A 115,343-nucleotide genomic window follows, 5' to 3' on the forward strand; every position below is an offset into this window, starting at 1 on the left:
CACCACCAGAACCAGTGTCACCACCAGAACCAGTGTCACCACCAGAACCAGTGTCACCACCAGAACCAGTGTCACCACCAGAACCAGTGTCACCGCCAGAACCAGTGTCACCACCACCCGGATTACAGTTACCATCACCACAAATAGGCGTATTATCTACACACCTACCATCAATTAATTCCTTTCCGGACGAACACTCAGAACGACTAATAACATCAAACGTTAAACTTCCCCTAGAAAACCTATGTCCATTACCCCTATACAAATTGCAATATAAAGTCCCGCTATTCCCATAACAATCACCAAAGACATTCTGAGAACCAGAAGCGACAGGCTTACCATTTACACAACCCGCAAGCGAATTTATGGCACTTGAACTATATGGAAAAGTTTGACCATCCGTAAAACAACCTGCAACACTACTATTAGCTTTATAATAACGTACTGTATGAGGGTTTGAGCTAGCCAAAACGGAAAAAGAGAATATTAATAATAAAGTTGAAATTAAAGCTCTCATATTTAACACCATAAAAAAAGGCGACCGAAGCCGCCTGTAATTAATATGCCATTGGTCTATGACGTAACAACACCACTTTTAAAACCTATTACGAATATAGAAACAAAAGCAATTGCGAAAATAACTGTTACGGCATCACCCAATAAAACACCCATATTAACGACGCAGATAAGAAATAATCATACCCACACCAAAGCCCAGCGCTGCAAGACCAATAACACCTGCAACAGTAACCTGAACACTAGACTGACCAGCAGCAACCGCAGACTTAATAGCAGTAACAGTCGCGCTATCTTCAGCAAAAGAAGGCGCAGCCATTACAGCAGAAGTAGTGACTAGAGCAACCTGACCAAATTTACGCTTCAAAGTGATATATTTCATAATGATTTCCTATTTCTAATATTTCCCAAGATAACGGGCAACACGCCCAGTATAATGACCAACGATAAACGCCACTAAGAGCGAACCGACGACCAAATTAAAAATCTCTAAATTAATTTCCAGCGCTGGATTAATGAACGACTTATATTCCTGTGCAGACGGAATAACATAACCCACACATTCTGATTCAGAGGCGTTTGATATTGTCGCCTTGCCAACATCATCAACAATTAAACAAACGCCCATAACTTATTTAGCCTTCAATGCAGATTCAAATTTTGCATTAACATCTGGATGAACCGGAATCAGTTTTGAAATAACAACTTCTAGCGGGTCATCCGGATTATGCGAGAACTGTAACTCATATTCCTCATTGGGAATAAACGCACGCTTTGACACAAGCTGTCGTGCGTAATCAACATCCATTTTCAATTGCTGTTTGGTACGCGGAACATCAGTAGAGAACCCGATACCTTCCTGCTCGAATTTCTCATGACGAACCTCGTCAATACCACGAAGAACGTGGACAACCGCATCTGAACCGCCAGAAGAAGGAAAGCGACGAACCGCAATACCTGTGATCATTACACCCATGTTTAATTCTCCAACGCTATGTTAATTATGTTTTGATAGGTCTCAGGCAAGGCCAGCTTGCCATAGTCCTCAAGTTCGAATACATCCAAATCCAACGGGGCCGACAGCAAACCGAATGCCTTGCTGGTATCACCATTGAACATCCTGACCACATCAGACAGAGCCTTGCCACACTGGCGACGAGTCCAACGGATACGGCCCAGTAAATCCAGACACGCATCCTTGGTAACACGCTTGATACTCACGCCTTGCGTAGGCTCGATAGAAGCCGAAAACGCACAGATACCCGCAAAGGCCGCGGCAGGGTCGAGCAGGGCATCAACATTGCACTTCTTAAGCTCAACCTCGTTCCGATACCAAGTGATATCCAGCTTGTTAAGACCTTGTTCCAGTTTCTTGTTATAAACGCGCCAGTAGACCGCACTCTGGCGGGAACCGACAATCGTTGCCTCTTCCAACACATCCCCGTTTGCGGCATAGACCACATGCGGGTTAACTTTCGGCCCCATACCACGTTGAGAGGTACGGAAAGCGCCCTCACGCCAAGCCGTCTCGGCATACTTGCAATCGAAGCAGCCAGAAAAATCATCCACCGCCAAATCCAAGCGGGATAGGGTGAACACATGCAAAATCTTGGTAAGCCACCAGTGAAGGCGGAACGTTGTTGTATGCTCCAACAGGTACTTACAGCCACGACCGGACAGCTGAATGAATACCGTCTCATTGTTGCCACCGACACCCATCAAACCACACTCAACAGAACCCGTCTTATCAAGAATCACGGCTGAATCTTCATAGCCGTGCAGGCCGCGTCCGCGCATTGGTGACAACGTCATGCCCATGACGTGAAACAGGAACGTTGCCAGCCTGTCAGTCAGCACCTCACGAACCGCGTTCTGGTAACGCTCCAAGGCAATGGCACGCTGCTGTGGATTGGTCACTGTCTGGTAAGTTGCTTTCGGCATTTTCTGCCAAGCAAAAGAGGACAAATCCGCTTTGTGACAGTGTCGCAACTCTGTGAACTTGAAACTGAAGGCTAAATGGTCAACCAGAACGGGGCGTTCTTGTTCTGCCATCTCAGCAAAGTGTTGTTCAGACAACATCAAACACCCCCTGAGCTTTCAATTCTGGGTAATTTACGTCGGTTATTTCGACAAACTCGACAAAGCCGCCAAGCTCGACATCACAGAACACACGTAACTCATGGAAAGAGCGAAAGTATTCATGACCGAAATCGAAGTAGGCATTGACGCCGATACCGGGCTCATCATCGAAGTAGACAACCGAATTAGCCATCGTTAGACATCCTCACGAATTGGCTTGATAGTGTTGTGAAGCGCATGAAGCGGTTTACCGGAAGCGATAGCGTCAGCCAGCGTAAGATGTTCAATCAATTCAACATGCGGGAAGCGGTGCCACTTGGTATAGGCGTCAGCCTCGGCAGGATGGACAGCAACAACATCATGTTCATTTTCAAAGAAACGAGTGCCTTCAACCAATTCAAACGTTGTCATGTGAGCCTCAGTGCTTACCAGTTGTCATTTTTGGCAATCGTAATTGCCAATTTCGACAATTACAAGATGTCATTTTTGGCAATTAAAGAGCTACAATGAGGAAAACGGAGGAATTGCTATGTACATAAATAAACTGCTAGATAAATACAAAACAGCGAAAAACTATGTCCAAGACAAACAAATTGCCGCTGATTTGGGAATCGACGCAGCCAAACTAAGCAGAATCCGCAAAGGCGACCGCTATCTGACTGAAAATGAAGCTATTTTTCTGGCAGAAGAAACAGAAACTGACATTCATGAAGTAATGTTGTATTTAGCCGCCGACAAAGCCAAAACTTACAAAGCCCAGCAAGCATGGGCGGACATCATGACAAAGTTGAGTAGCCAAGGATTTAGGGGCTTAACCCTTGGTATTACTGGATTTATGGCCCTGAGTGAACCCAAGGTTCAGTACGCATTATGTATATTATGTTAAATTAGGTGTTCGGTATTTATATTCAAACAACTATTCCCTAACTCTCTTTCCCTCTTGCTTCCTTGCATTACCCTCTTTGCTTTCCTAGTACTGTATAATTTAACAGTACTAGGAATTTACCATAAAATAGGTAATTAACACCTATTTTTAAGCACTGCTGCAAATGGTCAGTTTGCCTGGTGATTCAAAATCAGCTGTTAATTACAGCTTGGTTTGATCAAACCAAGCTAGTTATTTTTGTTTGAACAAAAATTGACGCTAAGCGTATCTATAAGCCTAGCGACTTTTGCATCTACTCAGTTGTGGCTAACGCCTGGTATTTGTTGAGCATGGCATTTAATTCTGGCGTTAAAATTGGCTTTGCCAAGAACCCATCCATACCGGCTTTTCTGTATTCGACTTGATCTGAATGCATTGCATTAGCCGTTAATGCAATAATCGGTATGTTTATGTTTTTCTGTCGTAACTGTTTGGTTGCCTGCAGCCCATCCAGCACTGGCATCGAAATATCCATTAGCACGATGTCAAATTGGTGCTGGTTATTCTCAAGTATCTCGATCGCTTCTTTACCATTATTGGCAATCACCACCTGATGGCCTCGTTTTTCCAGCATTAGCTTAGCAACTAATTGGTTTGTGTTACTGTCTTCTGCTAACAGTATGCTCAGCGAATGATCAAGGCTGTTTTCAATAACAGGCTCATAAAGCTGGGATTCATCAATCGACTGCGTTATCGGTATATAAACAGTAAAACAACTACCTTTGTTGAGTGTGCTCTCTAACGTTATCTTACCGTTCATTTTATCAATCAAATGCTGGCTGATTGCCAAACCAAGGCCGGTGCCGCCGTAACGTCTTGTAATGCTACCATCGGCTTGAATAAACGGATTAAATAAGTTTCTTTGAGCTTCTTGCGAAATACCAATGCCAGTATCTGTCACTGCTATCGATACATATTGGTTGTCTCGCTTAACATCAATAGAGACGGAGCCTTGGTTAGTGAACTTAATTGCATTTCCTATCAGGTTGAACATTACCTGGGAAATACGGTTTTTATCACCGACCATCTTCTTGGGTACCGATGGCGATATATTGACACTCAGGGCTATGTTCTTTTTAACCGCTTGCTCATGCAACTGACTTACTACGAGGTTAATACTCTCATCCAAGTGCATCTCTGCATTGTATAGCTCAAAGTTACCCGACTCGATTCTTGAAAGGTCAAGAATATCATTGATGATTGTTAATAATAGCTGGGCTGATTGATCCATTTGGTTAACCCAGCGAGCTTGCTCTTTGTTCAATCCAGACTCAGCCAGCGTATCCATAAAGCCCAAAACCGCATTTAACGGGGTTCTTATTTCATGGCTCATCATTGCCAAGAATTGCGACTTGGCTTTGTTCGCCGACTCTGCTTGTTTTCTGGCTTCCTGAAGTTCAAAAAGTCGTTTTTTTCGGTTTGTAATGTCTTTTGCCGTTCCCCTATAGCCTAATAGCTTTCCTTGCTTTGAGAAATATGGTGTTCCGCTAAAACTAATCCATAACCCCCCTTCACTCTCCGGCAACTGCCACTCGAGATCTTCAAAGGGTTCTTTCATCCCAAACTTTACTTTCAGTTTTTTCTTTAACGTCTCTTGCTCATCAAAAATATCGAGGATACTGTCATTATCGACAACATGATTGGCAAGGTTCGGCGACGATATATAGGTAAACCGTAAATCAGTATCGACTTCCCAAAACCAATCACCAACCGTTTTGGCAAAATCTTTAAACCGCTGCTGGCTGTGAATTAGCTCCTGAGTCCGTGCCGTTACTAACGATTGCAGCCTCTCACGGTAATCAATATCGATAATAGCCCGTTCAAGCAATGGCCTGAATCGCTCTAATACCCGTCGGCATCGTGGCGAAAATTGCCCGCGCTCTGAATGCAGGAATAACAATAGAGCATCTCCCGAGCTAACTTTTACTCCTGTTAGCAACACAGATTGACAATACTGAAGCATCTCTTGCGGTAACCGTTGAAACTCAGAAACCTGGTTTGGTGCAAATAGTGCGATACTCTCTCCGTTCATCGAGCGTACAAACGTATTGCCTATTGGCCAGGTGCTTGACTCGAAAAAACGACACGTTGTAACAAGTTCTTGCAATGGCGCATTCTCGTCTTCTCTAGTTAAGACTAGTGCATGTTCGAAGCCTATGTACTTTCGTAGTACCGACAATAAGCCATTGAAAACTTGTCTTTTGCTGTTTGCACCAGCCATGGCTGACATTCCGGCAAGAATAGCGGCATTTTCATCCCGAAGCTGTTTTTCGCGTTCCTGACTTCGCAACAGATCAAGCAATGTCTCTTGAAGTTTTTCTGATTCAAAGCTTGGCATTAGCTAGTCCCTATGAAATAAAACTGCGGATATCATGAGGTTCCCGTGTGCATTTTCACCACCGACAAACTGTCCCTGTTCACCAAAGGTAAATGGGCAAACAAATGGCATATGATGCATTGCTTTATTCACGTAATGTGCCACCTCTTCCATTCTGTCTTGTACCCGTAACATACAACCTGCACAATAAATGGTAATTCCACCAATCGGGTCTAACTCCTGACTTGCACTACAGATATCAAATGCGGAGTCGATAACCCTACCCGCCCGTGTGATTAGTCGCTCTTCGGTACCCTCCATAAAGAACAACTCTTCACCTTCATCAACGTTAGCAAACAGTTCGATCCCACCTCTTTGTGTCACTTTTAGTGGATGTGACAGCTTAAAGTACGGCAAATCGTGGACTTTGCCAGCAATTCTTCCCAACGGGTTTAAACTGCTTCTCGACACTATGCTATTTTCACCTGAGAGTGGCTGGCCAATCCATTCTTGGTAAATATCTATAGCAGGCCTGTGATTAAGCTCGATTAACTCTCGCCCCTCAGTACGAGTTGCGATCGCACTCATTCCTAAACTTGCATAACCTGAGTGGAATGAGTAACTAACGTTGCAAGAAGGATAAAACACACAGAGTCCAACACCTTCTTTACATCGTTGTTCGTGAGTGAACAGCTTCCAGTTCCCTATCACATGATCGTCGGCCGCACTCCCGCCAATAATAGGCACAGGAATTCCCAGCTCATCCTCTATACCTTGTATAACTTCTTCTTCATGTCCTGGGCTGGAATGAAGCAAAATCAATGCCGGAAGTTCTCCAGGCCGACCACTGTTATCAATCGCACGCAAAAGTGCCTGCCGCGCCATATCATACGGGCTTTGATTTGTTGAAACGATCGCACTCCCGAATGCACCTTCATAATCACACATCGCCCACAAAGCAATGCCTTCACCGCGATTATACCCTTCGTCGGTCATGACGCCCTGACACGAGGAACATCCAAGGATCTGAGAATTCGGAAATTCAGCCGTCAACACTTGCTGGATAAGCTTCTCATCATAGTTTTCGGAAAAGTAAGCAAGAATCAGTTTGGGGTTGATGATTTTACTTTTTAGTTTGCGAATTGCATCCGAAACAGCATGCTCTGAAGCATGGAAAGCAGAAAAACTTGTAGCTATATCCATATTTTCGTATTTATTGTTATGAGTTGCTCTCATCATAGACATTTTTGCTTTTGTAATCAGCAAACTGATACCATTTTTATGGTTTTGTGGCTAAAGTCAGACTGCTAATGACCGCTAAACTATACAATTACTTAATTTGGGATGATGAAGGGACGCATGACTAGCAAAGTCGTTATAGTAACAGGTGGTGCCAAGGGAATTGGTCGGGGCATTTGTGAAATGCTGGCCAGCCAAGAAGTAATCGTTGTTGCTGTAGATATTGATGAGGATGCCGGTTTTGAGCTGGTTGCCCACAACCCTATGATACGTTTCCGCAAAGCGGATGTTACCCGCGAGAGCGAGGTTGCTGCTGTTGTAGAGGAGATTCAGTCACAATTTGGCAGGCTTGATGGCCTGGTTAACAATGCTGCCATTGCTACCCCCTACAACACACCTGTCGAATCCCTGGAAATGCATGATTGGGATCGGATCATAGCGGTGAACCTAACCGCGCCTATGCTAGTAACAAAATTATGCCTGCCTCTGCTTAAGGCATCTAAAGGTGCTATTGTTAATATCAGCTCAACCCGTGCAGAACAGTCTGAGCCCAATACAGAAGCGTATAGTGCATCTAAAGGTGGACTGGTGAGCCTGTCCCATGCGCTTGCTGTTAGCCTTGGTCCTGATGTCAGAGTGAACTGTGTATCACCTGGTTGGATTGATACAAGTAATGAAAAGCTACGAGATATCGATCACAGTCAGCACCTTACAGGTCGCGCCGGACACCCTGCGGATGTTGCGTCTATGGTTAAATACCTATTAAGTACTAATGCTGGCTTTATAAGTGGTCAGAATTTTACTGTTGATGGCGGGATCACAAAAAAAATGATATATGCTGAATAAACATGAAACCATAGGCTTGAGCCATCAAGCCTATGAAACGATCAATTTACAACAAAAAAGTGACTAATTAACAGTCACTTTTGTACAGTAAACTTTGCAATTATAGTCTCACTCCCCTGCTGCACTGTAATAGCCCACTCCATCGTGTCGTGAACACAATCTGGTACACTAAACGTGCCTACCCAGTAATCGGTTTGTTGCTCAAATATGACAGGAATGGTCCCCATAAACATATCGACACCTTCTATTTTAGCAACTGGTTTTACATTTGTGTTACTAATTCGCAGAGTGACTTCCGAATTAGCGACTACAGGGTATGGGTTAAGCGATAACCCGAGCTTTTTGTTTGAACCATCAACAGCACAATATTCTGCTGTGATCAGGCAGTTGGTAGCACTATCATCTATGGATGTATTTTCTTCATAGGTGACTGTTCTCCATACAAATGCCGTTATTAATACTGCCATCAAGATTAAAATCTGGATTAATCTTGCCTTTGTTAACTTCTCTGCAGCCATGATTTACCGTGGTTCCCGTGTTACAGAGTTCAAACTTTTCACATAAATGTTGCTTAACCGTAAACATTGTGTGGGCTTGACTCTGTCAATCACTTGTTAAGTAAAGTATTATGTGCAGTGAAAATGCCACTTTTACAACAAAATAGCAATTTAAATGCTGAGTTGTTTAAAAAAACAACATGGCAGTTAAGTAAGCTTTGGGTGGCATTGCGACAACTTGTTGTTCGCACAAGGAAAGAGAGTGTAGTTGAACAATTCAAATTGGAAGCATGCAACATGAGCCAAGTAAAGCAGCTTGAACAAAACTACAACTATACGGTCGTTCGTCAATTCACCCTGGTCACCATACTATGGGGAATTGTCGGAATGGGCGTTGGTGTATTGATTGCCGCTCAACTGGTGTGGCCGGCGCTAAACTTCGACCTACCTTGGTTGACATACAGTCGCTTGCGTCCACTGCATACCAATGCAGTGATTTTCGCATTCGGTACTAGTGCACTATTTGCTACGTCTTATTACGTAGTACAGCGCACATGTCAAACAAGACTATTCGGTGGAAAGTTAGCATCGTTCACCTTCTGGGGTTGGCAAGCCATCATCCTTGCAGCAGCTATTTCGCTGCCAATGGGATGGACCTCTGGTAAAGAATACGCAGAACTGGAATGGCCGATTGATATCGCGATTGCAGTTGTTTGGGTTTCCTATGCCATTGTCTTTTTCGGTACCATGATCAAACGAAACACGTCGCACATTTATGTTGCGAACTGGTTCTTTGGTGCCTTCATCTTAACGGTAGCTGTCCTTCACATCGTGAACAGCATGGCTATCCCTGTATCGATGACTAAATCGTATTCGATTTACTCCGGTGCAGTGGATGCGATGATTCAGTGGTGGTACGGACACAACGCAGTAGGTTTCCTACTGACAGCCGGTTTCCTGGGTATGATGTACTACTTCGTACCTAAGCAAGCAGGCCGTCCGGTATTCTCCTACCGTCTGTCTATCGTACACTTCTGGGCACTGGTATCTCTGTATATCTGGGCTGGCCCTCACCACTTGCACTACACAGCACTGCCTGACTGGACTCAGTCTCTTGGTATGGTGATGTCTCTGATCCTGTTTGCTCCTTCTTGGGGTGGTATGATCAACGGTATCATGACGCTGTCGGGTGCATGGCACAAACTACGTTACGATCCAATCCTACGATTCCTGGTTGTTTCATTGTCTTTCTACGGTATGTCTACCTTCGAAGGTCCAATGATGTCAATTAAGACCGTAAACGCCCTTTCTCACTATACTGACTGGACAATCGGTCACGTTCATTCTGGTGCGTTAGGTTGGGTTGCAATGGTTTCTATCGGTGCCGTTTATCACCTAATTCCTAAGCTATTCGGTCAGGAACGTATGTTCTCTATCAAGTTGATCAACGTTCACTTCTGGCTGGCAACGATTGGTACGGTTCTTTACATCGTAGCAATGTGGATTTCAGGTGTGATGCAGGGTCTGATGTGGCGTGCGGTTAACACTGACGGTACATTGACCTATAGCTTCGTAGAATCTCTACAGGCTTCTTATCCATTCTACTTTGTTCGCTTCCTGGGCGGTGCAATCTTCCTTGCTGGTATGTTCCTAATGGCATACAACGCATATAAGACAATTGTTGCACCAAAAGAAAGCCTAAAAGCAACTGAGCAACCAGCATAAGGAGTTCCGACAATGGCTAATAATCGTCATGAAATTGTAGAAAAAAATGTCGGCCTTCTAGCGATACTAATCGTCATTGCTATTAGCTTCGGTGCACTGGTAGAAATTACGCCGCTTTTATATCAAGACCAAACTACTGAACCAGTAGAAAACCTACGCCCTTACACGGCGCTAGAAATGGAAGGTCGTGATATTTACATTCGCGAAGGCTGTAACGTTTGTCACAGCCAGATGGTTCGTCCATTCCGTTCTGAAACAGAGCGTTACGGACACTACTCTGTTGCGGGTGAAAGTGTATGGGAACACCCTTTCCTATGGGGTTCAAAACGTACTGGTCCTGATCTGGCTCGTGTCGGCGGTCGTTATTCTGACGACTGGCACCGTGTCCACCTTCGTGATCCACGTGCAGTAGTTCCTGAGTCAAACATGCCTGGTTTCCCTTGGTTGGAAGAAAACGTGCTTGATGGCAAGTTGACCTCCGACAAGCTAGCTGTTTTCCGTGATGTCTTTGGTGTTCCTTACACCGAAGAGCAAGTTGCGAACGCTGGTGAAGAAGTGAAGGGCAAGACTGAAATGGACGCAATTATTGCTTACCTTCAGTCACTTGGTCACGCAATGAAATAAGGGGGCACAATGGATATTGGAACCATTCATAGCATCTGGACAGTAATCCTGTTCGCAAGCTTTATTGGTATCGTCCTTTGGGCTTACAGTAAACGCCAGAAATCGCGTTTCGAAGAAGCTGCCAATCTTGTATTTGCTGACGAAGAACAAGATTTGGCAACGCGTGCGAAAGACAGGAGCTAGGAAGCATGACTACATTTTGGAGTCTATGGATTACAATCATCACGCTCGGCACTATCGCTGGTATTGCTGCTATGCTCGTCTGGTGCAGCAAGGACAAGATGGGTGTTGAGGAAGGTGAAGACATGGGCCACGAATACGACGGTATTCGTGAGATCAATAACCCGCTACCTAAATGGTGGTCCTACATGTTTTGGGGCACCATCATCTTTGGCCTTCTTTACCTATTCCTGTACCCAGGCCTAGGTAACTATAAAGGCATGTTGGGGTGGCAAAGTTCTAACCAAACGGTTCGTTCTGTTGAAGAATCGAAACTAGCAATTGCTAATGCTCAAAAAGAGCAGCGTTTGGACCAGTACGCCAAAGAGCTAGACGATGCGCAAGCTAAGTTTGGCGAAACTTTTAAAACATTGGCTTACGACGAGTCTGGTAATAACCTTCGCCCTATCACTGAAATCGCAGCTGATTCAGAAGCGATCAAAGTGGGCCAGCGTCTGTTCATCCAAAACTGTGCCCAGTGCCACGGTTCAGATGCTCGCGGTCAGCTAGGTTACCCTAACCTAACTGATAACGCTTGGCTGTATGGCGGTGAAGCAGAAACTATCAAGACAACCATCATGGAAGGTCGCCAAGGTGTTATGCCAGCTTGGATTGACTCTCTGGGTAAAGATGGTGTCAAAGAAGTCACTACCTATGTACTTGGTATGTCAGGACGTAAAGTCAACGCCAAAGAAGCCGCTGCCGGTAAGCAACGCTTCGTTGTGTGTGCGGCTTGTCACGGCACTGACGGTAAAGGTAACCCTGCATTTGGTGCACCTGACCTAACAGACAATACATGGCTATACGGCGGCTCTCGCCGTGCGGTTGAAGCCACTATTACTCACGGTCGTCTGGGCGTCATGCCAGCATGGAAAGATATTCTAGGTGAAGATAAAGTTCAGCTAATTTCTGCCTATGTCTGGGGTTTGGGTAACGACACCGACAAGTAACAACATGGTTAATACTCGGTTACATATTGATTGAAAAATTAGTAATAAAAACTGAGACATAAGACCAAGCCCCTGTTAATTTCAGGGGCTCTTTCCATCAAAGCTTCAAAGGTAATCATTATGCGTAAACCATGGTATAAGCAGTTTTGGCCTTGGTTCGTTTTCGCCATTCCTGCAATCTCAATAATGTACAGCCTGACAGCTGTTTACATATTTTCTCAGAATCAAGTCGACCTTGTTGCAGAAGATTATTATAAGAAAGGCAAAGCGATTAATTTAGACCTTTCTCGTCTCCGCGTTGCTGATGCGCTGAATTTAAAAGCATCAGTCAGTGTTGCCGATACCGATATTGTGGTTAATTTTGATAAAGGTGATCTCAAGAGTAACCCTAACTTGCGTGTCACTTTTACGCATCGTACCCTAGCCAATAAAGACTTTACACAAATGGTCAGTGCCGATTTAAGTGGCGCTTATCGTTTCAACTCTCCAGAGCAGCTTGAAGGGCCATGGTTTGTTGAAGTAGAGCCATTTGATGGCGACTGGATGTTGCAAGGACGCGTTAACCTACCGACATCCGACCCGATTTCGTTGTACGGGCAGGATAAGGAATGACAAAAGACTGTTACCATTGCGGCGACCCTGTTCCACAGGGTTGCCAGCATCAAGTAGAAATACTGGGCGAAACGCGTGACATGTGTTGCCCGGGTTGTGAAGCGGTCGCGCAAACTATCGTTGAGAGCGGCCTTACCTCCTATTACGAATTCCGAACGGCGCCAGCCGAGAAAGCTGACTTAGTTCCTCAGCAGCTTCAATCTCTATTGCTCTATGATCACGAAGAAATTCAGCAAGAATTTGTTCGTGAGTTTGATGACAGCAAAGAAGTTTCTCTCTCACTCGATGGCGTATCCTGTGCTGCTTGTGCATGGTTGATAGAAAAGCAATTAAAACGAGAGCCCGGCGTTATCTCCATCCGCGTGAACACCACAACTCACCGGGCTTTACTTACCTGGGATCCAACCCAAGCCAAACTTAGCCACCTTCTTTCTGTGATCCATCAGCTTGGTTATAAAGCAGCCCCTTTTGAAGCTGATGCCCAGGAACAGCAATACCACAGAACAATGAAGAGCTACCTGTACCGACTTGGTATTGCAGGTATTGCCACCATGCAGGTGATGATGTTGGCCGTCGCCCTGTATTTTGAGATTTTTGGAGACCTTGACGCGGAATTTAAGAACTACCTTCGTTGGGTTAGCCTGATTTTTGCCACCCCTGTTCTTCTGTATTCTGCCTTACCGTTTTACCTCAATGCATGGCGTAACCTGCGGGCCCGAACATTAGGGATGGATGTTCCCGTCTCTATCGCTTTACTCTTTGCCTATGTTGCCAGCCTTTATGCCACAGTTATGGAAAAAGGCGAGGTGTTCTTCGAGTCAATCTCGATGTTCACCTTCTTCTTGCTCTTGGGACGTTTTCTTGAAATGCGTGCACGCCGGCAAGCAGCGGCTGCAAGTGCCAACCTGCTCAAACTAGTTCCGACCATGGCCACACTAGAGGATGGCTCTCAGGTTGCGGCAAAAACACTAAAAGTCGGTGACATAATTACCATTCTGCCGGGTGAAAGCCTGCCTGCCGATGGTGAGATTATCCAAGGTGAAACTGCTATCGATGAATCTATGCTGACCGGCGAACCAATGCCGGTTCCAAGAAGCTCAGGTAGTTCCGTATTCGCAGGTACCATTAACGGCGATGGAAATATCACTCTGCGCGTAACCAAAGACCGGCAGAACTCCCTTATTTCCAATATTGTTCGTCTGCAGGACGAAGCCCAGTCTTCCAAACCCAAAGTCGCAGAAGTTGCAGACATCGTTGCCCGCTACTTCGTGGCTGGTATTCTGATTATCTCAGCCTGCACATGGCTTTTCTGGCATCAGCAAAAACCGGAAGATGCCCTGTGGATCACTTTGGCGGTGCTTGTGGCAACATGCCCATGTGCTCTTTCTCTGGCCACGCCAACTGCCCTCACCTGCTCGACTTCTAGTCTTGGGCGGCTGGGCATCCTGCTTCGACGCGGGCATGTTCTGGAGACACTTTGTAAAGTGAACCAATTGGTCATCGACAAAACAGGCACGCTTACCGAGGGCAATATCCGACTTGTCGAAACACAACTACTTGGTGATCTGTCTGAAACGGAAGCACTGGCTTATGCTGCTGAAATGGAACGTTTTGCAAACCACCCGATTGCAAGAGCCTTTAGCGGCTATCGCGATAGTAGCAAAGCGTTTGATGAAGTAGAAAATGTTATCGGTTGTGGTCTGAAAGGCACCTTAAGCGGTATCGAATGGCGTATTGGCCAAGCTGCTTTTGTCCTTGACCAGCACCCTGATAAAACAGAGCAATTAAAGCTTTGCGACAATCGTTTCCAAGTATGGCTATCTTGCAATAACCAGCTTATTGCCGGTTTCAAGCTTGATGATCCTATCCGAGAAGACAGCAAGGAGCTTGTAGAGCAGTTTCAGGCATCCGGTATTAAGGTCACCATGTTGACCGGCGACCATTCAGCTAATGCTCAGACTGTGGCTGATAAGCTAAGCGTTGATAACTTAATTGCCGGGGCCACTCCGGAAGGCAAACTTGAGTATCTCCGCAGCCTTGATAAAGACAATGTTGCCTTAATGATTGGTGATGGTGTCAATGACGCCCCTGTTCTGGCCGGAGCCCATCTTTCTGTCGCCATGGGCGGCGGTACTGATGTTGCCAAATCCTCCGCAGATATGGTATTGCTAGGTGATCAGCTATTACGTATTTTACGTGCTAGAGAGCTAGCACTAAAAACCAGAAAGATTATTCGAGAAAACCTGGCTTGGGCATTAGGGTACAACCTCGTTATCTTGCCATTGGCTGTCGCTGGTTTTGTCGCTCCGTACATTGCAGTTGTGGGTATGTCGGCAAGCTCGATCATTGTTGTTTCTAATTCTTTAAGGTTATTAAAAGAAAATGGCTAGTCTTTACTTGTTAATACCAATTGCGATCGTTTTTGTCTGTATCGCTGTAGGCATTTTTCTTTGGGCCGTCAGAAGTGAACAGTTTGAAGATCTGGAGAGACAGGGTTATGACATCTTGTTTGACGAGGACGACTCCGAGCAGAGCAAGCCTCGAGCAAACAAGAAAGAAAGTGAAAACATGTCGTGAACATTGATTTTTACGCAGCTTTTGTTATCGGCTTAATGGGTGCAGGCCACTGCCTCGGTATGTGCGGCGGAGTAGCGGCTGCGCTTACCTTGGGTATGCCGGGGCAGCAGCAAGCCAATCGTTGGCCATACCTGCTATATTACAATACCGGTCGTCTTATCTCTTACGCCATTGCAGGTGCCATCATCGGTGGTGCGTTTGCCGGCATCGCCTCTTTCGGGGGATATTCGACAGGGCTTGTATCACTTAGGTTGTTTGCTGCCATCATGATGATTTTGCTTGCGCTTTACATCGGACAGTGGTGGCAAGGCATCACCAAAATAGAACGCCTTGGTCAGTACCTTTGGCGTTTTGTCTCACCGACAGCCAAATCCTTACTGCCGTTAAAGTCGCCTGTTGCGGCCCTGCCCTTCGGCTTGCTGTGGGGCTGGCTACCGTGTGGGCTTGTATACTCAACCCTAAGCTGGGCAGCCGTTTCCGGTAGCGCTCTATCCGGCGCAGCCGTTATGCTAGCCTTTGGTTTAGGGACGCTTCCAGCAATGATTGCAGTAGGGTCAATGGCCCAGCAACTTCAGAACCTACTGAGAAACCTTTATTTCAAACGTGCCAGTGCCTTGTTGTTATTGCTCTATGGGGTTCATACTGGTTATATCGCAATCAAACAAATGTTGTAGGCTTTTTAATACTCGTCATATTGCTTCATAATATGTTAAAATATTGACCTACATCAAATTGGTTAGACAGGCTTATGATTTCAGACAAACTTACAACCAAACGTATCCAGTCAGGCGGATGTGCAATCCACTGCCAGGATTGCAGTATTAGTCAGTTGTGTATTCCATTTACTTTGAATGAGTCTGAGCTCGATCAGCTAGATCAAATCATCGAACGCAAGAAGCCAATCCAGAAAGGACAAGAGCTTTTTAAAGCGGGTGATGAACTCAAATCACTTTATGCGATTCGTTCAGGTACCATCAAAAGTTACACCATCACAGAACAAGGTGATGAGCAGATCACTGCCTTCCACCTGGCTGGCGATCTTGTGGGTTTTGATGCTATCAACGAAATGATGCACCCAAGTTTCGCTCAATCACTAGAAACATCAATGGTGTGTGAAATTCCGTTTGAGATCCTTGATGACTTGTCAGGGAAAATGCCAAAACTTCGTCAACAAATTATGCGTTTGATGAGTAATGAGATTAAAGGTGATCAGGAAATGATCTTGCTGCTTTCCAAGAAGAATGCAGAAGAGCGCCTTGCCGCTTTCCTTTACAACCTATCGCTTCGTTTCTCTCAGCGTGGCTTTTCACCTCGTGAATTCCGTCTAACAATGACGCGCGGTGACATTGGTAACTACTTAGGTCTGACTGTAGAAACTATCAGCCGCTTGTTGGGACGCTTCCAAAAGTCTGAAATGCTGAGTGTGAAAGGAAAGTACATCACAATTCTTGATCACGAAGAGTTGGCGCGTCTTGCCGGTGTTAGCAAAAATACTGCTGCATAAATGATTTAGCCGTTACAAAGAAAGTGATACGAGCTTGAGCCGTATCACTTTTTTTATATTTATCGCCTTTCTGAACTCCCCATAACTCCTCCTATACGTTACAGTTAATAGGCCAATCTGATTTATCTACTTGCTTTAAATGGTATTCAGGGCAATAGATAGTATCCTTACTACAGGGATCAGAGACTGGTTTTGATGCCAACACGATTTGTGTAAGGGGGCAATTATGACCAAGTACAATAATATTCTCGTCGTTGCCGATCCGGCTCAGGATCACCAGCCAGCGTTGTCTCGCGCTGTCGATCTGGCCAAAAGATCGCAAGATGTAAAAATCACTCTATTCCTCGCTATCTATGATTTCTCTTATGAGATGACTTCCATGCTCTCTTCCGATGAACGGCTGGCCATGCGTAAAGGTGTGATAGTCCAGAGAGAAGAATGGTTAAAAGATATCATCCGGCCCTATGTGGATGACGGCTTTAACATTGATATCACCGTGGTGTGGCACAATCGACCTTATGAAGCCATCATTGCCGAAGTTTTCAGCAATAGCCATGACCTTCTTATCAAAGCTACACATGATCACGACAAGCTAGGCTCGGTTATTTTCACTCCAACCGATTGGCATTTGTTGCGTAAATGCCCCTGCCCTGTATTAATGGTCAAAGAACACAGCTGGCCGGAAAATGGCAAGATCATTGCCAGCGTAAATCTAGCTGCCGACAGTGAAACCCATGAAAAACTAAACGACACAATAGTGTCTGAAGCGAAAACGATGGCAGAAATACTAGGAGCTGAAGTCAACCTGGTCAACGCCTACCCCGCAACGCCAGTTAACATTACTATTGAGCTGCCCGAGTTTGACCCGGCCTCATATAGTGATGCGGTACGAGGACATCACCTGACTTCCATGAAAGCGCTCCGTCACAAGCACGGATTACCAGAAGAGCAAACCCACGTAATTGAAGGGTTACCTGAAGATGTTATTCCTAGTGTTGCAAAAGATCTGGATGCAGAGCTTGTCATTCTCGGAACAACAGGCAGAACCGGGCTCTCAGCTGTCTTTATCGGCAATACCGCAGAGCATACAATTGACAGCCTTAACTGTGATTTGCTGGCTCTCAAACCCGAAGGCTATGTTAGCCCGTTGAGCCCGCAACCAGAGTAGTAGAACTGACACTTATCAAGCAGCCCCTTTTGGGGCTGTTTTTCTATGCTGACTAATTTAAGAAATAACTTTGATAACCACGTAACGGTCACCACCTTAGAGGAAACATGAAGATATCGATCATTCAAACAGAGGTAAGTTATAAGAATAAACGTGAGAACATCAGCCGTGTATCCAGCTTACTCTCTGCTGCAAAAGAGATTGGTGATCTTGTGTTACTGCCTGAGCTCTTCTCCACCGGTTACATATTTAATGAAGCAAGTGAGATACATGAGTTATCTGAAAAGTTTGCTGGTAGCCAAACTATCGAGTCCTTGCGAAGTCTGGCGAAGAAATTTAATACTGTAATCGTTGCTGGCATTGCCGAGGAAGATAATGGCCAATATTTCAATACTATCGCGGTTATTGATAAGAACGGATTAATCGATAGATATAGAAAGATCAGTCAAACCAATATTGATAGGCAATATTTCTCGAGAGGTAATCAACTCACCACTTTTAAGTACCAAGGTGTTACCTTTGGAGTCGCGATTTGCTTTGATCTTTGGTTTCCGGAGATTGTTCGGGAATACTCTAGACTTGGTGTTGATATCTTATTACACCCTTCAAACTTTGGCGGCGAACAAAGCCTTCAAATTTCGCGGGCTCGCGCTATAGAAAACAGTATGTATGTCGTGACATGTAATCGAGTTGGCTCAGATATTACTAAAGATTTGACAGGTATTTACCGTGGGTGCAGTCAAATCTGCTCTCCTGATGGAAATTATCTCATCAGACTTGGTGATGCACATACACTGGCAACAGTGGAGCTTGATATTGACGTAAGCTCACCCAAACAAGTTATCGCGGTCGACTTGAATCATGAACGTGATTCAATCTTGAGCCAACTAAAAACAAATATAACCAAGCACAATTAAGTTTCAGATACTTCGCGGCTTCTGATACAAGTCAACGCATCACTAACTACTTTTTTATAATCCATGGTGCCAAATACTTTCCCTTCAATTTTATCTGCATATAGATTTAAAAAGTCAGTATCTTCCAATGCTGGAATGCCAGAATACATAACGTAATATGGCAATTCAGACTCATCGATAAACTTTTGCATTCGTTGTGCTATCATGCTTGAAGTTAAACCACCACCACAGACAATAGACATTATTCTTCTGCCATTTATCTCTTCAGTCAAATGACGGTAAAAAAATATGCTCATTATCAGAGAGCCATTTTTCAATAAAGTCAAAATATAATCTTAGGCTGAACATTATCCACTCTAGTACATCCGCTGTTAATTATTGAGAGTATTCTAGAAACTGGCTGATTTTATTACCAGCAAACATATATTGCTGTTCTGTCCAAAGGTGTCCAGCTCCTTCAATAATTTCACACTGAAAATTCAACGCCAATTCAGATAAGTCATTCACAACTTCATCTGCTTTCTTTTGAGCTGTCATATCTTTGTCCCCAAGAATAATTAAAACCGGAGATTTTATGCTACGCAGTTCGTCTACTGTTAGCTGCCTAGGCGTTATTTTACTTATAACTTTACTTCCACTCATCGCCGCAAATAGTAGCTGAAATAATGTGCTCGTGTTATCCACTAATCCGGCCGAATTTTGTTCTAAAAACCGACTTTTTACGGATGGATTTGAAGACCATGAGGCAAATAGTATCTTGAGGATATAGAGAAGGCGTATGCCAGAAACCGTTGCAGCCGGGGCGGTTAATATCAGATTTTTCACTCTATCAGGATAAGAAACGGCAAACATAGACACGATGAAACAACCCAATGAATTCCCACCAATATCGACTTTATCAAGACTTAAACCATCCAAGGTTTCTTTTAACCAAGTACTGCTATCATGGCTGTTGGTCAAGACCTTGTTTGGCTCAGATAAGCCAACTTGATCAATCAGATCGAGACAAAATACCCTTCGATTTTTAACAAGATCGGGAATCATAGGGCCCCACATAGCGCCTGTTGCTTGGGCTCCTGGCAATAAAACAAGTGGCTCACCATTCACCGGACCTGATACGATGGCATGGGTCCTACCAAAACTTGTCTCAACCCATTTATCCTCATACGGTAATGACCAAGTTTTCATAAGACGCTTATAGGCTGCTAGAAAATGTTCTTGAGTTTCCGGAGTATTGAAAATGGAGATGTTAGAGCTCATAGCATTTGAATTCCTTATCATCATAAAATCGGTTGTAATTTATGTGTACTGATTGGAAGTTTCTATTAAGTAATGTTGAATGAACCCGTTAGCAACTAAACAATTTACAGCAACAACTAGTTTATAAGACAAACCCATATTTATATAAAAAGTATATAGCCAAGGTACATTAGATAGAAATTACTCAAAGAAAAAGTGAAGTAAATATAATAAATATCCATTTTTCTTATTGAGATATTCTGGTAGTAATAAATTAGAAAGTGTGAACAAAATCATAATTTAGCACGGATTCTTTCAAATACTTTCTAAAAATAGTGATAAGAATCCGATTTTAATATGCATTTATTGTTATACAATAGTCAAACCAATCATTTAAAATCAGTATCCTCTCCCCTTACGCCCAGGCAAGGAGGAACATACTGAGCAAAGACATTGCTGATTCAAAGCTAGCAATAACAATTTAATCACAAAAGGATAAACTCATGAGGAAAGAGATAATAGCGGCCAGCTTTGTAGTTGGAAGCTTACTATTATCTGGTTGTGCTACAACGCCTAACGAAAACTACACTTATAAGCCAAAGGCGTTATCTCCTAAGTTAGTTGATGCAATGCATAATTTGGCCAAAGAATCTAACAGCGATGATATTAAATTTGAGTTTATCGAGAGCCAATCCCTGTTGATAGTCACTATTATCAACGATGACGATCGTTTTTATTTTGAAACCGGAACTGGCATCGGATATTTTGATGAATTTTGTAATGGGAAAGATCCTTTTTATACTGCCATGCGAGAAAATGGCATAGGGATGCAATTTAACTTAGATGACAATGGTGTCGACTCATATGGCCCTTGGAATTCAGATGCGTGCCCTTCCGACTCACAGGAATAGCCTAACAAATGGAGTTAATAATGCACAAAGGATCGTGTCTTTGCCGTGCCGTGAGATTTGAGGTCTCAAGCTCTCTTGAAACAACCGCAACCGACGCATGTCATTGCAAGCAATGCCGTAAATGGACAGGTCACTTTCTTGCGAGTGTTGAGGTTCCCCGTGATTCCTTGTTAATTAATGGCTCGGAATATATCTCCTGGCATCATTCATCGGAAAAAGTTAGACGCGGATTTTGTTCAAAATGCGGTTCTTCGCTGTTTTTTGATCCCCTCGACACAACAAAGCATAACTGGACCGGTATTGCTTTGGGATCTTTTGATACTCCGACAGAGACAACTCTGGGCCAACACATCTTTGTTGCGGAAAAAGGCGATTACTACGAAATTAACGATGGCTTGCCACAGAATGAATATTAATAGTTAACACTTGTGAGCCCCCAAAATAACAAAGGGCGGCTAAATGCCGCCCTCTCTTCTAACTATCACTAGGCTATACGTTAGTTACATCAATAAACATTGACTCATCAATGTTTGTTGAGGATACCATGGCTTCACTAAAGGCATATTCTGCCCTTTCACCTTCACGGTCCAATGGCAGGTTTACAAAATCAAACAGATCTTTGTCTGCCAGCTGACTTGGGCTAACGTTCTGAATTGACTTAAAGATACTTTCCACACGGCCTGGTGTTTTCTTATCCCAGTCGATCAGCATCGCTTTAATACTCTGACGCTGAAGATTTTCCTGAGAGCCGCAAAGGTTACAAGGAATGATCGGGAAGTCTTTGTGCTCGGCATACTTGATCAGGTCTTTTTCACGGCAGTATGTTAGCGGTCTAATCACAACATTACGTCCATCATCTGAACGTAGCTTCGGTGGCATAGCTTTCAGACGAGAACCATGGAACATGTTAAGGAACATGGTTTCAACGATATCGTCTAAGTGGTGACCTAGCGCGATTTTCGTTGCTCCAATCTTTTCAGCAAACGAATAAAGCGTACCACGGCGCAGCCTTGAGCACAGGCCACATGTTGTCTTGCCTTCAGGGATTTTTTCTTTAACCACTGAGTAAGTATCTTTATCGACGATATAATAAGGAATATTCAGGGTTTCAAAATATTCAGGTAAAATGTGCTCAGGGAAACCTGGCTGTTTTTGGTCAAGATTGACAGCAACGACATCAAATTTAACTGGTGCCGCTTTTTGAAGATTCAAAAGGATATCCAACATCGCAAATGAATCTTTACCGCCACTGATGCATGCCATGACAACATCATTTTCTTCAATCATGTTGTAGTCGATAATGGCATTTCCAACATTTCTCCTTAGACGTTTTTGGAGTTTGTTGAATTCAAGTGTCTCTTTTCTTATATCATTCTGATTCATTGCGACTTCTCACACTGTCGATTAGTTCGACTGTAGATTTCCTAGATGGATTCTTTATAGGGCGTGGATTATACGGATTTTTGTATTAAGTGGGAACACTCTGTGCAGTGATGTCAGCCAATCTCTGGTGACACATGGCAGGATGGACAGTAATTAACACCTTGCTATAGCCTACAGGGAAGCAAAAAAAGAGCCGCAACTGGCGACTCTTCTTGTTCTTTGTATTATCAGCCTGTGTTATTTAAACAAGCCCATAAAAAACAGCTTGATGTAGTCGAACATCCGACTGAAGAAGCTTCCTTCTTCTACGCTTTCCAAAGCTATGAGTGGAACATCATGGATATCTTCACCATCAACTTGGTAGAAAATCTTACCAACTACATCGCCTTTATTGATAGGAGCAACCAAGTCGTCGTTTAGTGCCACGTTTGCAGTTAGCTTTTTAGCATCATTTCGTGACAATGTCACATAGGAGTCTTCCATTGTTCCCAATGAGATACTATCTGTAGCCCCCATCCATACGCGCTCATTGAGCACTTCTTCGCCTTTCTTGTGAGGGGATACAGTATCGAAGAACCTGAAGCCATAGTTAAGCAATTGCTTGCTCTCAGCTTCACGACTTTTCGCACTCTTTGACCCCATCACTACCGAGATAAGACGCATGTCACCCTGGGTCGCAGAACTTGCCAAGCTATAGCCAGCTCCGCTGGTATAACCGGTTTTCATCCCATCAACATTCAAGCTTTTATCCGCCAACAAGCCATTACGGTTGCGTTGCGTAATCTTGTTATACGTAAAGGAACGCTCGCTATACAGCGAATAAATATCAGGTAAATCGGTTATCAGAGCACGGCCCAATAACGCAATGTCATAGGGTGTGGAGTAAAGTTCATTACTATCGAGCCCATGCGGATTGGCAAACGAGCTGTTGTTCATATTCAGCTTCTTGGCCCAGGAGTTCATCAGCCCAACAAATGCACCTTCAGAACCGGCAACATGCTCGGCTATCGCCACACTTGCATCATTGCCTGATTGAATAATCAAACCACGATACAAATCCATCATATTCACTTCGGTATTAACCTCGATGAACATCTTTGACGAATCAGGAAAATTTCTAGCCCAGGCATTGCGGCTGATCACCACTTTGTCATCTTTGCTGATACTGCCGCTCTTCATTTCTTGTCCGGCCACATAGCTTGTCATTAGCTTGGTTAAACTGGCCGGATTAAGTTGCTCATGGGCATTTCTTTCTACCAATACCTGGCCGGTATGGTAGTCCATCAATACATACCCTTTTGCGCCAAGAGTCGGTGCATCAGGTATAACGGTAGGAGCCGCAAAAGTAGCGGACGAGAACAATGCTGCACCCGCAAGTACAACATTTAATTTAAAAATCTTTTGCATGATGATGTAACTAGCCCTCTTTGATGATGCAAGCAGTATAACTAACCGCCTTAGCATTGCTTGCGACCTTTACGAAGTCTTACGATATTGTAAATTTAGTTACACATATCGTTGTCACGACCACTTACCAATACCACACTTACCCTGTGTTTTCAGCACACTTACCAAAATTTGACACGATTGATTAATTAGCTCAGATCTAGGTCAGGCCACTTATTATAAATGGGCAGAAATTGACGCTAATAAACAGAAGTTCAATGAAATGGTACTTGCAGGTATTCGATATCCCCTAAGTACAATCAACCAAATCAAGCGCTTACCATTGGCTAATGGCATAACGATCATGCTACGTCGCACATTTTATTCAGCAATTTTGATTTTTTTCTTCTCATCCCGTGTCTTAATCGATAAAAACTTTTATGCTAGGTGGCAACACTTGGCAAGATGTTTATCTGCCAATTGATGGTCAATATAAGGATTGGTAATGACTTTCTATGAAAAACTAGAGCAACATCAACAGAAACTCTCAAGGCTTTCCCACCTAAGTGCCATATGTGGCTGGGACCAGGCAGCTATGATGCCAGCTGGCGGTAATGAAGCTCGCTCGGAAGCGATGGCTGAACTCGCTGTCATGCACCATGAGCTCGCTACAGCTCCTCACTTGGCAGAATGGTTTGAGCAAGCTGAAGCTGAGTCATTAACCAAAGAGCAGGCCGTAAGCCTGAAAGAAATGAAACGCGGCTGGCAGATGAGTAACTTGCTGCCTGCCGATCTGGTTGAAGAAAAATCACTAGCGGGCTCCAAGTGCGAACACGCCTGGCGATCACAACGTAATGATAATAACTGGCACGCATTCAGTAAGAACCTGGAGAAAGTGGTTGAGCTTTCGCGCCAGGAAGCACAGATTCGCGCCGAGGCTACCGGCTTAAGCCGTTATGATGCCCTGCTCGATATCTATGAGCCAGTAATGACCACCAAAGAACTAGATCAGCTATTTAGTGATGTAAAAAGCTGGCTACCAAGCTTGATACAACAAGTTCAAGAGAAGCAGCAAAGCGAAGCCGTTCTGACTCCCGCAGGCCCGTTTCCGGTTGAACAGCAAAAGGCGCTGAGTCTTGAGGTAATGACCAAGCTTGGCTTTGACTTCAATCACGGCCGACTGGATGTCAGCGTGCACCCTTTCTGCGGGGGTGTTCCAACCGACGTACGTATTACCACCCGCTATGATGAGGAAGATTTCACCTCGGCACTGATGGGTGTGATCCACGAAACTGGGCATGCTCGTTATGAGCAAGGTTTACCCGCACAGTGGCGTGGCCTACCCGTTGGTGAGGCCCGCTCAATGGGGGTTCATGAGTCGCAAAGTCTGTTTTTTGAAATGCAGCTGTCACGTAGTGAAACATTCATCGACTTATTGGCTCCGCTTGCGTCTGATGCTTTTGACCGCCGGAACGATCCTGCACTATCCAGTAACAACTTAACGCTATTTAATACTCGCGTAAAACCCGGCTATATCCGCGTTGATGCTGATGAAGTGACTTACCCTGCTCACGTCATTTTGCGTTACGAAATTGAGCGTGATTTGATTGAGGGTAACATTGAGGTTGCCGATATCCCTGAGCTTTGGGACAAGAAAATGACTGAATATCTCGGGCTGTCGACAAGATGCAATTACACCGACGGCTGTATGCAGGATATTCACTGGACCGACGGCAGCTTTGGGTATTTCCCGTCATATACCTTAGGTGCAATGTACGCGGCTCAGTTTATGGCAGCGATGCACAAAGAAATGAACGTCGAAAACCTGATCCGAGAGCGTAACCTATCGCCAATATTTAACTGGCTTGACCGCCATGTTTGGAAGAAGGCATCGACAGTATCGACCGACCAACTGCTTATTGATGCTACCGGTGAACGGTTGAATGCTAAGTACTTCAAGCAGCATCTTATCGATCGCTATCTAAAATAAGCAGAACGCAGGGGCGATTAGTTTCTGTTAATAATGTTCAGTAATACGCTGTCAACTAAACGAACACACCTTGATTAGTAAGAGTTATACAAATGTCTAATGTCGTTCAGTTCTCTATGTTCAGCGGTAGTAAGAAGACCAACACTACCCCAACTAACAAATCTATTAGCCCTAAAGCTTCAAGGGAACAGGCCGCATTGAAGCAAGACAACCGCTGTTACTTCTGTGGTAAGCGTAAAGAACCTAAAGAGCTTAACTGGCTTAATAAAACTGGTTTTAAGGCAAAGGCTCATGTTATCTGCGGTACTTGTAGTTCTGCTGCTAAGTCACGTTCAATGGATGAACTACGAATAATCCTTGCGCTCAAGGCTATGGATTTCAGAACGGTTAAGATTCAACAGTACCTTGAGTTGAGAGAAAAAGGTGTTCAGATAGACGGTGTACGTGAATACAGATTCTACTTTGAAACTGTAGAGTAATGAGTGAAAGGTAGGTGTCACAATATTTGTGATTGACGATAGCCTGTATGCCGTTCCACCATTGACGGGAAGGTTATTACTGATCAATGAACCTTAACGACAAAGCTCGCTTCGGAGAGTTTTGTCGTTATTGAGTGTTGCACTTAGTCTATCAGTCCAAGATTTTTAATACTGAAATCAGCCATTCGATGTGCTTAATTTTTCTAAAAATTAAGCACATCGTTGCACACGCAGCTCAATGTAATTCATATAAATCCCATTAAAATAGGCTTCAAAATTAGCTGTCTACGCCTCAATATTTTGCTATATATCACATTTCATTGAAAGATTAGATAGCTACGCCCCTTCCACTAACTCCTAATCCGCCCTTGCTCGGGATGATGTTTTGCCAGAATAACAAAGGCAACATTGCCACCAGTTGGAAATAATCCTAGAGCGAGATTGAACCATGACTACAAATGGTCAGACACAGCAATTTGATAAGACGGCTTTTAAAGCGGCTGTAGAAAAGCACCTAACAACGACTTACGCGAACACGCCTACAACGGCGACTTCACGTAGCTGGTATCTGGCAATGGGCCGTGCCTTGGCTGAAATCACTACCGGTAATTTGCTAGAAACTGAGCAGCAACTAGCTGAAGAGAAAGTACGTAGCGTTAACTACCTGTCTCTTGAGTTTCTTATCGGCCGCCTGACAGGCAACAACCTGATCAGCATGGGCCTTTATGAAGACGTTGCTGATGCAATGAAAGAAATGGGCCACAGCCTGACTGATCTACTTGAAGAAGAGCGTGATCCAGCTCTTGGCAATGGTGGTCTTGGTCGTCTGGCTGCATGTTTTATGGACTCTCTAGCGGCACAAGAATACCCTGCTGTAGGTTACGGCCTGCACTATGAATACGGTCTTTTCCGCCAGTCTTTCGTTGACGGCCGTCAAGTAGAAGCCCCTGACGCATGGCGTGGCCTTGAAGGTTACCCTTGGGAAGTGGTTCGTCCTGAACTGAACCAAACTGTTAACCTATACGGTCATGTTGAAGCCTATAAAGATGAAAATGGCAATGCGTGCCGTCGCTGGGTACCAGGCATGACCGTGGAAGGCGTCGCCTGGGATCTGCCGATTGTCGGCTATGATAACAAGAGTGTATACCCGCTTCGCCTGTGGGAATGCCGTTCGCCAGCACCTTTCAGCTTGTCGCGTTTCAACGACGGTGACTATGTGGGAGCCCAATACTCAGCACTAGAAGCTGGCAACGTAACCAAAGTCCTGTACCCAAATGACAACCATGACCAGGGTAAAGCACTGCGTCTGATGCAGCAGTATTTCCACTGTGCCTGTTCAATTGCCGATATTCTGCGCCGCCACATCGGTGCCGGTAACAAGATTGAAGATCTGGCTAAGCTTGAGACTATCCAGCTAAACGATACGCACCCGACTATCGCTATCCCAGAACTGATGCGAATCCTGCTTGACGAATACAAGCTGGGTTGGGATGCCGCGTGGACCATTTCTTCGAAGACATTCGCCTACACCAACCACACCTTGCTGCCTGAAGCACTGGAAACGTGGAGTGAAGCACTGATTGCACAAATGCTTCCTCGTCACATGGAAATCATCTTTGAAATCAACCACCGTTTCATGAAGCTGGTTGAGCAGACATGGCCTGGCAACAATGAAGTGAAGCGCAAGCTTTCTATCATTGAAGAAGGTTCGCAGCGTATGGTTCGCATGGCTAACCTGTGTGTTGTCGGTACCTACGCGGTAAACGGTGTAGCCGCTCTACACTCTGAGCTGGTTAAGCGCGACCTGTTCCCTGAGTTCGACGAGTTGTTCCCGGGCCGCTTGACCAATGTCACGAACGGTGTCACACCGCGTCGCTGGATCAAATACTGTAACCCTGGCCTATCTGCGCTGATCAGCGAGAAGGTGGGTAACGACTGGCCTAACAAACTTGAAAAAATTACCGGTCTTGAAAAGTTCGCAGAAGATAAAGCGTTCCAGAAACGCTACATGGCAGTGAAAAAAGAGAACAAACAACGTCTGGCTGACTGGGTTAAAGAGAACATGGATATCGAGATTGATACCAATGCTATCTTCGACATTCAGATCAAGCGTCTACACGAGTACAAGCGTCAGCACCTGAACCTGCTTCACATTCTGTCACTGTACCATCGTCTGCTGAACGATCCGTCATTCGACATGCAACCTCGCGTATTCTTCTTCGGTTCCAAGGCGGCGCCGGGTTATGCGCTGGCAAAAGATATCATCTTTGCCATCAACAAAGTTGCTGAAAAAGTGAACAGCGATTCTCGCCTCGGCGGTAAGCTGAAAGTGGTATTCATTCCTGATTATCGCGTAAGTCTTGCAGAGATCCTGTTCCCGGCGGCTGATGTTTCTGAGCAGATTTCGACTGCAGGTAAAGAAGCATCGGGTACAGGTAACATGAAGTTTGCCCTAAACGGTGCCCTTACTATCGGTACAATGGATGGTGCAAACGTGGAAATGCGCGAAGAAGTTGGTGACGAAAATATCTTCATCTTCGGCTTGCTGGTTGATGAAGTACAGAAACTAAAAGAAGAGGGTTACGACCCTTACCGTTATTACCATGCTGATAGCTTACTACGCGCAGCACTGGATCTATTGGAAACTGATGAGTTCACACCAGGTAAACCTGGTCAGCTAGCGACGATTCGCCACAACTTGCTAGACGGTGGTGACCCTTACCTGGTACTGGCTGACTTTGCAGACTACGTGAAAACTCACGAGAAAATCGATGTTGAATACCGTAACCAGGAAAACTGGGCACGCAAAGCAATTCTAAATACTGCATTGATGAGCAAGTTTAGCTCAGACCGTAGTATTAGAGACTACGCCAACAACATCTGGAAGCTAAAACCTGTAAACCGTTAATTCACCCCCTTTGGTGATTTAAAGTCTGAATTTTATCAGCAAAAACCTAACATCGAAGCGGCCGCAAGGCCGCTATCGGAGAGAGCAAAGAGGTGACCATGGAAAGTATTAATCTAATTTCTTCAACAATTCGGCGTGTTGATCATAACATCATTATTGAGCTTGAAGATGGCACACCTTTATTTATCCCTAAATCACATCAAGAAAAGCTAAACAACTTTATTGACCACAAAGTACAATTCGGTATTCGCCCCGAATTTATATCTCTTGCCGACGACACCGATGAGCTTAACACTTGCAACGGGTTGTTAACTTCATTGGATGAATATAATGGTGCTCAGTTGCTGAAGTTTAAGATTGCTAAAGAAGAAGTAAGCTCGCGAGTTACAGACAATAGAATTACATCCAACTATATAGGTAAGAAAATTCGTTTCAATTTTGATACTTTCTTTGGCCATATTTTTGAACAAGAAACACAAGTTAATATCACCTTGTGATTTTTGTTATAGACTTTATCTAAAATTACCACATCGCTCACTAAAACCTTTTGCCATAATTTTATCAACAGCCGATACTCGGCTCTAAATATATAGCCCCCCTACACAAACAGCTTGTTAAGTGTCAGGTTATTCTCATGGATTTTTCAAGCTCAAATACCAGGCAATGCCATGATATACCTAGCCCCTTTCAACGTTTTTTGACACACAAATGGGCGTCGGAATGCCGAACCAACTGACTCACTCCCAAAGGGCGAGTTTACTTGGCTTCTATGCGTTGTTACCGATTATTAATTTAGAACCAGACCTTCTAATCGGTGCCTAGGCTACAAGCCAAGTAATTTTCGCTGAAACGAGCATCTTGAGGTAGTTTGACTATAAGAGGCATTGCCTTTTCTAGCAGGTTACCTCAGCTTTATTCTCGCACCAAATTTCTCAGCACATATTTTTGTACTTTGCCTGTCGAGGTTTTAGGAAGCTGGGTAAAAACCACTTTCTTGGGAGCCTTGAAGTGTGCCATCTGTGAGCGGCAAAATTCAATGACTTCTTCCTGGCTCAACACAAACTCTTCTCGAGCTTTGACAAAGGCACATGGTACTTCTCCCCATTTCTCATCAGGCATGGCAATCACTGCCACTTCCTCAATACCCGGATGGCGATACAGTACGTCCTCGACCTCAATACTGGAGATGTTCTCGCCCCCTGAGATAATAATATCTTTTGAGCGATCTTTAATCTCAATATAATTATCCGAGTGCCATACCGCCAGATCACCAGTTCTGAACCACCCTTCAGCCAATGCCTCGTCAGTGGTTGACGGATTTTTAAGATAACCTTTCATCACAATGTTACCCCGTAAGAAAATCTCTCCCATTTCGGCACCGTTTTTGGCTACAGGTTCCATAGTCACAGGATTGGCGACCATCAACTCGCCTTGCATCGGCGAGCGCACTCCCTGACGGGCTTTCATACGAGCCTTTTCCTGGCCACTGAGGTTATCCCAACTTCTTTGCCAGTCACACACTACGCAAGGGCCATAGGTTTCTGTCAGGCCATAAACATGTGTTACTTCTATTCCCATTGTCTCCATGCCTTCAATCACCGAGGCTGGCGGTGCCGATCCTGCTGTCATCGCGTAGACCTGATGATCAATTCCCTGCTTCATGCCATCGTCTGCATTGTTCATCATATTAAGCACAATCGGTGCACCACAGAAATGGGTAACCTTGTGTTCATGGATAGCTGCAAAAATATCATCGGCTCTAACATGGCGCAGGCTGACACTAACCCCTACCGTTGCTGCAATGGTCCAAGGGAAACACCAGCCATTGCAATGAAACATAGGCAGAGTCCACAAGTAAACCGGGAACTGCCCCATTCCCCATGAAAGGATATTACTTACTGCGTTCAAATGAGCTCCACGGTGATGGTAAACAACGCCTTTAGGATTACCCGTCGTTCCAGATGTATAGTTCAATGAAATAGCCTGCCACTCATCAGCAGGAGGTCCGTACAAATAGCCCTCATCACCACCGCAAATGAATTCTTCATAGGTCAGAGGGGAGATCAGTGAGCCCTGTTGATATAGCGGATCATCAATGGCGATCACCAATGGCTTATGAGCGATCATTTTCAGCGCTTTATTGACGACATCGGTAAATTCGCGGTCAACAATGACCACTTTGCTTTCCGCATGCTGAAAAATAAATGCCATTGCATCGGCATCAAGGCGGGTATTGATGGCATTTAGCACAGCTCCTGACATTGGTACACCGAAATGTGCTTCAAACACCTCAGGAATATTAGGCGCTACCACTGAGACAGTATCACCTTCACGAACCCCCTGTTTGTTAAGTGCTGAAGCCAATTGGCGGCAACGTGATTCAGTTTCCTTCCATGTCCGTACAATAGGGCCATGAACAATGGCGGTATAATCCGGATACACACTGGCAGCACGCTCTAAGAAACTAAGCGGGCTGAGGCTTTCATAATTTGCAGGCGTTTTATCGAGGCCAATTTCATAAATATTGTGTTTAGACATATGTGTTCTTCCTTGATAGCCGGCCCCCTAGCCTGGAGCCGGAACTCAAACTGATAGAAAAGTGATAAAAGGTTAGTTTTCTACTATTTCAATAGGCTCTTCTTCAACCGTGTCATCAGCACTTTGACGCTTGCTACGCCACTCAATAAGAAGGTACAAGACAATGCCGGCCAGTAAGCCAAAACCCGCACCGTAAACCGCCAACACCACACCCATAGTTCCTGCCACACCCATCTGGGTGGCATTACGTACCTGCTCGACACCCACCGAAATACACAGATATCCGGTGATCAGCAAAGTAATAGACAAAGCAATTGGCAATACAGGTTTGAACAAGGTGATCAATGGCAGCGCAAACAAGGCCATAAACCCGACAATCCAAAATATCCCTGCTCCGCTATAAATACTGTCCATTGCCTTGCGGCCATGTCGGTAGCGCTCAGCAATCGTTGCCATCGCTCCGGTAAATAACGGGCCGGCTAACCCTGGATACGGGGCAAAAAAGGAGTGGATCAGGTTTCTGAGGGCCGTTACCAGGTGCACCCTGTCAACATTGACCTCGATATGCTCATCAGGTCGAAGGTGATCAACACGATCTAGCAGACTTTTCCCGACAATAATGTCACCGAACGCTATCACGTAGGCGATTAGAGCCGTTGGCACAGCCAACCAAAGCATTTCCAGCGACGGTAGTCCTACTGTAAAGGGCAAGTAATTGATCATGTCACCAAATGCCGGGGCAGAAAAACCAAACTCAACCGCTGGCAATGGGTATTCACTGACAATCCAGCCAACTGCCATTGCTACCAATGTGCCGGGAACCATGCCATAGCCAGCAATGACCTTGGCCCATTTATGTTTATTGACATAATCACGGAAATTAAGCGAAAACAGAACGTACGCCGTGACGATAAAACCAATGATTAATGACACGGGCGTATTCGCCAGGCGCCCTCCTTCACTGATCTCGCCGGTAATAGCGGCAATCCCGGCACCGATCAAGATCCCGGCTTTGATTGAGTCGGGGAACAACTCGACCAGCTTGCTACCCAACCGGGTGATCCCGAGAATGAAGAAAATAGCGGTAACTATCAGTTGCAGTCCCATCAAAGCGCGGATTGATTCTGGCCCCGGCTCGAAATTACCCAGAAATAACAGTACAACCGGGATGGCTGGAGTGATCCAACCAGGAACCATTGGGACCCCCAACAGGTTGGGTAACATAAATCCAATCCCGCATACGACCACATAGGCAAGCGCAACGTCATAGGGCAGACCAAGATACTTCTCCAAAAGCGGGATCATCGCCATACTTACGACGAACATGATCATGCCTTGGATTGTTTCTGCAAGCTCCCAACGGTAATGAATAAAGGGAAGACGTACTTTAAAAGGCCCTGCTGGCCAGTAAGGTTGTTCTTTTCCATGTGAGCGTTTAATCACCGACATAGTCTCTCCTGTTGTGTTGGCTTATATTATTTACCTCACAACAAGAGCAATGATGATGCCAATGTGAACAAATTGTAAAAACAAATATTTTCCAACTGGATGCGATCTGAAAAGCACATCCAAACAACGATATCAAGACGCTGATTAAAAAGGATTTTAAACCAGAAACGCCATTTTAAAACGATGAGATAGGCCTAGCGAAAATTGTTACCAACTAGTAAAAGCCAAATTTACTTACCCATTAGGAGCGCGCGACGATGAGCGCCTAGCGCCCGACATGAGCGCTTTCCGCTCCTAGCCGCCTTTAAGAGCGCTCCTCTGATCGCTGCTGCCAGCAACACTGGTTTCTACAACGCTTTCAATAACATTAGGTAATTCATAGGGCGAATAAAATTTCCATTTTCCCAATGTCCGTGTAGCTGGAGAATAACGCCCGTCTGCAACGGTCTCTCCTATCGCCTGAACCTGAAGGATGCGATGGGTACGAGGATCAATGACGGACTGAAAGCCTTCAGGATCTTCAGGTAACGAAAACGAGAGCCCGCTAAGTGATAACCGGACTCCCTCAACGGTTTTCTCTTGCGCCTGTTTCCAGGCTGTAGCGAGCGCGGTTATCACTGCATAAGCATCTTGTGCAATGAATGTCGGATAACGCCCGGCCCGGCGGTAAAACTCGCCAACATACTCCCGGTTAGCCTCGGTGGCCGGCCAGTTCACATGTGACCGCGCCGAAAGCACCAACCCTTCAGGAAGGGCGTCACCCAGTCGAGACAGAACAAAATAGCCCCCTCCGGTATCAAAATTAACAAACCGGGTCCGGCTAAACAGTCCTGCCAGCTGAGCCTGCTCAATGAAGCTTACCAAGTCACGAGTCCAGTGACCGCTGACCACAATATCCGGAGGATCAGCCAATAAGGCATCAATGTAGCGGCTATAATCTTTCTCGCCATGCAAACTGTAAAACTCATCTTTTACTTGGTAATCCACATCTAGCGTATCAAGTGCTGTCACCATTTTTTGCCAGATCTGATGTCCGTATTCATAGTCAGGGCCAATATAAGAAAGGGTTTTCCACCTCCATTCATCTTTGATGTCTTGAAGGTACCTGGCCCCGGCCCCGCTCGATTGGCTGGCGTCGTTGTTTAAATGAAAATACCACGGATGAAGTGCATCTTCGGTTAAACGGGGAGTACTGTGCCCGGCACCGAGGAATAAAGTCTGACTTTCAAATGCCAACTTGGAAGTTTCCAGCGCAATATTAGAGTTCACCACGCCGCAAAGCACGTCCACCTGTTCATTCTCAATAAACTGCAGGGCAATTTCCCGCGAACGATATTGCTTGCCCATTGTATCGGCCACGGTAACTCGTATCGTTGGTGCACTAGGATCGGTTTTGAGCTTATCTAACGCCATTTTAATCGCCACAACCGCATCACTTCCCCAGAGAGCGGATGGCCCGGTAAGCGGATACAAGCAGCCAATATCTAAATCAGCCGTGTCCTTGTCACTGCCAAGTACCACTTCCGCAACTGTCGTTGTACTCCATAACCAACCCAGTACTAACCAAGAAGTCCATTTCATGACTGGATCCCCAGTTTTTGCAGGCGGCGCTTAAGGGCATGACGGGAGATCTGTAACAGCTTAGCAGCATTGCCTTTATGACCTCCTGTTTCACGTAGTGCATGAAGGATTATTTTCTTCTCCTCATTGGCAAGATGGCTGACGACCGGATTACTAACCGCCACAGCATCAGAGGCTAATTGCCCACAAGGGGCGACATCGGTTTGTGGTTGGATACTGGTGCGAGTTGCAGCACTTACCTCTTGCAGGCTGCTCGCTTCATCCCTGACGATCTGCCAGTCTGGCGGTAGCATCTCGATTGTGATCACCTGTCCGGGATAGAGCACCGACAAACGTTCAATGAGGTTTCTCAACTCACGAATATTACCCGGCCACGAGTACTGGCAGAAAGCCTCGGTAACAGTCTCTGCAAAGAACAGTGCTTTACCGCTACATCGAAAACGATCTGCAAAATAGGCCATCAACAGGGGAATATCTTCCCGTCGCTCAGACAATGAAGGAATATGTACAGGCATTACATTTAACCGGTAGAAGAGATCAGAGCGGAACCTTCCCTCTTCCATAGCATTACGAAGATGCAGGTTGGTTGCCGCTATGACCCGCACATCAGCCTGCTTCTCGGTAGCGGAGCCAACCGGACGATAACGCTGGTTCTCAAGAAAAGACAATAGCTTAGCTTGTGTCGGCAACGTTAGCTCACCCACTTCATCAAGAAATAACGTCCCACCGTCGGCCGCTTCAATCAACCCGCCCCGGCTACGGTGCGCACCCGTATATGCCCCTTTTTCGGCACCAAACAATTCCGCTTCCAGTAAGGCTTCTGGCAAAGCCGCACAATTGACCTCAATAAACGGCTTGTTGCCAAGTTGGCTCTGCCTATGTAACTCTGATGCGGCCGCCGTTTTACCGGTACCCGACTCCCCCAGCAGCAAAATAGTCCTAGTATGACTATTGGCGATCAATGTCAGCTCTCGTGCCAATTTTTCCATTACTGGACTTTGTCCAATTAACCCGCAAGTGTGACGTACTGCTTGTGTTTCTGCCAAGCACAGAGAGACACTTTGCCTAAGCTGGGCAACATCGAAGGGCTTAGTTACAAAATCTGAAGCCCCCATTTTCACTGCCTCGACCGCAGTGCTGATATCGCCATGCGCAGACATCATCACTATTTTGCTGTCAGCCAACAATGTGCACAACCGACTCAGCGGCTGAAGACCGTCACTATCTGGCAGCCTTAAATCAAGCAATATCATAAACGGACGCAGAGCATGAGCGGCAGCTAGTCCCTCAGCCGCATCATGAGCTAGCGCGATTTCATAGTCCTGACTTTTCAACGCAATTTTCAATGAACGCGTTAAGTTCACTTCATCATCAATAATTAACAGTGTTGGTTTCTGGCTCACAAATAAAGTCCTTTTCAAACCTCATAGTAACTGTTGTTCCATGTCCGGGCTTGCTGTCAAAACCGAGCTCAGCATGATTCTGCTTCGCCAGGCACAAGGACACCGCCAGCCCCAAGCCTGTCCCTGTTGTTTTGGTGGTATAAAATGGCTCAGTCACCATCGCTAATTGCTTTTCTGTCATACCTTCGCCGGTATCTTTCACCATGACACAAAGGCCTTTTGAACCCACAGTAAACGACATCTTCACTTCACCTCCCGGTGAAGTGGCCTCAACCGCATTAATGAGCAAATTCATTAAGATCTGCTGAAGCTGTCCAGCATCAGCCATCACTGCATAAGGGCAACATTCGTCAGTGCTTAGTAGCACCCCTTTATCTTTGGCTAGCGGGGAAACCAGTACATGAAGACGATGCAATAACCCCGAGAGTAACACCGGCTCACCATTAGGCTGCGGCGGTAAGGCATAATCCAGTAAGTTACTGATCAAATGATTGATCCGGTCAATTTCCGTCACCATCATGTCACGAAGCTCCCGATTTTCATCATCCTGCTCCGGCAGTGCTTGAACACACACCTTGATTGTTGCCAGTGGATTGCGAATTTCATGTGCTATCCCGGTAGCAAACTCCCCCCAAACGGCTTTGCGTTCCATATCGCTTTGCGCAATAAGCAGTGCATTCAAGCGAGAGGTCATCTGGTTAAAAGCTGTCGCCAGCAAAGTGATCTCGTCATTGCCCTTCGGGGTGATACGTGTGTCCCATTGCCCCTGTGAGATTGCATCCGCAGCATGGATCAACGGTACAACCCGTCCCCTGATCCGTAGCACTACCAGATAAAAGAAAACACAGACGCCAACCACCGAAAGTATCGCCATCAAAGCAAGCAATAATCGCTGCTGATTGGTTCCCAACGAAGGTAAGACACGCGGGATCATCGCCAGCGTCCAGCCGCCCCATAGCGGTAACGATATGATCTCCTCAGGCAAACTGTCTCGCCAACGCCCCAATGAATCAAAACATCCCAATGCCTCAACCCAAAGGCATGACTGAGCTCCCCCTTCGGGCATAATCGGCGGCAAATGCTGCGTCAAACTCGCTAGCCGAATCTGAAAAGCAATAAACCCCGGAGACACTTCACCCGGCAAATTGGCACTGAGCGGAAAAGCCATAAGATACCAGCCTGATTGTGCAGTCATCGGTTTTTGCGGCCCTAGCAACAAAGCCTCCCCATACGGGAACCGGGGAAGAGTCGCTATGTTGAGATCACCTTCTCCCCAGTAAGGGTAGCCACTGGCACTCTGGCCAGGGAAAGCCCGCTTCAACTGCCAATGGCGGTCAAACAGTATGGCACCATAAATTTCTGGGCGGTCAATATCAAAATAGATGAGGTTTAATACCTGACGAGGCAGGGTAAGCGCAGGCTCAGGTTGCAGCAGTTGATTGATGCCGGGCAACTCGCTGATTGCCCGCAGTGCATTACGATGCTGGCGCATCATGTATTCCATACTGCTTTGAGTCTGCTGCAGTTGCAATGTATCCTGCTGCGCATCCATATATTTAAGCAGGTTCGCTGTCAGGGAATCATATAACACAGCCGTGATTGTTAAAGGTAGAATGGCGACTAATAGCGAGAAGGCCAAATAACGCCTTACCAAGCTATTTTTCCAAAATCCTATTTTGGCTTGCTGGCGCATCATACTACTGACCTCAAACAAAGATGGCTGGTTAGACTCCCCCTTTACTTTCTAAGGATAACAAGTTGTAAAGTAGGTTGTTATTAGCGATTGGTCTAAGTTCGATTCATTGATTTACTGTGTATTTCTTCACATACGTCTGTACTGTCTCCTTAAACCACATTTTATTAATATAACTCATTTTAATTCAGAGACTTGTCAGGCAAAATTTATGCAGATTTGATTACGGAGGCAAACATGCAGAACTATCAACGGCTCAAGCAACGGTAAAGAGCCGAGCGCGACTCATACAGCCAAGCACTTGCTATCAGAATTCATCGGGCGTTAAGTTGGTTAGACAAAGCAGAACAATGCGATGATGACGATTCAAAATTCACTTTTCTCTGGATTGCATTCAACTCAGCTTACGCACAAGATTTTGAGCAAAGAATTAATTTTAGCGAGAAAGGCTTATATCAGGAATTCTTAAGTAAACTAGTGAACATTGATGACCACAACAAGCTTTCAGGTATCGTTTGGTCGCAGTACGCCGGTGCAATACGCCTCATCTTAAGCAATGAGTTTATTCTGCAAGCATTCTGGGATTACCAGTCTGGTCGAATCCCCGAAGAAAAATGGAAAGAAGAACGGTCAAAAGCCAAGGTGGCTGCCAATAACGCTCTCGGAAATAGCGACACTTCAACCGTACTCGCTATCCTATTTGCACGTCTTTACACGCTTCGTAACCAGATTATCCACGGAGGCGCAACTTTCGGTAGCTCTGCAAACCGTAAACAACTACGAGATTGTACCTTTGTACTTGAGCAAATCGTACCAACTATTATTGAATTAATGATGGATGGAAAAAGTGAACTATGGGGCGAGCCTGTTTATCCATTAATCGAAAATTAGGTTTAAAAAAAGCCAGCTCGCTTGAGCTGGCAGTTCTAAATCAAATCCTAACAATAGACGGCTTGATTACTTTATTGGTTTTAGTATTTAAATAACCATGCAACAGTACAGCATCTATTATACCACTCATATTACAACTGCTATTATGTCTAACATGCTGCTGAGTATCGAACTCATCTCCTAACTTAACAGGCTGAATTTCATACATAGGATAAGCGATAATAAAGCGAGAGAATAATAAGTCAAACAACTTCACAACTCCGGCTATATCAGGATTAGTTCCATTTACAACTTCATTTTTTGCATAATCCCAAAGATTGCCGATATTTTTATCTTGAATACCACATGAAATTAAACCTTTAGGAGAGCTATCTTTAAAAATACCACTTAATGAAGATTTTGTTTGTTCTGAAAACTCACTATAAACATCTTGAACCTTAATATCTTCTGAAAAATTTTCTCTATACCATTCTAGTTTTTCGTCTGTTCGTTCGTGTTTATTCTCGGATGTAGCAAGCAAGTCATTTACTGACTTTACCTCACCATTTAACCTGACAATTTCTAATTCTTTTTCTTTTACTAAATGTTGAAGCGAGTATATTTTTGACTCCAACATTTCAATTTTTGAGATATTATCGGTAATTTCGTTATCTTTGCCAAGGAGCAGCGCTTTCAGCTTCTTAATAAACCCTTGCATTTCTTCGCTTTCCTTTTTAAGTATTTGATTTTCTCTAACCAAACAATCATTATCTACTTCTACATTTGAAGTGCTATTCTGATTAGAAACAAATCGTTTACTATCATTTTTATTACCAATAATTATTGACTTGATCTTCTCTTGAACTTGTGAATCATTAAGCAATTCTAAAATAACGTTCACATCCATGCTATTTACCTTTATTTATTTGATAACTTTCTTTCTGTAGCTCCCTTGTCTTTCTTCTAAAGAAAGTCTGCAAACTGTCAGTTGCCATCTCATTGTTAACTAGTTCTTCATCCTCTTTTTCATCTTTTGCAACTGGAAAGCGGTAAGGTTGCTTAACAATGTCAATATCGATGTGAGGATAAGTATTTATAAAACAACCACCCGTCAGATGTTCAAATACCAGGCTTTCTAGTTCAGAATGATTAGAAACGAATTCATCAGCAATATTAATTTCAGGGTCTATGCTAAAGCTTTCATTATCAGAAAAAATGATAAAAGAAAGTAACTCATCAGCTTCATATTCCACCTTCTGCTTAAATATCGGCCAAAAGTCAGCTATAGGGATAGATACTTCACCCCTGACTCTTATGGGCTCAAGCTCCCCTCCGATAATACGGCTGACATTAACCATATTATTTGTTGCTTGAATACAGTAATCATTCATGCCTATTAACCTTTTAAACCCATTACTTTATCTTCGATTTGCTCGAACGTTAATTCTGGTTCTAATTTTTGATAAGCAGAAACCAGTGCATCACTATGTTTATCGCTTTCATCAATGCTCAGTTCATCATTCAGATAAAGTTCATAATCACTAATGTTTAGCTCTTTTTCTTTGTATACTTTAATTGTTCCTATGATTTCTTCTGCTGTTAGTTGTTGTTTAGCAACCTCAGCCATAAACTCTGTCGTCACGACTGTATCTAGCTTTTCATTGATACCCTTTAGAGTGATTGAAGCGCCAATAGCAGAACGTGCGAGTAGTTCTTTCTCATCAAGACTATTAAACTTTTCTTTATCCAAAGTAACTTCATTTCGGAGATGATTGATATATTCATTGATGGAATCAAAATCCTCTGCCTTTTTATCGCTCAGCATAGCTTTTTCACCAAGTTCTTCGAGGTTTTCTCCAGGCTTGATGATGCCTAACGAAATACCTACAGCTTTAATTGCCTCTCCAACTTTAGTCGCAAGCTCAACCCCTAGCTTTGCAATTGAGGTTGCCGTATCAGCAACAAAACCACCAACTTTTGACATGGCGCTACTAATTGCGCTACATGCACCACTTACGATGCTACAAAAACCACTAAATAAGCCCATCTTCTTTTCTCCTAATAATGCTATTTAAGATTTTTTCTAAAAGCATTAACACAATTTATGTTCATTCGCATTTCTGATTCTGATTTCAATCCTATAAAGTATTGGATTAATCGCTCTCTCTGATGAGCTTTATCAACCTCATCACTGTCAACATAACAAGCTGTTAGGATGTAGCTAACCATGAAGTCATTATCTAGGATATTTAAATAATGGAGCAAAGCTTCACTAGCCTTTCTCTCTCTCACCGATTCAAACCAACACGCAGCAATGTTACCTTGCAGGAATTGATGCACATCTTCATTTGATGGCTTTTGATTAAAAAACTCTAAGCCCTGAATCAGACCTCGCTTGTAGTTTTCTCCGTAGTAACTTAGTGCAATATTTCTGATTTCAGAGGGGGCGACATCTTTCTCATTGGTGGTACTGATCAACTCTTTTATCTGCACTTGTAGCGGCTTATTGATACCTGTACTCGACAAGATTACCCGTCCAGGCTCAAGGTTAGATAAGAAATCCTTTTGCTCATCCGACAATGCCATCGTGTTCCCGACAGCCTCTTTATCGTCTTTAGCAAAGAGTTTATGAATGATTTTTGTATTGGTATTTTTGAGCACCTCTGGTGTCAACTTATTCGGGATCTGATCGACGATGATTAACGCTTCACCATACTTACGCACCTCTGCCAGCATATCTGCAAAGACTTCTACCCCTTGCTTCTTATTTTGACTGTCTCCTGGCTCAAATTTTGAAAGTAAGCGGTGTGCCTCTTCAATCAGAGTGATATGCCTAAAACGTTCACCACGAGTTCGGAATGCTTCATAATTCGCTCGAATCGCTTCGTTTAGGTTCGCTAGGATAAAGCCCATTACCAGTGATTTTTCACTTGGATTACGGATCTCTTCTAACTCTAGAATCACATTCTTTGTAGCAAGGTCTTTAAAATCAATCGAGCGAGCTGTGTCGAGCATTTGTCCTTTTGAACCAATGAGTAAACCTTGCAAGCGAGCTTTGATTGAACCGATATAATCTTGCTTTAATCGCTCATCAAATCCCTGCTCAGAAACAACCTTTTCAGTCATTTTGACGAGGTCACTTAAGGTAGGGAAAGCATAGATACCATCAGCAAAAGGATTCTCATATCTGCTGTTCTTCGATGTTGCAATATTCCAGCCTTTATCCTCGTAACACTTATAAATAGCAGCTTCAATTAACTGTGGTATCGCAGCTTCCATATCAAAGGCTGACTCGATACTCGCTTTAATCATATCTACACGAGAGGTGATATTTTCGTGCGGGAAAAACTCAAATGGGTTTAGCCTGAATGGAGCAACATTGTCATTACCCAAAGTAAAGATGAGGATGTTTTTGTTCTTCTTGGTCAGAACCCGGTACTCAGTCTTTGCTGGCTCAATGACCAAAAATGGCATCTGGGCTGATTCTAAAAGACGATGACACGTTGTCGTCTTACCGCTACCTGTTACCCCTGCAATAAAGGTATGCTTATCAAGATCACGCTTATCGATATGAATATCGATCTCTTGCGGTAAACCACTTTTAACTAAACTGCCTAAGAAGAGTTTATTTGACTCTTCCGTCTTCTGAGTAATATTTAGCCCAAATTCCACTTCTTCTTTTAACGTTAAACCAACCACTTCTTTCTGTGGCAAGCCAGCCACGACACTTAATTCATTGGTAGAAAGCCAGTTGCCTAAGAAGTTATCAAAGGGACTTTTAGAAAGCAGTAAATCTAACTGCTTCTGACTATCCTTAGTCGATTCAATCTGCTTATTTCCATCACTTTTCAACATGGGAAATTGAAAGCTTTGAATGGTTTGGATCTCTTGTAAATCAGTCACCTTTTTAAAACTCAGTGGTGATTTATTCGTATCACCGCCAGCAAATAATGATCGAGCAGTGTTGCCAAGTTTTAAAACTGTGCCAGTCGCGTTAGAGAATAAATATATGTTCGTTAAGTACAACCCTTTGTTTTTCCCATATTGCACTCTTTTTAGCAGAACATCATCAATATAAGTCAGCCACTCCTGAACGGTTTTGTCGGAAAACTCTCTCGTGCTGCTATTTGAACTGCTCGTCTGTTCTGATGTGCTAGAACTTAAGGTATCGCCTGTTGTATTGGTGATAGAGGTTCCTTTTGTTTTTCCTTCTGAACGCCCTTCTGTTGTTCCCTCCGCTCGACTTTTGCTGGTAGACTTTCCTGAGCCCTCACTGGTTCCCTTAGTTGTCGTATCACTTGTACCTTCGTTGGTAGTGATATTCAAACTATCATTGGTTCCTGTTGCTTTAGAGGTACTACTTCCTTCAGTTCTACCTTTTGTCTTTGAGGTATTCTCCCCCGTTTGGATGCTTTGTTTCGAGATAGGAAGTAACTTGTCATAGATAGAATGTAAGTGATTTTCAATCGCTGTTATTTCAAGCAGAGATAGAGGGTCAGCCATAATAGCCAGACAAAAATCATCCCCACTCATTATGTCTACTAAGCGATCAACACCTTGGAACTCTTCATTCTCTTCATTAACACTTGGTACACCTTCAAGCTTTGCAACATTTTGGAAGTTGGTCAGCGTATCTTTCACTGCCCTACGTTGCTTTTTACCAAGCTTTTCAACCACACTCCCTCTGAAGTTACCTTCAATAGCAGGTTTTAGAATCGTGTCACCGATATCATCAACTTCAAGTATTAGAGACTTTTTGTACTGCTTATCTTTCGCTATACCAAAGTAAAAAGAAACACCATTCTTATCCCCAACCAATAGATAGGTAAAAATAATACCTTCAAGGCTCAAGGAATTTAATACGTTTTCAAAAGCCTCTTTGCGGGGAGAATCCTCATCAAAAGTGACTTCTTTAATATGGTAAAGTGAAAATTCATAATCAGACAAGAAACCAGGCTTCTCAATAGATGATGGCACAACCGATTGAGAATCAATGTTTTTCAGCAGGTCAATGAGTGGCTTTTTCATATGCATCTCTTTACAACCGTTATACGTTAACTTTCGGGAGCTCTAAGCCCATTACAATATCTTCGACTTGTTCAGTGGTCATTGTTGGGTTTGCTTTTTGGTATACCTCAACTAATACTTCACTATGCTCATCTAATTGCTCGATACTCAACGTTTTACCTAGATATTTTCCGTAATCATCCATGTTCAGACCTTTAGTTGAATACGCCTTAATCATTTCCAGAATCACACTCGCATCCAAGCTCAAATCACTTACTGTCTTAAGAAACGGAAAAGTAAGCTCAGCATCTAACTTTTCACTTACTCCTTTTACCATTAACGATACGCCTATCGCATGGCGAGCCATAACATCAACCGTATCATCGCTGAGTTCATCTTTTCCGACTTTTACTTCCTCACGGAGGTAATCGATATACGCATTAATCTCATCAAAATCTTCTGGCTTCTTATCTGCCTTCATGGCTTTAGCACCAAGCTCTTCAGCCGTTTCGTTTGGGCTGATAATATTAGCCACAGCACTCACTGTTTCGATCGTTTTGACGATCTGAGGCAACGACTTACTTGCAACTTCTAGCAACAAGGAAGCATTCTTTACTAGCATAGGTCCAATAGTGGTTGCCACTTTCGTGACAGCCGCAATAAGAGAAGTAATCTGGGGTATTGCAATAAAAGGTAACATAACGATCTCTTTTTATGATAAATCAATAGACTGGATATTGTTTAGGTATACTTCGTTGCTTATTGCATCTTCATGAGCAACAACATATTCGATTTGTGTAGGTGATACGACTCGTAAATAAACCATTGCTTCATCATTAGTAAAATCAAGCTTAACGACCCGTTTCTTTATACTGCTATCTGAAATCGGCACTTTGCCAGTACTTGAATATGGTTGCTCAGTATAGAAAATCTCGAACTTTTGATAGCCAGCATCAATAAATTCTACCCATTGGCTAAAAGCGACTTCTCTATCAATCAACGGCTTAAAGCAGTTCTTACGGCTCTCACCCAAGTAATACTTAAAGCGAATATCATCAGCTTCGACATTATGATCGACAACCATAATGCTACCTCCCTCACGAGATTCGATTAAGCCAAACGCAACCCCTGTTTTTCCCGTCGGTTTTTCAACATCGTTCTTATCTGCACCCAATGGAGAGAACAACTCAAAACGGCTCTCTTGATCAGACGTTAGCCCCATCGCTTCATGCTGTAGTGCTATTTGCTGTTCAAAGATCTCTTTCACAAAATGCGATTGACTGGAGTTACCCGCCAAGAAAATTTTGATGCTATCAATATCATGCAGCGACTGCTGAGTGTTACTAAAGGCAAGGCGTAACGCATTAAAGAAGTTAATAACCCCACGTTCAATTCGATCGTGTAGAAGTTTATTTAATTCATCTTCGTTTACATCAAGCTCAAAAGCGGTATGCACAGTGCCATTCACATCCGTTAGGTTAATCGCAATAGAACCTTGCGAAAGGTCTAGTGATGACTCTTCATGTCCCTCCCAGAAAGGACGCAGCATTTCACACAATGTTTTTGTGTTAATTTTCGCTTCTTGCGAATTGTTTAATAGCTGTTCACTGCCTGCAAACGCATCTTTCTCAGGATGTTTTTCAAATTGGATACCTTTTGCTAGCAATGCTGTTTTATTTTTCTTAAACACCTCAAATGCAAGCAGTTCTAACAAGTTTTCACCTCCTAAGAACTTGTCACCTCCTGCCCCGAAATGCTCGATAACATAATCAAAACGGCGCTCTTTTCTACCAGTGGCTTCTCTGAAAATACCAAAGTCAAAGTCTGTAGTACCACCTCCAAAGTCAAACACACTATAGAAGACACGATCATCATTACATGGATTAAAATCATAGGCTTGTAATGCAACCAAAGCATAAGCTGCTGGCTCACTTGCCCCTTTGGTGACTGTTAATTGTGATATCGTTTCTTCACCAAGTTCTGCTGGTAGCGATTTTTTAAGCCCTTTCTCAAAGCTTTCGATGATCTTGTCACGGATTGGCATTTCATAGGTAACAGGAAAAGACAAAATATAGTCAAGGTAAATACCATTATTTTGGTTATTGATATATAAACCAAGGTAATATGCGTAGATCTCAATAGGGTTAAAGACAGTATCGCTAAGCTCAAGAAATGGCGGCAAGTCAATCACTTTACCTTGTTTACCAACGATCTTAAGCTTTCTGTTTTTATCACCCGCCCACTGTTTTATGTCATCCAGGAATGTATTGAATTGGCTAGATTCACTGCCAAGCATGGAGTTTTGAGCGGTATGTGAAATAGTTAAGTCTTGCCAACGAGTAAAAGGCTTATTCGCTTTCGCTTGATAGCCACTAATGAACTGCTCTAAATCATTAAACTCCATGATCGTTGGGTTTTCATAGTGGAAGGCAGCAACCTCTTTACTTAGATCCCCTGTACCAATACGCATTGGGTGAATATTGACATTATCTTTTTGATACACCACTACCGTGCTTTTTGTACCAAAATCAATGCCCACTACACCATCATTGATACTGGATTTTGGATCACGAGCGACTAATTTATTTGAGAATGAAATAGTTTCTTGCTTTTCATTACTCAGTTCATCTTGCCATAAAGACCAGTGGCCCAGCTGAGTATCTTCAAGCTTTTTTTTATGGTATGGAGCAATATCTGCCCGTACCTTATCTTCGTTTAACAAGGCCTTAATCACTAACTCATCACGTATCAGTCCATATTGATGTTGCAACAGAGCCTCTGAAGCAACTCGTTGTTCTTCAAATATACCATGACGCTCACGATGGAAGATCGAAAGTAATAATTTGTATGCTTCACTATTCTTTAAGGAAATAGGAGTTAATCCTTTTATCAATAGTTCAACAAATAAAGAACGACCAGAAAGAGTGTTGTTAGATAGTTTCAAAAATGGGAAGCTAACGCCATTAGTACTCACATCCTGCAACACATCATTATCACAATCATACGATTGAACCTTATTGCCTTTAATATACAAAGAATAACGACTTAATGAAATCCTTCCATAACTCAAACTAAATTTGTTAAAAGGAACAGTTTTTCCCAAGTTGGTCATACATATTAATTGTTTGTATGTTGGAAGATCCCATTGATTAATTTTGTCATTGATACTCTTGTTTATATGAGATCTTACATCTCTTACACTTTCACCTGAACTAAAGCTTCTATGTATCTTGCTGTTATTATTTGACTTTAACATCCAGCAACCTTTAGCTTTTTTATCAAGGTAGATCTCATTGGTTAATGTTAACCAACGCTGTGAGTCTAACTGATCACTTACCATTTGAAAGGTATTGTTAAGTAAATCTAAAAAAGGAAGTTTTCTACCGCTTGTACTTTTTCCTTCCAAAAATAAAATAACATTTTTTTCAATAAATTCATTACTGGCAGTTTCAAATGAAATGTTTATTCCATAATCTCTTGCTTGTTCTTCTGTTATTTTCCACTCAGAAACTAATTTGGTACTCATTAATTATCTCTTTTATTTTTTAATTACTTCATTTTTTACAGGCATTCTTAATATCTGCATATTCATTTCATACAAACAATGCATACCTAACGCAATATTAGAAATATCTAATCATCGACACTCTCTCACGCTATCTTTATACCCCAGACCTGTTCTTCAAAGCCTTTAAGCCAACGTTCTAGCAGCTTTGACTGTACGACAGTAGCCGTGATCAAAAAGTGGTCATCTCGCACTTCTACCTGTTGATCATGCGAAAGTGGTGTCTCTAAAAGATAAAACCCTGCAGCTTTCGTAATACTGAATTGCAACTGACACTTTTCACCTTCACCAAACCCAAAACGGCCATCTGCATCGTATTGACTGAGGTTAAAGTTCTCCGGCCTTTCAAAGCTAAACGTCGAAGCTGTTGCTTTACGTATCCGATGAATGGCTAAACTACGTTCGTTATCGTAGCCATCAAAACGACAAACAAGATATAAACGTGGTCCTTGCTGGGCGAGCCCGAGTGGCATCACCATCGCTGATTTTTTCTCTTGCTTGGCGTTACAATATTCGATGTTTAATAAGCGGTCATGGAACAGTGCTTCACTGACATTGTTAAACACTTCAAGATCTATTTGAGGCGGCAACAAGGGCTGTGTTTCACTCACTACCCTGACCTTTCTCAGCCAGTCACGTTCTTTTACGTGACTCTTGGAAGGATTGAGATTGTATCTTGCTTCTTTAAAGAACCCGTCCATCGAAGAGATGACATTCGACGGTAATAAATTAGATAAATAATCTTCAGCCAAGTTTAACAGCAGCGACTCTTGTGGTGATAACTGCGGCAAGGAAAAGCCATGACTGTTTTTCTTCCATGAGTAACCGTACGGCTTACTTCTGTCGTCTCTTACTATGTCAAAGTGCTCACTGAGCATCTCCAAATTTCGCTGAATACTCCGGATGTCTCTCTCTAAACCGGCACTAAACAGTTGCTGATGTAATTCACTTGCGGTGATTGGTCGTGATTTAGGTATTCGCTTTAACAATTCAAATGCCAAAGCCATTGATTCCCGAGTACTTGATCGTTTCGCCATTACTGCCTGACGTCTCCTATTATACAGCGTGCACAAGCCAAGATTGAACTTATACCTATTGCACATATACACCAACCACCCACGTTTATAAATTATTTTGATTCAAGAGTGACGGTCTAATCATGTTATGTATAGGTGCGACAAAATGTGACGGAAGAAAGTGCTGATTTTGTATACAGATAACCCCAACCAATTACAGCCGAAGTTATCTGCCCGTTAATCAGTTATTTGGTGCATTGGTATTCAGATAAGCTGTTCTCAGAATCACCACATTCAGACTTATATGTTCCATTGTGATAGGTCGTCTCTCTAGACCACTCCCCTTTACTATTGTGTGATGTCAAAATCTGAGTAGGCTCAGACAAATCATCACTAAACGTATTTTGCGTTCTTAACCAATAATCGGCTCCATGAGAGTCTTCACTGTAGAAATCGGTGTTTATTACGTTTCTTACCGCTGCCAAATCATCCGCTGTGACTGAATTCGCCATTCCGATGAGATGAGTAAAACCACTGTCATTTCCGTTGTTATAGGTATGCTCGGTATAGTTCACCAGATCTGTCCCCTGATAGTCCTTGGTTACTAATGCCTGCACAACATCACCGGTAATGGCTGAGGCTTTGCACGAATCCCAGTCACTTACCATGGAATAGATTGTGTTTCTTACCCCTGATGACTGCGACGATATGGTTTCGAGCCATTCACTGACCGAGCAGGTGAATTGCGTATCTGCTTTCTCTAAGGCGACTGTTTTTTCTATGTTGACCCCATTACTTTGTGTCGTAACCATGCTGTTTTTATCATGCAAGGTCAGTTTGGTTTGCAAGTCATCAGACATAACATGGGTCTCAGAGCTGAAATTCCCTGCGGAAGCCTGAACAAACTCATAACGATACCAATGGCTGTCATAGGCCTTGTTGTTACTATCCCATTGCCCCAGAAAATACTCGACCCATGCAAGCTCTGCATCGGGATATTGTTTAATCAGTGCTCGGGTTTCCTCATAAGACTTCTGCAACCCGGGAACAAAGTCCTGAGCGAGTTTATGTAACTCAGCATTATCGGCAGCTACATAATCACCGTAAAGTTCACCGACGGTAATATTGTATCGGTTAGCGACGCGCCACTCTTGTTCAACGAGTCGTTGCTTGATGTCATCCAGAAGAGCCTGTTCCTGAACCATAGACTCACAGGATAGAGAGTGCGCTTGATTCTCCCGTAACTCTTGCTCTACCTGTTTCCAGACGACGGAAGTCAACGGAGTCAGGTTTAACAAGTCTTGATCCGTACTTAGGGCAAATTGTGGCGGAAACACCATAGAGTATGCCTCTTCTATTGGTGTACCGGGAAAGTCGCTATCAACCGCTCCCACCGGGACATCAACAACCAAAGGCACGTACTTCACACACTTCTGGTAGCTTGCGGGAATACTCAGGCTAAAATCCCCTTCATCCGCAGTCACAACACTAGGCTCATTACTATCCGGATAGTTGTTAAAATTCAAATCTAGATACACCGTTGCCCCGGAAATATATCCATCAATAGCTTTTCCCTGTACGTTCACGGTCGATGGTGTAGTCTTGCTATTACTGTCATCACTACCGCCGCCACACCCATATAAAGAGGCTAAGATCGAGGCCAACAAAGATATTTTGATACTTGTTTTCATATAATTACCATTAGATATTGTTATTGCTTATTTAGATCGATGACTCGTTGATTTAGCATGTTCGGATCATAATCACAGAACTCCGTTCCTGGCTGATAAGGGCTGTGACTTTCCCCGCCGTGAAGAAACAGTAGTTTTTGCACCTGACTGTTCAAATGCGATCCGAACGTATATAGCAATGTAGCGTGCGTAAAATCCCTATGATTAGGATCTGCGCCATTTGACAGCAACATCGCAACCAAATCATGGCTAACCGTTTTTCTTCCAAGTGCCGCATAGAGCGGAGTAAAATTATTAGCATCTCTCTCATTTACTAATGCACCTTTAGCGAGAAGAGAGTTCACTGCCCAATACGCATTTTCTCGACCACATGCTTCGACCAACGGCAGCATTCCGTTTGATGCTCTTTGATTAACGTCGACATAAGAAGCTAAGCATTCATCAAACAACGCCTTATCTCCTGTTAATATTGCCAACACTAAGTAGTCGGCATCATAGCTAGCTACCCTGCAGGGAAAACTAGGGCGAAGTTGGTTAATATTATTAAGTTGTGGAAATACTTTCTCTTCCCACCAACCATACCCTTGCTTTAACCAGCATTTCACCCGAGGTGCATTGTTCGGAGTATGTGAATATGTCTTCAGGCCTTGAGCTAAACGTCGACTCAAACATAACCGCAAGAAATCTGGTTCGGCATAATTCAACATAAGGTCAAAGTTAGAATGTCCGGGGGGAACCATTTCGAAGAAATGAACATTGACCTGCGCGCCGGACTTAAACATCGCTTCTAAAGTTTGTTTGTCTGAGTATTTTAAAGCATACCGACCAACCAGAGCATTTTTGTGATAACCGCTCAACTTGGCAAATTTCTCGATAGAAAAATAACGGCTAAAACACTCAGAACCGGACTTTCTTAATGCCGAGCACATCAAGAGAAACCACAACTCCTCATTTAAGTTCGCAACATCATCTTTATTGAATACCGCTTCAAACAGTGCTTCAAACTTCTTTTTTTCCAATACCCGAAGCACCAGATGAAATGCACACTGAGATTGCTTGCTGGCCAGATACAACTTTTCAACCTTAGCAGCTTTGGCATAGTCTTGAATATCCAGATAACTGGCTGCTACTTTCATGCCTTTTTTCTGCTCAATCTTATTCATCGCCAACTACCCTTCACGCAAAGACACATAAGCAGTTATCTCTTCAACTTTTTGTTCAAGGCTTTTTTCTTCCCTTAATAGGTCATCATGTTTTCTCTGGTTTATGTACTCAATCTGTTCAAGTTCTTGCGAGCGCCTTACATAATTTTCTAGGCGTGACTCAGTAGTACAAAACCAAGATGCGGGGCCGTTAGCTGTATGCTCATGGACCAGGCGACAATGCGCTTTTATATCTTCCCACTGGCGATTACTTTGCTCTCTAACTGCTTGTAATTGAGCTAATACGCAAGCTAAATCCTGACTCGTATAATTAGGATAAGTAGCCTCAATCTCTTTCTTATCACAGCACTTTTGCGGATCTTGCCATACCAGCCAGTTATCAGCTGACAGCGACTCTTTGACCAGATCTTTTAACATCCATAAATATGAATAGGAATTATCGAAATCACCGATAATACAGGCAGCAGTAAACATATGGCAGTTATCAAAAAGTAAATGATAATCCTTGATGATGACGTCTTGCTCATATTGAATGGCCCGTTCAGCAATAAGTCCAGAACCTACTGGATACTTCCCTTGAGCACTTACGTAAATGTTAATTCCAGTGCCACCATTGATAAACTCTTGCGGAGTGACTACCTTGATGTGTCCTTTATTATCCAACTCTACGATTCTATTGTTACCTATATACACACCACTATGTTCCATAGTGTCAGCTAGCAGCCCTGTATATAAAATACTTCCGACCTTCGGCTCCTTAACCGTACTTCTGATTGTTTTATCCACGACATGATTAACGGCACTTTTCATTCCCAAAGCACCAATCAACTGAATACCTAGCATAAACCAGCCTCTTCATTGAACTGAGTGACCTGACGTTTTGTTTGATATAAGAATATTTCCGGATGCGTCATATTGTGTCGCAGGAAATTATCGTAAGCATTTTGACTAAAAGACAAAAACGAAGAGAGGTCACAAAATAGCGCTTTTATCTGCAATCATTAAAATCTACTAATATATATATTAGTTACATTTTTACTGACACCTCACCTACAAAAAGTGACGTAAAGATCTTTCTGTGCAACAAATTTGTTGTTAAATAACGGCACTAGTCCTAATTAGTGTGAGTTATTTCAAGTTTGCCATTTTCTCCTCCCTGCTCCTCATCCCCCCAGTCCCTGTTAGTACGGTGATTTCATTATCAACAGTTTACTTATCATCCTGATAACAACTGATTACTTCTAAACCCATCACATATTTATTAACGACTAGTGGACTAGGATTGTGACTATAACGACTAAGAAATTTAAATACTCAGCACTTGCGAAAATAATCATACCGCTATGCTCTGCCGCGCTTATTGTAGGCTGTAATGACGATGACTCTGCAACGGCTACTACTCCAAATACCTCTAATCCAGCACCTTCTACACAGGAGCCGTTGATCACTCTCCCGGCTGATGCACCTAAGCCATCAGCAGAACAAATTGCAATAAGCTACGTTGTCGATACGACGACAGAAGCCAGTGTCAAAAGTAATGTTTCCATCTACAGCAAATGGACACTTAAATGCGGCACTAAGGATCCAATCCCGGCAACAAGTTCAGATAAGTTTGGCCCAATGTGGCTGGTCAATAAAGACGTACTCGCTTCTTGTAATGAGCTTCTTGTACAGGATGAACATGAGACGGCTAAAGCCAGCGTTCCTGTTACCGAGGCCTCGCTAGGTAAAGAGTTTACTGTTGTGAACATAGGTATAGATACCGCAATTGTTGTTGAAGGCTCTCGCCAGGATGGCTTGCTGGCAGCGAAGGGGCTTCCTCAAGCGGGTACTGATGTTATATTGCCAATCGTGAGCAACCCAGGCGATTTGCCAACACCTCCTGCAGGTAAAATCGCACTCCAGCTGTACGATCCAATGGGTGATAACGCCCCATACGACACTATGAACCTGCACCTTTGGGGAACAGACGCCAATCCTGATGGCGGATGCTCGGGTCTTAGTGATTCAGAAAGAAATACCGACTGGGGAGACGTAAGTGTAACACCTGCCGACAGTGACAAATATGGGCCTATCTGGCACCTCTCGGTGCCTGACACCACGGCAGGATGCTTCAAAGTCATTTTCCGCAATGCAAATAAAGATAAGCTCATCAGCTCTGATATCAAAATTGACATCGCTCAAATGGGTGATAACCGTACGCTGACATTTGTTCCTGGTAGTGCAACTCCGTACGACTCTCGAGAAGACGCCTTTACAAAAGCCGGACCATCATCAAAAATCTCTGCCGATACACTGGGTGCAATCATGCTGGATGACAGTACGATGGTATGGAAAAGCGGCGGAAAAGCCGACATGGTTCAAATCATGTTCAGCCATGACGGTAAATTCAAGGTTGAAGAGAAAACCATTGATGGTGAAACAAGAAGTGTTGCAAGTGGTGCTTCTATTGTTATGAAGTCCACCTCGCTGACTGCAGAGCAAAAAGCCAAATACCCTCACCTTGCCGACTACCCTGCCTTTGCATTACCAACACTTCCGGAAGGTATTGAGCTGTCATCTCTGGTGAAAGGTAGCCTGATTGCTATCGGTTCAACAAATGATGGTGAGCTACGTGCATCCACTGGGGTGCAATATGCGGGTGCGTTAGATGCATTGTTTGCCCAGGAAGCCACCGAACTTCAGTATGGTCCGATCTATAATGATGGCCAAGTTACATTCCGCCTATGGGCACCCACTGCCACTGAAGTTAAGCTAGCTGTCTACAACAGCGACAAAGAACAAATTCAACGCGTTGCTATGGTTGAAGATAGAGAGTCAGGAAGCTGGAGTGTCACTCTTAATAGTGAAGTGGTTGATGGGAAGTTTTATCGCTATGCGATGAAAGTCTTCCAGCCTCGCGACCAGGAAAGCGTTGATTATGAAGTCACCGATCCGTATTCGGTCAGCCTTTCAACCAACTCAATTTATAGCCAGGCAATTGACCTGGACTCGGATGAACTCAAACCTAGCGGCTGGGATAGCCTGGAGGCACCGCACTCACAGAAAGACAGCGACCTTTCTGACATGGTGATCTATGAGTCACACGTCCGCGATTTCTCTGCCCGTGATGCCAGCACACAAAACAAAGGTAAATACCTGGCCTTTACCGAACAAGGCACAGTGCCAGTTGATCACCTCAAGCAACTGAGTGAAGCAGGTATGACTCACCTGCATTTGATGCCGGTATTCGATATTGCAACCATCAATGAAGATCCAAGTAAAGTTGCCGATATCGACGAGGACTTCAGCAAACTCTGTGAGGTAAACCCGGCAGTCAGAGACTCTGAATTCTCAAGCTATTGTACAGGTAGCGGCAGCATTGCAGACGCTTTTGCTGAGCTTGCCGCAGAAGACAGTAAGGATAATGCTAAGGTAGAAGCCCTCAATGAATTTGTACGCAGCGTCGATAGCTTCAACTGGGGCTATGACCCATTCCACTACACCGTTCCTGAAGGCTCTTACGCCAGCAATGCCGAAGGTACCGCCCGTATTCTAGAATTCCGTAAGATGGTTCAATCTGTCAAGCAAGACATCGGCATGAATGTGGTGGTGGATGTTGTCTATAACCACACCAATGCATCCGGACTGAACGATAAATCGGTACTCGATAAGGTAGTTCCTCTGTACTACCAACGTTTGGTACCAGATACAGGTAACGTTGAAAAGTCAACATGTTGTGATAACACGGCACCTGAGCATGCCATGTTTGCCAAGCTTATCGACGACTCGGTACAAACCTGGGTAAAAGCCTATAAGATCGATGCCTTCCGTTGGGATCTGATGGGTCATCACCCTCTTGCCCAAATGCAAGGAACACTTGAAGCTGCACGTAAGATCAACGACGAGGTGTACTTCTACGGTGAAGGCTGGAACTTTGGTGAAGTTGAAAATGACAAACGCTTCGTACAAGCAACCCAGAAACACTTAGGCGGTACAGGTATCGGCTCGTTTTCTGACCGGCTACGTGATGCTGTCCGCGGCGGAAGCCCATTCGATGGCGGCGAAGGAATTCGTAAAACCCCTGGCTTTGCGACGGGTGCTTATGTACAGCCTAATGAACTTGTCGATATCAAGGCAGACACAAATGAAGATGGTGTTTCTGATGAACTGGCACGTGCGCTTCATCAGACAGACCTGACCCGACTGGGCATGGCGGGTAACCTTAAAGATTTTGAATTCATTGACTATGAAGGCACTGCTCTGAAAGGGTCTACCCTGGACTACAATGGCCAGGCAGCAGGCTATGCCGAACAGCCATGGGAAGTTCAGAACTATGTTTCCAAGCATGATAACCAGACGCTTTGGGACATCAACATGTACAAGATCTCTCACGATACCTCGCTAGAAGATCGTGTTCGCATGCAGGCAATTGGCATGTCAACAGTACTGCTGGGTCAAGCTATGCCATTTAACCACATGGGCGGTGAGCTGCTACGTTCTAAATCCATGCAGCGAGACTCGTACGATTATGGTGACTGGTATAACCGTGTTGACTTTACCCTGAATGACAACAACTGGAACAAGGGCCTTCCTGCGAAAGATAAGGATGAGGCCAACTACACTGTTATCGAAAGTGTGCTGACAGCAGATGCACAACCATCAGCAACAAACCTTGAGCAGATGTTTGAGTTCTACAAAGAGCTACTGCGCCTGCGTAAAGCATCACCTTTGATGACGCTACCTGGCGCTGATGAGATCATGAAGCGCGTTGACTTCCGTAATACCGGCAAAGGTCAAACGCCAGGTATGATTGTGATGTCCATTGATAATGGTTCAACGCAAACCACAGATCTCGACAGCTCTCTTGATTCTATTGTTATCGTGATTAATGCAACACCAACTGAGCAAACAACAGGCAGCTTCCTTGATAACAATAACGAAGCCATCGCCCTTGCAGGTTTCGAGCTGAGTTCAACTCATAACCAAGCGAACTCTATTGCCGGCGATGCCAGCTTCGCCAATGGCAAGTTCACGGTTCCTGCATGGTCAAGTGCCGTCTTTGTTCAGCCTCGTGGTAACGAACGCAGTTTAGGTCTGCCAGTATCGCAAAAAGCAGACATTCCTCCATTTGAAGCGACTAAGAAAGTCTATATCGCAGGTAGTTTCAATGGCTGGAATAAAACGGGCACGGAAGCAGCTTATGCGGGCAAAGGGCTTTATAGCGCCACTGTCGGTTTGAGCACTACTGCAGAATACAAGATGACTACGGTTAAAGGTGATGATGTATCTTGGTATGGCTGTAACGGCGACGACAATTGCTCAGTTTCCACATTAGGCATGTACAAGCTATCTCTTGATGCAACCAACCCTGAACAACCTGTTGTTCTTGACGCTGAACTTCAAGACGACTACACAGGTGTTTCATGGTACATCCCTGGAGATATTGCAGGGGGCTGGGATCATAAAGACGGCCGTAAGATGACGTCAGTTGACGCTGAAAAATTCAGTTTCACAACACCAGAGTTGGAAGCCGGCAAGATGCAAGGCTTCAAGTTTACCGGTGGAGACTGGGGCAAATTTGAACATGCAGCCAATGATGTCATAGCAGCAGAAGGAAGCCTTGCATTCTCTGGCTCAAACAATATCGAGTTTACTCCAGCTGAAGCTGGTATCTACCTGGTAAGCTTTAATATTCTGACCAAAGAAGTTGATATCCAAAAACAATAATCGTTGATTTGTAAATCACTGCCTAAAGCGCCAGTTAATTTTAACTGGCGCTTTTTTTTGCTAATCACTTGATGTTGCTTGGGTTTAGAACTCAAACTAAATTAATTTCCAGCACAGAATTCACCGATACTCCATTCCACTTATAGGTGTAGTGTTTAGTCTGGCAGACTTTAGTGACTAAGCTCGGTTTAAAGAGCGCATAGCAATCATACCCCTGATGGCGAACTGACTGATAAACGATCCCGTCGCCTTTCAGCGCCTTGATTTCAGTAGCCAGCATTTGCGAGTGGGAATAGTTTGTCGGATGGTAAATGTTTTGGTCGAGGTATTGCTGCTCTGTAAGATCAACCAATGCTGCATTAAACCTGGCATCGATACAACGCATCTGAATATCCTGTGCAGGTTCCTGAGTGTACCCCATCACCCGCTCCATATGATGAACAGTTTCTTTTATGGCGGTATTCACATCCGGTGCTGCATAGTAAGCCCCGTAGTCGGCGGTGTTAAATCGCGCTCCATCCGGGCTGACATGAGTAAAAGCAGCCATCACATAACTGCAATGCGGGATCCCCACTAAGCGTTCTTCAAGTGGGATTTGTGAAAAATTACCGACCTCTTCCGAAAGGCGAGGATTAGTTATGGCCTCGACAGCAAATATCGCCTCAAGCTGTTCAGGCTCAGCCACATCTTCATACAAATTAATGGGCGGATATTTCGATGGGATCAGACGATAACAATGCTGATCACTGAAGGATTTCACTGGATGGCTCATCTACGACTTTCCACCTCGCCAGGCATTCAGACGAGATGCTACCTGATATAAGTCAACCACTTTGCCCTGAACCATGATATCCATTGCCGAGCGACCAGCAAAAAACGGATGAGAGTTGGGCTTCTGAACCCATTGGTACACACTCTCTTCAGCGGTAAACATGATCCGAAGACATTTGTGAATATTGAGTATATAACTCATCCGCTCCAGCAGATCCTTCGACACCTTAGCTGACTCTGGATGACTACGATACTTGTTCAACGTAGAGCGACTCGCCAGGCCAAGAATGGCCATCTGCTGTGCCTGGGTACAAGCCCACTTATCAAGAATATTAAAAATAACCGGTAGCACCATGTTACCCGCCTCTGGCATTGACTGCCCTTGTACCGCATGGGATGCGTTCATAAGCACCTCTCACTAAAGTCGTTTGTTTATTTATATACAATTATAGATGAAATGTACATAAATGGAGGAAGCCGCACTTGTTTTAAATGCAACTAGCCCGATGCTCTTAAGCGGCCGTTAGTTATAAAGATGTGATCATTTCCACAATAGAGTAATTACTCATGTCGAATAGCTCTCCTTGGTTTACCCTTAATTATGAATATGACGCTATTGCGCAGTTTTTTAGGAAGTAACTCTTACAGCAATTTGGAGAGCTACAATGAAAATGCTAGATCTACCCAAAAACTTCTTTATAAAAAAGCAAACAACGAAACACCGTTCATCGACTAACACACAGAGCGTGTTACTCAACCCAAAAACTGAAAATTACGAATACCTCGATGAATACTCACAAACACTGTTAAAGAAAACCATCGAATTTTTTGAACAACGAGGAAAAGCAAAACTAAAAGAAGATGATCATGAACGTCTTTGGTACGCAGATTTTCTAGCGTTTGTGAAAAAAGAACAGCTATTTGCAACTCTCCTTACTCCCAGTTCCTTTGGCGATGAAAATACCCGGTGGGATACATTTCGCAACTGCGCACTCAATGAAGTACTAGGCTTTTATGGGTTGGCGCACTGGTATACCTGGCAAGTCAGTATCCTGGGCCTGGGGCCAATCTGGATCAGTGATAACGAGCACGTAAAAAAGAAAGCAGTTCAACTGTTACAGGATGGTGGCATATTTGCTTTTGGATTATCGGAAAAGGAACATGGTGCCGATATCTACGCCAGTGATATGGTTTTAACACCGCAAGAAGATGGTAGCTACCGAGCAAACGGCGGCAAATACTACATTGGTAACGGTAATAAGGCAGCACTGGTCTCTACCTTCGGCAAACTCGCTGATACCGACGAGTACGTCTTTTTCGTCGTGGACTCGCAACACGATAATTACCAGCTAGTTCAAAATGTTGTTAACTCACAAAACTATGTCGCCGAATACCACCTAAATGATTACCCCATCCGGGAAGAAGACATACTGGCCAAAGGTCGTGATGCCTGGGATATGGCTTTAAATACAGTCAACATCGGCAAATTCAACCTTGGCTGGGCATCAATCGGCATCTGCACCCACTCCTTCTATGAAGCTATTAACCATGCCTCGCACCGACGTCTTTTTGATCACTATGTCACTGATTTTGTCCATATCAAACTGCTGTTCACCGAAGCCTATGCCCGCCTTACGGCGATGAAAATGTTTGCCCAGCGCGCAATTGATTATATGCGAATTGCTGGCCCTGATGATCGTCGCTACCTCCTGTTTACGCCAATGGTAAAAATGAAAGTCACCACCCAGGGTGAGGAAGTGATGAACTTGCTGTGGGATGTTATTGCCGCAAAAGGCTTTGAAAAGAACATGTACTTCGAGATGGCGGTAAGGGATATTCGCGCTCTACCGAAGCTTGAAGGTACCGTGCATGTCAATATGGCCTTAATATTGAAGTTTATGGGTAATTATTTCTTTAAACCCGGAAAGTTCTCAGACGCGCCTAAGATGAAGCTGGCAACCAATGATGACTTTCTGTTTAATCAGGGTGCCACCAAGGGGCTTGGCAAAACACGTTTTCATGATTATCGAGAAGTGTATGGTGAATTTGACTCCCCCAATGTGAAGATATTCAAAAAGCAAATTCGCCTGTTGAAGATCCTGCTGCTGCTGGGTAAGCCGAATAAAGAGCAGACAAAAGATTTCGACTTCCTGTTAAATCTCGGCGAATTATTTACATTGGTGGTCTATGGACAACTCATCCTGGAAGAAGCCAAACTAACCAACCTTGATGATGACATTATCGAGCAAATCTTTGATGTCATGATCCGGGATTTTTCCAAATTTGCTCTACAGTTGAGTGCCAAGTCGAGTGCAACTCTGATCCAACAAAAGATTTGTGAGCGAATGATAAAACGTCCACATGTGGACAATGTCCGTTACCAACGAATGTGGGACAACTACGTGAATGTCACTAAAGATCAATACGAGATGAACCCATAACACAGGATTAAAGAAGTGCGGAAACGCTGACAAAAAAGAGCCTGCCGATATATGGCAGGCTCTCGTCAGTTACCCTACTCGCCTAGTCTGAGCTAGTGCAAGTTATTGATAGCGAGCTGCAGTCTTTTCAGCCACTTTAACAATCACTTTTACTGCCTGTTCCATACCTTCAACAGTAATAAACTCGTGAATGCCGTGGAAGTTATAACCGCCAGTAAAGATATTTGGACATGGCAGATCCATGAATGACAAACGTGCACCGTCTGTACCGCCACGGATTGGCTTGATCAATGGCTGTACATCACACTCGATCATCGCATCTTTGGCAAGCTCGATAACGTGCGGATGAGGCTCAACCATTTCACGCATGTTGCGGTAGCTGTCAGTGATCTTCAGCTCAACACGACCTTTCTTCAGCTTGCTATTCAGCTCGTCGACTTTCTCCTGCATGAAAACCTTACGGCGCTCAAGACCTTCACCATCAAAATCACGAAGAATGTAGTTCAACTCTGTTTTAGCTACACCACCTTCCATAGCAACCAAATGATAGAAGCCCTCGTAGCCTTCAGTGCACTCAGGCGTTTCTTCGGTAGGCATCATAAGCTGGAACTGAGCAGCGATGTTCATGGCATTGATCATCTTATCTTTCGCTGTGCCTGGGTGTACGTTGACCCCATGGCAAATAACATCAGCGGATGATGCATTGAAGTTCTCAAACTCAAGCTCGCCAACCGGGCCACCATCAATGGTGTACGCCCATTTAGCACCAAACTTCTCTACATTGAACAGGTTGGCGCCACGACCAATCTCTTCATCAGGTGTGAACCCAATACAGATTTCACCGTGTTTGATTTCTGGATGTGCTTTAAGGTAGGCAACGGCGGTAATGATTTCAGCGATACCGGCCTTGTTATCAGCACCCAATAACGTTGTACCGTCAGTGGTAATAATATTGTGACCGTGTAACTTGTTCAGATCCGGATACTGAATTGGTGAGAGCACCTCATCGCCAATACCCAAGGCAATATCACCGCCCTGATAGTTTTCAACGATCTGAGGTTTTACATCTTTACCGGATGCATCCGGCGCGGTGTCCATGTGTGCAATAAAGCCAATAGCCGGCACGTCATGTTCAACGTTTGCTGGCAAACGAGCTGTCAGGTAACCATTTTCGTCCAACTCAACGTCGGACAGCTCGAGTTCAATAAGTTCTTTTTTAATCTGTTCTGCTAGCACTCGCTGCCCTTCAGTACTCGGGCAGTGGTCGACTGATGAGTTAGATTGAGTCTCAAAGCTCACGTAACGCAGAAATCTCTCAATTAATTTATCCATGTCTCACTCATTCGTATTGGTAAGTTAGAAGTGCTGATCCTTAATAAGGCGCTATTCATATACTGCTTGCCTCAAAAAGTACCGGGCAAGTATCAGGGAGCCGGCAGCAAAATGAATTGCGATGAATCAGTTTTTCAGTGAAATGTATAAATTTGTTCCAATATTTGAGACTTAAACTACTTTATAGCTATTGAAATCGTGTCTATATCAATATGACTATAGGTTAATATCACTACCGCAAATGAGTTTCATAGACTTTATTCACTTAGAGACAGTTAATTGGCATGCACAGGAAACAGCATAAAAAAAATCAGGCTAATTTCATTAGCCTGATTTTTTATGTGTTTGCTATAAGGAAGAGCTACCTTGCGGGCCTAATTTTCTTACGAATTAGCTTCCTTGCGGGATCCAGGGCGTTACCTTCACGGCGCGCTGAGGAAACTTAACTTCCTCACCTTCGGTAAGCTCAGCCAGCTTAATAACCGCCTTGTTATCCTTCACCGAAATTGTCTTACCGCCAGAAAGGCGAATAGGCTCACTGACATCATTCGCGAAATGAACCACCACGCCGCCCACTTCCGGCATAAACCAGCTTGAGAACATCCCGCCTAGGTCAGATAACAGTTTATCCATCTGCGGAGCAAGGGTAGCAATTTCTGCCTGGTTAATACTTTGCCCATAGTCTTTGTTTGCAATAACCTGCATAGAAAGGTCGCAAGTGATGCCATCATCAATCACAAACGTCACATCCGGGTTAGCCTGACGCAGGTTAGAGTCGATGGGAACAACCAGTTCATTGTTCTCGGGGATCACCAACTCCTCGTAGTGTTTTTCTTTGCGCATCGAGCCCTTATGAACAGTACAAACATTACCGTCTTCCTGATTTAACAAGAAAAAGGCAATACGCACATCCTCATGGCCTTCTTTGACATTCTGTTTCAGCTTGCCGTAGAGCGAGCTATAACGCATTTCTATATTTTGGGCAGAAGCGTCCTGAGCATAGACAGACGCTGTGGCAAACATGCCAGCTAAAAGCCAATGGGTTAACTTCATCCTTTATCCTTGGCGCCAGTATTTATTGTTATGTCTGATCATCGACTGTATTTCATCAACATACGCCTGACCACGTTCCGAATAACGGCTTAGTCCTTCAGCCAGCTTGGTGCCTTCAATCATCTGGCCGGTACGACGCTGAGCCGCTCGAATATCGCGCAAATCAACGTAGGCACGATTTCGGTTCACGTTCATAAAGTATGCCTGTACAGACAGATACGCCGAATCAAACACCGCCACTTCATGGGTTGCGCCATTTGTGCGTGAAGCCGGTACTAAACCGCAACCTGCACGATAACACCATTGACCAAAATAGTTATTACCTTCAACAGCAAAGCGTGATGTACCCCACCCCGATTCATTGGCAGCCTGGCTTAATACCAGCTCTTCAGGTAGCACATCGACACGATTCAGCATTTCGTTGAGCCATGACTTGGCGATAGTTTTAGCCGCACTGTCTCCCTCTAGCGCAACCTGATACATTTTGCCGAGCTTGGCCGCGTAGTCGTACTCTTCGCTATCGAGCTTGTCACCCGAGTCAAGCTTGGCCTGAATGCTCAACAAAAACTGCCGCTCTCTTTCAACCCGCTTGTTCTCATGCTCAACAGCAGGTCGAAGAAAATCAAAGAAAGCCGCTTTCTTCTGGTTTACATCCTTAAAAGCTCGAAAATCAGGTTTAGATGTGTATGACGCTTTAATTTTCGTGTCGTCGACAGCTTCTGTTAACGGGTTCTCCGGAAGAGTTTCGCCACAGCCGGCCAGGCCTGTGATCAGCGCCAATAGCGCAAGTTTTTTTGTTGTTTTTATCACGCGTTAAAGACCTTAGAGTCACCTGTTGTCGAGTTGTCGTCGTCACTGCCCTTTTTCATTGATGTTACCTGCAGCGTAATTCCGAACAAGTTACGGTAGACAATCCCCTTAACATTGAAGAAAAACGGTATGGTCCAGATAAGGCCAACGCCGGCTGTTGCAAAAGAAATGAAGAACATGATCAGCACGACCAGATAAATAGCGGTTAGCGGCATAAGTTTTCTCACCGTAGCCACCAACGAGTACTGAATCGCTTTCAACGGGGTAACGCGCTTCTCACACACCAGTATGATCGCCATACTAAAGCCCATAGAAAGGAACAAGCCGATTAGTGGGAAAATAGCATTACCAACCCCCTGCAGCGACGAAGTCAACAGCATGGTCACAACAGATACCAGGGTGAACGGGAAGCCTTTAACCAAGTGGCTAGGTTTGGTTGGCAAGCCGACAGCGTGGTTCAGGGCCATCAGGCTAACACCTACATATAGCGGGGCACTCAGTACATCTGACCAAAAGTTCGCCATGTAGCCCGCCTGAACAATTTCCGAGGAAATCTCACCGCCTGTCACAATCGCCTCAAAGAAAAGTGAGGCATCACCAAGCTGTACCTGCAGGCCAAGCATCAACAGCGCAACCTGGGCCAAAAACAAACCGATAATTGCAGGGAGAAACGAGAGAAAATTCTTGGCCGTTACCTTCCAGGCTTCCTGAAGTATTGCAAAAGCCTGAAGTTCAGAGTCACCCTTCATGGCTTTGTCGATCGAGCCACCGACATGGAAAGTTTTGTTGTTCATTCTGTTTTATCAACTAATCAGTAATCATAGTGACGTGATTGTACGCTAGCCGGCCTCTATATAAAAATCGAACTAGCACTTAATTGTTAAATAGGTATTAACAAAGCAATCTATAACCCCTCCTTCATAGAAATCACCTCTTATTCTCGGTTAAAGCATAATTGGCAGCCAAGTCTGTTCGTTGGCATTTTTAATCTATGCTTAGTAGCTGCGGTGCTTCACTGTAATAGTAGGTTTACCCTTGATTTTATTGTTAAAAATAGCGTGCATTACCGAGTTCATTTTAATCAATCTGACTATTATTTTTTGCGGTTGAAAATTAGCTAAAAAAACCATGAAAAAACGCTTTGAATTACTAAGTTAGAGGTCTATTATGCGCCTCCTAAAATTAGCCTTTCTGTCGGGGTGACACAGTGAACCCCCTAGGTGGAGATAACGTAGAATTGAACGCTGCACAAACAACTAAAAAACCAGTGATTCAGCTAAAAGGGCTGAGCAAAGGCTTCGATGGCAAGCAAATCATCACTGGTCTTGATCTAAACGTTAATGATGGTGAGTTCCTGACTATTCTTGGTCCGTCAGGCTGCGGTAAAACGACTGTTTTACGCCTCATTGCAGGTTTTGAAAATGCTGATGCCGGTCAGGTGATGATTGACAATCAAGACGTCACCGAGATCCCAGCGGAAAACCGCCATGTTAATACTGTTTTCCAAAGCTATGCGCTATTTCCGCATATGACAGTATTTGAAAATGTAGCGTTTGGATTGCGCATGCAAAAAGTTGCTGAGAGCGAAATTGAGCCTCGTGTTACTGAAGCGCTATGTATGGTGCAGCTTGAGAGTTTTGCCTCTCGTAAACCCCATCAGCTATCTGGTGGACAGCAACAGCGTGTAGCGATTGCCCGCGCCGTTGTTAACAAGCCAAAAGTACTGCTGCTTGATGAATCTTTGTCTGCGCTTGATTACAAACTACGTAAGCAGATGCAGATCGAGCTGAAACAGCTACAGCGTAAACTGGGGATCACGTTTATCTTCGTTACCCACGATCAGGAAGAAGCCCTGTCGATGTCAGATCGCATCATTGTTATGCGTGACGGCAACATCGAACAAGATGGTTCGCCGCGTGAAATCTACGAAGAGCCAAAGAACCTGTTTGTTGCGCGCTTCATTGGCGAGATCAATGTCTTTGATGCGACGGTTAAAGAGCGTCTTGACGAAAACCGTATTCTGGCGAATGTCGAAGACCGCTCGTCGCTACTGCACTGCAAACTGCCCGTTGAGAATGGTGACAAGGTCAAAGTCCTGCTGCGCCCGGAAGATATTCGCCTGGAAGAAATCAATAATGACGAAACAGCGAATGGCATCGTCGGCTACGTACGTGAGCGTACCTACAAGGGGATGACTCTTGATTCCGTTGTTGAGCTGGAATCTGGCACCTCTGTCATGGTTAGCGAGTTCTTCAATGAAGATGATCCTGATGTTGATCACTCGCTTGACCAAAAAGTGGCGATTACCTGGGTGGAAAGTTGGGAAGTGGTACTTGCAGATGAACAAGAAGCTTAATCTTCAGAACATCATCATTACTGTTATTGTCAGTTGGTTATTGCTGTTTGTCTTTATTCCCAACCTGATGATCATCGGAACCAGTTTTCTGACCCGTGATGATGCAAACCTGATAGAAATGACGTTTACGCTCGATAACTATATTCGGTTATTCGATCCGCTATACGCCAAAGTAATGCTGCATTCGTTTTATATGGCGCTGGTGGCGACCCTGCTTTGCCTGGTCATCGGTTATCCATTTGCCTACGCGATTGCAAAGATGCCGGTCAAGTGGCGGCCATTTATGCTGTTTCTGGTGATTGTTCCTTTTTGGACCAACTCACTGATCCGCACCTATGGCCTGAAAATCATGCTTGGAACACGCGGTGTATTCAACAATGCCCTGCTCTATCTCGACATTATCGACAAGCCGATCCGCATTATGTACACCGAGTATGCCGTGATGGTTGGCCTGGTCTACATTCTGCTGCCGTTTATGGTCCTGCCGCTCTATTCGGCCATCGAAAAGCTGGATCATAACTATATCGAGGCAGCTCGAGACCTCGGTGCCAATAAGTTGCAGACATTTACGAAAGTGATCATCCCGTTGACAATGCCGGGCATTATCGCAGGCTGTCTGCTGGTATTATTGCCGGCACTGGGTATGTTCTATGTCTCTGACCTGCTTGGCGGAGCGAAGAACCTATTGATTGGTAATGTCATCAAGAGTCAGGTTCTCAATGCCCGTGACTGGCCGTTTGGTGCAGCTACGAGTATCGCCCTGACCATGGCGATGGCTGTCATGTTGTATGCCTACTACCGTGCAGGCAAGTTGCTTAACCGTAAAGTGGAACTGGAATAATGGGACGCGTATTTAAATTCAGTCTGATGGCTGTGGTGTATGCTTTCCTGTATACACCGATTATTATTCTGATCGTGAACTCCTTTAATGCCAGCAAGTTTGGTATGAAATGGGGTGGCTTTACAACCAAGTGGTATGAGCATCTGGTCAATAATGACAGCCTGATGCAGGCAGCCTGGCACTCGCTGAATATCGCAGTGTTTTCAGCGACAGCCGCAGCCATTATCGGGAGCCTGACGGCCGTTGCCCTGTTCCGCTATCAGTTTCGCGGCAAACATTTCGTCAACGGCATGCTGTTTGTCGTCATGATGTCGCCAGACATTGTTATGGCTATCTCGTTATTGGCACTGTTTATTCTGGTAGGTGCCGAGCTGGGCTTCCTGACGCTGCTGCTCTCTCACATCACCTTCTGTCTGCCTTTCGTGGTAGTCACGGTCTACAGCCGACTGAAAGGGTTTGATGTAAAGATGCTTGAAGCAGCGCGCGATCTTGGCGCCAGCGAGTGGGTGATCCTGAAGCAAATTATTCTGCCGCTGGCAAAACCGGCTGTTGCTGCGGGCTGGCTGCTAAGCTTTACCCTGTCTCTGGATGATGTAATTGTTAGCTCATTCGTGACCGGGCCGTCCTACGAGATCTTGCCATTGAAGATTTACTCAATGGTCAAAGTGGGAATTTCACCGGAAGTGAATGCACTAGCCACGATAATGCTTATTGTGTCTCTGGTTCTGGTTATTTGCTCGCAGTTACTCGCCAGAGAGAAGATTAAATAAAGTAATCTAGCTCAGTTTTATAATTGGCCTTGTGCCAGATACTGCAAGTGATTAGTCAGCCGATTAATCACTTGTTTTTTATCAATACCCTGCTGGGGTTTTGGAGATGATAAACAAATGAAAAAATGGTCCGCTTTTCTGACCGGTACTGCTTGTGCAGCAGCGATGTTCTCAACCTTTTCGAATGCTGCTGATAAAGAATTAGTTTTTATGAACTGGGGCCCTTATATCTCTACAGAGCTAAGGGAGCAGTTTACTAAAGAGACTGGTATTAAAGTGATTTATTCGACTTACGAGTCGAACGAGACTATGTACGCCAAGTTGAAAGCACACCCGAAAGGTTACGATCTGGTTGTGCCATCCACTTACTTCGTTGCCAAAATGCGCGATGAAGGCATGTTACAGAAAATCGATAAATCAAAGCTAACTAACTTCCAAGAGCTTGATAAGAATTATCTGGATAAGCCTTTTGATCCGAACAACGACTACTCCATCCCCCATGTAATCGCGATGACCGGACTGGCCGTAAATACAGATATGTACGATCCGGCCGACTTCGATAGCTGGGCCGATCTGTGGAACCCTGAGCTCGAAGGCCAGTTGATGCTGATGGATGATACCCGTGAAGTATTCCATATTGCCCTTCGAAAGTTGGGTTACTCTGGTAACACGACGGATCCAAAGCAAATCGACGAGGCTTATGAAGAGCTGAAGAAGCTGATGCCGAATGTGTTGGTATTCAACTCCGATAACCCGGCAGCACCCTACCTTGCCGGTGAAGTCGGCTTGGGCATGCTCTGGAACGGCTCGGCAGCCGCAGCGCAAAAAGAAGGCCTGCCAATTGAGCTTGTCTGGCCTAAAGAAGGCGGTATTTTCTGGGTCGATAGCCTGGCTATTGCCAAGAACGCTGAAAACGTTGATGCCGCCCATAAGATGATCGACTTCCTGCTTCGCCCGGATATCGCGGCCAAGATTTCGGAAGAAACCGGTTATCTTACCGCAGTCAAGGCGTCGAATGACAAGTACAAAGACAACCCGACGCTCTTCCCACCTCAGGAAGATCTAGATCGTGGTGAATGGCAGGACGCTGTTGGCGAAATGAATATTCGCTATGAAAATTACTTCCTGGAACTAAAAGCCGCTCAGTAATTCTGCATATGAGGCAACCAGATAATATTTGGTTGCCTTAATCATAAACCTATCTGCTATAATCTCCTTTTAAATCGTCTGTTTATAGTCATATACCCAAGCTACCGCAAGGTTCACTCCCAAAGGGCGAGTTTACTTGGTGACTATGCGTTGTTACCGACTATTAATTTAGGACCACTAGATTTTCAAATCGGTGCCTAGCCTAGTAACCAAGTAATTCTCGCTGAACAAGCACCTTGAAGTAGTTTGGGTATATTAAATAAAAGAAAATGGCTCTCTGGAGTCATGGGATTTCTTTTGCATGTAGGAGAAGCGGTTAGTACCTAACAGCCATACGCATTTATTTGCAATTTGGCGTTTATTGTTTAGTACATTCGCTGGAGATAACTCTCAACATATCCTGATAGTTAGGAGCATAATAAAATGAAAAAATGGTCTTCCTTAGTGGCCGGTGGTATTTGCGCAATGGCAATGTTTTCGAATGTTGCAGCAGCTGCAGATGAAGAGCTGTATTTCTACAACTGGTCTGAATACATTCCAAGTGAAGTATTGGAACAGTTCACGAAAGAAACGGGCATTAAGGTGATTTATTCGACTTATGAGTCGAACGAAACCATGTACGCCAAGCTAAAAACCCACGGCACAGGCTACGATCTCGTCGTTCCTTCAACATACTACGTCTCTAAAATGCGCGACGAAGGCATGCTGAAGAAAATTGATCGCTCCAAGCTATCAAACTTTGATGAGCTTGATCCAAACTACCTGCACAAACCATTTGACCCAAGCAACGACTACTCTATCCCTTACATTTGGGGCGCGACCGGTATCGGTGTCAACACAGAAATGATGGACAAGGCTGAAGTCAGCTCTTGGAGTGATTTCTGGGATCCTAAGTGGGAAGGTCAGCTAATGATGATGGATGATGCTCGCGAGTTCTTCCACATCGCACTTCGCAAGCTAGGCTACTCTGCGAACACCCAGAACCCTGACGAAATCAAAGCAGCCTATGAAGAGCTGAAGAAGCTAATGCCAAATGTATTGGTATTCAACTCAGACTACCCTGCTAACCCATACATGGCTGGCGAAACATCACTAGGCATGCTTTGGAATGGCTCTGCATACATGGCTCGCCAGGAAGGTGCCGAGATCGAAATCGTATGGCCAAAAGAAGGCGCTATTTTCTGGATGGACAGCCTGTCAATTCCAGCGGGTGCCAAAAACGTCGATGCGGCTCATAAGATGATCGACTTCCTGCTACGTCCGGAAAATGCGGCAAAAGTTGCTCAGGAAATCGGTTACCCAACACCTGTTGCCTCAGCGAAGAAACTACTTCCAGCAGAGTTTGTTAACGACACCAACATCTTCCCACCTCAGGATGTGTTGGACGCAGGTGAATGGCAGAACAGCGTAGGTACTGCTAACACCATCTACGAAGAATACTACCAGAAGCTGAAAGCGGGCCAGTAATAGCGAACGCTATCACTAGCTTAAAGCCGATTAGATGACCAAAACCCAAGCTGCTGCTTGGGTTTTTTTCATCTTTTTTCACTCCAGACTAATCCAACAAGGTATTTATGGCTTGGCATAACCACTTAGCTGCCGGGCCCATACTGCAATCTTTCGGTGTGATGTACTCAATCGGAACTGACCAGTCTTTATAGTCGAATGTTACCGGAAGTATATGCAGTTGACAGGAAACATCCTGTTCAACAAGATGCTTTGGCATGTAAGTCCAGCCTAACCCCATTTCGACACTTTTCAACAACGCACGGTAGTCATTGCCGTACCAGATCTGCGATGAAACCGGCTGTAAATGCGCCTGGTGTACTCCATTTGTCCCCCTAATCATCAGTTGTCGGTGAGGGATCAGATCCGCAGGAGTAACGCTCTTTAAACTTGCTAGCGGATGTGTTTTACAAACAACAGGAACAAACGACAAGTTACCGATATAGCAGATATCCGTCTCTTTAAGAAACGTCATATCACTCAAAATGACACCGATATTCGCTTTTCCAGCCACCACGTATTGAATAATGTCACTACTGGACATCGTCATAATATTCAATGATGTTGCAGGGAACCGATGCGAAAAGTCATCAATAATCTTATAAAAGCGTGCAACTTGCAGGCTATCTTCGATAGCAAGTGTTAACTGGGTCTCTTCATTGTTGGTTAGCGCCTTTGCCGCACTTTCAAGCTCGTAAGCCTGTTGCAAGATCGCCTCGGCAAAAGTCAGCAGGTGCTTGCCTTCATTGGTTAAGCTCGGCTTGCGGGTACTCCTGTCAAAAAGAGTCACATCAAGGTCAATTTCCAGATTAGAAATCCCCTGGCTTACTGCAGACTGCACTTTACCTAACTTTCTGGCGCATGCTGAAAAAGAACCCAGCTTCGCAGCCGTAACAAACATGTTCAACTGATCGAGATTATACATATCATCACAAATTATGATATTAACTAACTAGATCTAATCATATATTAAGATACATTGGCTGCATAGATTATCCCTTAAGAGTATTAACCCATGTCAGTTAAAGAACGTATCTTGCACAGCCTGCTTTTTGAAGCGATTGCATTATTCATCCTAATGGTTGCAGCGAAGCTGTTTACTTCCCACAACCCAGGTGTTGTTGGCGGTATTGCAATTGTCTTATCGCTATTGGCGATGGCCTGGAACTACGTCTACAACTTAGGCTTCGACCATATTTTTGGTCACGATCGTTTATCACGAAAGCTAGGCATGCGTATCGCACACGGATTTGGCTTTGAAGCAGGCTTGCTGATCGTTACAATTCCGCTATTAATGTGGGTGCTACAAATGGATTTCTGGACAGTATTCGTACTTGATCTGGGTATTGTTATCTTCTTTTTAGTTTACTCAATCATCTATAACTGGGCTTACGATCAAGTACGCTCAAAAATAACAACACGAAAAGCTGTCACTTCATAAGTAATAAAGCAAAAGCCCGTGGTTGTTTAATATACCCAAACTAGCTCAAGTTGCTCTAAATTAATAATCGGTAACAACGCATAGAAGCCAAGTAAACTCGCCCTTTGGGAGTGAGCCAGCGCGCCCATTTCTGTGTCAAATAACGTTAAAAGGGGCTACCATTCCTACCGTTATTTTCCTTGAACTGAACACGCTGGTCTCACTCTGAATCCTGCATCTTGGGTTNAAAAGGGGCTACCATTCCTACCGTTATTTTCCTTGAACTGAACACGCTGGTCTCACTCTGAATCCTGCATCTTGGGTTAGTTTGGGTATATCCACGGGCTTAGTGTTTAAATAAAACGCAGAGTGCTAAGACAGAATTTGATCCACAAATTCCGGAACCAACACGGAAGCAGGACCATAGCGCTTTTCAGCAAACTCACTTTCAACTTCACTCGGCTCAAGATTGAGCTCTACCGTGTGTGCACCATGCATAGCCGCCTCATGGACAAAGCCTGCTGCGGGATACACTGCGCCAGAAGTACCAATCGAAATAAACAAATCGGCTTTCATCAACGCTTCATGAATGCGATCCATGCCAATCGGCATCTCACCAAACCACACCACATTCGGGCGCATTGGTGCTGGCATCTGACAGCAATGACAATGATCATCAAGAGAAATGTCCCCACTCCAGGCTACACTCTGACCAGTGCTACTACACTGCGCCTTTAAGAGCTCACCATGCATGTGAATAATATTACTTGTTCCTGCTGCCTCATGAAGGTTATCAATATTTTGGGTAACAACGGTTACTTGCCCTTCCAGTTCACGCTCGAGCTTGGCCAACGCCAAATGGGCTGCGTTTGGGGCTACTGTACCACCCTCGAGTTGCTGGCGACGTTGATTGTAGAACTCTTGAACCAAAGATGGGTTTCGGCGGTATCCTTCAGGGGTCGCGATATCCTCGATATGATGATTTTCCCACAATCCATCTTGATCACGGAAAGTACGAATGCCCGATTCAGCTGAAATGCCGGCGCCGGTCAGAATCACGATATTACGATACGGGAAAAGCATAGATACGTCCTTTTCAGCTTGTATAAGCTATTTATATCACTGTTTTCATAAGGTTATAAGTTAAAAGTATTCGACATTAGTCTAATGTTTAGAGGTTATACTCATAAAGTTATAGTGCATTAAGGCTATTGTCCATAGTGCGGCTCACCAAACGAAACAAAGCCGGTGAGGAGCGCTCACCGGCTTTGTTTGTCTTTTCAGGAACCTGCAAGAAATAAAATAACTATGCATTGTCCTGAGTTGGCTTCTTCGAAGCTTCAAGCTTCTCATCATAGCCCGGCTGGTTTTCTGGTAAATCTTTTACCTCTTCATACCACAGGTCATGGTGTTCTTTCGCCCAGGTCTCGTCGACTTCACCCGTGATCATGCCATCAAGTGCCGCTTCCATACCAAACAGACCAATATAGATATGGAAAACAAAACCACAGATCAATATCAGTGCCGAGAACATATGAACAAGGTTCGATAATTCCATATCGCGACGTGTCTGGCCAAAGATTGGGAAGTCTAAAATGAAACCACTCGCAGTAATAAAGATACCGAAGAAGATCAGCAGCCAAAAGATAGCCTTCTCACCACCATTAGAGAAGCCAGCAGAAGGATGGGTGCCTTTGTGCTTGCCAACCATGCCGCCCATCTTCATGAACCATTTAACATCCACCATGTTAAAGATGCTCTTGCGCCACCATTTGATTAGCACAGCGAGAAGCAAGAAGGCAAAAATCGGACCGATATAATTATGATATTGCTTGGCAATATAGATTATCCAGCCCCATAACTCTGAAGGCACCACCGGCTTGATAAAATGTTTACCATAAACCAGCGTCAGGCCACTGAAGGCCAATGTCAAAAACGTAAACGCCATGCTCCAGTGCAATGCCCTGTCCAGACGACTCCAGCGTTTGATCTTGCGTCCGGTTTTAGGCTTGCTGAGCTTTAGCGGCCCGATGGTTACATATGCCAAAGCAACTAATGCCAGACTGCCAAAAATAGCCAATGCTCCCAACGGAGACATCCACTTCTCTTTGAGGATAAACCACGTCTGCCCCGGGACAGAGATAAGTACACCATGCTCCGGTGACTGTGATGTGGTATACCCTTCCTGACCATCCTTGACCATGCGCCAATAGTCAGCGCCGGCAAAGCCTACGATTTCTTTCTGAATCACAGATTCGCCCAAGCGCGTATTATCAGATTGTTGGCTGGTCTCAGTACTGGCCAATACTGACAGCGAAAACGTCAGCATGAATGCAGTAACCAATAAAGTAAACCAGCGTTGAATTCGCTTAGTCATTAATACTCCCGACTGTTTGTAAAAACAGTTTTACTCAATAATGGTTTCAGCCCGCACGCAGGCTGAAACCGTTCAGTGCTTTACGCACCAGACTTAGCTAGATGCTTAAGCCTTGCGAACCTCGCCGGCATCATAGGCAAGATCATCGGCATTGGCCCATCCCGCCTCTTTCGCTCCACGAGCGACCACACGCTCGCGGTAGATATCGGAGATTTTGGCCGCATCGCCAGCAAGCAGCGCCTTGGTCGAACACAAAGATGCACACATCGGCAGCTTGCCTTCTGCAATACGGTTGGCGCCGTACTTCTGCTTCTCTTCATGCGAACCAGGCTCGACACCCGGACCACCGGCACAGAAGGTACACTTGTCCATCTTGCCGCGCTCGGCAAACGCGCCGTGTTTAGGGAACTGAGGTGCGCCGAATGGACAGGCGAACAAGCAGTAGCCACAGCCGATACACAGATCTTTGTTGTGGCGAACAATGCCGTCTTCGGTTTGTTCGAAGCAGTCTGCAGGGCACACCGCCATACAAGGCGCATCACTACAGTGCATGCAGGCCACCGAGATCGAGGTTTCTCCCGGCTCACCATCATTAAGGGTAACAACGCGGCGTCGTTGGATGCCCCACTCAAGCGCATCATCGTTTTCGTTTTTACAGGCGGTAACACAACCGTTGCACTCGATACAACGTTTAGAGTCACAAAGAAATTTCATACGTGCCATCAGAATGACTCCTTACGCTTTAGAGATCTTACATAGGGTTACTTTGGTTTCCTGCATCTGAGTGACAGGATCGTAGCCATATGTGGTTGCAATGTTTGCAGATTCACCGGAAATAAACGGTGCGGAACCTTCTGGGTAGTTTCCTCGTAAGTCTTCACCCTGGAATTTTCCACCGAAGTGGAACGGAATGAAGGCCAAGCCAGGTTTCACCCGGCGAGTTACCATCGCCTTAACGTGGATACGGCCCTTCTCGGCACCTTCAACCCACACCATGTCACCATCGCGGAAGCCAAGATCGTTGGCATCTTTCGGGTTAACCTCAACAAACATTTCTTGCTGCAGCTCGGCCAGCCAAGGGTTAGAGCGGGTTTCGTCACCACCACCCTCGTACTCAACCAGACGACCAGAGGTCAGGATGATCGGGTACTCGCCAGACACGTCTTTGTCCTGAATTGACTTATACAGAGTCGGAAGACGGAACATCGCCTCGCTGTCATTCCATGTCGGGTAATCTGTCACCAAATCACGGCGAGGTGTGTAAAGTGGCTCACGGTGTAGCGGCACTGCATCCGGGAAAGTCCAGACAACAGCACGCGCTTTGGCGTTACCGTAAGGGATACAGCCATGCTTGATCGCAACACGCTGAATACCACCAGACACGTCTGTTTTCCAGTTTTTCCCTTCGGCAGCCGCTTTTTCCTCGGCGGTCAGTTCATTCCACCAACCAAGTTGCTTGAGCATCTTGTCACTGAACTCCGGATAACCGTCTTCCAGTTCACAACCTAGCGAGTAGCTGTCATCAGCCAGCAGGCTTTCACCATTTCGCTCAACACCAAAACGGGCACGGAAATTACCGCCACCTTGGGCAACCGTTTTAGATGTATCGTAAAGAATATGGGTACCCGGGTGTTTCATCTCAGGCGTCCCCCAACACGGCCAAGGCAGACCGTATGTTTCACCGTCAGCTACACCGCCTTCAGCTTCAAGAGACGTTTTGTGGAAGGTATGCCAGTTCTGCTGGTGTGCCTTTAGACGCTCTGGGCTCTGGCCGGTATAACCAATTGTCCACATACCTTTGTTGAATTCACGAGTAATGTCTTCAATCACCGGCTGATTATTTTCTACTTTAATGTGCTTGAACAGCTGATCGGCAAGACCAAGCTTTTTCGACAGCAGGTACATAATTTCGTGATCTGGTTTAGATTCGAATAACGGCTCAATAACTTGATCACGCCACTGAATCGAACGGTTTGTCGCCGTAACAGAGCCAGTCGTTTCAAACTGAGTTGTCGCTGGCAGCAAGTAGACATTATCGGTACGGCCGTTCATTACCGCCGCAACACCCGGGTACGGATCAACAATAACCATCATGTCCAGCTTGCCCATTGCTGTGCGCATTTCCGGGCCACGAGTCTGGGAGTTCACCGCATGTCCCCAGTAGAACATGGCGCGGATGTTGTCGTTCTGCTCGATGTTGGCTTTATCTTCCAGCACGCCGTCAATCCAACGCGATACAGGAATACCGGCGTTGTTCATTGGTTTCTTGCCACGATAGTCAGCTTGGTCAAAACGCCCTTTCAGCCATTCGTAATCAACGTCCCACACGCCAGCCCAGTGTTTCCACGCACCTTCGGACAGGCCGTAGTAGCCAGGCAGATTGTCAGACAGAACGCCAAAGTCGGTTGCGCCCTGTACGTTATCGTGACCGCGGAAAATATTGGCACCACCACCAGCTTTACCCATGTTACCAAGCGCCAGCTCTAAAATGCAGTAGGCACGCGTGTTGTTGTTACCTGTGGTGTGCTGAGTACCACCCATACACCAGACAACACAGCCAGGACGGTTCTCTGACAGCATCTTCGCCGTTTTATACACTTCAGCTTCAGGCACACCACTGACACGCTCAACTTCTTCCGGTGTCCACTTGGCCACTTCGGCACGCACTTCATCCATACCCCAGACACGCTGGCGAATGAATTCTTTGTCTTCCCAGCCATTCTTAAATACGTGGTACAAAATACCCCAAATAAAGGCGACATCCGATCCCGGGCGAAGCGACACATAATGATCGGCTTTAGCCGCAGTACGGGTACGGCGCGGATCGGCAACAACAATCTTACAGCTGTTACGCTCTTTGGCGATCAGGATATGCTGCATCGCAACCGGGTGCGCTTCAGCGGCATTCGAGCCGATAAACAGAATCGACTTACAGTTGTGCATGTCGTTCAGCGAGTTGGTCATCGCGCCGTAACCCCAGGTATTGGCAACACCGGCTACCGTTGTCGAGTGACAGATACGCGCCTGATGGTCAACGTTGTTGGTTCCCCAAAGCGATACCATCTTACGGAACAGATACGCCTGCTCATTATTGTGTTTTGCAGAGCCCAGCCAGTAAACTGAATCCGGGCCTGATTCTTCGCGGATTTTCAGCACTTGCTGGCTAACTTCTTCCAGCGCCTGCTCCCAGCTCAGCTTTTTCCACTTACCGTTGACCAGTTTCATCGGGTATTTAACGCGGCGCTCACCATGACCGTGTTCACGTAGCGCGGCACCTTTAGCACAGTGTCCACCAGCATTAAAAGGATGGTCAAAAGCGGGTTCTTGGCCAGTCCAGACACCTTCTTGTACTTCGGCGTAAATACCACAGCCCACAGAACAGTGAGAACAAATAGTACGCTTAACTTCCACAGGGGCTTTCGGGTCGACCGATTTCGCCTGGGCTTTTTTCATCATACCCGGTGCAAACATGCTGGCACCAGCAACACCACCAGCCGCTGCCAGGGATGTGTTTCGGATAAAGGAACGACGAGAAATACCTAGCTGGTTTTCATCCTTGCTCACTTTGTCGGAACGTTTAGTCAGTTTCATTTATTGCTCCGCCTTACAAGGTTTCGTAGTAATCACGAACATGCTGAGTTTCGCGATAGCCTGTTGAGTTGTTTTCGTTCTTCTGTTCCGGCGTCTCTACCGCTGCCTTGGCAACGGTTGTCGTACCGGCAGCAACAGCTCCAGCAGCCGCAGTCAAACCAATGCTCTTCAACAATTGGCGACGGCTTTGATCAGTTTCATTATGAATAGCTTTGTTTTGCTCACTCATAAAAGCTTGCTCCTTTATCGTTGTTCCTGATGACCAAAGCATGTTCATCGGGAATCGATTCTTATGTTTTTTCTAATTACGTCGTTACAAAAAGTAAAATCAGAAAACTCTAGTTCACTTCAATAAAACGCGTTTTCTCTACCGTTAAAAATTGCAAAGCCAGCTCGCCCACCGCGCAGTAGAACACGGCACTCTCGGCGGCTTTCATATCGGCACATAACCGCTCAAACCAGGTTGCGATATGGCGGTTAAAGAAAGTTTTTTGCAGATGCTCATCACCGCCCTCCACCAGCATCGCCATCACTTCCAGCAGCGCAGCAATGTGGTCTTCCGGCTCTTTCACTGACTCATCACGTTCGAAACCCAGCTGGACCAGATCTCGACGCAAGTGAGCCAAAGGCATTTCCATCAAGGAACCGGTTAGATACCAAGACCCAAATGGCACAATTTCACCACGGCCGATACCGATAAACAGATCCTGATACTCTTCTTCAACAGCAATCAGATTGGCTTTTTGCGCAGCCAGTTTTAGTAACGGCCAGGCTGCTGCCATCTCAGTGGTTTGATGCTCAGATGTATCCACGTTCAGATCGGCCAGCCAGTTCAGGACGTTTTCATCCGGTGCCTGACGCATCAGATGCGCAAGCATGGCGTAGATCTCGATACGCAGTGACGTTTCTTCGTGTTGTGGCTGATTTACCATCGGTTGTTCCATTTGTTGAACCATACTTAGCTCCTTACACCCTTAACTGACTTTCAGGATCAGCGTCGATCTTGGAAAAGACATCACGTACGCGACAGTCTTCACACATAGCCAGACGGCGAATGGCTTCTCCCTGGAATTGAGAGTGACCTTGTAACTTTTCAGTTAGCATTTTCACCATAGATGCCGGAGCAAATGGGTTACCGCAACTTGTACAACAAGCCGCTTCTTCCTCATAAACAACACGCGCTTCCTGACGCTCCGCTTTGTTCCAGTTAAGGCCCGGCTTCAGTGCAATCACCTTTTCTGGACAAGCTTTTTCACACATTCCGCATTGCACACAGTCTTCTTCAATGAATAGCAGCCCCGGACGATCGCCAATAGCATGCAAAGCGCGGGTCGGACATACCGCCACGCATCCCATACATAAAGTGCAATCATCCGATTGGCATTCCACCGAACCATATGGTGCATTGGCAGGCACGTCTGAACGGACAGGCTTTTTCTCTGCAGCGCTATACAGCAACTCAAGTACCGCAAAGAGTTTCTCTCGCTTGCTGCCTTCGAGGCGCTCAACAGAAGATGTTGTTGCAGTTGGTAACAAAGGCGTATCGAAAGGCTTAAATGATGCCGCCGAGGCGAGATCAAATAATGCAATCCGGTCGGCCTTATAGCCAAGCACGGTAAGAAATGTCTGAGCAACCGAAAGCTCGTCAGACAGAACGCGATCAATAGTGACAGGAATATAAGCCGTGTTCGTTGCCAGAAGCACTTGATGAGCGCCATAGGCCAAGGCTGAAAACCAAGTATCAATTCCTACGGTTGCCAACTCTTCCAGCGCCACAGGAATAACTGTAGAAGGAAGCTTGGCAAGTGCATTCACAACATATTGCTCATCTCGATTGCCATATATAAGCAGAGTGGGTTTTTCTCCCCCTTCTTGCTGATAACGGTTTAATAATCGGGATACAAAATGCTGAGTATTATCAGGATCAGGCAGTGCATAGCTAATGGCTTCTGTAGGGCAAGCCGTCGCACAAGTTCCTACGCCCTGACAAAGGTAGGGATTGATTTCAATGGCATGGCCATTACTGGACAATGCACCCGCCGGACACGCGTCTACACAGCGATCACAACCGCTTACACCACGTGACGAATGGGCACAAAGATCCGGGTTGAGACGAAAATACTTTGGCTTATCGAATGTTCCCAGCATATCGGGAAGATCTTCAACAACATTCGCCAGTTTCGCCTTTCCCGCACCCACACCATAATACCCCGGAGCCGGGATTTCTGTTTCAACAACCCCTTCAGGCGTCATATCAACAACAAGATCAAAACAATCACGACCAATCGCTATTTTGGCCAAGTTCGCGAAGGCTTCCGTATTCTCAGTTTCTGCATTTGCTTCTGATGCAGAGCCCGAATTAATACCACCCACACGGCAAGTTACTTCGAACGCCCCAAGGTAACCTTTAACCTTTACCTGAGAGCTGAAATACAGGTTCTCACCTTTACTTGCCATATCTGCTTTGGCTGATTGTTCTGTCGCAAGCAACGTCACCGAGTTCAGCGCCGAAAATTGAGATTTCAGTGCAGTGATCGTTTCTTGCTCACCAATCAGCAACACATTCCCGCGGCTTTCATAAGAAACCGTAGGCGGGATCAGGTTTGACAGCTCGACAGTACCTGCAATAGCAGTTTGTCGTGCTTGTCCGTTCTTGTCAGAAAATGCTTCTAGTGTACTTTTTAACATTCTTATTCCTGTCTACTCGTCACCGTCAGTCAGTGCCGATTGAAGCTTCTTGTTTAATAAAGGGTTTTATAAACAGGACGCTTCATAGCCCTTATAAGAGCAATAACCGAACCAACTTTTCACGGAATAAAATGACCTAAAGGGAACTAAAGTCAGAAAGAGGCAGTTTGAACCACTCATTATGGGACAATTTGTCCTAGCCATTTTTGAGCAGTGCGCCAAAATGTCCCGATCTTTTTTAAGGGTATTATTCCCTTTTTGTCCCAACTTCAGTTCTGCTGCCTTATTTTTCGTTTCAACTGACTTTTCTTTTTATAAATAGCGAGTGTTTAACTGCTTGCTAAATGCTCATCGGACGCCCCTGACTCATCAAAAGAAACCTCTTCTGACAAGGTAGGGCTAGGTGCGTCTTGAATCGATGCTGCTTGGACCGGAGTCTCTTGAGACACAAACGCTGTTGATTCAGCCGGTTTCGAAAACGCTTGATGATCAGCGATAGCCGAGTTTGTCGCTTCACAGTCATCAGAAGCTGTCTGATCCAGTTGCTCTGAAGCGTCCAGCTGTTCTGACACTTCTTCTAGCTTTTCTGACGCCTGATTCACCCAGTTTCGAAGCTGTTTGGTCACACCGGAATCCAAGGTAGGGACATTGGAAAAGTCTTCCGTGTGATCATCCATATCACTGACATAGTTAAACTCGTCTGAGTGAAACAGCTTACGCAATGCCGCCTTCTTCACAGACTTATCAACACCCGTTCTCATAAACGACGTGACTCCGCCATCAAAGGTTACATTGGCAACATCTTTCAGTGTCAGCACTTCTGCTCCACTTTCCTCGTCTCCATCTTTCGATGGATTAGCCCCTGCACATGAATCAACTTCAGGTGATGATTTATCTGTTGCCTCAGTAACTTGGCTTAAGCTCGCAGTGTCTTCACTTAGAAAGGAATCCGCATCAGACTCAACAGCATCTTCTTTCTCAACAGCGGCTTCACACGATGCCAGCTTTCTGCTTGACCAACGCTGGAAAAAATTAGTTGCCACTAGAGCGCCCTTTTTTGTCTTTACTTTTGTCTTTACAACGCTTGCGCCTGAACTCAATTAACTCGCCATGACGGCCAATAAAAGCTTCCATCCAAGCCTGAACCTGAAGCGGGATTTGAATATGCAGAACTTGATAATCACCATCCATATAACTGCCCGCCACGCTTTGTGCTGCAGTAACCAATAGCGGGGATAGCTGCTCATTCTCCTCTTCACAAACAATGAATAAGTGCGGATCCTGAGAGCTCAGATTAAAGCGATATTCGGTACGCTCATCACGGTAGAGTTCCAATGGAAGGACGTAGCCACCATCTGATTGGGCAACTTCATTCTTTTTGTCCTGATCGTAAAGACAGACATCTTCAACAGACCAGGACAAGGTCGTCCAGCGACCAACTTGCTTCTCTTCAGAGGCCAAACGAAAGGCTATCGGCCATATGGATTCATCTTTATGCAAATCTGGCACATGCGCTCCTTAATCATTACTCGTTTACTCTTGAATAAGGCACACAAAGCAATTATCAGACCAACTTCAGTTTAAGCGCGCATTTCTACATGCCGGTCTCATATAATTGGAATGATGTTTGCTAGACTGTGAAACTACTAACGACATAAGAAAGCATGTCTGGCCATAAACCCGATTGAACACAGACATTATTTGAACGTTTTCGAATCAGCAGGAATTTCTGATGACCCAACTGCCAAAAATCATTAAAACCAATTCATCCGTCAACCAGACTATGACCGTTCAGGTTATGGACGAGTACGGCGATATGATGGAGAAAGAAATCGCCTGCGAGCATCCTTTAACCGTCTACCTGAACTGGATCGAGGTTGTCACCCTGATGACCCTCGGTGAGCGACCTTCTGCCCTGGTGCTTGGCTACCTCAAAAACCAGGGTTTCATCGAAGATATCGACGCCATTGAGTCTTTAATCATTGACTGGGATACCAACTCTGCGGCGGTGATCACCAAAGAAAGCACAGATGGTCTTGAAAAGAAGCTGGGTAAGAAAACAGTGACCTCAGGATGCGGTCAGGGCACCATGTTCGGTAACGTAATGAAGAAACTTGAAGGCGTTACTCTCCCCCAGCCAGAGATCCCCCAATCCAAGCTGTACGGATTGCTGGAATCACTTACGCATCATAATGAAACCTACAAAGCAGCAGGTGCCGTTCACGGATGCGCTGTTTGTAAAGACACAGACATTCTGTCTTTTGTCGAGGATGTCGGCCGACACAATGCGGTAGATACCCTTGCTGGCGAGATGTGGCTAAAAGGCGAAACGGGCGAAGACAAAATATTCTACACCACAGGCCGCCTGACCTCGGAGATGGTGATTAAAGTTGCCCAGATGGGGATCCCGGTTCTGCTTTCTCGCTCGGGAGCGACTCAGATGGGCTATGAGCTTGCCCAGAAATTAGGGATCACCATGATTGCTCGCGCTAAAGGAAATCGCTTTCAAGTCTACAACGGTCAGGAAAACCTAGTCCTTGACGTCAAGGGCGCTAATGTCAAAGACGGAAATAAACTCCCCCCGCTAGATGACCAACACAAACCAGAGCACAAAGGTGAAAATGATCATCAGCGAGCCGAAACAAAGCAGACTGGAGGCAATGCATAAATGTCCACCAGCTTTCCCGAGTTCATGAATGCCAAACTGGTCGCGGAGTATTTAGACCTTAACGAAAAGAAGGTCTATGCCCTTGCCAACGATGGCTTGCTGCCTGCTACCAAGGTAACCGGAAAATGGTTGTTTCCCAAAGCAATGCTCGATAAATGGTTGCTGGAGTCCTGCCATAACGGCGTACTGAGTGATCGTTTGCTGATCGCCGGCTCTGATGACCCACTCCTTCAAATGATTGTCGGCAACATGGCCAACAAACTGGGTAGCACAGCGCTGGTTGGCTATACCTCAACCGGTACCCGCCAGGGCTTATCGATGCTGAGCAAAGGCCATGTCGATATGTGTGCTATCCACTGGGGCCATGCCGATGAAGCGCCGCTGCGTCACCCCGCACTGCTTCAGCAATACCCAGGGCATAAAAACTGGGTACTGATCCATGCCTTTGAACGTCAGCAGGGGCTGGTCGTGAGCCATGAGATTGCGGACTGTATTAATGCCCGCTCGCTGAATCCGCAAGAGTTGCTGGCTTCTCGCTGGCGGTGGGCACTTCGTCAGCAAGGCGCCGGAAGCATGCGCGCACTTGAAGAGTGGTTACACGGCCATGCCTTCAATATAGATATGCTAACCAAAGCCGACGTTTGTTATAGCGAACGCGAACTGGCTTCCTCCATTGCCCGCGGACAGGCAGATGTCGGATGCGCCAGCCAAAGCACTGCCGGTGAATTTGGATTGGGCTTTATCCCGCTTTGCCGGGAAGCGTTTGAGCTGGTCATTCCCAAAAACATCTATTTCAGAACGCTGCAACAGCAACTGATTCAGGCTTTATCTGATCCTGAGATACAGGCTAAAGGCGATCAGCTGCAAGGCTATAATTTTCAGCGAACCGGCACGCAGGTTTGGAGTGCGAATTGATCACCACAACTCAATAATGCCAAGTAGGAAAACAGGCCGCCAATGATAGCAAAAATACGTTGGCGGATTCTTTTTTCCTTACAAAAAAGCCATCAAAAGAGCCGTAAAAGTTGAGGAGCAAAAGACAATGCAATCAAACCATCAACAACTCACTTTCATTCAAACAAAAACCACGTTTTATTCAGCCAATCAATAGCACATATCCCACTCAACAAGCAGCTCATCCCCTACCATCATTTTGCTTATCGATTACCGTACGTTTGAAGCAATCGATAAGCTTTTTTTAGTGAGAATCATAAGCAAAACCAATATGCCTGTTAGTAACAAACCACATTATAAATGGTTATGTAATGTACATTTCAGATAGCTTTCTGCTGAATATGTGAGCAATTACTCTAAAATGAAAAATTCCTGCTTGGAATATTGATCTATACCCAATTTCTGCCTGTTATGCTTTAAGTTTTGTGCCACTAGGTGCACACTAGATCTTGGTCCTCCGACCAGTAATAAATTACTCTGAATTTACATGAAATATAAATAGCGTAAGGAGTGGTCATGAATTCATTCATAACCGGCGCAACTGGATTTATCGGTTCTCAACTTTTAAGGCGTCTGGCTAAGAGACCGGGAGATATCTACGTACTGTCATTTAGCGAAGCATGCGAAGAAAGACTTCAGTCTCTCATTGAAAAATATCAACTTCCTAAAAATAAGTTTCATAGTTTCCGCGGATCGATAACCGAACCGAACCTGGCACTTTCTGCCGACAACATCAAATTGCTAACAGGTAAGATCACCAACTTCTACCATCTTGCAGCAATTTACGATCTTGAAGCAGAAGAAGAAGCAATGATGCGTGCCAATATTAACGGCACCGAAAATACGCTCAGACTGGCAGAGCGTATTAACGCAGGTTGTTTCCACTACGTCAGTTCTATCGCAGTCGCCGGTCAATTCCGCGGCTGGTTCCGCGAAGATATGCTGGATGAGGCAACTGGTCTTGATCATCCTTACTTCGCCACCAAGCACGATGCGGAAAAATTGGTCAGAGAATCAGCAACGATTCCATGGCGTGCCTACCGCCCAGGTATTGTTATTGGTGATTCAGTCACCGGCGAAGCTGATCGTGTCGACGGCCCCTATTACTTCTTCAAAATCATTCAACGCCTGCGTCGTTCACTACCAGAGTGGATGCCACTGCTAGGGCTTGAAGGTGGCCGACTTAACCTGGTACCGGTCGATTACGTTGCTGACTGTATCGATCATATCTCTCACAAGGACAATGTTGAAGGACAGTGCTTCCACCTGGTGGATCCTGATCCTTATCGCGCCGGCGAAGTCATCAATATGTTTGCCGAGGCAGGTCACGCCCCCAAAATGGCAATGCGTCTGGATATGCGCCTGTTCCGTATGGTGCCAAACCACTTCTGGAGCCAGCTTGGCCAGCTCCCTGTCCTCAAGCGTTTCATTGATGCAATTAGCCAGGAAATAAGGGTCCCTAAAGATGCGTTGGGAATGTTTAACTACCCAACTCAGTTTGATTGCACAAACACACTAAATGCACTGTCAGACAGTAACATCAGTTGCCCTCGCCTTCCGGATTATGCCAACAACATCTGGGACTACTGGGAACGCAACCTTGATCCTTCGCTTCACGTTGACAGAACTTTGAAAGGCTGTGTCGACAACAAAGTGATTGCCCTGACTGGTGCATCATCAGGTATTGGCTATACCACGGCACTGAAACTGGCCGAAACAAATGCCACGCTGGTGCTTATTGCCCGTGATCTGGAGCGCCTGCAGCAAACCCGTAACGAAGTAGAGCGCCGCGGTGGCCGCGCATATATCTACCAATGTGATTTAAGCAAAGATGAACCTAGCCAAAAAGTGCTGGAAGAAATCAAGCGTGATCACGGCAAGGTCGATATCCTGATCAATAACGCCGGGCGCTCAATCCGTCGTTCAGTTATGCACTCCACCGAACGTCTGCATGACTACGAGCGAACCATGCAAATCAACTACTTCGGCTCGCTAAGAATGATTCTGGGGCTACTGCCTGAGATGGTCGAACAACGTGCGGGACATATTATCAATATCTCCTCGATTGCCGTGCTGACTAACCAGCCACGCTTCTCTGCCTACGCAGCCTCGAAATCAGCACTTGATTCGTTCACCCGCACTGCCGGTGCCGAGTTGTGCGGCCAGGGTATTAACTTTACGACTATCAACATGCCGCTTGTTGAAACCCCAATGATCGCCGATCACTACCGCAAGGCCGAAGGTGGGATCCCGCTGCTGACATCCGAAGAAGCTGCCGATCTGATCGTTAAAGCTATCATCGAAAAACCTAAGCGTATTGCAAACCGCCTTGGCCTGTTTGCTGCTCTGGTTCATGGTGTTTATCCGAAGATTGGTGAACTGGTAATGAGTACCGGCTTTAACATGGCGCCTGAATCTGATGGCCTGGAGCATGATTCAGATCCAAAACAAGATAGCGCCGATGTGATGGCATTATCCAGCATCATCCGTGAAATACATATGTAAGGAAACACTATGCAAATTACTGCAATCCATGACTACAAGGAAAATTTGGATACCTTGCTACGTTACTTCAGTGAAGATGACCTCATCACTGATAAGTACCTGAAGCTGGGTGCCAGAAATGTCCGAGTCAATAAACTCGAAGAAACGGATGACGGCTTCATTGTGGAAACCCAGCGTGAGGTTCCAGCCAACGTACCCGGCGTACTGAAAAGTATTTTGGGCAATTTTAATACCGTAAAGCAAAAAGAAAGCTGGCATTGGCAAGAAAATGAGCAGCTACTATGTCATATGGATGTCGAAATCATTGGTGTCCCGGCGACAATATCGGGCCAGATGATGTTCAGCGAACCAACAGACCGTACTGGTGTGTCAACCCAGAACGACGTGTCGGTTACTGTTAAGTCATCCGTACCGCTCATTGGCAGCACGTTAGTCTCTTTCATCTGTGATGATATCAAAGCGCAGATGCAAAGTGAGTACGAGTTTCTGTGTGAAACACTGCCACAGCTGGTTGCAGAGGACTAAAAACCGCCGCTGAGATATGTGTAGCTGCCCAGTATTACTGGTACTTTATGCCAGCAGCACTGCGTAGCTACCCTAGCAAAACAAGGAAGATACAATGAAAACCCGCGACAGGATTTTATTAGTTAGCCTTGACCTGTTTAACCGTGACGGTATTGCACAGGTAAGCACACTGATTATTGCTACTGAAATGGGGATCAGCCCGGGTAACCTGTACTATCACTTCAGGGGCAAGGATGAAATAATAGCGACCCTGGTAACCGAGCTGCAAAACTCACTGGTTACCATCAGCAATGAGTACCCGAAGCAGGTAAAAGATTTTGATGACTATTGGCCATTTATGCACACTATTATGGCGTTATTCACTCACTATCGCTTCTTGTTTAGGAACCTCGACAGCCTCAACAGTCAGAGTCCGCAGATCAAGCGAAAAATACGCACACTGATCTTAAAGCTGCGCCATCTAAGCAGTGACATGCTGGCACACCTTATCAGTCTTGGTAAGTTAAAATGCGATGAAAAAAGTCTGCCTTTGCTGGCCGATAATTTATTGCTGGTCAGCCTGAACTGGCTCAATTACCAAACGTTGCTGGATGACAAATACAGCGAAACTGAATTGATCAGAGCTGGTGTACTTCGCCTGATATCGATGGTTGAGCCTTATTTGACCGAATCAGCCGACTCACCGTTTTATACTCACCAGGATTTGCTCGACGAACTAGTGAGCTAATACTGCTTTCGTCAAGCCAAGCAACAATAACGCCTTAAACATTACGGGCGTTATTGTTTTTCTTTATCCACCATGCAAAAAAACGCATTTACATCATTTTTCCTCATTTTCTGCGTCACTTTATTGACGAATTACTGCACAAAGTATCTCTTTGTTAATTAAAGCAATATGCATACTACTTTGTATGCGTACAGCATTCGGCAAGAAACTTTGATAAAAGTATAAATTTCGTATTATCTATACATAAAATGAGTGACATCCGGCCCGATAAGTTATTAAATGGCTTTTCATGTTGTAAGATGTGTCGCTACTCAATAACAAAGGCCCTGGCATATCTGAGTTGGATATGTATTTTGCCGAAGGTTTATCGCCCCATGTTTAAAAACGCTATGCTCATCGCTGCCATTAGTTTGTCTTTTGCCAGTCATGCCAATACACTGCTTACAGAAAGCGAAGCAGAGCAAGTTAAGCAAATAAAAGCTAAATATAGCAATACTGCTGAACTGAAAGAACTAACCAAGATCAGCAGCAGCATATTTACGCTGACTTCTCGTATTGAAGAACAAAAAACTACGATTATCAAAGATAAACAGCTCTACCAGGAGTATCAGCGTCGCCTCAGCGAGGAGATGTTATCGGGCACCGAAGAAAAAACCGACTATTACTTCGCGGAAATGAAAAAAACCTCGAAAGAGATTAAGCTGAACCAGGAGCAAATCCAACTAAATACAGCCCAGATCAAGAAGCATAATGATCGGATCATTCTGCTAAACAGCGCGCTCAGAGAGTCAAAGAAACTGTATAACGACAAACTGCTTGATATCAGAGACAGTGTTGTTACTAGACTTAAAAAAGAATTTGCCAACCCTATCCCGGTGTCAGTCTCGGGCAAATTGCAGTGTTCCCCATACCAATCTATTCGCGCTTGTTTTGAAAGCAAACAAACAACATCCAAGCTAATCAACGACGCAGTTGAAACGCGCTTTGGCCAAATCGAGATCACCAGCACAACCAACAATTTCAAGGTCGATTCGGCACTGATGGATTATGATGGCAATGTCGAATACAAAGCCAACTTCAACCTGTTTGTTCAATACAACGAAGATATTGATGCTCAGGTTGTCAAAGAAGTCGGCGTTGAGTCTTTCGATATTGTTCTTCTTAGTAACAAGCCCGCTAGCTTCTACCTTGACGGTCTTCCTGTCGGAAAAGGGCAAGAAGTCAGCGTGAAAGTATCCAAGGGCAAATACGCGGTACTGGCTAAGTTTGAAGGTCATCAGGAATCAACAATACAAGATATCTCGATGCCAGTTAGCCTGACGTATAACTTCTAGCCTACTGCCATATAAATAACCACACCTAGTTGGCGTGCTCTTTGTTGAGCACGTCAATTCAAACACAATAACCATTTTCTTGCTACAACCTCTCAACCGCCAAGAACATCGCTCCTTCCCCACGTATTGACACGCAATCTAGTATTCGATCATCTTGTTAGCAGCAGGTCTCGTGCTATACCATCAGATATGCACCACTATTTATATGCTAAACTTATCTGATACTTAGCTCTAGGAGAAAAAGATGCCTCACTGAAGTCAAAAAGACGACAAACAACTTGATAGCCAAGATCAAAATGCAGAGTTCGCACAAAACAAGTTACTCAACACTCGTTCAATTATCATCTCAGGGGAAATCAATCAGGAGCTAGCTGAGAAAGTAACAGCCCAGCTACTGGTATTGCAGGAAATCAGCGATGCCCCTATCAAGCTCTACATTAACAGCCAGGGCGGACACGTTGAAGCCGGGGACACCATTCATGACATGATTAAGTTCGTCAAACCCCAGGTGCTGGTTATTGGTACTGGATGGGTGGCAAGTGCGGGTATCACCATTTTCCTCGGCGCAGATAAAGAAAACCGGTACTGCCTGCCCAATACACGCTTTATGATCCATCAGCCGATGGGAGGAACCAGCGGCAGAGCATCAGAAATCCAAATTGAAGCGCAGGAAATACTCAGAATGCGCGACAGAATCAATAAGCTCATCAGCGATGCGACAGGACAGCCGCTTGAAAAAGTGAAACAAGATACAGACAGAAACTACTGGATGAGCCCTGAAGAAGCGATTGAGTACGGTATCGTCAGCCATGTCATCACTAACTATGAGCAGCTCGATATCGTGTCTTGATAAAATTTGTTGAGAGGATATCTCTACTTCTGATAAGTCGCTTCAAAGGCACGCTGCGCGAGCTCTAGCGACTTCATCAAGTCATCAACATCCCTGGACTCGCCGGATACAATCGCTATTCGAAGTTGGCTCTGGTGAGCCTTTACGACTTCCCGGCACTCATATCTTTTGATAAGAGTTCTCAGCCCGTCAGCTTGATCTGAATATACATCAAATGAATTCATCTCCGCCCTCCAACATCAGGCATGACAAATAAATGCTCATCTCTAATCAGATATGGCAACTTTTTCTTACCAGCTACCAAATGTTCTTATTATAAATTAGGCCAATATTCGCAACAATGCACAACAATTACACACCTAACACAAAGAAACATACAAAATACTGATGATTAAAGTAAAGGACTGGTTACAAGTGCAATACTAACCGCAGCATATCCTTATGCTGTATCCCCATCTCGTAGATAGGCTCATCATAGTTATCTAGAAAGAAGTTCTTAACAACTGAATCCACACGAAAACCCAGCCGCTGATAAAAGGCGAGTTGATAACCAAAAGTACCGGTACCGAGTTCAATACAGCTGATACCCCGCCGCTTTTCAGCTTTAATCACAAATTGCAGTAATGCCTTCCCAACTCCCTGACCTTGTCGATCAGGACTCACCGCAATATTAAACAACTCAATTGTCTTATCGTCTTTATTTCTATCGTCTAGGGCGTTAAGTACGCAGACGCCGGCAACCTCCTCATCGCTGACTGCAACATAGCACCGCGCACTCTTTAGGTATTTAGTCACTTTTGCTTCAGAGGGATCAGCCTCTAGCAGCAAATGCATCGGTGCATTTTGGGGCTCTATTTGTCTGAAGCTCAACATACTTATACTAATCACTTATACCCAAACTACCAAACAACGACTAACCTAATCGACTATTGCGGTTTTCTTCCATAAAACGATGTAGACCAGTCGAGTTTTCTATAGTTGCGACAACGCCTCGCGATCAACCTTTCTTAGCTTGCTCACAACTAGCTGGTATGACTTATCGGCCAAATCCACCAACATAGCATCGTTAACATCGCTGCTTAACGATACAGTTATCCAATGGCGTTTATTCATATGGTAACCAGGAATAATCCCCTCGAACTGACTGACCAAAACCTCGCCATCGGCAGGCTGGCACTTATACGTAACCTGAGGGACACCTTGATGAATGGCCACCAGCGCAAACATTTTTCCCATCACTTTATATACCAATGCCTCCGGGCCAAACGGATAGCTGCCCTCAGATCCCGAAAATTTTCCCAGGTATTCTTCTAGCTCATGCTGTTTCACAACCTCTCCTCATAACTTGGTTTTCGGTTCAACCTCTTTTAATTCAGTACGTTAACAAATGCCAAGGTTGCAGGCCATCTGCAATCGGCAAACCCTGAAAACTCGTCACATTCAGCATCCTGAAGTCACTTGGGTATAATCGGCAATAACTCATAATGTGGCCTAACTCGGCTTTACACAATCATGACTTGCACCAGCAATCAATAAAGTGAACTATTATCCACTTTGTTAAGAAACCCGAGCAGCCACTAGACGCTTGGGTAGAACGTTTACCATCTACGCCAAGGAGTCATTGTGGGTAGAGTGTTATTACTGGTTTTAGCTTTATGGGGCACAGGCAGTGCCGTTGCAGCAACGGATAAAACCCAACTGGATCCAAGCAAAATTCAAACAGCCTCTGTCAGTACCTATGTTACTGACCTCAAATCTGGCGAAACCTTATTTCAAAAAAATGCAGATATCGTTATGCCGATTGCCTCGATCACCAAGCTGATGACCGCCATGGTCGTGCTGGATGCTGATCTCTCACTTAAAGAAAAAATCACTTTCGATAAAACCGATAAAGAGCGTATTTATAACGGTTATTCTCGAATTCGCATGGAATCTCAGCTCAGCCGCGGCGAAGCCATTCATATTGCCCTGATGTCATCTGAAAACCTTGCCTCTGCAGCACTGGCAGACAACTACCCTGGCGGTTATAGTGCTTTTGTCGAGGCCATGAATGCAAAAGCCAAATCTCTGGGAATGACGGATACACGCTTTGTGGACAGCTCCGGCCTTAGCCCGAAAAATGTCTCGACAGCAGCCGACATCAGCAAGATGGTCAAGGCGGCTTATGATTACCCTGAGATCCGAAAATACAGTACCACGCCGGTTCATACGGCATATTTCAAAAAACCGCGATACAAACTGGGATATACAAACACCAATGCCCTTGCCCGCGGTAAAAAGTGGAACGTCGAACTAAGCAAGACCGGTTACCTCGATATTGCCGGCTATTGCCTTGCGATGGTCACCAGTATCGATGGCAATAAACTACTGATGGTAATGCTTGATGCTTACGGCAAACTTACCCCTGTCGGTGATGCGGGAAGAATTAAAAGGTGGATCCAGACAGGAAATAGCGGCAAAATTTCTGACTCAGCCAAACATTACCAACGCACCAAGTTGGCTGAACTAACCCAGTAGCGAAGTCGCTCTATTATTCGATGTAACTCAGGAAATGGCATACCAGTGCACAATAACAAACAAGTACGCATAGGCATCCTAAACTATCCAGGCTGCCTTCAGTCCGCAGTATTTGGCCTGAGTGAACTGTTCGAGCTGGCCAATCGCATTGGCCAGCAAGAAGACTCAAACATTGAGTTTGATACCAGCATCATCCTCTCAACCGAAGACTCGCTCGAGAGTAAGCATCCTCACTACCAAGTCCTTGTTATTCCTCCTAGCCTGGACGAGCAAGCCTATCAGGCACCGCCCGGGGATCTTTGCGCCTGGATTGTCTCAGCCCATCAGGCGGGAACTCTTATCTGCTCCGCCTGTGCGGGGGCTTTCATCCTAGCCGCTACAGGGCTTCTTGATGCCAGGGAAGTCACGACGCATTGGGGGCTGGCAGAAAAGCTCTCGAGCCGCTTTCCGGCCCTTGTGCTTAACAGCGAGAGAATTCTCGTCAATGACGGTGACATTATTACTGCCGGTGGGATTATGTCATGGGTCGATCTGGGCCTGGAGCTAGTTGCCCAGTTTTCGCACCCCAGTATTATGCGTCAGCTTGGAAAAAGTATGGTGGTCGATACTGGTGAGCGGGAGCAGCGTTACTACACGCGCTTTATTCCAAAACGTGGGCATGGCGATCAAGCCGTGCTGAAGGTACAGCAATATATCCAGATTAACTTTCACCGACCGATTTCAGTCGCAAGATTATCTGAAATGAGCTTTCTGGCTGAAAGAACCTTCTTGCGTCGTTTTGTTAAAGCAACAGGATTAAAACCTATTGAGTACTTACAAAGAGCACGTATTCAGAAAGCCTGTGACTTAATCGAATCATCAACTGCCAGCATTGAGTCCATCGCCAACAAGGTTGGGTACGAAGATATCAGTGCCTTTCGAAAAGTGTTTATCAGAATAACAGGCCTGACACCAAGAGACTTTCGCCGTCGCTTTACAAGAGCGCCCTAGCCTCGCTAGCTGGCTTTTTTTTGTTCAGACTTGGCTGATTTGTATTTGTCGTTGATAAAGCCAGCCATGAGTTTGATTGCTTCCCGGGCTTCACTTAACTGGTAAAACAATGGGTAGACATGGGGAACCCCCTTCACCACATTGATAGTGACATCTCCTCCATCCTCGCCAATTTTTTCAGCGAGATTTACCGCATCATCCATTAACAACTCTTCGGTTCCTGCCGTAATAAAAATTGGCGGTAAGTCATGCAGTTTAGCATAATATGGCGAAATATCCGGACTACAAGGGTTCTGGTTACCAATATAGTTATTGCGCATCAACAGCAGCGTACTCAAATCAAAGAAAGGATCATCTTTGCACTTTTTAAAGGCTGACTCTCCAGTCACAGCCATGTCTGAGACCGGCGACATCAGTATCGCCCCGGCAGGCATAGGCAGGTTGGCTTCTCTTAATCTGAGCAAGGTCGTCATCGCTAAGTTCCCCCCAGCTGAATCACCGGCCAATACGATTTGGTGCGGCAAATAACCTTGAATTAGCAGAGCGCGGTAGACGGCAAAACACTCGTCAGGGGCGGTGGGATAAGGGTTTTCAGGCGCAAGACTGTAGTCAACCATTAATCCACGTGATTTTGTCGCATTGGCTAGACGGCCCAAAAAAGCACCATGTATTTTGGGGCTATGGAAGCAAAAACCACCACCGTGGAAATACAAAATAATTTTACTGCCGCTGCTGCGGGGCATATTGACCCAATCACAAGGAATATGGGCAAATTTAGTTGGAATAACTTCCATCCCTTTTGGCGCCGAGATCAATGCACCATAGTTATCAATACTTAAGATCAAATCACGCATTTCTTGTGTGGTATTACAACCAGCAAGCCGCTGTCGCATGATCCGAAATAACACCTTATTGAAAGCCCTATTTCGCCAACTATCCATAAACGCCACCTTTATTACAATTCAGTAACAAATTTAGGATTAAATATCCTGATTGGTCAACATATGGCAGAAAAACATTGCTCAATTTCCCAAACAACTGCGATTAAATATGTCCAAAAGAATGAACATCGCTGTTTAAATCTGACTACGCCATACAATTAAAAAAGGTGCGCGTGCATGGCCCACGCGCAACCTAAAAGGCAAACTGCCTACAGACTGGGAAAGGCAGTTATGCCTAACAGGGTTACATTATCGTCTGGCTGGCTTATTGATCGTAACCCTGCGCTGGCAGTTACTCTGCTTCTGCCAACTTCTCAACCGCAGCTGTTAGCTTGTCGATTTTTTCATCCATACGCTCAAGCTTCTCACGGTCAACGCCACTGAGGCGGTAGAAAAGATCATTCATACCTGCTTCTACTTCATCAGTCGCTTTTTCTGCATTTTTACCAATGCATTCTTTAGCTTCAATTTCGACTTCTTTACCACGCTCTACGAGCTCATCGAATACCTGGTTAGTTTTCTCATTGATTTGCTGCGCTTCTTCTAGGCTGCGGCTATATAGACCTAAACCGGCTAGCCAGATGTTGCGTGCAACACCTTCACCACTTTCAACGACATTTTTGGCCGCTTTCACTACTGTGTTATCGCTCATAATCATATCCCCCTGCGTATTCACGCTGGATTGTCAAAATATCTATACAAACACCGATGGCTTACTTGCTATCGGTACATGTTCCTTACACCGCTTAGGCTTCAGTTGCCGGCTTTTTTTCCTCAACTGGCTTAGCGGCCACGGCTTTTGGCTTTACCGGCTCAGAAGTCGTTTTCTTCTCAGCCACTGGTTCTTTAGGTACTGGAGTTGCAGCCTTAACAGGCTTACGACGCGCAACGCTTGGTTTTCTTGTCCGCGTTGTGGCCGGCTTATCTGCAGACTTTGCGGTGGTTTTCTTCGCCGCAGGTTTCGCTGCCGGTTTCGCCACTTCTTGCTGGCGAGCCAATAGCGCTTCAATGTTTGAAGTCAGTTGATCAATCTTGTCATCAACGCGGTCAAGACGCTCATTATCAATACCGATAAGCTTCTGAACCACAGTGTGTACACGCTCTTCAATCGCTACCGAAGTATGACTGCGAGCGGTGTGTACGCGCTCTTTGGTTTTAGATTCAACAACTCGACCACGTTCAATTAACTCATCGAATAAACTTTTTCCTTTATCCGACAATTGATTTACTTCGTCTGCACTTTTTGCATAAGCGCCCAAACCAGCTAACCAGATGTTGTAGACCATAGCGTCACGAATCTGCTCTTTTTTAGATTCTTCCGCAGTCTGTTTAAAGATGCCCATGAGTGTGCCCTCCATATCTCTGTGACAACTTGTCAGCCAGTGGGTATTGCCTGACTGCTTAACAACAGAATATGAATTTCAATTAGAATGTTCTTACTAAAACAACAATTTATCGTGGGCTGGATCAAAAAAACGAACAACAATTCGGCAAGATAAAAGGGGGGAAAAAAAGAGCCCATCAAAGGACTCTATTTAGTGCAATAAATTCAATCAATTAGGAAGAAGCAACTGATCCAGGCGCTCAGAAATATGGTTTTCAATACTGGACGAAAATAAACTGGCCGCAAATCCTAGCTTCAGTTCTATCGTTATCTTGCCCTCCTCGGAGTGCAGAAAGCCCCTTGCAGACGCGTGATTGATCAGAAGCTTATTCTCTTCCCAAGCCCAGGTGAGCCCATATTCCTGCTCAAGCTCTCCTGCGATTTGCTCCGATAGAACAGTGATATCATCTAAAGGAAAATCATGGTTACGTTCAATAAAAATAGTCACAAAGAAGCTCACTCGATTTAGTGTATTTACTCGGTTACTTCTTTTTAACATACCTGTGTGCGATTTTCATTTCTGTGGTGAAGATCCAATAGTGAATAATCTATATCATTCACATAATCTTCAGTTTGCGGAGCAACTGGGATGCCCACATCGCACTGCCAACCGCAAGCCTTGCCCCCCTGACCGCCTGGCCGTAAGGGCGATGTTCTGTCGGTGAAAACAATGCGCCGAGCAACAGCCCCATTCCGGCTACTTTTAGCACCGGAGCCTCGGCGTTTAATATGATATAGCTGCCAGCCAAGGCAACCAGACACTGCTGGAATTGCGTACATTCGGCAGGCAACCCATGGGCTTCACGAACGAACTGCTCACAGTTTTCACTAAATAAGTTATACGTCCGACCTTCTTGTTGAACAGCGTAATGGTAGGCTTGTTCTGGCTTTGCACTAGTAATTGAGCTCACCACAATGTCCCTTCCCTCTGAAAACTCATCCAAGGAATCCAACTGAACCCGACGTCTTTTTTTCGAATTATGAACTACATATCCATTGCCGTCTGAAATACCATAATGCCAATAAGTACTGCATCTGATTTTTAATACTGTCCCCTTAGGGTAATAGAGTTCTGACATCAAAATTACTCCTATCCGCCCTTTACATTTCAACTTTATAAGCTTGATGATATTTTCAATGTGTTATTGTTCTTGCAAATTCTTAAAGTTCAACTACGCACTTGAATGAAAGTACGTCTTATTAACGCTAAGTGTAATACAAATACTGACCGTCTCATGTCTTAGGTCAAGGACTGAAGTGTCTCATTTTTAAGATATCTTTATTAAATAGCCAGTTACCTAGGTGATATCACTTTTTTGCTGCTATAAATATAAGGTGTTGTAATTCTTTCACATCAAGAAATTACAATAACACATAAATGTTTTTGGTCTGTAATAAATAAAGATATTACTATGAAGTATTATATTATTATATTTGTTGTAATCTTTATTTCTGGTTGTCAGGGAATTTCGCAAGTTGAGCAATCGACTGCTGCATTACCTAATCCGGAAAACACAAATCACCTGTTTCCTGACTTGTTCAAGAACCACTGTGAAATAGACAACAAACAGGTTAATGACATCTTGGCCAACGCCAGCTGGTCTGCCTCGGTGAGTGAAGAACATATCGTTGAAACCCTAGCGCAAATAAACCCTGATCTGTGGGATATTCTGGGTGGTTCTTTTGAGATTCCTGTGCCTGATGATCAGCGGGTTGAATACTATAAAAATTGGTACTTATCCAATCCGCACCATATCGACACAGTAACCAAACGTGCTAAACCCTTCTTGTTTTACATCTACCAGCAGGTCGAACAGCGCGGTATGCCGTACGAACTTGTGCTGCTCCCCTTTATCGAAAGCTCATTTGACCAATTTGCGCACTCGCACCGCGGCGCGGCAGGCTTGTGGCAAATCACAGTCCCGACAGGCAAAACCTTTGGCCTGGAATATCTTAAAGGGTATGACGGGCGACGAGATGTGATTACCTCTACTGTTGCGGCCTTGGATCTTCTTGACTACCTCTATGATAAATTCGATGGCAACTGGCTTCATGCAATGGCCGCATACAATACCGGTGAAGGACGAGTCAGAAGAGCTATCAAGAATAATACTGCCAAAGGCAAACCAACTGACTTCTGGCATTTGAAGCTGCCGAAAGAAACCCGCCTGTACGTCCCCAAGCTTCTCGCGATGGCTGATCTCGTCAAAAACAGATCACACCATGACTTAAAGCTTGCACGTATCGAACCAACGGAAGTACTTGCCGAAATCACAGTTAGCAATAGAGTGAAGCTTGATCTTATTGCAGGCCAGGCAGGGCTGACAAGCCAAACCTTGTACCAATTAAACCCAGGCTACACCAGCGGCTATACCTCCCCTGGAAGACAAAACAAATTATTAATCCCAAGCAGCAATAAAAATCAGTTTTATAGCAACAGACAAAGCTTTAATCGTTCACGTGAAGAATTCACCATTTACCACATTCAGCCTGGTGACTCCCTCAGTGAACTTGCCTTGCTAAATAACACCACGGTTGCTCGGATAATGAATGCCAACGATATGTCAGCGTCAATGATAATTGCAGGTCAGCAGCTGCTTATTCCGCAGCCTTAACCGATACCTCTGCACTCGATACGTCTGCAAGATGAGCGCTATCCTCTGCTGGCGTATATTCGAGGCGAACAGAGGCATTCCACACTTCTTGAATAGCTTCATACTTTGCCTGCACCACAGGCTGCACCTGTTTTTCTAGGAAAGTTAGTGTCTGTAAATCCAACTCGTTATGAGACAAAGATAAACCAACGAGGATACCGGCCAATATACAAACAGGCGCGATTAAGCTTCGTATAGCGGTTAAACAGCATATAGACAATACTGATACAATAGTTGCCAAGTATATATTTCCCGTTAACTCACTATAAAAGGCGATATATATAGCCACACCTTGAAGAAACACACCGAACAACAAAAAAGTTAATTTCATAACAGCCACCACTTAACACTTTTAATCAATTATAGGTCTAAATAGTATCTCAGCTAAGATTCAGTCGTATATTTTGGTCCTATCCGTCAATTAACGTTGATCTTGATTTTTACGCCCAAGTATATTAAATATGTTCTATACTTATTTTTAAGACAAACATATCGGAGTATTTTCTATCATTAGAGGACATTATATGCAGCATACAGAAATGATTATTCCAACCCAAATGGGTATTATTAGTCGCACAGTACTTACTGCAGTCGCATTTATGGTTTTCGGGCTTTTCATGATGTAAATAAATACATTGAGGCTTGTTGAGATGAAATATCTTACACTTCGAACTCGCCGCAAATAAAAAGGCATGTTTATTACATGCCTTTTTATTTTTGTTGCAAATTTAGCGTGAGAACAGTGAGATCTACTCTTCTATCTTGGCTAATTGCAAGCTGCTATTATCAGCCGCTTTGTCAGGTAAATAGACGGAAAAGGTCGAGCCTTTCCCCGGCGAAGACTGCACGCAGATATCACCGCCAATCTCACTGATGATACCCTGACTGACAGAAAGCCCCAGACCTGTGCCGCTACGGCGTGTCGTAAAGAACGGGTTGAAGATCCGCTCCATATTCTCTTTACTGATTCCACAACCATGATCAGTAATATGAACAACAGCACCTACTGCCTTCCCTTGCTCGTCAAGCCAGTCTTCAGTTCCGACTTTGAGCAAACCTTGATCGTCCATCGCATGGACACCGTTCATCTGCAGGTTAACCAGTACCTGCAGCAGTTGATGGCGATTAACCTCGACACAACACTTTGCCTCCAGGCTAGTTTCTATCTGGATTGCATGCTTTTTCGTTCCCGAACGAACCAATGTCAGGCTCTCTTCGACAATAGGATTAAGGTGCTGCCAGGTAACCTCGTCCTGCACCCCGCCTTGACGGCTATATTGCAGCAGGCTTCGGGTGATATTTCGTATCCGGTCAATCTGCTCATGAATGGCTCTCAGCTCTTCCTTCACCCGCTCGGTATCGTCTCCTAGTTCAAATTGAAGCAACTCCACATTACCGAGAATTACTGCTGTAGGGTTATTGATTTCGTGCGCGATGCCAGCAGTCAGCTCGCCCAGCGCCGCCAGTTTTTCACTGGTTACCAGCTTGCTACGGGCCTGATTTAACAACTTAATGTGCTGCTCTAGCTCTTCGGTTTTCTCATGCAGGCTCTTGGTACGTGCCCTGACTTTGTCTTCCAGCTCGATTGAGGCCTGCTTTATCACTTCATTACGCTGGTGAAGCTGATCAAGCATACTGTCAAACTGCTTACCCAATATTTCCAGTTCATGATCGGGAGTTAAATCCAGTGAGCCTATCCGACGGTCTAACCCCAACTGTACCGCTTTCACAACTTGGTGAATTTTCTCTATCGGGCGAAATAAATCTCGCGCTCCGCGATAAACTACAAGACCGGATATCAGCAAAACAAGTACAATGCCCACCCCAAGTTCAATAATGTTTGTCAGGTAAATGCGAACAAGCGGCCATTCTAAATAGCCAGTGTAGAGCATGCCAATTCTACGGCCATCATGATCGCGAAGCGGCTCATAGGCCGATACATACCAGTCATCATAAACAAAAGCCCGATCAACCCATGTCTGACCACTGCTCAGTACCGCCTGTCTCACCTCGTCCGATACCCGTGTCCCTATTGCACGCCCGTTAAGTTGCTCGCTGTCTAGTGGTACGTTGGTACTTACTCGGATATCGTCCATGAACAGCGTAACGGTTCCGATACTGCCTTCGGGCAACGTATCTGAGGCATAAACCAGATCACGGATTCGATCGACCAGCGAGGTGCTGTTATTAAGCAGCATACCGCCATCGACAATCCACTGCAGATTGTTTTGTTCGTTGAAAACGGGGATCAGGCTCCGACTTACCAGCCCCTTTGATTCAATTTCACCTTCGCTAAGCAATGGGATTTGAGCCCGGGCCGGCAGGTTCGGGTGTAAGTTCTCCAGAGCCATCTCATCAAGTTGCTGAAAAAAAGTCTGCTCTTCACCATTCATCAACAAGCGACGGTTTGCCTTGGAAAACTCCCCCAGTGCCGAAGCTGGGTGAACGACGACAAAATCAAGATCATAACGACCCGCCTGTTGTCGAACCCATTCACTGAGTTTGGCCTCATCATTTCTCAGCAGATACTGAAAATCGTAAGACTCGGATAGCGCCGTTAAACGCATGCGCTGTTCTTTTTGCAGCAACTCCATGCTGTGATGGGCAACCGCCAAATCTGCACGTGCATTTTTCAGCGCGCTCTGCCAGGTATACATCACGGTCCAGTACATGGTCAGCGCAATAAGTACCAGCAGGGTAATGATGATCGGCACTGATGTCAGCATCAGCAACCGATAGCGCACCATGGTCCGAAAACGGCGCACCCACATCGCCAAAAATTGTTTCATTACTGTTTCTACCTATTTATGCGCTTTCGTCTGCCCAATCTTTGTATTTTCGCTCAAGCGTTTTCCGCGCAACACCAAGCTGTCTGGCAGCAGCAGACTTATTGCCCTCATGGGAGTCTACGACCTGCATGATATGCGCTTTCTCAACTTCTTTTAGCGTCCAGTCCGTCGGGTAACAGAATGAATCTCCATCTATCTCTGCACAAGAGCACGATGGCTGATTGCCTGCTGGCACAGCTTCAGTATCAAGGGAGGAGAAGGTTTCTTCCGCGTTGGTAATTCCAACATGTGTACCGGATGCAACAGGCTGCTCTCCTACCGTGGTCACTGGAGTGATAACAACATCGCCAGCAAGTTCCCGCCAGTATTCTGCCGGTGGTTTACCCAGCAGCAGACAGCGCTCCATCATATTACGCAACTCGCGAATATTACCCGGCCAGTCATAAGCCTGCATTGACTGGATATCTTCATGAGTCCAGCTAACCGGCTTTACACCTAGATCCTTCGCCAGTTGCTGAGTAAAATGATGAGACAAAGCCGGTATATCTTCGACGCGATCCCTTAGAGCCGGCAATTCGATGGTTAACACATTCAAGCGATAGTACAGATCGCGTCGAAAACGTCCTTCCTCGACTTCCTGTTTCAAGTTACGGTTGGTAGCGGCCACAATCCGGACATCAACCTGAACTTCCCGCTCGGCACCGACAGGACGAATAGCTTTTTGCTCCAGCGCTCGCAATAGCGATGATTGCATTGAAAGCGGCATTTCGCCTATTTCATCAAGGAACAAGGTACCGTTGTTTGCAACGCGAAACAGTCCTTCGCGTCCTTTCTTGGCACCGGTAAAAGCTCCAGACACATGGCCAAACAATTCACTTTCAAGCAAGTCAGGTGCAATAGCACCACAGTTCAAAGGAACAAAAGGCCCGCTTCGCTTGCTCAGCTGGTGCAACGCCCTTGCAACAAGCTCTTTCCCCGTACCCGACTCCCCCTCTACCAGTACCGCTGCCTGCGAAGGAGCGACCTGGGCAATCATTTTTTTCATCATCAGAGTACGCTGCGCATCACCGATAATATCAACCGGATAAGTTCTATTTATATCGCGCTGCAAGGCGAAATTCTGTCTTTCGACCATCCGCCTCTCGATACAGCGATTGACCGACTGCATCATTTGATCGAGATTAAATGGCTTGAGAATGAAATCAGACGCACCGGCACGTAATGCCTGAATAGCGGTATCCAAATCAGCGTAGCCTGTCATGAAGATTACATCACTGCGGCGTGTCGAGGGGTCGAAGGCTTCATGCCACTCAATTCCTGAGCGTCCCGGCAGATTAATGTCCACAATTAACAGATCAAAGTGACATCGCTTGCGAAGCTCTTCCGCTTCCTCGATACTGCCAGCGGTATCAACCTGGGCGAATTTCTTGCTCAGGGCTTTTTTGAGGATCGCTCGCATTCCCGGCTCGTCATCTACGACAAGCACCGACACAGCAGACCAAGAAGAAGCAGCGGATTCAGACATAAGTTGTTATTTACCAATAAAGAAGGATGCGACATTTTGTCCCACCTCGTTAACCAATGTCAAAACAGTTTATGACGGTAATGAATATAAGTGCACTTTTGATCACAATACTTGTTTAAAATCATTCACTTGCAGCATGGGTTCGCGTTAATCTCAACATGTTAGAAAAATTGGCACCTGATTTGCTTTAGCCTCGGCAGTCACGAAAGAATTGTCTGCCTTACTGGCAACAGCTATTTGCGTATTCACTTAATTGACATTAAGTCAGGAAGACCTATGAAATTTATAAAAACAACTCTTGTTATTCTTTCCCTTGCCTCTGCAAGTGCAGCCCAAGCCACAGAAGATATGACCATTCGCCTGGCCACGACGACCAGTACCTATCACTCTGGCCTGCTTGACTACCTGCTCCCTGAATTCAAAAAAGATACCGGCTACAGCGTTGAAGTTCTGGCTGCCGGTACGGGTAAGTCACTGCGTATGGGACAAAATGGCGATGTTGATCTTGTTATGACCCACGCCCCGAAAGCCGAGGCGAATTTCGTTGAGAAAGGCTACGGTGTACTACCTCGTAAACTGATGCACAACGACTTTGTGGTTGTCGGGCCTCAGGCCGACCCGGCAAAAATAGCTGGCGACAAAAACGTTGCTGATGCATTGAGTAAAATTGCTTCTTACAACGCAACCTTTGTTTCTCGTGGCGATGACTCTGGTACCCATAAAAAGGAACTGAACCTGTGGGCACAAACAAAAATGGAGCCTAACTTCGGCGGCTACAAGGCTGTCGGTCAAGGCATGGGTCCTACATTGAACATGGCATCTGAACTACAGGCCTATACCATGACAGACCGTGGAACCTGGCTAGCGTACCAAAACAAACTTGACCTTAAGATTGTGGTTGAAGGTGACAAGCGACTGTTCAACCCGTATCAGGTTATCCTGGTTAACCCGAGCCGCTACCCTGATATTAACTACCAGGGTGCGAAGTCATTCAGTGACTGGTTGGTAAACCAGAAAGCACAAAAAATGATCAACAACTATAAGCGACATGGCGAACAGCTGTTTGTCGCGGATGCTATCACACAATAAATGGATATTTGGCAAACCACCCAACAAGCCGTTCAGCTATTGCTGAGCGGCGATACCGCCCTCTGGGGCATTGTTGGTGTCTCTTTCTCTGTTTCTCTGCTGGCTATAAGCATTGTGCTTTTGCCAGCATTACTTATTGGCTTCGCCCTTGCCTACGGCAAGTTCCCCGGGCGCTGGCTGATACTGTCCATATTTAACACCTTTCAGTCGATACCGACTGTTGTTATCGGACTGCTGCTGTATATGCTCTTGTCTCGATCCGGCCCCTTGGGTGACTGGAAGATGTTGTTTACCCAGCAGGCAATGATATTGGGTCAAATCCTGATTTGCTTTCCGATCCTTGTCTCAATGATGCACGCAGCCTTTCAAAACAGTGACCGCCGTGCCTGGGAAACGTCGCTGACCTTAGGTGCCAGCATCCCAAGAGCGCTTATTAGCCTAATGTGGGAGAGCCGATTTCCATTACTGGCAGCGGTTATAGCAGCCTTTAGCCGCATTATTACCGAGGTTGGCTGTTCTATGATGGTCGGTGGCAATATTTTGAATTCAACCCGAAATATTCCCACGGCAATTGCACTGGAAAGCTCGAAAGGTGCCTTTGCTCAAGGTGTTGCATTAGGAATGGTGCTGCTGTTGCTGGCACTCGTACTAAACTTTTTTCTATCTGTTGCGCGGGGCAAAGCCCATTTGCGTACCAATTAAGCTGAGGAGCAGATGATGTCTCAAATCTCAATTCAGGCTCATGACCTCTCGATTCGCTTCAAGGAGCGCCTGCTATTTCATATCCCTCAGCTAAGCATCGGCCCGCAGGAAGCCATTTACCTGACCGGCGATAACGGCGTCGGAAAAACCACCTTGTTAAAGGTACTGTCGGGCCTGCAGAAACCAACCACGGGCAAGGTGAATTTACAACAGGCCTCACTGCTGACAAGACTGCTCAAAGGGAAAAGTCAGGGTGGCGTTATTTATATGCACCAAACACCTTACATGTTTGATGGTACTGTGTTTGACAACGTATGTTATGGCCTGAAATTTACGATAAATAACCGCCAGATGCGACGAACAGAAGCTATTAATGCCCTTCGTATGGTAGGGTTAGAAACCTTGGCCGATGAACATATTTCGGTACTATCGGGCGGTGAACGCCAACGCGTGGCAATGGCGCGGGCCTGGGTGTTGAAACCGGGCGTGTTGCTTATGGATGAATCAAGTGCCAGCCTGGATCAAGAGTCGACTGAACGTCAGGTTGTTCTTGCCGAAGACTTGCTTGATCGAGGTACCAGCCTTGTGATCACCAGCCACCAGAAAAATGCCCTGACGGCTTTATGTCGTCGCCAGTGGACCATCTCCAATACAAAATTAATAGAACGAGCAGACTTGCAGCTCGTCGATGAGGATAGCAATGAGTATGCCTACGCCTGAAAATACAAGCTGGGTGATCCTGGCTGGTGGACAAGCCAGCCGTATGGGGGGAAATGACAAGGGGCTGGTAGAACTTGCCGGCCGCGCAATGATCGAACATGTCATCGACACACTCCAACCACAAACCTCCGCAATAACCATTAACGCCAATCGCAACCAAGCGCGTTACAACACTTACGGAACCGTGTTTGGCGACCATATCCAAGATTACCCTGGCCCGCTGGGAGGTATGCACGCAGCTCTGTACCACCTTAGCGACGAATGGATTGGTTTCGTCCCTTGTGACTGCCCTCGATTACCGGCAGATCTCGTTTCTCGCATGAGTGCAGCATGCCAAAGTGACACCGACATTGCTGTAGCACATGACGGCGAGCATATTCAACCCGTCGTGACGTTATTACACCGACGTATACTGCCAAAACTGGAACAGTTTCTTGAGAACGGCGATCGCAAAATCATCCTGCTGTATAAACAATGCAATATGATCACCGTTGATTTTAGCGATCAACCAAATGCTTTCGTTAACCTGAATACACCACAAGAATTAAAACAATTTGGACAGGAACTATGAGTCAGATTAATGCATCCCTGCCCCTGCTGGGCTTTGCCGCCTGGAGCGGTACCGGTAAAACGACACTGCTAGAAGCCATGTTGCCTAAACTTGTCGAGCGAGGCATTCGTGTTGCCGTGATCAAACACGCTCACCACAACTTCGATATTGACCAGGAAGGCAAAGACAGCTACCGCCTGCGAAAAGCAGGAGCCAGCCAAATGCTGATCTCGTCTCGCTACCGTCGTGCGCTAGTAACAGAAACACCAGAAGAAGAAGCTACACTGCCTCACCTGATATCCCAGCTTGATCAGACTCAGCTTGACCTTATTCTGGTCGAAGGCTTTAAGAATCTCGATTTCCCAAAAATTGAACTGCACCGTGAAGAGATTGGCAAACCTTGGTTGCATCCACAAGACAGCAACATTATTGCAGTTGCATCTGATACCAAGCCATCAACAGAGCTGCCGCAACTCGATATTAATAACCTCGACCTATTGACTGACTTTGTCGTTAACTTTGCCAACCAGGCGAAAAACGAAACCTTCAGCTGCTTTGATATTGACCCGTCCGGAATGATCTCGGTCGATGAGGGTCGCTCACGTATCTTGGAACAAATCGTCCCATCCAAGCGTGAAATCACGGTTCCACTATCACAGGCTCTGGGACAAATTGTCTCAAACAACATTCTGTCGCCAGTCAATGTGCCTCAACATACTAACTCGGCAATGGATGGCTATGCCATTCGCGGCGATGATCTTGAACGCGACAACTACACGGTTGTTGCCCACGTGCTGGCAGGCCATAGTTATAACCAACCACTAGAACCGGGACAAGCTGTTCGTATCATGACGGGAGCACCGGTACCGGCCAACGCCGACACAGTCATTATGCGAGAACTGGCTCAACAGAAAGGTGACATCGTCACTTTTGACACAGTCAAAACCGTAATTAAACAGGGCCAGAATGTTCGCCAGGCTGGTGAGGATCTTGCCATCGGTCAGACGGCTGTAGCAGCAGGCACTCAAATTACTGCTCCTGAACTGGGTATGATTGCTTCTCTGGGAATCGATACTGTCAGCATTAACTCAGCCGTCAAAGTTGCCATTTTCTCGACCGGTGACGAAGTACAACATCCAGGCGAGGAGCAAAAGGCCAACTGCATCTATGACTCAAATCGCTATACCCTACTCTCTATGCTGACCAAAGCAGGTTGTGAAGTGATCGACCTTGGCATTATTGAAGACAGTGAAGAAGCACTGGAATCTACTCTGCTCAAAGCCAGTCAGCAAGCTGATCTTATCCTGTCTTCAGGTGGGGTTTCTGTCGGTGATGCTGACTACATCAAAACCGTTCTGGATAAGCTTGGCCAGATAAACTTCTGGCGGATCAACATGCGCCCGGGTCGCCCACTGGCATTTGGTCAGATTCAGCAGACACCATTTTTCGGTCTACCTGGTAACCCAGTAGCCGTTATGGTGACCTTCCTGCAGTTTGTCGAGCCTGCAATTCGCAAGCTACAAGGTATGGATAACTGGCAACCACAGGTATTCAATGCTATCGCCACAGAAAAACTTCGCTCAAGACCTGGCCGCACAGAGTATAGCCGAGGAATTTATAGCCTTGATGCCAATGGAAGATTGTCAGTTAAAACGACTGGAAAGCAAGGTTCAGGCATCCTTCGCTCGATGAGCGAAGCAAACTGTTTGATTGAAATAGTACCGGAACAGCCAAGTGTTGAAGTGGGTGAAGTGGTTCGGGTTATCCCTCTGGAGGGGCGTATTTAACCCGGTAAACTTCTACGTTGAAACTTTAAGTTTATAGTTATAGCTGCAATTTATTAGCACTCAGAAAACGGCGAATTCACCGTTTACTGAGTGCTTTTTTGTTTGCAGCTTCCGTGCTACTTTATTTTCCTGAGCTTCTACACGTCTAGAAGATGGTTTTGAATACACTTTGTGTATATATTTTTTTACGCTCAGATAAAGTAACCTAGCCTGAAAATTCTATTTTATTTGACAAATGCAAATTATTCTTTTGCTTTGCCTTTTATTAAGCGGTGGGGGTATTACATAATTATGCTGCCCGTTGCATCAAAAATATCATTTTTTTATCAATCATTTATGAGAGCAATGATCAAACACCCTAAAAGGACACATTATGGGACCTCGAATATCAGTCCGTGCAGTATTCTATAATCAGGATCACATTCTACTCTGCAAGCATCAAGATGAACGCGGATTCTGGTATATCACCCCTGGTGGTGGTGTCGAACATGGTGAAACGCTGGAAGATACTTTTCATCGTGAACTGATGGAAGAAATAGGTCTGAAGGCTACCATGGGGGATGTGCTGTGCATCCGAGATCTAATCTCTGATCGCTCACCGACCCCTTATCTGCCAGAACATTTTCACCAGATAGAAATCTTCGTTGAGGGGAAAACCCCCAACTTTATTAATACAGCCAGTAAACTCGACCCTGCTCAGATTGGTTATGAATGGGTCCCACTTGAGAGGCTAGATAACATTTTATTCTTTCCGGCTGAGTTGGTAGAAATGTTCAAAAACAGGGAATTCTCCACCATCTACCAAGGCCACAAGCTCTAGAAGCATACACTCAAAACATATGAACAGCATTCATAACAGCCTTTGTGCAGCCACCACCCTGCCTGAATAATCAGCAAATAGGAGGCAAAGTGTATTAACATTCAACGATTTAGCTCTATTGGCTTTCTGTCGAATAGTCAAGCTTTACTGCTCGTTCACTGGCTAGACCATCTATTGTGAAGTTCTCATGTAGAATACACGACAGTTTGATTAACTAAGGTATTCATAAGTTAGGCATGTTTTTAGAATCGTATTACTCTGAACAGAACGGTGAATTTTCTTTCACACGTGAACAAGCCAGTCATTTTGCAAAAAAAGTAGCTGGTGACTTCAATCCTATCCATGATGAAGATAACAAGCGTTTTTGTGTTCCGGGTGACCTACTTTTCTCTGTTGTTCTCTCCAAAGTAGGCTTGAGCCAGAAAATGCGTTTCGAGTTCGCGGGTATGATCAATGATGGTATCGCCATCAGCGTTGATCAGAAATCGAACGATGACCTTTCTATGATTGATGGCAGCGGTAAAGAGTACCTTCACATCATCCGTGAAGGTGATACCACGCTTAACCAGGACTTGATTGAACAAGTCACCAAGAGCTATGTCCAATTCTCTGGTATGAATTTCCCGCACATCATGGTGCCGCTAATGGAATCCAAGCAAATCATGATTAACCCAACTCGCCCGTTGGTTATCTATGAAAGCATGGAACTTGATTTCGAACGCCTTGATATTTCATCACCAACAGTTGAACTGACAGGTTCCGATATCGATGTCGACGGTAAACGCGGCAGCGTTACATTGAAGTTCTGCTTCAAAGAAAACGGCGAAGTTGTCGGTACTGGCCGTAAGCGTATGGTCATGAGCGGCCTTAAGCCATACTGCCAAAATGATATCGATGACTTGGTTAACCGCTTCAACCAGCGAAAAGATGATTTCACTGCTTTATTAGCTGCTTAATCATACAGCACCAAAGAATCTAAAAATGCCGGCCTTATTGCTGGCATTTTATTTTTGCTTGTCACTTTAATGACTCACCTGCCCTCCTATACTCTATGGTGTCTTTTACTGATATTGCATTGATACGACTTGTATCAACCATAGAAGTAGTGGAGAAACCAACATGGTTAAGCGACTAATACCTAAATTCCTGTTTGTTGCTGTAGCTGGCTTTGCTGGGAGCATGAACAGTATTGCCGAAGATGATCTGCAGGCACTCGTTGCAAGAGCGAAATCAGCGGCTCCGGCCGAAATCAGTGGTAAGGCTACGGTAATCGTAGACGGTAAAGAAGTGATTAAAGGCACCAATGGCTGGGTCTGTCTGCCAAACACTTTTCCCGATGATGGAATGCCAATGTGTAACGATCCGGTATGGATGGAAATGCTGGATGCCATGGTGAACAAGAAAGACTTTAAGGCTGATCGAATTGGTATTTCATACATGCTGCAGGGTGATTTAGGCGCAGGAGTCAGTAACTCTGACCCCTATCATTCCGATCCCAAGAAAGCTGACGACTACGTTGAAATGGGCGCGCACTTGATGATCATCGTACCTGAAGAAATGCTAAAAGGATTAACAGACGATCCAAGTAACGGTGGCCCATACATCATGTGGAAAGATACGCCATACCGACATATCATGGTGCCCATTTCGCCAAAGCCATTGAACTAGAAAACAACTTATAACAGCAATTCCTGTATTTTAAGCTTGGTATTATTGATAAAGCCCGTGATAGCTTTATAGTAATACCAAGCTAATATGATATACCCAAGCTACCTCAAGATGCAGGATTCAGAGTGAGTCCAGCGAGCTCAGTTCAAGGAAAATGACGGTAGAAATGGTATTCCCTTTCAACGTTATTTGACACAGAAATGGGTTCGCTGGCTCACTCCCAAAGGGCGAGTTTACTTGGCTTCAAAGCATTATATTCAGTAAGTTGACAGGGATCCATTTTGAACCTCAGGCAAATCGAAGTGTTTTACGCCGTAATGAAATCAGGAACAGTTTCGGGCGCGGCAAGGCTGCTTCATGTTTCTCAACCTAATGTTACCCGGATACTCTCACATACCGAACAACAGCTAGGTTTCTCACTGTTTCAACGAATAAAAGGCCGTTTAATTCCTACCGATGAAGCGCGGAAACTACTTCCTGAGGCGGAAAAGATATACCAGCAACTTGGCAGCTTCCACTCCCTAACTAATAAGATCAGAAAAGGCAGCCAACACTTGAGGGTTGGTGCTCCGCCAATTTTAGCAACATCTCTGTTAGCACCAGTTGTTGCAGAGCTATGTAAAGGCAGTGATACCTCAGTCGAACTAAGTACCGACAACAGAGCGGCATTATGTACCGGCCTTATCCAAAACCAACTAGATCTGGTTATCTGCTTTGGAAACGAGGTACCACCAGCTATTTCTGGCCAAGAGCTTTTCACCGAAGAAATGGTGCTACTCTACCCTCAGCGAAACCAGAATATTCCTTTAGTTGAAGACGATAATTCCAGAGTAGACTGGTCTCGATTGGTGACAACGTCACATAAAATCATCGGACTTGATCCCCGTGATCCGCTTGGGGGCTTGTTAAACCAATCTATTCAGCATTACGAACCTGATTACCACCATCAAATCACAGTCAGATCTTATAGTGCGGCCGCTCAATTAGTCGAATATGGTGCCGGATTAGCCGTCGTTGATCCATGGACTGCATCTGTCTTTGCCAACCAATTACAACAAAAACGCCTTGAGCCCGCATTGAGGTTTTCTGTTTCTCTACTCTATGCAGATCATAGCCCTATCTCTGTGACGGGTGAAAAATTCATCTCTATGCTTAGTTGCTAGCCCTTCGGTCAGCCACATCCCCTCTATACTATGAATTGATAAGATATCTTGCTTACACCAATTCTAAAGAATATGTTGAGGACGCAAAAATGGCTGACTACTTTTTTCCTATCGTTTCAATGATTGCTTATGCGCTTCTGATCTGGAAACTACTCCAGCCAAGACCACCAAGAAAATCAGATTCGAAGAAAAAATAGCAGCTACTCGTGGTTGCTTATGCCAATCAGCAGGTTACCCGCTATTGTTCTGCAATCACGCTTTGCTGATGAGGTATAACTTGGATTTATACCCTGCAGACAAATAAGTATTCGGCTTCCGGCAGTTCACTCCTTACAGTAAGTGTCATTGTTTGCACCATACAAGGAAGAATCATGCAAATCCCACAGCCTTACTTACTCTTTCTCGGTGATGTCACCGATCCCCTTTCAGCCAAAACAGCCAAAGGAATACTACAGTGGCGTCCTAAGATGTGTACGGGACAATTAAGACTTACGCAAGAAACGGTGTCGCTAGGTATCACCGACCTTTCTCTGGCTGAAGCCAGAGAACGTGGAGCTCAAACTTTGGTTATAGGGACGGCCAATGCTGGCGGTTTCATTCCCCAGTCGTGGCTGGCAGCATTGCAAGAAGCCATTGAGCTTGGCTTCAACATTGCTTCGGGCATGCATCAACGACTCAGTGGCTTTCCAGCCCTCTCCAATGCAGCCAATATTCATGGATGCCAGTTGTATGATGTTCGCCATTACGATCAGCCGCTAATTGTTGGTACTGGTAAACCGCGCCAGGGAAAGCGCCTGCTTACCGTAGGCACCGACTGCTCGGTGGGTAAAATGTACACCTCTCTTGCCCTTGAAAAAGAGATGAACCGACAAGGACTAAAAGCACAATTCCGTTCAACCGGTCAGACCGGAATTTTAATATCCGGCACAGGCATTGCCGTTGATGCTGTGGTCGCTGATTTCATTTCAGGTGCAGCCGAAGCGATCAGTCCTGATTTTACCGATCATGACTGGGATATCATTGAAGGCCAGGGTTCTCTACTCAACCCATCGTTTGCAGGTGTCAGCCTCGGGTTACTGCATGGCTCGCAGCCCGATGCGCTTGTGCTCTGTCATGAGGTCGGTCGTGCCCACATTCGCCATTTGCCCCATATGAGCGTTCCTTCAATCGAATCAACCCTTGAAGCTAACTGCACAGCCGCCAAGCTGACAAACCCAAACGCTAAATTCGTCGGGATTTGCCTTAATACCTCAGCCATAGATGAAAGTGATGCCCTTGCACTGTGTCGACAATGGGAGCTTCAGTATAAGCTGCCTGTTAGTGATCCTGTTCGCTTTGGTGTTTCGACTATCGTTGACAAACTCCACTCGATTTAAAGCAAGGGATCGTAATGAACATTCATACCCAGCACGAGCAATTTCCCCTTGCTCGCCCTTTTACGATATCTCGTGGCACAAGAACACACCAGGATGTCGTCACAGTATGCATCGAGCATAATGGGCTTTCGGCTACGGCTGAATGTACGCCCTACCCGCGATACGGAGAGAGCATTGAGTCAGTAATAGAACAGATCGAGTTACTCAATCATAAACTCTCAGATATTCAGCTAACCAGAGCTAACCTGCCCGAGTACTTAACGGCAGGAGCGGCCAGAAATGCTGTCGACTGTGCCCTGTGGCGTCTTGAGCACCAAGCTGCCTTCCCGTATCACGTTTTTACCATCAAGCCCGAAATCATTACGGCGATGACAATCTCTCTTGATACACCGGAGGCAATGGGAAAGCAGGCGAAAGAGCTATGCAAAGTACACGGCGCTAAATTACTAAAAGTGAAACTCGATCATGAACGAATTATAGAGCGCGTTAAATCAGTTCGAGAAAATGCACCTGATGTCGATATTATTCTCGATGCCAACGAAGCCTGGGGAGGTTTCGGTCAAGATGTTGACTTGAGTACTCTATTCGAACAGCTGACCCCGTTTAACATCACCATGATCGAACAGCCTGTGCCAAAAGGTATGGACAACAAACTACTGGGAATCAAGCATCCTATCGACTTATGCGCCGATGAAAGCTGTCATACCAGTGAAGACCTCGATGGTCTAGTTGGCTGCTACGAGATGATTAACATCAAGCTCGACAAAACCGGGGGGCTGACAGAAGCACTAGTGCTTGAGGCCAAAGCACGAGCGCTGGGTTTTAAGATCATGGTGGGTTGTATGGTTGGCACTTCAATGGCGATGGAGGCCGCATTACCCATTGCCACACATGCAAACATTGTTGACCTCGATGGCCCTGTTCTTCTGAAACAAGACAGAGCCAACGGCCTGCTCTACCAAGCTGGAATGTTGCATCTCAACCTCTGATACACAGTTTGCACATTCCAGTTCGTGGAAGTATTGAATTAATGACAATCTCTCTTCAGTACTTCCACTTTTTTATAAGCAGCAGAACAAACGGTAGAACCAGGCGGGTAAGTCTGATAAATTCCAAGAGTCAATTAACCAATGGAGGAACTTTGATGATTGTTATAAAAACTCACCGGGCGCAGCGAGACTCATAATTTAATCCCTCTCCCTCCTGCCCGGTCTTAAACCGGGGCCACAATGCCCCTGAAAATCGTCTTTCAGAATGGTGCGTAATGCATCAGGGGTCTATCTATCATGATCAAACCTATTTCTTTGCCTGAACTAGGCTGGAAACCTTTTTTTCAACAACAACTTTCGCTCGATGAATGGGAAACCTCCCATATAGCCAGAGTCATGGCACAACATCGCAGTCAACTAACAGTCATGACTGAGCAAGGCGAGCAACACTTGAAGATTGCTCCCAGCATGCCAGCTATGACCGTGGGTGACTGGGTATTGCTATCTGATGATAGCCAGTTTGTGCGAGCTTTGGATCGCAGTTCCGAATTCAGCAGGAAAGCGGCGGGCAGTAAAGTACAGTCGCAGTTAATTGCAGCCAATATCGACACCGTTTTTATCGTCTGCTCATTAAATAACGACTTTAACTTGAACCGAATCGAGCGCTATTTGGCACTGGTTAATGAAGCCGGCGTCGAGCCTGTTATCGCGCTCACAAAAGCCGACTGCTGCGAAGAACCTCTGGAATTTGTCCGACAGGTTCAGAATATCGATCCAATGCTGTTCGTCGAAGCCGTAAATGGCCTAGATAGTAGCAGTACAGCTGTACTTGAGTCTTGGTGCCGCGCAGGAAAAACCGTCGCCTTTATGGGTTCTTCCGGGGCCGGTAAATCGACACTCATTAATACCTTGCAGGGTATTGAAATACAACAAACTGGTGCTATTCGTGAAGATGACAGCAAAGGTCGCCACACGACAACATCGCGGTCATTGCACGTCATGCCATCTGGCGGCTTGCTTCTTGATACGCCAGGAATGCGGGAACTGCAGTTGGCAGACTGTGGACAAGGGCTCGAGGTCACATTTGCCGATATAGGCTTACTGGCTAGAGAATGCCGATTTTCAGACTGTCAGCATGATCAGGAACCAGGATGTGCGGTACGAGCCGCTATTGAATCTGGATCGCTTGAGGAGCGTCGCTTAAGGAACTTTCATAAGCTAAACCGCGAGCAAGCCCGCAACGGAGCGACACTTGCGGAAAGACGGGCCAAAGATCGCAAATTTAATAAACTTTGTCGTTCTGTCCTAACCGAAAAACGAAGGCTAAAAGAGAGCTAACCCCAAACTGCGTTAATGAATGTCCAGACAGCGCAGAAACAACTATCTATATGAACCACATAAAAAAGCACTCCCGAAGGAGTGCTTTTCTTGATACGGATGTTAGCTCAACCTAAATCGTTGAACTTGCACATTCTGGCTGCCAAATTTGAGCTTTTTCCTTTTCATGTAACTGCATTCTCATGACGGCAATTGGCCCCGTAATTAAGGTCACGGCAATCAACAGTGAAACAGGAACAGCAGTGATCACGATAAAGGACTGCAGTGCATTCAATCCACCATCACCAGCAACTAACAATACCGCGGCCACGCAACCCATTACTATCGCCCAGAATAGACGCTGAAATTTACTTGGTTCATTATCGCCCGAGACAACCATAGAGATTGAATAAGCCATCGAATCACCCGTCGTAACAACAAAGGTAGTAGTCAACACCAAAAATGCAGGTACCAGCAAACTACTGAATGGTAATTGAGACAAAGAAGCTAGCAAAACAGCTGGAAGTCCAGCGTCATTCAGAGGTCCCGAGATACTTCCCGGAGACTGAAGCTCGAAGAAAATTCCGGTTCCACCTAATACAGTAAACCAAAAGTTTGTCACGATTGGCGCACCAATGGCGACGGTCAAAATCAACTCACGAATGCTGCGGCCTTCAGAAATACGCGCAATAAAGATTGCCATCATTGGCGCGAAGCCAATAAACCATCCCCAGAAGAACCATGTCCACCATGAATTCCACGCAGGGGCATCAGTGTTCAGGCTCATCGCTGGCAGTTGCTCCACATACATCGCAAATGCCGAACCAAAGTGCTCAAAGATAAACTGAGTCGGACCAAATACCAACATCACAAGCAGCAAGGCAAATGCACCAACAACATTCAGGCGACTTAACCATTGCAAACCTTTGTCCATGCCGGTAAAAGCAGAAACAGAATACACGGCAACCACAACGGCCAATATGCCCAACTGGCTAGTT

105 protein-coding genes and 1 pseudogene (1 of these 106 cut by a window edge) are annotated in these 115,343 nt (G+C 45.2%); 50 read left to right on the plus strand and 56 right to left on the minus strand.

The genetic code is table 11. From position 1 onward, the window contains the following. Window positions 1–673: 673 nt before the first annotated feature. From BIT28_RS26765 to BIT28_RS26790, 6 genes are read right to left on the minus strand one after another with little or no spacing between them, the layout of a single operon-like run. The gene (locus BIT28_RS26765) at window positions 674–898 is read right to left on the minus strand and encodes a hypothetical protein (protein ID WP_075768012.1); all 225 of its coding nucleotides are present in this window, start codon (window positions 896–898) and stop codon (window positions 674–676) included. 15 nt (window positions 899–913) lie between these two features. Further along, entirely contained in the window at window positions 914–1,144 is a 231-nt protein-coding gene (locus tag BIT28_RS26770) for a hypothetical protein (RefSeq protein ID WP_075768013.1), read from the minus strand. 3 nt (window positions 1,145–1,147) lie between these two features. Beyond that, a complete protein-coding gene (locus BIT28_RS26775; RefSeq protein ID WP_245823911.1) occupies window positions 1,148–1,492 on the minus strand; it encodes a DUF1293 family protein in 345 nt (114 codons plus the stop codon). A gap of 2 nt (window positions 1,493–1,494) precedes the next feature. Beyond that, a complete protein-coding gene (locus BIT28_RS26780; protein WP_245823913.1) occupies window positions 1,495–2,595 on the minus strand; it encodes a replication initiation factor domain-containing protein in 1,101 nt (366 codons plus the stop codon). Then, entirely contained in the window at window positions 2,585–2,788 is a 204-nt protein-coding gene (locus BIT28_RS26785) for a hypothetical protein (RefSeq protein ID WP_075768014.1), read from the minus strand. Before BIT28_RS26785 ends, BIT28_RS26780 begins: the two co-directional genes overlap by 11 nt. A 2-nt stretch (window positions 2,789–2,790) precedes the next feature. Next, window positions 2,791–3,006 (minus strand): hypothetical protein, encoded by a 216-nt coding sequence (locus BIT28_RS26790; RefSeq protein WP_075768015.1) that lies wholly within the window; start codon window positions 3,004–3,006, stop codon window positions 2,791–2,793. 118 nt (window positions 3,007–3,124) lie between these two features. Between BIT28_RS26790 and BIT28_RS26795 the strand changes: the two genes are divergently transcribed. Then, window positions 3,125–3,481, plus strand: coding sequence for a DUF3693 domain-containing protein (locus BIT28_RS26795; protein WP_075768016.1), 357 nt, complete (start codon window positions 3,125–3,127; stop codon window positions 3,479–3,481). Between the two features lie 292 nt (window positions 3,482–3,773). Here BIT28_RS26795 and BIT28_RS26800 read toward each other — a convergent pair whose 3' ends face one another. Together BIT28_RS26800 and BIT28_RS26805 are read right to left on the minus strand one after the other, a co-directional pair. Then, on the minus strand, window positions 3,774–5,858 hold the full coding sequence (locus BIT28_RS26800; protein ID WP_075768017.1) for a hybrid sensor histidine kinase/response regulator: 2,085 nt from the start codon (window positions 5,856–5,858) through the stop codon (window positions 3,774–3,776). Window positions 5,859–5,861: 3 nt separating this feature from the next. Then, complete coding sequence (locus tag BIT28_RS26805) at window positions 5,862–7,040, minus strand: FIST signal transduction protein (RefSeq protein WP_075768158.1); 1,179 nt, start codon at window positions 7,038–7,040, stop codon at window positions 5,862–5,864. 156 nt (window positions 7,041–7,196) lie between these two features. On the opposite strand from BIT28_RS26805, the gene BIT28_RS26810 reads away from it, so the two are divergent. Further along, the gene (locus BIT28_RS26810; protein ID WP_089153728.1) at window positions 7,197–7,922 is read left to right on the plus strand and encodes an SDR family oxidoreductase; all 726 of its coding nucleotides are present in this window, start codon (window positions 7,197–7,199) and stop codon (window positions 7,920–7,922) included. Between the two features lie 74 nt (window positions 7,923–7,996). Here BIT28_RS26810 and BIT28_RS26815 read toward each other — a convergent pair whose 3' ends face one another. Beyond that, window positions 7,997–8,440 carry a hypothetical protein gene (locus tag BIT28_RS26815; protein WP_075768019.1) on the minus strand — a complete coding sequence of 148 codons (444 nt, stop codon included), beginning with the start codon at window positions 8,438–8,440 and terminating at the stop codon, window positions 7,997–7,999. Window positions 8,441–8,716: 276 nt separating this feature from the next. Here BIT28_RS26815 and ccoN point away from each other — a divergent pair, with 276 nt between their 5' ends. The 11 genes from ccoN (at window position 8,717) to BIT28_RS26870 (ending at window position 18,715) form a co-directional block, all read left to right on the plus strand. After that, window positions 8,717–10,144: a cytochrome-c oxidase, cbb3-type subunit I gene (gene ccoN, locus BIT28_RS26820; protein WP_075768020.1), complete on the plus strand. Its 1,428-nt coding sequence runs from the start codon at window positions 8,717–8,719 to the stop codon at window positions 10,142–10,144. A 12-nt stretch (window positions 10,145–10,156) separates the two neighbouring features. After that, the gene (gene ccoO / locus BIT28_RS26825; protein ID WP_075768021.1) at window positions 10,157–10,768 is read left to right on the plus strand and encodes a cytochrome-c oxidase, cbb3-type subunit II; all 612 of its coding nucleotides are present in this window, start codon (window positions 10,157–10,159) and stop codon (window positions 10,766–10,768) included. Between the two features lie 9 nt (window positions 10,769–10,777). After that, on the plus strand, window positions 10,778–10,951 hold the full coding sequence (locus BIT28_RS26830; protein ID WP_075768022.1) for a cbb3-type cytochrome oxidase subunit 3: 174 nt from the start codon (window positions 10,778–10,780) through the stop codon (window positions 10,949–10,951). A 5-nt stretch (window positions 10,952–10,956) separates the two neighbouring features. Further along, the gene (ccoP, locus tag BIT28_RS26835) at window positions 10,957–11,937 is read left to right on the plus strand and encodes a cytochrome-c oxidase, cbb3-type subunit III (RefSeq protein ID WP_075768023.1); all 981 of its coding nucleotides are present in this window, start codon (window positions 10,957–10,959) and stop codon (window positions 11,935–11,937) included. Between the two features lie 120 nt (window positions 11,938–12,057). After that, window positions 12,058–12,549 carry a FixH family protein gene (locus BIT28_RS26840; RefSeq protein WP_075768024.1) on the plus strand — a complete coding sequence of 164 codons (492 nt, stop codon included), beginning with the start codon at window positions 12,058–12,060 and terminating at the stop codon, window positions 12,547–12,549. Further along, window positions 12,546–14,939, plus strand: a complete 2,394-nt coding sequence (locus BIT28_RS26845; RefSeq protein WP_075768025.1) for a heavy metal translocating P-type ATPase — start codon at window positions 12,546–12,548, stop codon at window positions 14,937–14,939. Before BIT28_RS26840 ends, BIT28_RS26845 begins: the two co-directional genes overlap by 4 nt. Further along, window positions 14,932–15,126, plus strand: a complete 195-nt coding sequence (gene ccoS, locus BIT28_RS26850) for a cbb3-type cytochrome oxidase assembly protein CcoS (RefSeq protein ID WP_075768026.1) — start codon at window positions 14,932–14,934, stop codon at window positions 15,124–15,126. Before BIT28_RS26845 ends, ccoS begins: the two co-directional genes overlap by 8 nt. Then, window positions 15,123–15,800, plus strand: a complete 678-nt coding sequence (locus tag BIT28_RS26855) for a sulfite exporter TauE/SafE family protein (protein WP_075768027.1) — start codon at window positions 15,123–15,125, stop codon at window positions 15,798–15,800. Before ccoS ends, BIT28_RS26855 begins: the two co-directional genes overlap by 4 nt. Before the next feature lie 74 nt (window positions 15,801–15,874). Then, a complete protein-coding gene (locus tag BIT28_RS26860; RefSeq protein ID WP_075768028.1) occupies window positions 15,875–16,630 on the plus strand; it encodes a fumarate/nitrate reduction transcriptional regulator Fnr in 756 nt (251 codons plus the stop codon). Window positions 16,631–16,856: 226 nt separating this feature from the next. Further along, complete coding sequence (gene uspE, locus BIT28_RS26865; protein ID WP_075768029.1) at window positions 16,857–17,798, plus strand: universal stress protein UspE; 942 nt, start codon at window positions 16,857–16,859, stop codon at window positions 17,796–17,798. 107 nt (window positions 17,799–17,905) lie between these two features. Continuing rightward, on the plus strand, window positions 17,906–18,715 hold the full coding sequence (locus BIT28_RS26870; RefSeq protein WP_075768030.1) for a carbon-nitrogen hydrolase family protein: 810 nt from the start codon (window positions 17,906–17,908) through the stop codon (window positions 18,713–18,715). Here BIT28_RS26870 and BIT28_RS26875 read toward each other — a convergent pair. Continuing rightward, window positions 18,712–19,011 carry a PTS sugar transporter subunit IIB gene (locus BIT28_RS26875; RefSeq protein WP_139310525.1) on the minus strand — a complete coding sequence of 100 codons (300 nt, stop codon included), beginning with the start codon at window positions 19,009–19,011 and terminating at the stop codon, window positions 18,712–18,714. The two genes, BIT28_RS26870 and BIT28_RS26875, sit on opposite strands and share 4 nt — an antisense overlap. Window positions 19,012–19,090: 79 nt before the next feature. After that, on the minus strand, window positions 19,091–19,975 hold the full coding sequence (locus BIT28_RS26880) for an alpha/beta fold hydrolase (protein WP_075768032.1): 885 nt from the start codon (window positions 19,973–19,975) through the stop codon (window positions 19,091–19,093). A 482-nt stretch (window positions 19,976–20,457) separates the two neighbouring features. On the opposite strand from BIT28_RS26880, the gene BIT28_RS26885 reads away from it, so the two are divergent. Continuing rightward, on the plus strand, window positions 20,458–20,865 hold the full coding sequence (locus BIT28_RS26885; protein ID WP_075768033.1) for a hypothetical protein: 408 nt from the start codon (window positions 20,458–20,460) through the stop codon (window positions 20,863–20,865). Between the two features lie 20 nt (window positions 20,866–20,885). After that, the gene (locus BIT28_RS26890) at window positions 20,886–21,281 is read left to right on the plus strand and encodes a GFA family protein (protein WP_075768034.1); all 396 of its coding nucleotides are present in this window, start codon (window positions 20,886–20,888) and stop codon (window positions 21,279–21,281) included. 73 nt (window positions 21,282–21,354) lie between these two features. On the opposite strand, the gene ttcA is transcribed toward BIT28_RS26890, so the two are convergent. Beyond that, window positions 21,355–22,248 carry a tRNA 2-thiocytidine(32) synthetase TtcA gene (ttcA, locus tag BIT28_RS26895; protein ID WP_075768035.1) on the minus strand — a complete coding sequence of 298 codons (894 nt, stop codon included), beginning with the start codon at window positions 22,246–22,248 and terminating at the stop codon, window positions 21,355–21,357. Between the two features lie 237 nt (window positions 22,249–22,485). Further along, complete coding sequence (locus BIT28_RS26900; RefSeq protein ID WP_075768036.1) at window positions 22,486–23,655, minus strand: D-alanyl-D-alanine carboxypeptidase family protein; 1,170 nt, start codon at window positions 23,653–23,655, stop codon at window positions 22,486–22,488. Window positions 23,656–24,139: 484 nt separating this feature from the next. Between BIT28_RS26900 and BIT28_RS26905 the strand changes: the two genes are divergently transcribed. From BIT28_RS26905 to BIT28_RS26920, 4 genes are all read left to right on the plus strand, one after another. Further along, window positions 24,140–25,624 (plus strand): carboxypeptidase M32, encoded by a 1,485-nt coding sequence (locus BIT28_RS26905; protein WP_075768037.1) that lies wholly within the window; start codon window positions 24,140–24,142, stop codon window positions 25,622–25,624. A 92-nt stretch (window positions 25,625–25,716) separates the two neighbouring features. Next, the gene (locus tag BIT28_RS26910) at window positions 25,717–26,103 is read left to right on the plus strand and encodes a hypothetical protein (protein ID WP_075768038.1); all 387 of its coding nucleotides are present in this window, start codon (window positions 25,717–25,719) and stop codon (window positions 26,101–26,103) included. 448 nt (window positions 26,104–26,551) lie between these two features. Then, on the plus strand, window positions 26,552–29,011 hold the full coding sequence (locus tag BIT28_RS26915; RefSeq protein ID WP_075768039.1) for a glycogen/starch/alpha-glucan phosphorylase: 2,460 nt from the start codon (window positions 26,552–26,554) through the stop codon (window positions 29,009–29,011). A 98-nt stretch (window positions 29,012–29,109) separates the two neighbouring features. Next, window positions 29,110–29,508: a hypothetical protein gene (locus BIT28_RS26920; RefSeq protein ID WP_075768040.1), complete on the plus strand. Its 399-nt coding sequence runs from the start codon at window positions 29,110–29,112 to the stop codon at window positions 29,506–29,508. Between the two features lie 415 nt (window positions 29,509–29,923). On the opposite strand, the gene BIT28_RS26925 is transcribed toward BIT28_RS26920, so the two are convergent. The 5 genes from BIT28_RS26925 to BIT28_RS26945 all read right to left on the minus strand — a co-directional run bounded on the left by BIT28_RS26925 (window position 29,924) and on the right by BIT28_RS26945 (window position 37,678). Further along, on the minus strand, window positions 29,924–31,549 hold the full coding sequence (locus BIT28_RS26925; protein ID WP_075768041.1) for an acyl-CoA synthetase: 1,626 nt from the start codon (window positions 31,547–31,549) through the stop codon (window positions 29,924–29,926). 72 nt (window positions 31,550–31,621) lie between these two features. Beyond that, on the minus strand, window positions 31,622–32,998 hold the full coding sequence (locus BIT28_RS26930) for a solute carrier family 23 protein (RefSeq protein WP_075768042.1): 1,377 nt from the start codon (window positions 32,996–32,998) through the stop codon (window positions 31,622–31,624). A 294-nt stretch (window positions 32,999–33,292) separates the two neighbouring features. Continuing rightward, window positions 33,293–34,579, minus strand: coding sequence for an ABC transporter substrate-binding protein (locus BIT28_RS26935; RefSeq protein ID WP_075768043.1), 1,287 nt, complete (start codon window positions 34,577–34,579; stop codon window positions 33,293–33,295). Continuing rightward, window positions 34,576–35,982 (minus strand): sigma-54-dependent transcriptional regulator, encoded by a 1,407-nt coding sequence (locus BIT28_RS26940; RefSeq protein ID WP_075768044.1) that lies wholly within the window; start codon window positions 35,980–35,982, stop codon window positions 34,576–34,578. The genes BIT28_RS26935 and BIT28_RS26940 overlap by 4 nt, the downstream gene beginning before the upstream one ends. After that, on the minus strand, window positions 35,951–37,678 hold the full coding sequence (locus BIT28_RS26945) for a sensor histidine kinase (protein WP_075768045.1): 1,728 nt from the start codon (window positions 37,676–37,678) through the stop codon (window positions 35,951–35,953). Before BIT28_RS26945 ends, BIT28_RS26940 begins: the two co-directional genes overlap by 32 nt. 474 nt (window positions 37,679–38,152) lie before the next feature. Here BIT28_RS26945 and BIT28_RS26950 point away from each other — a divergent pair, with 474 nt between their 5' ends. Beyond that, window positions 38,153–38,566 carry a hypothetical protein gene (locus tag BIT28_RS26950; RefSeq protein ID WP_342743796.1) on the plus strand — a complete coding sequence of 138 codons (414 nt, stop codon included), beginning with the start codon at window positions 38,153–38,155 and terminating at the stop codon, window positions 38,564–38,566. Window positions 38,567–38,606: 40 nt separating this feature from the next. On the opposite strand, the gene BIT28_RS26955 is transcribed toward BIT28_RS26950, so the two are convergent. The 10 genes from BIT28_RS26955 to BIT28_RS27000 form a co-directional block, all read right to left on the minus strand. Then, window positions 38,607–39,452, minus strand: a complete 846-nt coding sequence (locus BIT28_RS26955; RefSeq protein WP_075768046.1) for a hypothetical protein — start codon at window positions 39,450–39,452, stop codon at window positions 38,607–38,609. 1 nt (window position 39,453) lies between these two features. Continuing rightward, window positions 39,454–39,936, minus strand: a complete 483-nt coding sequence (locus BIT28_RS26960; protein WP_083652178.1) for a hypothetical protein — start codon at window positions 39,934–39,936, stop codon at window positions 39,454–39,456. A gap of 5 nt (window positions 39,937–39,941) precedes the next feature. Next, window positions 39,942–40,592 carry a hypothetical protein gene (locus tag BIT28_RS26965; protein WP_245823915.1) on the minus strand — a complete coding sequence of 217 codons (651 nt, stop codon included), beginning with the start codon at window positions 40,590–40,592 and terminating at the stop codon, window positions 39,942–39,944. A gap of 20 nt (window positions 40,593–40,612) precedes the next feature. Continuing rightward, on the minus strand, window positions 40,613–43,573 hold the full coding sequence (locus tag BIT28_RS26970; protein WP_075768047.1) for an ATP-binding protein: 2,961 nt from the start codon (window positions 43,571–43,573) through the stop codon (window positions 40,613–40,615). 19 nt (window positions 43,574–43,592) lie between these two features. Beyond that, a complete protein-coding gene (locus tag BIT28_RS29085) occupies window positions 43,593–44,252 on the minus strand; it encodes a hypothetical protein (protein WP_245823917.1) in 660 nt (219 codons plus the stop codon). Window positions 44,253–44,264: 12 nt separating this feature from the next. After that, window positions 44,265–47,078, minus strand: a complete 2,814-nt coding sequence (locus tag BIT28_RS26980) for an acetate and sugar kinases/Hsc70/actin family protein (protein ID WP_075768048.1) — start codon at window positions 47,076–47,078, stop codon at window positions 44,265–44,267. Window positions 47,079–47,203: 125 nt separating this feature from the next. Further along, window positions 47,204–48,154, minus strand: coding sequence for a helix-turn-helix transcriptional regulator (locus BIT28_RS26985; protein WP_075768049.1), 951 nt, complete (start codon window positions 48,152–48,154; stop codon window positions 47,204–47,206). A gap of 224 nt (window positions 48,155–48,378) precedes the next feature. Further along, window positions 48,379–49,824 carry a hypothetical protein gene (locus BIT28_RS26990; protein ID WP_075768050.1) on the minus strand — a complete coding sequence of 482 codons (1,446 nt, stop codon included), beginning with the start codon at window positions 49,822–49,824 and terminating at the stop codon, window positions 48,379–48,381. Window positions 49,825–49,844: 20 nt separating this feature from the next. After that, a complete protein-coding gene (locus BIT28_RS26995) occupies window positions 49,845–50,987 on the minus strand; it encodes an ankyrin repeat domain-containing protein (RefSeq protein ID WP_075768051.1) in 1,143 nt (380 codons plus the stop codon). Between the two features lie 6 nt (window positions 50,988–50,993). Further along, complete coding sequence (locus tag BIT28_RS27000) at window positions 50,994–51,830, minus strand: C40 family peptidase (protein WP_075768052.1); 837 nt, start codon at window positions 51,828–51,830, stop codon at window positions 50,994–50,996. A gap of 441 nt (window positions 51,831–52,271) precedes the next feature. Between BIT28_RS27000 and pulA the strand changes: the two genes are divergently transcribed. Further along, on the plus strand, window positions 52,272–56,696 hold the full coding sequence (gene pulA / locus BIT28_RS27005) for a pullulanase-type alpha-1,6-glucosidase (protein WP_245823919.1): 4,425 nt from the start codon (window positions 52,272–52,274) through the stop codon (window positions 56,694–56,696). Window positions 56,697–56,787: 91 nt separating this feature from the next. On the opposite strand, the gene BIT28_RS27010 is transcribed toward pulA, so the two are convergent. Then, on the minus strand, window positions 56,788–57,468 hold the full coding sequence (locus tag BIT28_RS27010) for an RES family NAD+ phosphorylase (RefSeq protein WP_075768053.1): 681 nt from the start codon (window positions 57,466–57,468) through the stop codon (window positions 56,788–56,790). Continuing rightward, complete coding sequence (locus BIT28_RS27015; RefSeq protein WP_075768054.1) at window positions 57,469–57,873, minus strand: MbcA/ParS/Xre antitoxin family protein; 405 nt, start codon at window positions 57,871–57,873, stop codon at window positions 57,469–57,471. Window positions 57,874–58,132: 259 nt separating this feature from the next. Here BIT28_RS27015 and BIT28_RS27020 point away from each other — a divergent pair, with 259 nt between their 5' ends. Then, window positions 58,133–59,908: an acyl-CoA dehydrogenase family protein gene (locus BIT28_RS27020; RefSeq protein ID WP_217696669.1), complete on the plus strand. Its 1,776-nt coding sequence runs from the start codon at window positions 58,133–58,135 to the stop codon at window positions 59,906–59,908. A 102-nt stretch (window positions 59,909–60,010) separates the two neighbouring features. On the opposite strand, the gene pepT is transcribed toward BIT28_RS27020, so the two are convergent. The 4 genes from pepT to BIT28_RS27040 form a co-directional block, all read right to left on the minus strand. After that, entirely contained in the window at window positions 60,011–61,240 is a 1,230-nt protein-coding gene (pepT, locus tag BIT28_RS27025; protein WP_075768055.1) for a peptidase T, read from the minus strand. Window positions 61,241–61,630: 390 nt separating this feature from the next. Then, window positions 61,631–62,293, minus strand: a complete 663-nt coding sequence (locus BIT28_RS27030; protein ID WP_075768056.1) for a DUF2987 domain-containing protein — start codon at window positions 62,291–62,293, stop codon at window positions 61,631–61,633. 3 nt (window positions 62,294–62,296) lie between these two features. Beyond that, complete coding sequence (locus tag BIT28_RS27035) at window positions 62,297–63,103, minus strand: glucosaminidase domain-containing protein (protein WP_075768057.1); 807 nt, start codon at window positions 63,101–63,103, stop codon at window positions 62,297–62,299. After that, the gene (locus BIT28_RS27040) at window positions 63,100–63,897 is read right to left on the minus strand and encodes a hypothetical protein (RefSeq protein ID WP_075768058.1); all 798 of its coding nucleotides are present in this window, start codon (window positions 63,895–63,897) and stop codon (window positions 63,100–63,102) included. Before BIT28_RS27040 ends, BIT28_RS27035 begins: the two co-directional genes overlap by 4 nt. 443 nt (window positions 63,898–64,340) lie before the next feature. On the opposite strand from BIT28_RS27040, the gene potA reads away from it, so the two are divergent. The 5 genes from potA to BIT28_RS27065 all read left to right on the plus strand — a co-directional run bounded on the left by potA (window position 64,341) and on the right by BIT28_RS27065 (window position 69,686). Beyond that, window positions 64,341–65,459: a spermidine/putrescine ABC transporter ATP-binding protein PotA gene (gene potA, locus BIT28_RS27045; protein ID WP_075768059.1), complete on the plus strand. Its 1,119-nt coding sequence runs from the start codon at window positions 64,341–64,343 to the stop codon at window positions 65,457–65,459. After that, entirely contained in the window at window positions 65,443–66,300 is an 858-nt protein-coding gene (gene potB, locus BIT28_RS27050) for a spermidine/putrescine ABC transporter permease PotB (protein ID WP_075768060.1), read from the plus strand. Before potA ends, potB begins: the two co-directional genes overlap by 17 nt. Continuing rightward, window positions 66,300–67,070 (plus strand): spermidine/putrescine ABC transporter permease PotC, encoded by a 771-nt coding sequence (gene potC, locus BIT28_RS27055; RefSeq protein ID WP_075768061.1) that lies wholly within the window; start codon window positions 66,300–66,302, stop codon window positions 67,068–67,070. The genes potB and potC overlap by 1 nt, the downstream gene beginning before the upstream one ends. 117 nt (window positions 67,071–67,187) lie before the next feature. Then, entirely contained in the window at window positions 67,188–68,219 is a 1,032-nt protein-coding gene (locus BIT28_RS27060) for an extracellular solute-binding protein (protein WP_075768062.1), read from the plus strand. A 465-nt stretch (window positions 68,220–68,684) separates the two neighbouring features. After that, window positions 68,685–69,686: an extracellular solute-binding protein gene (locus tag BIT28_RS27065; protein ID WP_425439659.1), complete on the plus strand. Its 1,002-nt coding sequence runs from the start codon at window positions 68,685–68,687 to the stop codon at window positions 69,684–69,686. An 88-nt stretch (window positions 69,687–69,774) separates the two neighbouring features. On the opposite strand, the gene BIT28_RS27070 is transcribed toward BIT28_RS27065, so the two are convergent. Beyond that, window positions 69,775–70,650 carry a LysR family transcriptional regulator gene (locus BIT28_RS27070; protein WP_075768064.1) on the minus strand — a complete coding sequence of 292 codons (876 nt, stop codon included), beginning with the start codon at window positions 70,648–70,650 and terminating at the stop codon, window positions 69,775–69,777. A gap of 90 nt (window positions 70,651–70,740) precedes the next feature. Here BIT28_RS27070 and BIT28_RS27075 point away from each other — a divergent pair, with 90 nt between their 5' ends. Then, complete coding sequence (locus tag BIT28_RS27075; protein ID WP_075768065.1) at window positions 70,741–71,166, plus strand: PACE efflux transporter; 426 nt, start codon at window positions 70,741–70,743, stop codon at window positions 71,164–71,166. A 351-nt stretch (window positions 71,167–71,517) separates the two neighbouring features. On the opposite strand, the gene cobB is transcribed toward BIT28_RS27075, so the two are convergent. The 9 genes from cobB to BIT28_RS27120 all read right to left on the minus strand — a co-directional run bounded on the left by cobB (window position 71,518) and on the right by BIT28_RS27120 (window position 81,310). Beyond that, window positions 71,518–72,228 (minus strand): Sir2 family NAD+-dependent deacetylase, encoded by a 711-nt coding sequence (gene cobB, locus BIT28_RS27080; protein ID WP_075768066.1) that lies wholly within the window; start codon window positions 72,226–72,228, stop codon window positions 71,518–71,520. Window positions 72,229–72,451: 223 nt separating this feature from the next. Further along, window positions 72,452–73,522, minus strand: a complete 1,071-nt coding sequence (locus BIT28_RS27085) for a formate dehydrogenase subunit gamma (RefSeq protein ID WP_075768067.1) — start codon at window positions 73,520–73,522, stop codon at window positions 72,452–72,454. A 105-nt stretch (window positions 73,523–73,627) separates the two neighbouring features. Beyond that, window positions 73,628–74,245: a formate dehydrogenase FDH3 subunit beta gene (fdh3B, locus tag BIT28_RS27090; RefSeq protein WP_075768068.1), complete on the minus strand. Its 618-nt coding sequence runs from the start codon at window positions 74,243–74,245 to the stop codon at window positions 73,628–73,630. A gap of 12 nt (window positions 74,246–74,257) precedes the next feature. Next, window positions 74,258–77,113: a formate dehydrogenase subunit alpha gene (locus BIT28_RS27095; protein ID WP_075768069.1), complete on the minus strand. Its 2,856-nt coding sequence runs from the start codon at window positions 77,111–77,113 to the stop codon at window positions 74,258–74,260. A 13-nt stretch (window positions 77,114–77,126) separates the two neighbouring features. Next, the gene (locus tag BIT28_RS27100) at window positions 77,127–77,342 is read right to left on the minus strand and encodes a formate dehydrogenase subunit or accessory protein (RefSeq protein ID WP_075768070.1); all 216 of its coding nucleotides are present in this window, start codon (window positions 77,340–77,342) and stop codon (window positions 77,127–77,129) included. A gap of 109 nt (window positions 77,343–77,451) precedes the next feature. Further along, a complete protein-coding gene (locus BIT28_RS27105; protein ID WP_425439656.1) occupies window positions 77,452–78,069 on the minus strand; it encodes a TorD/DmsD family molecular chaperone in 618 nt (205 codons plus the stop codon). Between the two features lie 10 nt (window positions 78,070–78,079). After that, entirely contained in the window at window positions 78,080–79,801 is a 1,722-nt protein-coding gene (locus tag BIT28_RS27110; protein ID WP_075768071.1) for a 4Fe-4S dicluster domain-containing protein, read from the minus strand. Window positions 79,802–80,130: 329 nt separating this feature from the next. Continuing rightward, complete coding sequence (locus tag BIT28_RS27115; RefSeq protein WP_075768072.1) at window positions 80,131–80,844, minus strand: DUF3306 domain-containing protein; 714 nt, start codon at window positions 80,842–80,844, stop codon at window positions 80,131–80,133. Continuing rightward, complete coding sequence (locus BIT28_RS27120; RefSeq protein ID WP_075768073.1) at window positions 80,834–81,310, minus strand: DUF3305 domain-containing protein; 477 nt, start codon at window positions 81,308–81,310, stop codon at window positions 80,834–80,836. Before BIT28_RS27120 ends, BIT28_RS27115 begins: the two co-directional genes overlap by 11 nt. 223 nt (window positions 81,311–81,533) lie before the next feature. Between BIT28_RS27120 and fdhD the strand changes: the two genes are divergently transcribed. The 7 genes and pseudogenes from fdhD to BIT28_RS27155 form a co-directional block, all read left to right on the plus strand. After that, complete coding sequence (fdhD, locus tag BIT28_RS27125) at window positions 81,534–82,469, plus strand: formate dehydrogenase accessory sulfurtransferase FdhD (RefSeq protein ID WP_075768074.1); 936 nt, start codon at window positions 81,534–81,536, stop codon at window positions 82,467–82,469. After that, the gene (locus BIT28_RS27130; RefSeq protein WP_075768075.1) at window positions 82,470–83,384 is read left to right on the plus strand and encodes a helix-turn-helix transcriptional regulator; all 915 of its coding nucleotides are present in this window, start codon (window positions 82,470–82,472) and stop codon (window positions 83,382–83,384) included. It abuts the gene before it with no gap. Window positions 83,385–83,939: 555 nt separating this feature from the next. Then, window positions 83,940–85,928 carry an SDR family oxidoreductase gene (locus BIT28_RS27135; RefSeq protein WP_075768076.1) on the plus strand — a complete coding sequence of 663 codons (1,989 nt, stop codon included), beginning with the start codon at window positions 83,940–83,942 and terminating at the stop codon, window positions 85,926–85,928. A gap of 9 nt (window positions 85,929–85,937) precedes the next feature. After that, on the plus strand, window positions 85,938–86,453 hold the full coding sequence (locus BIT28_RS27140) for a DUF2505 domain-containing protein (RefSeq protein WP_075768077.1): 516 nt from the start codon (window positions 85,938–85,940) through the stop codon (window positions 86,451–86,453). 94 nt (window positions 86,454–86,547) lie between these two features. After that, complete coding sequence (locus BIT28_RS27145) at window positions 86,548–87,180, plus strand: TetR/AcrR family transcriptional regulator (RefSeq protein ID WP_075768078.1); 633 nt, start codon at window positions 86,548–86,550, stop codon at window positions 87,178–87,180. A gap of 374 nt (window positions 87,181–87,554) precedes the next feature. Further along, window positions 87,555–88,514, plus strand: coding sequence for a hypothetical protein (locus tag BIT28_RS27150; protein WP_075768079.1), 960 nt, complete (start codon window positions 87,555–87,557; stop codon window positions 88,512–88,514). A 292-nt stretch (window positions 88,515–88,806) separates the two neighbouring features. Beyond that, window positions 88,807–89,364, plus strand: a pseudogene (locus tag BIT28_RS27155) (ATP-dependent Clp protease proteolytic subunit); the annotation flags it as partial. A 23-nt stretch (window positions 89,365–89,387) separates the two neighbouring features. Here BIT28_RS27155 and BIT28_RS27160 read toward each other — a convergent pair. The 3 genes from BIT28_RS27160 to BIT28_RS27170 form a co-directional block, all read right to left on the minus strand. Further along, a complete protein-coding gene (locus BIT28_RS27160) occupies window positions 89,388–89,588 on the minus strand; it encodes a hypothetical protein (protein WP_075768080.1) in 201 nt (66 codons plus the stop codon). A gap of 184 nt (window positions 89,589–89,772) precedes the next feature. Next, the gene (locus tag BIT28_RS27165) at window positions 89,773–90,237 is read right to left on the minus strand and encodes a GNAT family N-acetyltransferase (protein WP_075768081.1); all 465 of its coding nucleotides are present in this window, start codon (window positions 90,235–90,237) and stop codon (window positions 89,773–89,775) included. A 99-nt stretch (window positions 90,238–90,336) separates the two neighbouring features. Then, entirely contained in the window at window positions 90,337–90,693 is a 357-nt protein-coding gene (locus tag BIT28_RS27170) for an MmcQ/YjbR family DNA-binding protein (protein ID WP_075768082.1), read from the minus strand. A gap of 294 nt (window positions 90,694–90,987) precedes the next feature. Here BIT28_RS27170 and pbpG point away from each other — a divergent pair, with 294 nt between their 5' ends. Continuing rightward, window positions 90,988–91,881 carry a D-alanyl-D-alanine endopeptidase gene (gene pbpG, locus BIT28_RS27175; protein ID WP_075768083.1) on the plus strand — a complete coding sequence of 298 codons (894 nt, stop codon included), beginning with the start codon at window positions 90,988–90,990 and terminating at the stop codon, window positions 91,879–91,881. A 45-nt stretch (window positions 91,882–91,926) separates the two neighbouring features. Beyond that, entirely contained in the window at window positions 91,927–92,871 is a 945-nt protein-coding gene (locus BIT28_RS27180; RefSeq protein ID WP_075768084.1) for a GlxA family transcriptional regulator, read from the plus strand. Window positions 92,872–92,876: 5 nt separating this feature from the next. On the opposite strand, the gene BIT28_RS27185 is transcribed toward BIT28_RS27180, so the two are convergent. From BIT28_RS27185 to BIT28_RS27205, 5 genes are all read right to left on the minus strand, one after another. Further along, window positions 92,877–93,812, minus strand: a complete 936-nt coding sequence (locus tag BIT28_RS27185; protein WP_075768085.1) for an alpha/beta hydrolase — start codon at window positions 93,810–93,812, stop codon at window positions 92,877–92,879. A gap of 292 nt (window positions 93,813–94,104) precedes the next feature. After that, window positions 94,105–94,464, minus strand: coding sequence for a phasin family protein (locus BIT28_RS27190; RefSeq protein WP_075768165.1), 360 nt, complete (start codon window positions 94,462–94,464; stop codon window positions 94,105–94,107). Window positions 94,465–94,558: 94 nt separating this feature from the next. Continuing rightward, window positions 94,559–95,155, minus strand: coding sequence for a phasin-related domain-containing protein (locus tag BIT28_RS27195; protein WP_075768086.1), 597 nt, complete (start codon window positions 95,153–95,155; stop codon window positions 94,559–94,561). Between the two features lie 210 nt (window positions 95,156–95,365). Then, window positions 95,366–95,644, minus strand: coding sequence for a polyhydroxyalkanoic acid system family protein (locus BIT28_RS27200; protein ID WP_075768166.1), 279 nt, complete (start codon window positions 95,642–95,644; stop codon window positions 95,366–95,368). Between the two features lie 109 nt (window positions 95,645–95,753). Beyond that, the gene (locus BIT28_RS27205; RefSeq protein WP_075768087.1) at window positions 95,754–96,275 is read right to left on the minus strand and encodes a lecithin retinol acyltransferase family protein; all 522 of its coding nucleotides are present in this window, start codon (window positions 96,273–96,275) and stop codon (window positions 95,754–95,756) included. Between the two features lie 333 nt (window positions 96,276–96,608). On the opposite strand from BIT28_RS27205, the gene BIT28_RS27210 reads away from it, so the two are divergent. Then, window positions 96,609–97,811 carry a transglycosylase SLT domain-containing protein gene (locus BIT28_RS27210; RefSeq protein ID WP_075768088.1) on the plus strand — a complete coding sequence of 401 codons (1,203 nt, stop codon included), beginning with the start codon at window positions 96,609–96,611 and terminating at the stop codon, window positions 97,809–97,811. On the opposite strand, the gene BIT28_RS27215 is transcribed toward BIT28_RS27210, so the two are convergent. The 3 genes from BIT28_RS27215 to BIT28_RS27225 all read right to left on the minus strand — a co-directional run bounded on the left by BIT28_RS27215 (window position 97,795) and on the right by BIT28_RS27225 (window position 102,164). Then, window positions 97,795–98,181, minus strand: a complete 387-nt coding sequence (locus BIT28_RS27215; RefSeq protein ID WP_075768089.1) for a hypothetical protein — start codon at window positions 98,179–98,181, stop codon at window positions 97,795–97,797. The genes BIT28_RS27210 and BIT28_RS27215 overlap by 17 nt on opposite strands. 418 nt (window positions 98,182–98,599) lie before the next feature. Then, window positions 98,600–100,639 (minus strand): sensor histidine kinase, encoded by a 2,040-nt coding sequence (locus BIT28_RS27220; RefSeq protein ID WP_075768090.1) that lies wholly within the window; start codon window positions 100,637–100,639, stop codon window positions 98,600–98,602. A gap of 16 nt (window positions 100,640–100,655) precedes the next feature. Beyond that, the gene (locus tag BIT28_RS27225; RefSeq protein ID WP_075768091.1) at window positions 100,656–102,164 is read right to left on the minus strand and encodes a sigma-54-dependent transcriptional regulator; all 1,509 of its coding nucleotides are present in this window, start codon (window positions 102,162–102,164) and stop codon (window positions 100,656–100,658) included. A 276-nt stretch (window positions 102,165–102,440) separates the two neighbouring features. Here BIT28_RS27225 and BIT28_RS27230 point away from each other — a divergent pair, with 276 nt between their 5' ends. From BIT28_RS27230 to rsgA, 12 genes are all read left to right on the plus strand, one after another. Beyond that, entirely contained in the window at window positions 102,441–103,253 is an 813-nt protein-coding gene (locus BIT28_RS27230) for an ABC transporter substrate-binding protein (protein WP_075768092.1), read from the plus strand. Continuing rightward, on the plus strand, window positions 103,254–103,955 hold the full coding sequence (locus BIT28_RS27235) for an ABC transporter permease (protein ID WP_075768093.1): 702 nt from the start codon (window positions 103,254–103,256) through the stop codon (window positions 103,953–103,955). A 15-nt stretch (window positions 103,956–103,970) separates the two neighbouring features. Continuing rightward, the gene (locus BIT28_RS27240; protein ID WP_075768094.1) at window positions 103,971–104,675 is read left to right on the plus strand and encodes an ATP-binding cassette domain-containing protein; all 705 of its coding nucleotides are present in this window, start codon (window positions 103,971–103,973) and stop codon (window positions 104,673–104,675) included. Beyond that, a complete protein-coding gene (gene mobA, locus BIT28_RS27245) occupies window positions 104,662–105,246 on the plus strand; it encodes a molybdenum cofactor guanylyltransferase MobA (RefSeq protein WP_075768095.1) in 585 nt (194 codons plus the stop codon). Before BIT28_RS27240 ends, mobA begins: the two co-directional genes overlap by 14 nt. Next, window positions 105,243–107,012 carry a bifunctional molybdopterin-guanine dinucleotide biosynthesis adaptor protein MobB/molybdopterin molybdotransferase MoeA gene (locus BIT28_RS27250; protein WP_075768096.1) on the plus strand — a complete coding sequence of 590 codons (1,770 nt, stop codon included), beginning with the start codon at window positions 105,243–105,245 and terminating at the stop codon, window positions 107,010–107,012. Before mobA ends, BIT28_RS27250 begins: the two co-directional genes overlap by 4 nt. A 373-nt stretch (window positions 107,013–107,385) precedes the next feature. Then, window positions 107,386–107,832, plus strand: coding sequence for an NUDIX domain-containing protein (locus BIT28_RS27255; protein ID WP_075768097.1), 447 nt, complete (start codon window positions 107,386–107,388; stop codon window positions 107,830–107,832). A gap of 236 nt (window positions 107,833–108,068) precedes the next feature. Then, window positions 108,069–108,788 (plus strand): DUF3581 domain-containing protein, encoded by a 720-nt coding sequence (locus tag BIT28_RS27260; protein WP_075768098.1) that lies wholly within the window; start codon window positions 108,069–108,071, stop codon window positions 108,786–108,788. 163 nt (window positions 108,789–108,951) lie between these two features. Continuing rightward, window positions 108,952–109,500, plus strand: a complete 549-nt coding sequence (locus BIT28_RS29755; protein WP_075768099.1) for a hypothetical protein — start codon at window positions 108,952–108,954, stop codon at window positions 109,498–109,500. A 281-nt stretch (window positions 109,501–109,781) separates the two neighbouring features. Continuing rightward, on the plus strand, window positions 109,782–110,663 hold the full coding sequence (locus BIT28_RS27270; protein ID WP_075768100.1) for a LysR family transcriptional regulator: 882 nt from the start codon (window positions 109,782–109,784) through the stop codon (window positions 110,661–110,663). A 371-nt stretch (window positions 110,664–111,034) separates the two neighbouring features. Further along, a complete protein-coding gene (gene dgcN / locus BIT28_RS27275) occupies window positions 111,035–112,039 on the plus strand; it encodes an N-acetyltransferase DgcN (RefSeq protein WP_075768101.1) in 1,005 nt (334 codons plus the stop codon). Window positions 112,040–112,053: 14 nt separating this feature from the next. Beyond that, the gene (dgcA, locus tag BIT28_RS27280) at window positions 112,054–113,028 is read left to right on the plus strand and encodes an N-acetyl-D-Glu racemase DgcA (RefSeq protein ID WP_075768102.1); all 975 of its coding nucleotides are present in this window, start codon (window positions 112,054–112,056) and stop codon (window positions 113,026–113,028) included. Between the two features lie 297 nt (window positions 113,029–113,325). Beyond that, window positions 113,326–114,366, plus strand: coding sequence for a ribosome small subunit-dependent GTPase A (gene rsgA, locus BIT28_RS27285; RefSeq protein ID WP_075768103.1), 1,041 nt, complete (start codon window positions 113,326–113,328; stop codon window positions 114,364–114,366). Window positions 114,367–114,478: 112 nt separating this feature from the next. On the opposite strand, the gene BIT28_RS27290 is transcribed toward rsgA, so the two are convergent. Next, window positions 114,479–115,343 carry the 3' portion of a BCCT family transporter gene (locus tag BIT28_RS27290; protein WP_075768104.1) on the minus strand. Its footprint extends 695 nt past the window's final position, so only the last 865 of its 1,560 coding nucleotides appear in the window; its start codon lies off the right edge, out of view; its stop codon occupies window positions 114,479–114,481.

Source organism: Photobacterium proteolyticum (assembly GCF_001939735.1).
In the GTDB taxonomy this organism is placed as follows: Bacteria; Pseudomonadota; Gammaproteobacteria; order Enterobacterales; family Vibrionaceae; genus Photobacterium; species Photobacterium proteolyticum.

Excerpts from the sequence above, each read along its gene's own strand:
- BIT28_RS26765 (WP_075768012.1), bottom strand. The coding sequence starts at position 898 with ATGAAATATATCACTTTGAAGCGTAAATTTGGTCAGGTTGCTCTAGTC.
- BIT28_RS26770 (WP_075768013.1), bottom strand. The coding sequence starts at position 1,144 with ATGGGCGTTTGTTTAATTGTTGATGATGTTGGCAAGGCGACAATATCA.
- BIT28_RS26775 (WP_245823911.1), bottom strand. The coding sequence starts at position 1,492 with ATGGGTGTAATGATCACAGGTATTGCGGTTCGTCGCTTTCCTTCTTCT.
- BIT28_RS26780 (WP_245823913.1), bottom strand. The coding sequence starts at position 2,595 with ATGTTGTCTGAACAACACTTTGCTGAGATGGCAGAACAAGAACGCCCC.
- BIT28_RS26785 (WP_075768014.1), bottom strand. The coding sequence starts at position 2,788 with ATGGCTAATTCGGTTGTCTACTTCGATGATGAGCCCGGTATCGGCGTC.
- BIT28_RS26790 (WP_075768015.1), bottom strand. The coding sequence starts at position 3,006 with ATGACAACGTTTGAATTGGTTGAAGGCACTCGTTTCTTTGAAAATGAA.
- BIT28_RS26795 (WP_075768016.1), top strand. The coding sequence starts at position 3,125 with ATGTACATAAATAAACTGCTAGATAAATACAAAACAGCGAAAAACTAT.
- BIT28_RS26800 (WP_075768017.1), bottom strand. The coding sequence starts at position 5,858 with ATGCCAAGCTTTGAATCAGAAAAACTTCAAGAGACATTGCTTGATCTG.
- BIT28_RS26805 (WP_075768158.1), bottom strand. The coding sequence starts at position 7,040 with ATGGATATAGCTACAAGTTTTTCTGCTTTCCATGCTTCAGAGCATGCT.
- BIT28_RS26810 (WP_089153728.1), top strand. The coding sequence starts at position 7,197 with ATGACTAGCAAAGTCGTTATAGTAACAGGTGGTGCCAAGGGAATTGGT.
- BIT28_RS26815 (WP_075768019.1), bottom strand. The coding sequence starts at position 8,440 with ATGGCTGCAGAGAAGTTAACAAAGGCAAGATTAATCCAGATTTTAATC.
- ccoN (WP_075768020.1), top strand. The coding sequence starts at position 8,717 with ATGAGCCAAGTAAAGCAGCTTGAACAAAACTACAACTATACGGTCGTT.
- ccoO (WP_075768021.1), top strand. The coding sequence starts at position 10,157 with ATGGCTAATAATCGTCATGAAATTGTAGAAAAAAATGTCGGCCTTCTA.
- BIT28_RS26830 (WP_075768022.1), top strand. The coding sequence starts at position 10,778 with ATGGATATTGGAACCATTCATAGCATCTGGACAGTAATCCTGTTCGCA.
- ccoP (WP_075768023.1), top strand. The coding sequence starts at position 10,957 with ATGACTACATTTTGGAGTCTATGGATTACAATCATCACGCTCGGCACT.
- BIT28_RS26840 (WP_075768024.1), top strand. The coding sequence starts at position 12,058 with ATGCGTAAACCATGGTATAAGCAGTTTTGGCCTTGGTTCGTTTTCGCC.
- BIT28_RS26845 (WP_075768025.1), top strand. The coding sequence starts at position 12,546 with ATGACAAAAGACTGTTACCATTGCGGCGACCCTGTTCCACAGGGTTGC.
- ccoS (WP_075768026.1), top strand. The coding sequence starts at position 14,932 with ATGGCTAGTCTTTACTTGTTAATACCAATTGCGATCGTTTTTGTCTGT.
- BIT28_RS26860 (WP_075768028.1), top strand. The coding sequence starts at position 15,875 with ATGATTTCAGACAAACTTACAACCAAACGTATCCAGTCAGGCGGATGT.
- uspE (WP_075768029.1), top strand. The coding sequence starts at position 16,857 with ATGACCAAGTACAATAATATTCTCGTCGTTGCCGATCCGGCTCAGGAT.
- BIT28_RS26870 (WP_075768030.1), top strand. The coding sequence starts at position 17,906 with ATGAAGATATCGATCATTCAAACAGAGGTAAGTTATAAGAATAAACGT.
- BIT28_RS26875 (WP_139310525.1), bottom strand. The coding sequence starts at position 19,011 with ATGAGCATATTTTTTTACCGTCATTTGACTGAAGAGATAAATGGCAGA.
- BIT28_RS26880 (WP_075768032.1), bottom strand. The coding sequence starts at position 19,975 with ATGAGCTCTAACATCTCCATTTTCAATACTCCGGAAACTCAAGAACAT.
- BIT28_RS26885 (WP_075768033.1), top strand. The coding sequence starts at position 20,458 with ATGAGGAAAGAGATAATAGCGGCCAGCTTTGTAGTTGGAAGCTTACTA.
- BIT28_RS26890 (WP_075768034.1), top strand. The coding sequence starts at position 20,886 with ATGCACAAAGGATCGTGTCTTTGCCGTGCCGTGAGATTTGAGGTCTCA.
- ttcA (WP_075768035.1), bottom strand. The coding sequence starts at position 22,248 with ATGAATCAGAATGATATAAGAAAAGAGACACTTGAATTCAACAAACTC.
- BIT28_RS26900 (WP_075768036.1), bottom strand. The coding sequence starts at position 23,655 with ATGCAAAAGATTTTTAAATTAAATGTTGTACTTGCGGGTGCAGCATTG.
- BIT28_RS26905 (WP_075768037.1), top strand. The coding sequence starts at position 24,140 with ATGACTTTCTATGAAAAACTAGAGCAACATCAACAGAAACTCTCAAGG.
- BIT28_RS26910 (WP_075768038.1), top strand. The coding sequence starts at position 25,717 with ATGTCTAATGTCGTTCAGTTCTCTATGTTCAGCGGTAGTAAGAAGACC.
- BIT28_RS26915 (WP_075768039.1), top strand. The coding sequence starts at position 26,552 with ATGACTACAAATGGTCAGACACAGCAATTTGATAAGACGGCTTTTAAA.
- BIT28_RS26920 (WP_075768040.1), top strand. The coding sequence starts at position 29,110 with ATGGAAAGTATTAATCTAATTTCTTCAACAATTCGGCGTGTTGATCAT.
- BIT28_RS26925 (WP_075768041.1), bottom strand. The coding sequence starts at position 31,549 with ATGTCTAAACACAATATTTATGAAATTGGCCTCGATAAAACGCCTGCA.
- BIT28_RS26930 (WP_075768042.1), bottom strand. The coding sequence starts at position 32,998 with ATGTCGGTGATTAAACGCTCACATGGAAAAGAACAACCTTACTGGCCA.
- BIT28_RS26935 (WP_075768043.1), bottom strand. The coding sequence starts at position 34,579 with ATGAAATGGACTTCTTGGTTAGTACTGGGTTGGTTATGGAGTACAACG.
- BIT28_RS26945 (WP_075768045.1), bottom strand. The coding sequence starts at position 37,678 with ATGATGCGCCAGCAAGCCAAAATAGGATTTTGGAAAAATAGCTTGGTA.
- BIT28_RS26955 (WP_075768046.1), bottom strand. The coding sequence starts at position 39,452 with ATGGATGTGAACGTTATTTTAGAATTGCTTAATGATTCACAAGTTCAA.
- BIT28_RS26960 (WP_083652178.1), bottom strand. The coding sequence starts at position 39,936 with ATGAATGATTACTGTATTCAAGCAACAAATAATATGGTTAATGTCAGC.
- BIT28_RS26965 (WP_245823915.1), bottom strand. The coding sequence starts at position 40,592 with ATGGGCTTATTTAGTGGTTTTTGTAGCATCGTAAGTGGTGCATGTAGC.
- BIT28_RS26970 (WP_075768047.1), bottom strand. The coding sequence starts at position 43,573 with ATGAAAAAGCCACTCATTGACCTGCTGAAAAACATTGATTCTCAATCG.
- BIT28_RS29085 (WP_245823917.1), bottom strand. The coding sequence starts at position 44,252 with ATGTTACCTTTTATTGCAATACCCCAGATTACTTCTCTTATTGCGGCT.
- BIT28_RS26980 (WP_075768048.1), bottom strand. The coding sequence starts at position 47,078 with ATGAGTACCAAATTAGTTTCTGAGTGGAAAATAACAGAAGAACAAGCA.
- BIT28_RS26985 (WP_075768049.1), bottom strand. The coding sequence starts at position 48,154 with ATGGCGAAACGATCAAGTACTCGGGAATCAATGGCTTTGGCATTTGAA.
- BIT28_RS26990 (WP_075768050.1), bottom strand. The coding sequence starts at position 49,824 with ATGAAAACAAGTATCAAAATATCTTTGTTGGCCTCGATCTTAGCCTCT.
- BIT28_RS26995 (WP_075768051.1), bottom strand. The coding sequence starts at position 50,987 with ATGAATAAGATTGAGCAGAAAAAAGGCATGAAAGTAGCAGCCAGTTAT.
- BIT28_RS27000 (WP_075768052.1), bottom strand. The coding sequence starts at position 51,830 with ATGCTAGGTATTCAGTTGATTGGTGCTTTGGGAATGAAAAGTGCCGTT.
- BIT28_RS27010 (WP_075768053.1), bottom strand. The coding sequence starts at position 57,468 with ATGAGCCATCCAGTGAAATCCTTCAGTGATCAGCATTGTTATCGTCTG.
- BIT28_RS27015 (WP_075768054.1), bottom strand. The coding sequence starts at position 57,873 with ATGAACGCATCCCATGCGGTACAAGGGCAGTCAATGCCAGAGGCGGGT.
- BIT28_RS27020 (WP_217696669.1), top strand. The coding sequence starts at position 58,133 with ATGAAAATGCTAGATCTACCCAAAAACTTCTTTATAAAAAAGCAAACA.
- pepT (WP_075768055.1), bottom strand. The coding sequence starts at position 61,240 with ATGGATAAATTAATTGAGAGATTTCTGCGTTACGTGAGCTTTGAGACT.
- BIT28_RS27030 (WP_075768056.1), bottom strand. The coding sequence starts at position 62,293 with ATGAAGTTAACCCATTGGCTTTTAGCTGGCATGTTTGCCACAGCGTCT.
- BIT28_RS27040 (WP_075768058.1), bottom strand. The coding sequence starts at position 63,897 with ATGAACAACAAAACTTTCCATGTCGGTGGCTCGATCGACAAAGCCATG.
- potB (WP_075768060.1), top strand. The coding sequence starts at position 65,443 with ATGAACAAGAAGCTTAATCTTCAGAACATCATCATTACTGTTATTGTC.
- potC (WP_075768061.1), top strand. The coding sequence starts at position 66,300 with ATGGGACGCGTATTTAAATTCAGTCTGATGGCTGTGGTGTATGCTTTC.
- BIT28_RS27060 (WP_075768062.1), top strand. The coding sequence starts at position 67,188 with ATGAAAAAATGGTCCGCTTTTCTGACCGGTACTGCTTGTGCAGCAGCG.
- BIT28_RS27065 (WP_425439659.1), top strand. The coding sequence starts at position 68,685 with ATGGCAATGTTTTCGAATGTTGCAGCAGCTGCAGATGAAGAGCTGTAT.
- BIT28_RS27070 (WP_075768064.1), bottom strand. The coding sequence starts at position 70,650 with ATGTATAATCTCGATCAGTTGAACATGTTTGTTACGGCTGCGAAGCTG.
- BIT28_RS27075 (WP_075768065.1), top strand. The coding sequence starts at position 70,741 with ATGTCAGTTAAAGAACGTATCTTGCACAGCCTGCTTTTTGAAGCGATT.
- cobB (WP_075768066.1), bottom strand. The coding sequence starts at position 72,228 with ATGCTTTTCCCGTATCGTAATATCGTGATTCTGACCGGCGCCGGCATT.
- BIT28_RS27085 (WP_075768067.1), bottom strand. The coding sequence starts at position 73,522 with ATGACTAAGCGAATTCAACGCTGGTTTACTTTATTGGTTACTGCATTC.
- fdh3B (WP_075768068.1), bottom strand. The coding sequence starts at position 74,245 with ATGGCACGTATGAAATTTCTTTGTGACTCTAAACGTTGTATCGAGTGC.
- BIT28_RS27095 (WP_075768069.1), bottom strand. The coding sequence starts at position 77,113 with ATGAAACTGACTAAACGTTCCGACAAAGTGAGCAAGGATGAAAACCAG.
- BIT28_RS27100 (WP_075768070.1), bottom strand. The coding sequence starts at position 77,342 with ATGAGTGAGCAAAACAAAGCTATTCATAATGAAACTGATCAAAGCCGT.
- BIT28_RS27105 (WP_425439656.1), bottom strand. The coding sequence starts at position 78,069 with ATGGTTCAACAAATGGAACAACCGATGGTAAATCAGCCACAACACGAA.
- BIT28_RS27110 (WP_075768071.1), bottom strand. The coding sequence starts at position 79,801 with ATGTTAAAAAGTACACTAGAAGCATTTTCTGACAAGAACGGACAAGCA.
- fdhD (WP_075768074.1), top strand. The coding sequence starts at position 81,534 with ATGACCCAACTGCCAAAAATCATTAAAACCAATTCATCCGTCAACCAG.
- BIT28_RS27130 (WP_075768075.1), top strand. The coding sequence starts at position 82,470 with ATGTCCACCAGCTTTCCCGAGTTCATGAATGCCAAACTGGTCGCGGAG.
- BIT28_RS27135 (WP_075768076.1), top strand. The coding sequence starts at position 83,940 with ATGAATTCATTCATAACCGGCGCAACTGGATTTATCGGTTCTCAACTT.
- BIT28_RS27140 (WP_075768077.1), top strand. The coding sequence starts at position 85,938 with ATGCAAATTACTGCAATCCATGACTACAAGGAAAATTTGGATACCTTG.
- BIT28_RS27145 (WP_075768078.1), top strand. The coding sequence starts at position 86,548 with ATGAAAACCCGCGACAGGATTTTATTAGTTAGCCTTGACCTGTTTAAC.
- BIT28_RS27150 (WP_075768079.1), top strand. The coding sequence starts at position 87,555 with ATGTTTAAAAACGCTATGCTCATCGCTGCCATTAGTTTGTCTTTTGCC.
- BIT28_RS27160 (WP_075768080.1), bottom strand. The coding sequence starts at position 89,588 with ATGAATTCATTTGATGTATATTCAGATCAAGCTGACGGGCTGAGAACT.
- BIT28_RS27165 (WP_075768081.1), bottom strand. The coding sequence starts at position 90,237 with ATGTTGAGCTTCAGACAAATAGAGCCCCAAAATGCACCGATGCATTTG.
- BIT28_RS27185 (WP_075768085.1), bottom strand. The coding sequence starts at position 93,812 with ATGGATAGTTGGCGAAATAGGGCTTTCAATAAGGTGTTATTTCGGATC.
- BIT28_RS27190 (WP_075768165.1), bottom strand. The coding sequence starts at position 94,464 with ATGAGCGATAACACAGTAGTGAAAGCGGCCAAAAATGTCGTTGAAAGT.
- BIT28_RS27195 (WP_075768086.1), bottom strand. The coding sequence starts at position 95,155 with ATGGGCATCTTTAAACAGACTGCGGAAGAATCTAAAAAAGAGCAGATT.
- BIT28_RS27205 (WP_075768087.1), bottom strand. The coding sequence starts at position 96,275 with ATGTCAGAACTCTATTACCCTAAGGGGACAGTATTAAAAATCAGATGC.
- BIT28_RS27210 (WP_075768088.1), top strand. The coding sequence starts at position 96,609 with ATGAAGTATTATATTATTATATTTGTTGTAATCTTTATTTCTGGTTGT.
- BIT28_RS27215 (WP_075768089.1), bottom strand. The coding sequence starts at position 98,181 with ATGAAATTAACTTTTTTGTTGTTCGGTGTGTTTCTTCAAGGTGTGGCT.
- BIT28_RS27220 (WP_075768090.1), bottom strand. The coding sequence starts at position 100,639 with ATGAAACAATTTTTGGCGATGTGGGTGCGCCGTTTTCGGACCATGGTG.
- BIT28_RS27225 (WP_075768091.1), bottom strand. The coding sequence starts at position 102,164 with ATGTCTGAATCCGCTGCTTCTTCTTGGTCTGCTGTGTCGGTGCTTGTC.
- BIT28_RS27230 (WP_075768092.1), top strand. The coding sequence starts at position 102,441 with ATGAAATTTATAAAAACAACTCTTGTTATTCTTTCCCTTGCCTCTGCA.
- BIT28_RS27235 (WP_075768093.1), top strand. The coding sequence starts at position 103,254 with ATGGATATTTGGCAAACCACCCAACAAGCCGTTCAGCTATTGCTGAGC.
- BIT28_RS27240 (WP_075768094.1), top strand. The coding sequence starts at position 103,971 with ATGTCTCAAATCTCAATTCAGGCTCATGACCTCTCGATTCGCTTCAAG.
- mobA (WP_075768095.1), top strand. The coding sequence starts at position 104,662 with ATGCCTACGCCTGAAAATACAAGCTGGGTGATCCTGGCTGGTGGACAA.
- BIT28_RS27250 (WP_075768096.1), top strand. The coding sequence starts at position 105,243 with ATGAGTCAGATTAATGCATCCCTGCCCCTGCTGGGCTTTGCCGCCTGG.
- BIT28_RS27255 (WP_075768097.1), top strand. The coding sequence starts at position 107,386 with ATGGGACCTCGAATATCAGTCCGTGCAGTATTCTATAATCAGGATCAC.
- BIT28_RS27260 (WP_075768098.1), top strand. The coding sequence starts at position 108,069 with ATGTTTTTAGAATCGTATTACTCTGAACAGAACGGTGAATTTTCTTTC.
- BIT28_RS29755 (WP_075768099.1), top strand. The coding sequence starts at position 108,952 with ATGGTTAAGCGACTAATACCTAAATTCCTGTTTGTTGCTGTAGCTGGC.
- dgcN (WP_075768101.1), top strand. The coding sequence starts at position 111,035 with ATGCAAATCCCACAGCCTTACTTACTCTTTCTCGGTGATGTCACCGAT.
- dgcA (WP_075768102.1), top strand. The coding sequence starts at position 112,054 with ATGAACATTCATACCCAGCACGAGCAATTTCCCCTTGCTCGCCCTTTT.
- rsgA (WP_075768103.1), top strand. The coding sequence starts at position 113,326 with ATGATCAAACCTATTTCTTTGCCTGAACTAGGCTGGAAACCTTTTTTT.